Source organism: Pseudomonas sp. LBUM1676 (assembly GCF_059695605.1).
This window is the reverse complement of the sequence record NZ_CP166777.1, coordinates 2,356,666-2,468,374: the sequence shown is the minus strand read 5'-3', so window position 1 is coordinate 2,468,374 and position 111,709 is coordinate 2,356,666. Positions and strand designations below refer to the sequence as shown.

Sequence of the window (111,709 nt, the reverse complement as noted above, 5' to 3'; positions counted from 1 at the left end):
TGGCCAGCTTGCTGTTGGGGCTTTCGACCCGCTGGGCATAGTTGAACTTGAACGTGTTGTCGAAACGCACGGCCCAGTCTTCACTGCCGGTGGTGATTTCGAAAGCCTGGGCAGCCGGCAACACAGCGATGAACAGCGCCGAGGCCAGAAGTGTTGGCTCGAACACGCCACAACCATGATTTTTGTTGATTCGCATACGTTGGCTCCGTTTTTGTTGTTGTTGTTGTTGTTGTTGTTTTGTGTACATGGAAAAACACCCGGCTCTTCACATTTGGGCGTAACGGCGCCCACTACTCATAACCCCGTCAGGGGGACTGTCTGATTCATTCAAAGCGACCCGATCAATACCGCTGGAGTCAGCAGACACAGCAGCACCGAATGGCCAGACTCAACTACCCAGTCGCAGCAACAGCAACACCAGTCCCAGCAAGAACAAAGTCTCACCGAGCATCAACAGAATAGGTTTGAACCCCACCGTAGCCAGCTCCTTCAGCTGGATTTTCATCCCGAGCGCGCTGATGGCCACGACCAGACACCAGCTGGACAATTGATTGCCCAGGCTCTGCACCACGGCAGGGAGCCAACCCAAACTGGTTACCGTCGCCAATACAACGAAGGCCACGGCAAACCAGGGCAACAACGGTGGCCGCTCACCTGTCCCCTGCCCGCCCTGAGCACGGGTGATCAGGACCGCACAGACGATGACCGGCAACAGCATGGCGATGCGCATCAGCTTCACCACCGTGGCGGTATCGCCGATGTCATGGGACATGCTGTACCCGGCACCGACCACCTGCGCGACGTCATGGATGGTGGCACCGAGAAACACCCCAGCTTGCAAAGGATCCAGTCCAAGCGCCTTGGCGATCACCGGATAAAGGATCATGGCCAGGGTCGACAGGCTGGACACGCCAATCACAGTGAACAGCGTCGCCCGCTCCTTGGCCTGATGGGCAGGCAGCGCCGCCGCCAACGCCAGCGCCGCGGATGCCCCGCAGATCGCGGTGGCCCCACCGGACAAAAGACCGAACAACACATTGAAGCCCAGCGCGCGCGCCGCCAGCATTGACACCAATATGGTGACCACCACCGAAACGACCACAATCAGCACCGGATGCCAACCCAGCGCCACGATCTGCTCCAGGGAGATGCGCAGGCCCAACAAGGCAACCCCGACGCGCAGGATTTCACGAGCGCTGAAATCGATTCCCGGCTTGCTCGGCCCCGCCGCCAGAAAATTCATGGCCATACCGAGCAGGAGCGCCAGCAGCATCACCGGCACCTGGTATTGGTCAGCCAGAAACCGCGCCGCAATAGCGACGACGATGCTGGCCGATACACCCGGCAGGTGGTGGCTGACAACCGACTGAAACTGAATGACGGCGGATCTGGACATAATAAAAATTCACTAAGTGTTGCTGCTTACATCGGATGAGCGTGGAAACACTCTACTCAACTCGGCGTGAAGCTTGACCGCAGGACTAGCGCATGGTCCGCCGCTTCGGCCCAAGGGAAAGTGCGGTGATGCGATACGCGTCACCCACCCAGTTGCACAGCAGCGGACGCGTACTGTCCGGTTCAATAACATCGATAACGCCAAAGCGTTCGGCCGTACGCAGCGGTGAAGCCAGGGCCTGGTAATGAGCCTCCAGCTCCTTGCGACGCGCCAGCGGATCATCGGCTGCGGCGATTTCCTGCTTGTAAGCTGCCGCTACACCACCCTCGATAGGGATCGAGCCCCACTGCGCCGAAGGCCAGGCAAAACGGTGCGGCAACGCCGTGCCCGTCGGACCGTGCCAGGGGCTGACCATGGCACCGGCGAGACCGACACAGCGACGCAATACGATCGTGATGACGGGCACGCTGGCCTGCTCGATCGCATGCACGGCCTGCATGGCGGCAACCAGGGTTCCTTGCATCTCCGCCTCCTGCCCGGTCATGACGCCCGGTTGGTCCACGAGGTAAATGAGCGGCAGATGGAAGGTGTCACACAGGTCGATGAAACGGGTCTGCTTGAGCGCCGCCGCACGGGTGAGCGCACCGCCGCCGACTCGCGGGTTGTTGCAGATGATCCCCACCGAATAGCCGTTGAGACGGGCAAAAGCGGTGATGGTCGACGCGCCGAAATCCGGAGACATCTCGAACAGACTGTCTTTGTCGACCAGCGACTTGAGGATCTTGTGCGGGTTGAAAATCTTGCGCCGGTCGTGGGGAATGGCATCGTTGAGCCAAGCGTCACGGCGACCGGGAGAGTCCGTCGATACCACGCGCGGTGGCTGCTCCCAGACATTGCCCGGCAGATAAGACAAGAAGCGCTTGGCCAGATCCAGCGCCTCGGCGTCGGAGTTGGCGGCCAGATTGATCATGCCGCTGTGACGATGCACCTGGTCGTAACCGCCGAGGTCGTTCTTGTCGATATCGATACCGAACGCCTGCTTGACCACCGGCGGACCGGCCGCAAATACCTGGCTCTGGCCGCGCACCATGATCGACAGGTGAGAGGCGGCGACCCGCAGTGCACCCAGTCCTGCACAGGCACCGTGAGCAATGCCGACGACCGGCACCGCACCCAGCAGGTTGGTGATCGGCAACAAGGCATAACCCGGAATCTTGGTATGACCGAGCTTGTCGAGCAGCTTCACACTGCCACCGGCGCTGTCGATCATGCGGATGATCGGCAGCTTGTATTCCCAGGCATAACGATCGGCGTAGATCCACTTTTCGGCTACGGCCGCTTCCGACGAACCGCCGCGAATGGTGAAATCATCCGCCGCCACCACGGTACGCCGCTGTTCGATCGTGCCCACGCCGACCACAGCCGTGCTCGGCGTGGCGGAGGCAATCTTGCCTTCTGGCGTGTACTTCACGGCGCCGGCCAATATGCCGAATTCCTCGAAGCTGTCGCTCTCGAGTAGATGACCGATGCGCTCACGCGCCGTGAGCTTGCCTTGGGCATGATGCTTTTCCACCGCTTCCGGGCCACCCAATGCATAGGCGACTTCACGACGCGCACGGATGTCGTCGAGCTCCAGCGACCATTCGGGGGCAACAGGCGTGCTCATGATGATTTCCTCTCCAGGCGCGCGAGATAGTCATCGCGCAGAATGTTTTTCACGACCTTGCCGGCATTGTTGCGCGGCAGGGCATCAACGAACTCGATCAGACGCGGTTTCTTGTAGCCGGCGATCAATGCGGCGCAATGACTGCCGAGCGCCTCGCTGTCGACCGTGGTGCCTTCGCGTCTGACGACAAAGGCCGCGATACGCTCGCCCCACTCCGGGTCAGGTAAACCAAGAACTGCAACTTCGACGACGTGCGGATGGCTTTCCAGCGCATCCTCGACTTCCCGCGCGTAGACGTTGAAACCACCGGAAATGATCATGTCCTTGTTGCGCCCGACGATATAAAGGAAGCCCTGTTCGTCGATATAGCCAAGATCGCCCGAGTAGTACCAGCCATCGCGGATGGCCTCGGCCTCCAGATCGGGACGGCGCCAGAAAGCCACTTCGCCGATACCGAAACTCTCAAGGGCGATCTCGCCGATTTCACCCACCGGCAGCTCCTCCCCTTGCCCGTCGCGTACGGTGATCCGCACATTGGCCGTCGGCTTGCCGCAGGAGCGCAGCACTGCGTCCTCAGCGTGTTCGTGCGGATAAAGCACCGTCAGCGGCTGTACCGCCTCGGTCATCCCATACTGCTGGCGCATCACCGGACCGAACCGCGCAATGGAGCGGCGGATCAGGTCAACGGAGGTAGGCGCGGTCCCGTAATGAATGCACTTGAGCGACGAGAGATCGGCCTCGACACCGCTGTCGAGGGTGTCAAGCAAGCGTGTGAGCATGGTCGGCACGCACATCATTTGCGTGATGTGATGCCGCTCGATCTGCCGCAGCGTCTCCACAGGCTCGAACTTCTCCAGAATCACATTGCGCGCACCACGCAAGTAGCAGGGCAGCAAATGGACACCGGCGGCATGGGTCAAGGGGCCGACATGCAACATCGCGTCTTCCACACCCAGGCTGTATTCCATGGCATAGAAGTGGTTAGTCAGGCGTTCGTACCAGCGCTTTACCGTGTAGGTGACGCCCTTGGGTTTACCGGTCGTGCCCGAGGTATATGCGATACGCAGCAACGCCTGCGGTGAGACCTGAACATCGGGCGCATGTGCCGGCATTACCGCGAGCAGTTGCCGATAATCCAGTACCTGCGGCGCCTGCCAGCCAAGCCCGATCACATGACGCAAGCTGGCGACGCGATCGCGAACACCTTCGCCGATCTCACGGAATTCCGGCCCCACCACCAGCAGGCTCGCACCGGCGTCGTCCAGGATGGCGATCTGCTCGGCCAAGGTATGCCGGGCATTGAGCGCTACATAAACCAGGCCCGCCTTCTCGACAGCGAAAACGCTCTCGATCGCCTCGGGCGAATTGTTGAGCAACACAGCCACGCGCTCCCCGACCTGCAACCCAAGCGAAACCAGGGCATGGGCTAGACGGTTGCTGCCCGTCTCGACGTCGTCATAGGTCAGGCAGTCGTCCCCGAAAATCAGGGCGGTGCGGCCACGGTGCTGTCGGGCAGCCCAACTAAGCATTAATCCTGCGGTGCGTTCTTTTGTCATGATATTTTTGTCTTATTGTCGACAATTTGACACAGCACTACGGAGTGTTGTGCCCCCGTGTGTTATTTACTCAAGCTGATTCAATGCGGCCTGGTGGGAAGCGCTGATCAGTTCAACCATCAGCTGCCCGACCACCGTATTGCTGTTTTGCCTGAGTGCTTCGACCAGCTCGCGCCAATGCACGACGGAAATCTGCCGACGCTCTGCCGAACGCAACCCCAACCGGGTATAGCGTGCGGTCTGGATACCCAGTGCCCCCATCAGTTCGGCCAACTGCTTGTTGCCGCATGCCTGGAACAACAGTGTGGTCAGGCGATAACTGCCCTGCGCATATTCATCCAGCGCATCCGATTGCCCGGCGATCAGCTCAAGCCGGGTGACGATGGCGTCCATCTGATTCACGACAGACGCATCAACATCCACCAAGTGCCTGGCCAACAACCCGGCCAACACGGCGCGGATCTCGAACAGGTTGTCGATTTCCTGCCGGCTCAATGAAGTGACATGCGCGCCACGCTGCGGCACGATGGTCACCACGCCCACCTTCTCGAGAATGCGCAGGGCCTCGCGAATCGGACCACGACTAACCTGGAAATGGTCGGCCAGTTCCTGTTCACGCACGGAGTCACCCGGCCCGTATTCACCGCGCAGAATCGCAAGCGTAATGCTCTCGGCAATCTGCTCCGGCATCGTCAACACGCGCTGGCGACCAGCGCGCATGATACCTATTGCACTACCGCCCTTGGCGGCCGACGCCGAACCTGCATTCATTGACATAGACTTCAATCGCACTCCATCAGCAAAACATCCTGGCCATCTTTGACCACCTCGCCCTCGGCAACGAGAACGCTGACCACTCGACCCGATTCCGCAGCCATCAAGGGGATTTCCATTTTCATGGACTCCATGATGATCAGCGTCTGATCTTCTTCAACGACATCGCCTTCGCGGACATGGATTTGCCATACCGTTCCAGCGACATCCGATTTAACAGTGATTGTACTCATTCTCGCCCCCTCCAAAACACTACTGTTTTCTGAATTCGCTGAGCCCTGGCCTGCACACGCTACGCTTTTTCAACACGACCTGCGCAAACGCCCTGAGCAATGATCAACAAACTACATGATTGTATGATTGTTGACAATCCTACTTTTCAATGTTTTTATTCGTCCAGGCAATTCGAACAACAAGAGGCCATCAGGCATGTCGCTCACTCATAAAGAAGCACGCAGGATCCTGGAGATTCTGGATCACACGACCCATCTGGACTTTCTTGAGGTCCGCATCGGTGACACCACACTGACGGCCAGCAAGTCCGGCACGATTCAACGGCCCCTGGAGCCTGCCCAAGGCGCCACGCCCGCAAAACCCGCACAGCCGGCGCCCGCGGTGCCGGTCACCAGCGAACCCGAAGTCGCCGAGGGCCAGGTCGCCGTGCGCGCGACCATGATGGGCACCTTCTATCGCAAGCCCAGCCCCGACCAACCGTCCTTTGTCGAAGAAAACGCCCTGGTGGAAACAGGCACGCCCCTGTGCCTGGTGGAAGCCATGAAACTCTTCAACACCCTCGCTTCCCCCGTCAAAGGCCGCATCGTGCGCATCGTCGCCCAGGACCTGCAGATGGTTCAGCGGGATCAGTTATTGATGATTATCGAACCGGAGACTCGCTGATGAGCAGCATTCCCGTGGCAACCCGCGACATTCGCCGGGTCCTGATCGCCAACCGTGGCGAAATCGCTGTCCGCATCGTGCGGGCCTGCAAAACCCTGGGTATCGAATCGGTGGCGGCCGTGTCCGAAGCCGACCAGGACAGCCTGGCCGCCCGTCTGGCCGACCAGTACGTGATCATTGGTCCGCCACCGGCTGCGCAAAGTTATCTGTGCGCCGATCTGCTGGTGCGCACCGCGCTGGAACACCGCTGCGACGCTATCCACCCGGGTTATGGCTTCCTTTCCGAGCGCTCGCATTTCGCTCAGGCCTGCGAAGACGCAGGGCTGGTGTTCATCGGCCCTTCCGCCGAGATCATTGACTCGATGGGTGACAAAATCACCGCCGTCGGTCTGGCAGAAAAGGCCAAAGTACCGCGGGTACCCGGCTCGGACGCCGTCGCCGATGCCGACACCGCACGCCGCATCGCCAGCGAGATCGGCTATCCGGTGCTGTTCAAGGCGACGGCCGGCGGTGGCGGCCGCGGCATGCGCATCGTGCGCAGCGATGAAGAGGCCGAAGCGGCGTTCCGCTCGGCCTCGTCGGAAGCGCAAGCGGCCTTTGGCGATCCGACCCTCTATGTCGAGAAGTTCATCGAACTGGCGCGCCATATCGAAATCCAGATCATGGGCGACCGCCATGGCAACGTGGTGCACCTGGGCGAACGGGAGTGCTCGACTCAACGCCGTCACCAGAAGCTGATCGAGGAAGCACCCTCCCCCAGCCTCGCGCCGCAAACCCGCGAACATATGGGTGAATGCGCCGTACGTCTGGCGAAAAATGTCGGCTACTTCGGCGCGGGTACGATCGAATTCGTGGTCGACGACCGCGATGGAAAATTCTATTTCCTGGAGATGAACACCCGCATCCAGGTCGAGCATCCGGTGACGGAAATGATCACCGGGTTCGACCTGGTCGCCGAGCAGATTCGCATCGCCGCCGGCCTGCCGCTGTCGTTCAGTCAGGCGGACGTCACGCTGGTCGGGCATGCGATCGAATGCCGGATCAATGCCGAAGACCCGGACCGCAATTTCCTGCCAAGCCCGGGCCTGGTGAGCGAATGGCAGCCGCCCACGGGCAAGGGCGTTCGGGTCGATACTCACTGCTACAGCGGCGCCACCGTACCACCTTTTTATGACTCCCTGCTCGCCAAACTGATTGTGCATGCGCCGACCCGCAGTGAAGCGATCGTGCTGATGCGCAAGGCGCTGGAGGACATGAAGGTTGTCGGGCTGGCGACCACGGCCAGCTTCCATCATGCGGTACTCGACCACCCGGACTTCGTCGCAGGCCGGGTCACCACGCGCTGGGTTGAAGACGTCTTCGTACCGGCCCGCAAACAGGCTTTGAAACAAGCCAAGGAGCGCGCATGAGCATGACAACATTGGTCGATGTCAGTCTGAGCGATGGCCAGACCGCCACCTGGGATGGTGCCGCCAGTACAGCGATGCTGCTGGGGACCATGAACTCGCTGGGGCACGCCCGACTTGCCGCGATCGAGGTGCTGAGTCCGGCCGTCATCGCGCAGTGCATCAGCCGCGATGAAAACCCGCTGCAACGCGTCGCCGCACTGCGCCAGCGCGCCAATGGCACGCCCCTGCGCGCGACGGTGAACCTGCTGCCCGCCCATGGCCATATCGATGTGCTCGCCGGCGAAGCGCTAGACGGCTGGCTGCGCCTGCTCGCCAAGTCCGGCATCAGCGAGGTCGTATTGATCGATCCGCAGCTGGACTTCCAGCGCCTGGGCGACGCCGTGCAAATGGCGTTGGCCAACGGCCTGAGCGCAGTCGCCGCCCTGCCCTATGCAGACGACCTTGAGCATGACGACGCCTGGTATTCGGCCGCGGCCGCACGCCTGGCCCAGACCGGCGCACAGCGCATCATGCTGCGCGACGAAGCCGGCCTGCTGCATGTCGATCGCCTGCCCGGCCTGCTCGCGGCCCTGCGCAGCGGCGTCGATCGCAAACCTCTGGATCTGCACACCCGCTGCCATACCGGCCTCGGTCCGCAGGTCGCACTGGAGGCGATCCGGCTCGGTATCGAGCGCCTCGATGCTGCGCTGCCCGCTGTCGCCAACGGCGCATCGACGCCCTCGCTGGCGCTGCTAGTGCGCTCTGCGGCGCTGCTCGAACTGCCTGTGCAATCGCCGGATCAGGATCGTATAAAAGAAGCCCAGGCCCAACTCGCTGCCGTGGCGGATCAGGAAGGATTTGCCGAGAGCCAGCCCTGGGCCTTCGACCTGGCGCCCTACGAACACCAGTTGCCGGGGGAAATCGCCGTGCCGGCCCTGCAAGCGTTGCGCGAGCGCGGACGCCTGGCCGATTTGTTCGAGTTCTCCCACGAGTGCACGCGCATTCGCCAGGAGCTGGGCCAGCCGCCGATGCTGCAACCTTTCGCACAAGCCATCGCGAGACAGGCCCTCGAGCATCTCGATGCCGGCCCGCGCTACGCCACGTTGCAGCCCGCGCTGCGCCGCTGGCTGCAAGGCTGCTACGGCCCGATCGACACGTCGCTGACCAGTCTGCAACAACGCATCGGCGCCGTCGCGCACCCTTGCCGTCCGATCATCGTGCCAACTACTGAAGATGCACTGGCAGCACTGATCTGCGGCTGCGCTGCGCTGCCACCGTTGCACAAACTTCACTATGAAGTCCGCTCGCCTGAGCAAGCCCTGACTCACGGGCTGCTGCAACGCTGGCCCGACTACACCGTATTGAGCGTCACAGGCCCGGGCCTGTCCATCCATCTCGAACACAGCAAGGGGTGACATGTGCTGAATCAACTACGCGAAAAAGTACAGGCGGAATTCGCCCGCACCGGCAAACGACGCCGTATCCAGCTGGTCGATGCCACCCTGCGTGACGCGCACCAGTGCCTGTGGGCTACCCGCATGCGCACCGAGCACATGCTGCCGATGGCCGAGCGTCTGGATGCCTTGGGTTTCGACGTGATAGAAGCCATTGCCCTGGTGCAGTTCGACGCCAGCGTGCTGTTCCTCAATCAGAATCCGTTGGAGCGCCTGCGCCTGTTGTCCGAGCGCGCGCGCCGCACGCCACTGCGCGGCATCGTACGCAGCAACATGTTGCGCAGCTTCTACCCCGAGCCGGACGACCTCAGCGAGTTGTACGTCGAACGCCTGGTCGCCAACGGTGCGCGCGATATCGCGTTCCTCGACTCCCTGCACTGCTGGGATAACCTTGTACCTGCGATCACGACGGCCAAGCGACTGGGCGCCACCACCACCCTCGCCCTGATTTACAACCTGGCACCGGGCTACGACGCGGCGTTCTATGCCGCCAAGGCGCGCGAGGCCATCGAACGCTTCGACATCGATGCCTTTGCCTTCGGCGATGCCGGCGGCAGCATGACCGTGGAGCAAGTGCGCAGCATTGTGCAGGCGATCAAGGCCGAGATCGGCGACCGGCCGCTGGAAGTGCTCACCCATTGCCTGAACGCTACCGGTTCGCTGGTTGCAATCGAAGCCGCGGTGCACGGTGCCGACCGCTTGCTGTGTTCGATCGATCCGCTGGCCAACGGCAATGCCGGGCCATCGGCACAGATGTTGGCCCGCAACCTGCGCGAGATCGGCTTCGATGTGAGTTTCGATGATCGCGCCGCGGACGAGATCGGTGACTACCTCGCCGGGATTGCCGAAGAGAACGGCCTCCCCGTGGGTGTCCCGGCGGAATACGACCCGGCGCACTTTGTCACCCAATACGCTGGCGGCGCCATGTCCAATTTGCAGTCGCAACTGCAGCTGGCGGGGATCGCTGACAAGCTGCCGGTGGTACTCGAGGAGATCGCCCGCATCCGCGTGGAACTGGGTTCGCCCGTGATGGCCACGCCCTTCCCCGCGATGATCGCCGCACAAGCAGTGATGAACGTGCTCAGCGGCGAGCGTTACAAGGTGGTACCGGACGAAGTGAAGAAGTACGTGTGCGGCTACTTCGGCGCCCTGCCGCTGCCGGTGGACCCCGACATCAAGGATCGCGTGCTCGCCAACGGCTCCCGCGAGATCGCCATTGAACCACCGGCGCTGGCGCCCAGGGTTCCCGAGCTGCGTCGTCGCTACCCTGGTCTGTCGGATGATGAACTGCTGCTGCGCGCCATGTACGGCGACGAAAAAATCACCGGGCTGATACCGACCGTGGTCGACGACACCTTCAGTGTGCGGCGTCCGCTGCACGAACTGATCGCCGGCCTGGCCAGGCTCCCGGAGCAACGCCATGTGCATATCGCCATGGCCGGTTTCGAACTGCGTACTCGCTGAGGCTGCCATGTCGACTCCTATCCCTGCACGGCCACTGCCGCAACCCACCACCGAGACGGCCGCCTATTGGGCGGCCGCCCAGGAGCAGCGACTGGTGATCCAGCGTTGCGGTAACTGCGGCAATTGCCAGTTTTACCCACGGGCGTTCTGTATCGGCTGCCTGTCAGACCGCATCGAATGGATCGACGCCAGCGGTCAAGGACGCATCTACAGCTACACGGTCTGCCGGATCGCCCCCTCGCCGGCCTTCGAGTCCCGGCTGCCCTATGTCGTGGCACTGATCGACCTCGACGAAGGTGTGCGCCTGGTGGCCAATATCCTCGATGCCGACCTTGAGCGCGTCGCCATCGGCGCCCGCGTCGGCGTCTGTTTCGAGTCCGTCAGCGAATCCTGCACGCTGCCCCAGTTCACTCTTTTGGATTAGCCGTCACCATGGAAATGATTACCGACCACTTCGATGCCGGCGCCAACCGCCACCCGGACAATGTCTGCCTGCAAGGCACAGGTTTCAGCCTCACCTACGCCGAGGTCCAGGCCGACTCCCATGCCATCGGCCATGCCCTGTCGCTGCTGAACCTGAGTTCGCCCCATGTCGGCGTCCTGGCACCCAACCATCCGCTGAGCTTCGTCGCCATGCTGGGCGCCTTGCGCGCGGGGGCCACCTTCATTCCCCTGAACGCCCGTGATTCGATTGATAGCCTGATCTGGTTCATGAGCTTCACCCGCCTGTCCGTGCTGGTGCTGCACTCCCAATACGCCGAGCATGCCGAGCGCATTCGGGCAGGCGTACCGACCCTGACCACTGTGATCGGTCTGGACGAACCGATTGCCGGGTTGAGTATCGCCAACTGGTGCCGGGAACATGCAGGTCAGCGTTGCATCGTGCACCAATCCCTCGACGACACCGCCCTGATCAAGTCTTCGGGAGGCACCACCGGACGGCCGAAGGCAATCCTGCAAAGCCATCGTGCACTGCTGGCCTGCTACCGCATCAGCAACCAGTTCATGCCACCGGCGAAAAGCCCCGCGCACCTGGTCGTGGCACCGCTGACCCATGCTGCGGGCGCGACCGCCATGGCGTTGTCGAGTTTCGGCACGCGCAACGTGATCGCCCCCTCCGCCGACCCTGGTGCGGTCCTCGAAACCATCGAACGCGAACGCATCACCCACCTGTTCCTGCCGCCGACCCTGATCTACCGATTGCTGTCGCATCCGGATGCCAAAACCCGTGATTGCTCGTCACTGGAATACGTGATCTACGGTGCCGCGCCGATGTCCGTGGACAAATTGCGCGAAGGTATCGCGTTGTGGGGACCTGTGTTCGTACAGTGTTATGGCCAATCCGAAGTGCCAGGCGTGATCACGGTGCTGACCCGCGAAGATCACATGCGTGACGGCAAGCACCTGGGCTCCGCCGGCCGCCCCACCGGCGCCTGCGAAGTGGCATTGATGGATGAGCAAGGACGGATCGTCGAGTCCGGCGAACGCGGCGAGATCGTCGTGCGCGGCGAGCTGGTCGCCCCGGGTTACTACGACAACCCGCAAGCCAATGCCGAGGCCCGACGGTTCGGCTGGCACCACACCGGTGATATCGGTGTTTTCGACGAAGGCGGTTACCTGTACATCGTCGATCGCACCAAGGACATGATCATCTCCGGCGGCTTCAACATCTACCCGAGCGAGATCGAACAGGTGATCTGGGCGCATCCGGCGGTCATGGATTGCGCGGTGGTCGGCATACCCGATGCCGACTGGGGCGAAAAAGTCATCGCCGTCATCGAACTCAAGGCTGGCGCCAGTGCGACTGCTGAAGCGTTCATCGCGATCTGCCGTGAAAAACTCGGCAGCTTGAAGACGCCCAAACAGGTGCTGTTCTGGGAGAGCCTGCCGCGCAGTCCGGTCGGCAAGGTGTTGAAGAAAGACGTGCGTGCGCAGCTCGTCGCGCAGGAGCCGCAACCATGACAATCGACGCTTCCGGTCTGGCTGGCCGTTACGCCATTGTCGGCGTGGGCGAGGCCGGTCTTGGCAAGGCTCAACCGGGTGACACCGCGCTGTCGCTGCAATGTCGGTCGGCCCGCGACGCCTTGCTCGATGCCGGGCTCACGCTCGCGGATGTCGATGGGGTATTCGCCCACTGGGACGACCGCGCCAATGCGCTGCTGGTGAGCGAGTACCTGGGGATCACGCCGCGTTATGTCGACAGCACGGTGGTGGGCGGTGGCTCGCCGCTGACCCACTTGATCCATGCCATGGCTGCCATCGATGCCGGCTTGTGTTCGGTAGCGCTGGTCACTTACGGCAGCACCCAGCGCCTGGATCACAGCCGCAACCGAGGCGGCGTTATCAGCGACCCGCGCTCGCCGTCGGGACAATTCGTCGCGCCCTATGGCGTGCTCAACCCGATCAGCTGGTACGCGATGCTTGCGCAGCAGTATCTGCATCGCTATCAGGCGAGCCCGGAGGACCTCGGCGAGGTAGCGATCAACGCGCGGCGCTGGGCGCAATTGAATCCCCAGGCCACGCTGCGCAAACCTCTGACGATGGAAGAGTACCTGGCTTCGCCACTGATTTCGGACCCGTTGCGCAAGGCTGATATCTGCCTGGTCAGCGACGGTGCCGGTGCGTTGATCCTGACCAAGGCCGAACACGCGCGCACGCTGGCGAAACCGCCCGTTTTCATCCGCGGTTTCGCCGACACCTATGTGCATCACGTGACGCCGCTCGGCCCCACCGACTGGCTCGACCCTGGCGTGATCGGCGATTGCGCAGAACGGGCGCTGCGCATGTCCGGCATTGCCCGGGACGAATTGAGCATGGTGCAGATATATGACGCCTTCACCATCAACGTGCTGGTCGCACTCGAGGCCATCGGCTTCTGCGCGCCAGGCCAGGCTGGCACATTCCTGCGCAGTGGCATCGCCGCGCCCGGCGGCGCATTACCGGTGAACACCTCGGGCGGCGGACTGGCCTTCAATCATTCGGGTCAATTCGGCATGCAGTTGATGATCGAATCCGTGCGCCAGCTGCGTGGCGAATGCGGCGAGCGCCAGGTCGCCAATGCCAGCAGCTGCCTGGTCCAGGCCAGCGGGCTGCTGATGTCGGCATTCATGTCCATGGTGCTGGCCAAAGGAGACGGTGAATGACTATGAAAACGCCAACCCCGATTCGAACCATGCAGGCCTTTCGCATGTTCGACTGGCAGGACGGCGGTCGCCTGTGCGAAGTGCCTGTGCCGGTTCCCGGCCCCGGTGAAGTGCGTCTGCGGGTCGGAGGCAACGGCGTTTGTCAGTCGGATCTGCATGCGTTGGACGATCTGTGCTGCTCGCCTGCGCACCTGGATGTGCAGCTGCCAATGACCCTCGGTCATGAGATCGCCGGCTGGATCGACGCCGTGGGGCCGGGTGTCGCGTCCTGGATAATCGGACAGGCGTGTGCCGTAAGCACACCCGGCTGTGGTCATTGCCAGGCCTGCATTGACGGCTGGAACAACTACTGCTCCGCCTCGCGGCGCATCTACGGCGGCGGCTATGACGGCGGGCTCGCCGAATACGTCGTGATACGCGAGGACTGCCTGGTGGATATCGGCAATCTCGAACCCTGGAAAGCCGCACCGCTGACCGACGCCGGGCTCAGTTCCTACCATGCGGTCAAGCGCGTCGCACCGCTACTGCGACCCGGCAGCAGTGTGTTGGTCATCGGTGTCGGCGGGCTGGGGCATATCGCTATCGCTGCACTTGGCGCGATCACGGCGACCCGCATCATCGCCATCGACACCCGCAATGAGGCCTTGGGGCTCGCCGTCGAACAGGGAGCAGAACTGGTCCTGGATGCAACGGAGTTGGCACCCGACGTGTTCATCAAGCGTGCTGGCATGGTCGATGCGGTCCTGGATTTTGTCGGCAGCGGCGACTCCATGCGCCTGGCCGCCGGCGTGATTCGCCCCCTCGGGCACATCGTGGTGGTCGGGCGCGGACACGGTGCATTCGAGCTGCGCAATGGTTCGCTGCCCTATGGCGCGATGATCAGCACCACATTCGGTGGCAGCAAGTCCGAGCTGATCGAACTCGTCGCGCTGACGTCTGCTGGCCGTTTACCGATCCACCTGAAGCGCCACCGGCTGGACGAAGTGCCAGAGGTCCTGCGCCAAATGCGTCGCGGCGAAATCGTCGGACGTGCCGTCATAGTTCCCAATGAGACTTACCAATGACTCGCGAACACTCATCACCCGAACAAGAACTGCACGCCCGCCGCGCAAGCGCCCTGCAGATGGGCGGCGAGGCCAAGCTCTCACTGCGCCGCGACGCGGGTGTGCTCAACGCACGGGAACGCCTGGAGGGTCTGCTGGACCCACAGTCGTTCAGCGAGATCGGCATGCTGGCTCACTCGGCCCGCCCCGAGGATCGCGACAGCACACCGGCCGACGGCAAGATCACCGGCTTTGGCCGCATCGACTCGCGCCGGGTGGCCGTGGTGTCCAACGACATGACCGTGAAAGGCGCATCGTCGTCGTGGATCAATGCCCGCAAGATCGCCTACATGAAGGAATGTGCCACCCGCAACGGCATGCCGCTGATCTTCCTCGGCGAATCGTCGGGCCAGCGCATGCAGGACGCGATGGGCGCGGGCAGCATGGCCGGTGGCGGCCAGGATGCCCAGCAATACTGCCGGCGCCGCGAGACCCCGTGGGTCAGCGCGGTACTCGGCCCCTGTTTTGGCTCGGCGAGTTGGTACTCGTGCCTGTCCGATTTCACGGTGATGCGCAAAGGCGCACTGCTCGCCGTCTCCAGCCCGAAGGTCACTTCGGTGGCGATCGGCGAGTCGTCAGATACCGAAGAACTGGGTGGCTGGCGCATGCATGCTGAAATCACCGGATTGGCCGACATGGTGGTCAACAATGACCAGGAAGCGCTGACCGCGATCCGGCGTTTTCTCAGCTACCTGCCCTCTCATTCGAATGAGGCGCCAGCCGTACTGCCCTGTGGACCCGAGGACCGACCCGACCCGGCAGGACCCGAAAGCATCGTCCCGGTCGAACGCAGCAAAACCTACGACATGCGCAAGCTGCTCGCCACGCTGGTCGATCGCGACAGTCTGTTCCCACTCAAGGATCGTTTCGGCCGCTCGGTGGTGACCGCCTTCGCCCGTCTCGAAGGCGCCAGTATCGGCATCGTCGCCTCCAACCCGCAATTCAAGGGCGGGGCTCTGGACGCCGATGCCTGCCGCAAGGCCACCGGCTTCATCGCCCTGTGTGACTCGTTCAACATCCCGCTGATATTTCTGGTCGATACCCCCGGTTTCCTGGTCGGTATCGAAGGCGAAAAACGCAGCGCACCCGCACACATCATGAACATGATTCACGCCGTACAACTGTGCTCGGTGCCGAAGCTCTCGGTGATCGTGCGCAAGAGCTTCGGTCAGGCCTATCTGAATTTCGGCGGTGGCCGCAATAGCGACCAGTCGGCCGCCTGGTGCATGGCCGACGTCAGCTTCGTCGACCCCGGCGTTGCGGTCAGCGTCGTGCATGACGTGACGCGCGAGAGCGATCCCGAGCGCTATGCCCAGCTCCACGCCGAATTCTCAAAAGACACCTCGGCTTTCGCCCTGGCCGGTGCGATGGGCACCCACGAGGTGATTGCACCGGGAGAAACCCGGCGCTTTCTTGTCGAGGCGCTGGCGGCTCAGCGACGCGGATTCAATAACGGTGTCGGGCGCCATGAAATGCGTACCTGGCCGACTTACTTTTAACCTGCGGCCAGCTCACGTGATCACACTTGCGGCGAGTTCATCTCACCCTGAACGACATCGATGCCGGATGCCAGCCCGCCTTCGCGAGCAGGCTCGCTCCCACAGTGGATCTTCGCCGCACTCGGAACTTGTGTACGCCCCGATTCCCTGTAGGAGCGAGGCTTGCCCGCGAAGAGGCCATGTCAGCCAACATCGATACCGGATGTCAGCCGCCTTAGCGAGCAAGCACCGAACAAAAGAGGCAAGCCCCCTCGCTCACTCGGGCTTTTCCACGCGGTCGATGTAGAATCAGCGGTCCATCGCCCTGCCCCAAGGCGCAAGGCCGCCACCCTCATCACCCCTGAACAAGAGATCCCCATGGCAAACCACGACATCACCTTCGTACCCGATCCCGACGCGGACTCCATCTCCTCCGACGTCGCCGGTTTCGGCGGCCTCCTGGTCTCCACCCAGATCCCCACCCACGCCGATGGCAGCCTGGAATTGGGCGGCATTACCGAGCAAAGCGAGTGCACCCTGCAGGCACTCAAGGTCGCCCTCGAGCGTGCCGGCAGTTCCATGGATCGGGTTCTGCACCTGACCATCTACCTCACCGACATGGCCGACCGCGCCGCCTTCAACGAGGTCTACCAGCGCTTCTTCGCCAAGCCCTGGCCGGTGCGCGCCGCCGTTGGCGTGGCCGCTCTGGCAGTGGAAGGCATGCGGGTTGAAGTCACCGCGATGGCAGCCAAGGGCTGACCCCGCTGGCGCTCGCAGTCAACCTGCACAGGCGTTCGCACGGTGGCCGGGAATTTCACCCGGACCACCGCCATCTCACGGACCGAATTTGTCGCGACGCCCGTATAGCTTTTTGCGTTACATGTAGACGTCTACTACACAGACTGCCTATACTTTAACGTGGGAACTTACAGGTGCCCCCCGAAAAACAGGACCAAGACCATGACCACTCTATTGCCTGCAAAAGCTGCTGCAACAGACAGATCCAAACCCGTCCCGATCAACATGCGGGTCGATTTCAGAAAACGAGACTTGATCGATGTGGCCGCAGCCATTTCGGGAAGCGATCGGACAAGCTTTATCCTGGATGCTGCTTGTAAAAAAGCTGAGGAAGTCATTCTGGATCAACGTCTGTTCGTCCTTGCCAACCATGAGTTTGATGCATTTGAACAAGCGTTGGAGTCAAATCCGTTAAGGAGTAACGAATGTCTGCGCCAACTGCTGGAAAGGCCACCTCGCTGGAGCTGACCGCCCCGGAAAAACTGAAGGACATCCACGATCTGAGCGCGTTCGATTGTTGTGATGATTCGATCAACGAATACTTGGCAAAGAAGGCTTCCAAGGTTCAGGACTCCAGATTTGCCACAGTGTTCGTCACTTGCCTGAAGGGCAGCAAAACCGTCGTTGGCTATTACACGTTGTCGAGCGGCATGATCATTCGCGCAAACGTGGTACCCAAGAAGGCACAACGCAATTCACCCGACCAGCATCCGATCACGATTCTGGGGCGGATGGGGGTATGCAAGTCCGCTCAAGGCACCGGGCTGTCGATTGACCTGCTCAGAGATGCCATTATCCGTGCGATCGCAGCATCCAGCGAAGTCGGGTCAACCGCCCTTGTAGTCCACCCGCTGAATGAAAGGCTGGTGACACTCTATGAAAAGGCCGGGTTCATCCGCAGCCCGCAACTTTCTCCAATCACAATGATGCTTCCCCTCACCTGATTGCCCCGTCGAACGCAGATGGACGCCAATGTCTGAAACACCCGCTCGCCCAGCAGACTGACAACGCTCACCCCACGGCCATCTTCTCCGTCAGGCCACTGGAAAGTCAGTGGCTGATGAAAGCGGCACATTGGCCAAAATCAGCTACAGTAAAAAGTCTGAAATCGCTTTATGTGATCCAAATCAACCAGTAATCAGGGCCAGGCAATCCTTTTGAATTTTTTTTGACGCGACCACTCCTTTGTCTATGAGCAAATGGAGGGGGTCTCATGAATACCGGTCTTTACGTCATTGAATACAAGCTTCACGGGGAGCCGAAGTCGTTCATCATCCGGGCAAAAATGATGCGCAATGCCGATGCATGGCACTGGGCAAGCTGTGATGCCGGAATAGCTTCCATCCCTAAACCGGGCCGACCGCCGCTTAAAATCATCTCCAAGCCTCAAGCGGAGAAGTATGGAGTCACTGACGTTAAATGGCGCGAATCCGCAAAACTGGATTGGACAGAGGTTTCAACGTCATGACCCAAAACCCGCAGCAATTCGTGATCACCGATATCAATGATCAGGGCAGCGTGATGCTGAAGAAAATCGGCAACACCGCTATCCGCCCGCATCACCGGGCCAGTTGTCACTGTGGCGCCGTCATTCTGGAGATCCATTTGCCGGACGGTGTTCCCAGTCCGCACCGCTGCGACTGCTCGTTCTGTAAACGCAAAGGCTCGGTCGTCGCAGCAGTCGCCTGGGCAGACCTGAAGGTGATCAGGGGCAAGACCGCGTTGTCGAGATATCAGTTTGGCAAGCACGTGGCCGAGCATTACTTCTGCAAGAACTGCGGCACCTATACGCACCACCGCCGCAGCACCAATCCGGAAGAGTTCGGTTTCAATGTCGGCTGCCTGGAAGGGGTCAATCCCTTCGATTTGAACGATGTCCCGGTCGCGGATGGCGGGACTTGGAACTCACTGTAAAGCCGGTGAATCGAAGTTTGCTGTGGCCTGAACCAAAACGGGAGGTCCGTTGCAGACCTCCCGTCACCGCCTGTTTACGAAGTACCCAGCCCTCGCGACAGGTCGGCGGCACTCCCTGCACTCCCTGCGCTCGCTTCGTTCGTAGTTGCCGGGCGCTGCTCGCCATCCGGCTTACCGTCCATCTCCGGGTGATCCGTCGTCTTTGTCACCGTATCGCGCACCGCCTCAAAACCCTCCTTGGCCTGTTGCTTGACCTTGTCGGCCAGGCCTGCGCTGGTCTTGCCCAGGTAGCGTTGCTCAGTCGCCGTCGAAGGTAATGCCGCGCCCAACATCGCGCCCAATGCAATGCCCGCAGCAGCGACCATCAGCGGCTGTTCCTGCAGCAAATGGCGAAACTGATGACTGACCGCCTGGGTGCTGTGGACCAGCCGGTCACTGGCATCATGCACGGCATGGCTGATGTTTTCCTTGGCCGCGCCCAGATTATCGCCCAGGTTCGCCGCCTTGCCCTTGACCGACTGATAGCCTTCCTTGAGGGTATCGGCGCTCTGGTGCAAATGGTCACGGGCGCTGTCGATACCGTCGCTCAAGCCATCGACCCACTCCCCAGCCTTGGCGACCGGGCCCGGACCGGTTCGATAGGCCGGACGTGGCGTCGGTGGACGGTTCTGGCTCATCATCATCCACAGCAGCCCGACGGAAGTCAGGACCACGGGCACCGGATTATTACGGACACTGGTCCCCAGGTTGGTCAGGAACGTCGTGCCGTTGCTTTGCATCATGCTCAATGCCTGATCGAATACCTGACCCGGAGTGAATTTGCTTTCCAGGGCATCGACGATATTGCCGATGCTGGCCCGTTGCGCATCGATTTCACGTTCGATGGCTTCGGGACTTTTGTCTGCTTCGATTTCAAATTCACGGCTCATGAGACTTTCCTCCGCAGCGCTTCCTGGTCTTTGCTCAAGGCGTCCAGCGTACGTTCGGGCTTGAAGTGGGACGGCTCGAATTGTTTTTTACCTGTTTGCAGCATGGCGAACCCGATGATCATCACCACTACGCCGACAATCAGCGCGGCCAACCACGGCGCCATGAACAGGCTCAGGCCGTAGACGGCGGACATCAACAAGATGATGAACCCCGCCAGCAGCACGATCGCCCCACCCGCCACGCTGGCAATGCCGGCCTTGAGCGTAGTGAGGCTGGCTTGCAATTCGGCCTTGGCCAGCGCCAGTTCCTTGGTGAAGAGGTCGGGCACTTCGCGGGACAGCTGGCGCAACAGTCCGATGACCGAAGCGTCCTGTTCAGGCACGGACAGCGGTCTTGTGTTTGGCAGATCCGGATCTTTTCTGTTCATCACAGCTCTCCTTTGAAGGATGTCGAACCAGGGGTCGACGACGTGGCAAAGTCCGAAGGGTGGTCTTGCTCACTCGGCGAGGCCGGTGTGATACCGGTGGCCAGGCCTGCCCCTGAATCGGAGCGCGGGGCAACGGAGGTTTCATAAGGGCGTTGCGCACCATAAGCGTCCGATTCGGGCATCGAGTTGGCGGTGGCCGGTTTATCGGCACCTGCAACGGTTGCTGCGGGGCTGCTACCGGCTTTCAGGAAGCGCGACAAGCCAAAGCCCAGCGCGATGCTGCCGGCAATGAACAGGGCCGGATTGTTACGCGCCAGGTCGGCACTGTCGTGGAGCAACTGTTCGGCACTTTTGCCGCGCAGACTCCCTGCCAGGCCGCTCATGGATTGCGCCATGTCCGAGAGGTAGTCGGACATGCCAAGCGCGTCCTTGCTTTCCAGTTCGGACACGAAAGACTTGGCGCCCTCGGCCAGTGCCTCGATCTGATCCGCCGCGGTATCCCGGTACTGCCCGAACTGCGCATCCACCTGTTGCCTCGCGCCGCCGAGCACCTGCGTGACGTCCTCCTTCAAATGTTGAAAGTCTTGTTCGGGTCTCCCGATGTCGTCTTGATTGTCTGTCTGAGTCCCAGCTCTGGTGTCTGAAGTATTCATGACGTTCCTCGCCTTCCATATAAAAAAGCGTTACAGGGTCCGCCACGAAATGCCCGTAGCCCCCCTCATTTAAAGGGACGAAGCGGAGTTGTCGGGAGTTCCAAAGGAATGATGAGCGACGCGTTGTGAAGTGAAATACGACATTCAGTCATCTCGATGGAACCCTGTTTTCACCCCGACCTCTATCGCTCACCAGCAGAGGAGGATTGACCATGATCGACCCATCAACCGGTATGAAACCCGGGGAGCGTTATGCCATCGAAAACGGCGAACGCACGCACCTGTTCCCTGGCTTCTTCCTCGATGGAAAGTATTACTTGCAGCCGCAATTGCAGACGGCGATCGGTTGGCTGGAAGGTCAACGGTTTCTGTTCGACGAGCTGAACCCTGGCGGAGAGCCGGTGTATCCGGAACTCGTCGCCGGCACCATCGAAAACCTGACGTTGACCTTGGCCGACGGCGCACGGCTGAAGATCAACCGGGTGCCTTACAGCGTGCAGGGAAATCCGCTCACGGAAAAAATCGAGGACGCCGCCGATGATTTGCCCAGTCAGCTGACCCGGCCACTGCACGACAAAAAGGCGCAGCTCGACGGGGCATCGGGCGGTATCAGTCGAGCCGCAGACCATGCGGTTGCCGCTGCGCCTCGCCCTTCGCTGATGCTTGCGGCAGGCGCCGCGCTGTTGTTTGGCGGTTGCCTGCTCGCCATGAATCGTCAACGGGACCGGCAACAGGATCGCTGACGGCCACGTGCACTCACCCGCGCCACGGGAGCACCTGAGCACTGGCGATTTATAAAATTTATCAATTACTTACATTAACCCTGAATCTTTTTGAATTTTCTCTGAAGCGTTCACTCATCAGGTAGAAAGCCGGCGCTGGATCAACGGAGGTTTGCGGATCATGACCAGGAAAATCCTGAAGGATGCCGATCTGGATCGAGACGAAGAAATGGCGCGCAATACCGAGCTTTTTTTCGAGGCGGATCGACTGGACGCTATCGCTTATAAAATTCTGGATGAGATTGCCGACAGGCCCTCGGCCCTGGCGAAATTCACCGAGGCCAAGGCACTAGCAGATAGCAAACGGATCGAGGCTTATGAGGACTGGATGCGAATTCAGGGCGAAGTCAAAAAATAGCCCTGCCACCGGGTAGCGACATGCACCCGGCCACTACCACCTGGACTCGGCACTGAGTGACACCAGGTATTCGCCAAAGCCGCCACAACATTTGTAATCCCTGCGCGCGCTGGTAACCACCGGATTGGTCGCGGTCCATATGATGCTCGCATTGATCCGTTCAAGTTCGGCAATCAAGTGAACGTCTTCATGGGCGACCAGATGCTGGAAGCCGCCTGCATCCCGATAGGCCGCGGCACTCAGGCCCAGATTGGCGCCATGGATGTGGCGATGGTTCTCGATGAACTGGTAGCGCTCCATGTACCTGGAACGAACCCACTCCCCATGCTCAGCCCAACTTTCCACCTCGACGGTCCCGCACACCGCATCAACCATGAATTCAAGTTGGCGTGAAAGCCAATCGGGAGGCACGACCGTGTCGGCATCGGTAAACGCGAGCCACTGCGCCCCGGCACTGAGCAGTTCTTCGGCGCCGGTCGCCCGGGCTTTACCCACGTTCTGAAAAGAGACCATCAACGCGGTGACTTCCATCGCACAGACCAACCTGTCGGTGTCATCCGAACAGTCGTCCAGAACCACCAGTACAGTCACCTGGCGGCCTCCAAGGCCCGGATGTTTCGCGGCGAGCAAGACGGATGAAAGGCAGGTGGCAATGTGTTTTTCTTCATTATGAGCAGGTATCACGACACCTATCATTGACGTTCCCTCGATTCAGCGAAGCTTATGGTCTTCAGTATCGACCCCTCGCGTTATCGGAAGGTTTAAAGAATGTAACGGGCCAGCTCGCTCCCACCCGTTAGCGTTTCACTGCTTGCCGCGAGGCAATACCGCCCCCAGCACCTGCTTGGCGGTTTGCACGATCACTCCCGCTTCGTTCGGGTCGCCTTTAAGCAAGGTCGAGGCAAACTTCTTCGCCTGTTCGAGCTTGATGTGCGGCGGCAGCGGCGGGACATCGGGGTCGGTCTTGAATTCGATCAGCACGGGCACGTCCGACGCCAGTGCCTGCTCCCAGGCTGCGGCCACGTCTTCTTCGCGATCGACGAAAATCCCCTTGAGCCCGATCGAAATGGCGAACAGGTGATATGGCACGTCGGGGATGTTCTGCGAAGCTTCGAACTTGGGGTCGCCCTCCATCACCCGCTGCTCCCAGGTGACCTGATTGAGGTCTTCATTGTTGAACACGGCACAAATCCATTTCGGGTTTTCCCATTGCCGCCAATACTTGGCGACGGTGATCAGCTCGGCCATGTTATTCATCTGCATCGCGCCATCCCCCACCAGAGCAATCACGGTGCGCTGCGGATAGGCGAATTTTGCCGCGATCGCATAGGGTACCGCGGCGCCCATGCAAGCCAGCCCGCCAGAGAGCGAACACTTCATGCCACGGCGAATTTTCAGGTCGCGGGCGAACCAGTTGGCGCACGAACCCGAATCGCTGGTAATGATGGCCAGTTCCGGCAGGCGTGGCGACAGCTCATACACCACCCGTTGTGGATTGATCGGCTTGGCTTTTGCCATCGCGCGCTTCTCCAGGGTTTTCTCCCAGGTACTGCGCCAGCCTTCGACCTTCTTGCGCCATCGGCGCGATGTTTTCTGTTCCAGCAAGGGCGCCAGTGCCGCGAGTGTTTCGGCGGCATCACCCACCAGGTTGACTTCCATGGGGTAACGCAAGCTGAGCATGTCGGGCTGCAGATCGATCTGCACCCCGCGCGCCTGCCCCTCCTTGGGCAGGAATTCGGAGTACGGGAAACCCGAGCCGATCATCAGCAAGGTGTCGCACTCCATCATCAGCTTGTAGCTGGGCTCGGTGCCCAGCAAACCGATGCTGCCGGTGACCCAGGGCAAATCGTCCGGCAGCACGGCCTTGCCCAGCAGTGCCTTGGCCACTCCGGCGCCGAGTTTTTCAGCCACCGCGATCACCTGATCGGTCGCGCCCAACGCGCCGGCGCCCACCAGGATCGCCACCTTTTCACCCGCATTCAACACCTCGGCCGCTCGCTGCAGGTCAGCCCCATAGGGCACCACCTTCGGCTTGCTGTAGCCGACGCCGGAATGCACGGTGCCGTGAGCCCTGGCCGGCGCCTGGTACTCGGCGTCCTGCAGATCGCTCGGCAGGATAATTGCCGTCACGCGACGTTCGCCGATCGCCGTGCGTACTGCCCGGTCGACCAGGTGCCGGACTTGCGCCGGCACCGAGGCCTGCTGCACGAACGCACCCGCCACGTCCTTGAACATCGACACCAGGTCCAGCTCCTGCTGATAGTGACCGCCGAGTGCAGCACGCGCCTGCTGTCCGACGATCGCCAATACCGGCATGTGATCCAGACGCGCGTCATACAGTCCGGTGATCAGGTGCGAGGCGCCGGGGCCGGAGGTGGCGATGCACACACCGAGTTCGCCGGTGAATTTGGCATGGGCCGAAGCCATGAAGGCGGCCATTTCTTCATGCCTGGCCTGAATGAATTCGATTTTGCCCTGGGCCCGGCTCAACGCGCCGAACACCCCATTGATGCCGTCCCCCGGATAACCGAAAATCCGCGTGACGCCCCATTGGCTGAGTCGCTCAACCAGAAAATCACCCACTGTCGTTGTCATGTCGTTCCTCGCCGTTCACCGATGCGCAGAGCATTCCCGAGGACGTCAACCTGAGAGTCGTCCTGAGAGGTGTAAAGGTCTGGACAGCCACGCTGACTTCGAAGTTTCGACGGATTTAAAAGTGGGCTGATCGACCAGAGTGGCCTGCCCGGGTCAGGCGATGCGTGAAGCGCCGCCCCACAGCGTCATTGCGATTGAATCCAGTCCAGGAATCTTCTGATCGGCTGTTCGTTGCCACGCCGTTGCAGATGGGCGAGATACCAACCTCCGGGCTGCATGACGTCCGATTGCGCGGGCAGGACCAGAGTGCCCAGGCGCAGATCGGCCTCGACCAGGAATTGCGGAACCACCACCACGCCTTGTCCGCTGATCGCCGCCTCAATCGCCAGCAAACAGCTGTCGAACCGCGGCGCGTTTTTTTGCACAAGGTTGGGCAGACCGATGCTGCGGGCCCAGATCGAAGAGTCTTCAGTGGCCCCGGAAATCGCCAGGAACGGGACGTGACGCAGATCGTCAGGCGTCGCAATGGCCTTGGCCATCTCCTTTGAACAGACCGCCACAAGCCGCTCCTGCCGCAAGAGCGTATAGGTCAGGTTCGGTCGATCCGGCGTACGGGTGTAGATGATCCCGACGTCGGCACGGGCGGGATTGAACTCCCAATCCAGCAGGCTCGCGTCCAGGCTGACCGCAATCTCCGGCGAGGCCTCCTTGAATTTTTGCAGTTTTGGAATCAGCCAGCGCACGGCCACGGTGACATAGACCTGCACGGTCAACGAGGTCTGGGTCTGTTTCTCACGAATGAGGTCGGTGGTGAGCGCGATGCGATCCAGGGCATCCTGAATCACCGGAAAGTAAAGTTCGCCTTTTTCGTTGAGTTCTACCCGACCCGGTAATCGGCAAAACAGAGCTGTCCCGAGGTACCGTTCCAAGGACGCGATCTGATGACTGATGGCCGACTGGGTCAGGCTCAGCTCTTCGGCGGCACTTTTGAAGCTTCGCAATCGCGCAGCGGATTCGAAGACTTTCAGCGTCGACAGGGGGGGAAGCGATCTCGAAATCATGCTTGCTCGCGACGTTAAAAAAATTCAAGCGGGGGTTAAATATACTCGTTTGCCTGGGGGGCAAGGCAATTTCATACTCGGCTCATAAAAATAAACCAGGGGCACTGAAATGAAACGTAGTTTGCTTGCATCCTCGGCTTTTGCGCTGGTTTTCGGAACCAGTTTCCTGTCGGTGCCCGCTGTCTCGGCCGCAGAGAAATGCGTGCGCGTGCTGGGGTACGAATCGGACGGCGAGAAACAGACGATGGACCCGGCGGCGTTGATCGGCACCGACAGTGTCTATCACATACGCGCCATCTACGAACCCCTGGTCGACCGCAGCAATACCATGATGCCGATTCCGGTCCTGGCACAATCGTGGGAATCCAACGCGGACGCCACCGAATGGACTTTCCATCTGCGCGAAGGGGTGAAGTTCCACGACGGTTCCGATTTTGATGCGGCGGACGTGGTCTATTCCTATCGGCGCCTGCTCGACCCGGCCATCTCCCCTGGCGGATTTTCCACCCTCTCCTTCCTCGACCCCGCCGGTATCACCGCGGTCGACAAGAATACCGTGCGATTCAAAGTCAAATCGCCGGTGGTCGAACTGCCGATGTTGATCGCGACCAAGTACGCCTTGATGGTGCCCGAGAACGCCAAGGGTGCAGACCTGCGGACCAAGGGCGACGGGACCGGACCATTCATGCAGGAAACCTTCACGACCAACGGTCCTGTGCGGGTCATGCGGCGCAATCCCGTTTACTGGCGCGCCGGTCTGCCGAAAGCGGATTGCCTTGAAATAACCACCAGCCTCGAAGCGACTTCGCGCCTGTCGGCGCTGTTGTCGGGCTCGATCGATCTGTCGCTGGTCGTCGATCCGGCCAGCTTGATCACGCTCAAGGGCAATCCGGCAGTCGATCTCGTATCGACCCCGGGTGCGACCTCGCTGTACCTGGCGGTCTGGACCAACACCGCGCCCTTCGATGATGTCAGGGTACGTGAAGCCTTGAAGCTGGTCATGGATCGGCAAACCATCCTTGATACCGTGTTATTGGGCTATGGCGAAGTGGGCGGCGATACGCCGATACCCCCCAGCTCACCACTGAGTCTGGGCACACCGCCGAAAGCCGCTGACATCAAACGGGCGAAGGCCCTGCTTGCCGAGGCAGGTCATCCCGATGGCATCGCGTTCGATCTTTACACGTCCGACTCCTATCCCGGCATGCTGTTGCTGGCCCAGGTCTACGCCCAGATGGCAGCGTCCGCCGGTATCAAAGTGAATGTCATTACCTCGCCGGCCGAGGGTTACTGGGACACCATCTGGCTGAAGAAACCGGCGGTGATTTCGTACACCAGTGCGCGTCCGCCTGCGGAAGCCCTGACCCTGTCGCTCAACAGCGAATCGGAATGGAACGAGACGCACTGGAAACGGGCGGATTTCGATGCGCTGGTGGTCAAGGCCGGGCAAACCTCGGATGAGCAGGAGCGCAACAAGCTCTATCGCGATGCCCAGCGCATGGTCGCGCAGGAAGGCGGGATGATCCTGCCGGTCTTCTCCTCGGTGGTGGCCGGCCTGCGCAAAGGTTGTACCGGCTACTCGCCGAACGTCGACGTGAACCGCATCAACTATGCCGAGCTGAGCTGCGCCAAGTAGCCGCTCTGCCACCTCGCCCAACTTGAATCCAATCCATTCCGCGGAGCCCGCCGGCTCCGGGGAGGAGGCTGTGCGCATGACACTCCCTTATCTGTCCAGATTTCTCCAATGTTTTGCCGACGCGCTGGATCGCGACGATCAGCCCGTTGCACAGTCGCATGCCAAACGCCTGCGCATTTTGCACTCGGGCCTGTCGACCATCCAGGACGTGCCTGCCGCGAGAGTGCCGGTGCAGACACGCTGTGAAGCCGAGCTACAGACTTATACCGCTGATTGCGATCTGGCCAGGGCGCTCGCGGATCTCATGCCCGCGATCCACCTGACTCGCAGCGATACCTACCTGGCCGCCCCTCCCAGCGCAGACTTCGGCAATAACTACGGCTACGGCGTGATCTGCGGACCCGATAGCGGACCGCCGGCACTGATGAAGGATGGGCACATCTCCTTCGGGCTGATGCTGCTTGGCCCGGCGACGCACTATCCATTGCATAGCCATCCGGCCGACGAAGTCTATTACACCGTCACGGGCCCGTCGTCCTGGCGAACGGGCGACGACGCGTGGTCATCACGCAAGGCCGGCGAAATCATCCATCATCCTTCTTGGATTCCCCATGCCACGCTTGCGGGAGACAGCCCTCTGGTGCTCTTGTACGTCTGGCAAGGCGATCTCGAAACCGATGCGGCCTTTGTCCCCGACAAGATGGCATCGGACTCAACCTCGATTACTCAGGGGGCTGACCCGAAATGAGCATTTTTCGGCTGGTCATCAGCAGGGTCGCGCTATCCGCCGTCACGCTGCTGCTCGTCTCGTTACTGATCTTTCTGATTCTCGAAGCCCTGCCCGGCGATGTGGCAACCCGTATCCTCGGACGTGACGCCACCGCCAAAGCACTGGAAGTGCTTCGCGAACAACTGCATCTCGGCGACCCCGCGTTCAGCCGGTACCTGCACTGGCTGGGCGATTTGCTGCACGGCAATCTCGGGGTGTCGATTGCGACCGGCCGACCGATTGCCGATGTACTCGGCCCGCGCATCATCAATACGCTGCTGCTGTCGCTGCTGGCGTTTGCCATGTACCTGGTGTTGGCAATCGTGCCGGCTGTGATCCAGGCCACGCATCGCGGCAGCAAGGTCGACCACGTTATTTCGGTGGTCACGCTGGTGTTGCTGTCGCTTCCCGACTTTCTGCTGGCGACGATACTGCTGTTCATATTCGCCGTGGCCATGCCGATCCTGCCTGCGCTGGCGACGGTTTCAGACGCCAGCAGCTGGCTGGACAATCTGCGCGCGATGATCCTGCCGGCGGTGACCCTGGCCATCATCATGGCGGTGTATGCGATCCGGGTGCTGCGCGACAGTTTGATCGAGGTACTGCGCTCGGATTATGTGCGCCTCGCCGAACTGAAAGGCTTGCGGCCTTATGCCGTGCTTTGGCGGCATGCCATGCCCAATGCCATTGTGCCGGCGCTCAATATCACGGCACTCAACCTGGGCTTCCTGATTGGCGGTGTGGTCATCGTCGAGCGGGTATTTTCCTACCCCGGATTCGGCACGCTGCTGATCGATGCCTTGCAGTTGCGTGATCTGCCGTTGATCAAGGCCACCGTGATGATCAGTGCCGCTGTCTACATCGCCGCCAATCTGGTGGCCGACATCTGCGCCGTGTTACTTCAACCGCGCCTGAGGACCAGCCGATGAGCCTGACCAACGTTATGTCCGGATTACGCACGCCCACCCTCTCCTCCTGGCCCGGACGCTGGCTGGCGATGCCTGGCTCGTTCAAGGTCGGCTCGATCATCCTCGCAGCGCACGTGCTGTTCGCCCTGATCGGGGTGTTCTGGACCCCATTCGGGTTTGCGCAAATGGGCACCGGCATCCCGCTTTCCGGTATGTCCTGGCTGCATCCAATGGGTGTCGATCAGATCGGCCGCGACGTCCTCAGCCGCTTCATGCACGGCGCGCACATCGTGTTGCTGCTGGCCCTGGCAGGCACCACGCTGGGGATGGTCGCCGGCACTGTCCTCGGACTGGTGTCGGGCTATCTCGGCGGCCTGTTCGACGAGATCGTGCAGCGTCTGGTCGAAGCCATGATCAGTATCCCGTTTCTCGCCCTGGCGCTGGTGACGATCATTGCTGCAGGGCCTGCCCTGGCCGGAGAGCCGGCACTGATCGTGCTGGTGATCGGGCTGGTGTACACGCCGCGTATTGCCCGAATTGCCCGGGCGGCCGCGATGGAAATCGCCACTCGTGAGTATGTTGCGGTGGCTCAGCTGCGCGGTGAGAGTACCTGGTCCATCGTCCGCCGGGAAATTCTGCCCAACACCGCCAACGTGTTGCTGGTCGAATTCTCGCTGCGTATCAGCTATGCGCCGATCCTGATCGGGGCGCTCGGGTTCCTCGGTTTCGGCATCCGGCCGCCGACCCCCGAATGGGGCCTGATGATCAGCGAGAACCGTGGCCTGCTGATCGCCTCACCGGTGACGGTGTTCGGCCCAGGCCTGGGCTTCGCGTCCCTGGTGGTCGGCCTCAACCTCTTTACCGATGGCCTGTCGAGAATGCTCGGCCAACGGTCAGTGGTGGGCGCATGAATAACAATAAAGGTATTGCCACCATGACCAAACTGATCGAGATTCGAAACCTCGGCATCGCCTACGGCGGACAAACCGGTTGGACCGATGTCGTGGAAGGGGTTTGCCTTGAAATCGCCCGAGGCGAGACCTTCGGTCTGGTCGGGGAATCGGGCTGCGGCAAATCCACTGTGGCCTATCGGTTGCTCGGCTATGGCGCCGCCAACAGCCGCGTGCAGAGCGGACAGGTGTTATTTGAAGGCACCGACCTGCTGCAACTTGACGCCAGATCGCTCGCAGACCTGCGCGGCAATCGCATCGCGCTGGTCCCGCAGAATCCGACGACGGCGTTAAGCCCTGGTATGCGTGTCGGGCAGCAGATTCGCGAGATGATCCTGACGCACCACGCACTGCCCGACGGGATCTCCATGGAGCAGCGCATCATAGAGCTGTTTGCCCTGGTCGGGCTGCCCGATGTCAGTCGGCGCTATCCCCATGAGTTGTCCGGCGGGCAGCAGCAACGCGTGACGATTGCCATGGCAGTGTCCTGTAATCCGGAGCTGCTGGTGCTTGACGAACCGACCACGGGACTGGACGTCACCACCCAACGCCAGATCATCCGGTTGTTGTCGGACCTGAGGAGCCGCATCGGCATGGCGATGCTCTACGTCACCCATGACCTGGCCCTGCTGGCGCAAATCGCCGACCGCATTGGCGTCATGTATGCCGGCCAGTTGGTAGAGGTGGCGCCCTGCGAGCAGTTGTTGGCGCACCCTGCCCATCCCTATTCGCGCGGGCTGATCGCTTCGATCCCCTCGGTTCTGCACGGTCATGCAGCTGGACGCGGTCTGCGCGGCATGCTGCGGCGGGATCAAATGGCCGAGGGCTGCAAATTCGAGCCCCGCTGCGACTTCGCGACAGCAAACTGTCGTTCGACCCCGCAAGTCCTGGTGCCCGTGGCTGCCGCGCAATCCGTGGCCTGCATGCGCTGGTCCGAGATTGCAGACACCCAAAACTCACCACCGTCAGCGGCTATCGACCTGCGACCAAAACGCGAGTCGGAACCTTTGTTGTTGGTAAACAATCTCTCCCTGTCCTACGCGCAGTCCGGATGGTTCACAGAGTTGTTGGGCAAACGAACGGTGCCCATTGCCCGCGATATCGATCTCGAATTGCGCGCCGGTGAGATCGTGGCGTTAGTGGGTGAATCGGGCAGCGGCAAGTCGACGATCGCCCGCGCCATCAGCGGTAGACTGGCGCCAAAATCGGGCACCATCAGCGTTGACGGGCATTTGTTGGAGCCTACGCTCGCCGCCAGGTCGGTCCAGCAACTGCGCCAGATTCAATACATCTTCCAGAACCCGGATGCCTCACTCAATCCGCGCCGCAGTGTGCGGGCCATTCTTCAGCGACCGCTGCAGCATTTTCGGATCGAATCGACCCCCGCAACCCTTGAAACCGTTTTGGAAAGTGTCGGTCTGCATGCCGGTTACCTCAATCGTTACCCGGAACAGTTATCCGGCGGCGAGCGCCAAAGGGTTGCCATTGCACGCGCCCTGCTGGTCAGCCCCAAGCTGCTGATCTGCGATGAAATCCTCTCGGCGCTGGATGTCTCGGTGCAGACGAAAATCGTCGAATTGCTCCTGGCGCTCAAGGAGCAGCATTCGGTCGCCATGCTGTTCATCTCGCATGACCTGGCAGTCGTGCGGCAATTGGCCGACCGGGTGGCGGTGCTCTATCGCGGCGAATTGATGCAGATGGTCGATACCGATGCGCTCTTCAATTCGCCCCTGCATCCCTATACCGAAATGCTCCTGCTGGCGGCCCCTGGTCTGCGCAAGGATGACTACGTACCAAAACCGCCAGCGATGCCAGGCGCGCCATCCATCGCCAGTACTGGTTGCCCGCTGGCGGGTCGTTGTCCGCGGCAGATTGGTAGTTTGTGTGCAGAGCGTCGCCCTGCGCCGCAGATGACCCAGGGTGGTTTCATTCGCTGCCATATCCCGCTCGCCGAGCTGGCCCATCACAGTGACGTTTCGGTCAGTGCTCGACATGCTCAGGTTTCGGGTCCTGCTTCGCCTTGTTTGACGTTTCGGTCGATAACCTGAGCTGCGGCGGTGTGCCAGGCAACATCAATATCAACTGACAGTCCCTCTTCGCGAGCAGGCTCGCTCCCACAGGGTTTGGCGGTGTTCACACCAAAAATCCAATGTGGGAGCGAGCCTGCTCGCGAAGGTCATCAACGATAACGCGACAAGCCTGACTCCCCGCGGCGTCCTCGGGTTTTTCGCGAGCAAGCTCGCTCCTACAGTGGCAAGAAATCTGCAGAACAGCGCTGATCCCCTTGTGGGAGCGAGCCTGCTCGCGAAGGTCGTCAACGATAACGCGACAAGCCTGACTCCCCGCGGCGTTCTCGGGTTTTTCGCGAGCAAGCTCGCTCCTGCATTCTCAACTCATCCAGTTGCCGCCGTCGACGTTATACGTTTGGGCCACCACATACTCACTCTCGGACGATGCGAGGAAAATAGCCATTCCCGTCAGGTCTTCAGCCGTGCCCATTCTTCCAAAAGGCACTTCCTGCCCCACGAGCTTTTTCTTTTCACCCAACGGCCGGTTCTCGAATTTGGCGAACATGGCATCGACGCCATCCCAATGCTCGCCGTCCACCACGCCGGGGGCGATGGCATTCACGTTGATCCCGTGCTTGATCAGACCCAGGCCCGCTGATTGCGTCAGGCTGATAACGGCGGCCTTGGTTGCGCAATAAACCCCCACCAGCGCCTCTCCCCTGCGCCCCGCCTGACTGGCCATGTTGATGATCTTGCCGCCATGTCCCTGGCGGATCATCTGGCGCGCCGCGGCCTGCAGGGTGAACAGGGTTCCGGCGACGTTGATCGAAAACAGACGTTCGAAGCTGTCGCGGGTGATGTCGACAATGGGCGCAAGGTCGAACAGCGCGGCGTTGTTGATCAGGATATCCAGCTTGCCTGTCTGCTCGATGACGGCGGCAATGGCGTTATCGATAGACGCCTGGTCGGTCACGTCCATTTCCACGGCGTAGGCGTTTGGGCCCAGCTCGGCGGCCGTGGCCTGGGCCCGCTCGAGGTTGATGTCGGCGATGGCTACCGTTGCCCCTTCATTGATGTAGGCCTGGGCGAAGGATCGTCCTATGCCGCGGGCCGATCCGGTTACCAGTGCACTCTTGCCTTCCAGTCGTTTCATTGATTGTTCATCCGTTTGCTTGAATATCGGTTCGCCCGGTTCAGGGGCATTGGCGTGGTGACAAAGTCAGGCGGCGAGACGCGCCAGCGGACGGGTCAACGCCACGCCCTCGGCATCGAATAAATGGCAGTGTGCGGCGTCCAGATGCAGGCTCAGGGTTTCGCCGTAACGGCTGGCCAGGTCGCCGCGTACGCGCAGGGTCAGGGCTTCGCCGGAGGCGGTGATCACGTGGCAGAAGGTGTCGCTGCCCAGGCGCTCGCTGACGTCGGCGGTGACCTGCAACGTGCAGTCGCCGGGTTGCGCGAGGTTGAGGTGTTCCGGGCGGATGCCCAGGGTGACGGCGCCGCCCACGCTGAGGGTGGCGCCGCTCAATGGCAGGCTGATGCGGGTGCCGGCGTCGAGCAGCACTTCGCAGCTCTGGCGTTCGACGCGGGTGACTTTACCCTTGAGGAAACCCATCTTCGGCGTGCCGAGGAAGCCGGCGACAAACAGGTTGGCCGGCTGGTGATACAGGTCCAGCGGCGAGCCGACCTGTTCGACCTTGCCGCCATTGAGCACCACCACCTTGTCGGCCATGGTCATGGCTTCGACCTGGTCGTGGGTGACGTAGATCATGGTGGCTTGCAGTTCCTTGTGCAGGCGCAACAGTTCCAGGCGCATCTGCACCCGCAGGGCGGCGTCGAGGTTGGACAGCGGTTCGTCGAAGAGGAATATTTTCGGGTTGCGCACGATCGCCCGGCCGATGGCCACGCGCTGGCGCTGGCCGCCGGAGAGTTGCTTGGGTTTGCGCTCGAGCATCGGGCCGAGTTCGAGGATGCGCGCGGCGTCGTTGACCTTTTTCTCGACTTCGGCTTTGGCCACGCCAGCCAGGTCGAGGGCGAAGGACATGTTCTTGCGCACGCTCATGTGCGGGTACAGGGCGTAGGTCTGGAACACCATCGCCAGGTCGCGCTTGGCCGGGCTGACTTCGGTGATGTCGCGGCCGTCGAGTTCGATGCTGCCGCCGCTGACCTCTTCCAGGCCGGCGATCAGCCGCAGCAGGGTGGATTTGCCGCAGCCCGAGGGGCCGACGAAGACCACGAATTCCTTGTCCCGCACTTCCAGGTCGATGCCCTTGATGATGGAGAAGCCTTCGAAGCCTTTTTGCAGGTTCTTGATTTTCAGGTTGGCCATGATGGTGGGCCTCCGATTGTTGTTATTCAATTGAGCCCGGTGGGCTTTTTTGTAGGAGCGAGCTTGCTCGCGAAAAATCTCCAGGCGCCGCGTTTTTCCTGGCCGCACGCGTTATCGTTCACGTCCATCGCGAGCAGGCTCGCTCCCACAGGGGATCGCGTTGGGTCGGCGATCCGGATAAGGGCGCGCGCTGGGTCGGCAATCTGGGCAGTGGGCCGGGGATTCATTTCACCGCGCCAAACGACAGGCCGCGCACCAGTTGTTTCTGGCTGATCCAGCCGAAGATCAGGATTGGCGCGCAGGCCAGGGTCGAGACCGCCGACAACTTGGCCCAGAACAAGCCTTCGGGGCTGGAGTACGAGGCGATCAGCGCGGTCAGCGGCGCGGCCTGGGACGAGGTCAGGTTCAGCGACCAGAAGGCTTCGTTCCAGCACAGGATCAACGACAGCAGCACGGTGGACGCCAGGCCGCCCTTGGCGATCGGCAGCAGCACCCGGAGCATTTCCTGCCACAGGGTGGCGCCGTCCAGGCGCGCGGCTTCGAGGATGTCCTTGGGGATGTCCTTGAAGTAGGTGTAAATCATCCAGACCACGATCGGCAGGTTGATCAGGGTGTAGATCACGATCAGCGCGATGCGCGTGTCGAGCAGGCCGAAGCTCTTGGCCAGCAGGTAGATCGGCATCAGCACGCCCACCGGCGGCAGCATCTTGGTCGAGAGCATCCACAGCAGCGTGCCCTTGGTCCGCTGGGTTTCGTAGAACGCCATCGAGTAGGCCGCCGGCACCGCGATCAGCAGGCACAGGGCGGTGGCGCTGAAGGAGATCACCACCGAGTTCCAGGCGAAGCTTACGTAGTCGCTGCGCTCGTTGATGTGCAGGTAGTTCTCAAGCGTGGGCGTGAAGATGAACTGCGGCGGCGTGGCGAACGCGTCGATTTCGCTCTTGAAACTGGTCAGCACCATCCAGAAGATCGGGAAGAAGATCAGGATCGCGATGGCCCAGGCCAGGGTGCCCAGCAGCAGGCTTTGCAGACGACGGGATTGTTGAAGGGTCATGGCGCAGGCCTCAGGCTTTGTCGGTCAGGTTTTTGCCGATCATCCGCACCAGGACGATGGCCGCGATGTTGGCGATCAGCACCGCGATCAGGCCGCCGGCGGACGCCATGCCGACGTCGAACTGCACCAGCGCCTGGTTGTAGATCAGGTAGGCGAGGTTGGTCGAGGCGTAGCCGGGGCCGCCGTTGGTGGTGGTGAAGATTTCGGCGAATACCGAGAGCAGGAAGATGGTTTCGATCATCACCACCACCGCGATCGGCCGGGCCAGGTGCGGCAGGGTCAGGTGCCAGAAGATCGCGATGGGCCCGGCGCCATCCAGGCGCGCGGCTTCCTTCTGTTCCTGGTCGAGGGACTGCATGGCGGTCATCAGGATCAGGATCGCGAACGGCAGCCATTGCCAGGAGACAATGATGATGATCGACAGCAGCGGGTAATGCGCCAGCCAGTCCACCGGCTGCGCGCCGAACAGTTTCCAGACGTAGGCGAGAATCCCCGACACCGGGTGGAAAATCAGGTTCTTCCAGATCAGCGCACCGACGGTGGGCATGATGAAGAACGGCGAGATCAGCAGCACCCGCACCAGGCCGCGGCCGAGAAACTCACTGGCCTCGAGCAAGGCACTGATCAGCACGCCGAACACCACGCTGATCAGCAGCACACTGCCGACCAGCAACAGGGTGTTGGTGGCGCCGGGCATGAAGCCCGAATCGCTGAGGAAATAGCTGAAGTTTTCCAGGCCCACGAACTGGTTTTCCCCGGGGTACAGCAGGTTGTAGCGGATCAGCGAAAAGTAGACGGTCATGCCCAGCGGCACGATCATCCACAGCAGCAACAACGCCACCGACGGGCTGACCAGGAACCAGCCGGGGTTGGCCAGGCGGCTTTTACGCACGGGTTGGGGGATGTCGATGTGGGCTTTGGCAGTTGAAATAGTCATGGTGAGAAAACCGATTCATGCAGACCTATGAAAATCTACTGTGGGAGCGAGCTTGCTCGCGATGGCGGTGTATCAGTCACCCACAATGTTGAAGGTGAGGCCGTCATCGCGAGCAAGCTCGCTCCCACAGAAGGCGAGAGCAGGGGTTTGGGGTTACTTCGGGTAACCGGCGCGCTTCATTTCACGTTCGGTGGAGGTCTGTGCAGCGGCCAGTGCCTGATCAACCGACATCTGCCCGGTCAGCGCCGCCGAAAACAGCTTCCCGACGGAGGTGCCGATCGCCTGGAACTCGGGGATGGTGACGTACTGGATGCCAACGTAAGGAACCGGCTGGCTCGAGGGGTGCGCAGGATCGGCGTGTTGCATCATCTGCAAGGTCACCTGCGCGAAAGGCGCGGCCTTCAGGTAAGCCTCGCTATAGGTGGACTGCCGAGTTCCTGGCGGAACATGGGCGATGCCGTCTTTTTCCGCGACCAGTTGAATGTATTCTTTCGACGTGGCCCACGTGATAAAGGCCTTGGCCGTCTCTTTGTGCCGGGAAGTCGCCGGTATCGCCAGCGACCACGCATACAGCCATGACGAACCCTTGTCGGTCACTTCAACAGGTGCAGCAGCGAAGCCCACGCGGTCGACGACCTTGCTCTGCTCTTTGTCCGTGGTGAACGAGCCGGCGACGCTGGCATCGACCCAGATCGCGCACTTGCCGCTGTTGAACAGCGCCAGGGTTTCGTTGAAGCCATTGCTCGACACGCCAGGCGGCCCGTACTTCTTGAGATTATCCACGTAGAAATGCGCCGCTGCGGCCCACTGCGGGCTGGTGAGCTGCGGCTGCCACTGTTCATCGAACCAACGGGCGCCAAAGGCATTGGCCATGGTGCTCATCAACGCGATGTTCTCACCCCATCCCGCCTTGCCCCGCAGGCACAGGCCGTACTGCCCCTGGTCAGGCTGGTGCAGCCTGGAGGCAAATTCGCCAAGCTGGGTCCAGGTCGGATGCTCCGGCATGCTCAACCCGGCTTCCTTGAACAGATCGGTGCGGTAATAGGTGATGGTGCTTTCGCCATAGAATGGCAGCGCGTAGAGCGTGTTGTTGACCGACAAGCCCTGGCGAACCGATGGAAAGATATCGTCCAGGTCGTATTCCGCTGCCAGTCCCGTGATCGGCTCGAGCCACTGCTTGGCGCCCCAGAGCGGCGTTTCATAGGTGCCGATGGTCAGCACATCGAACTGGCCACCCTGGGTGGCGATATCGGTGGTCAGGCGCTGGCGCAGGACGTTTTCTTCCAGCACCACCCAATTGAGTTTCACATCGGGATGCTGCTGTTCAAAAATTTTGGAGAGCCGCTGCATCCGGATCATGTCGCCATTGTTCACCGTGGCGATGGTCACTGTTTCGGCGGCCTGGCTGACGAGGGCGAAGGACAGGCCAGCGGACAGGAAAAGCGCATTGTGGATTTTCATCATGGTGCTCTCCGCTCCGCGCCTGGGTGACGGGAGCTATTATTTTTGTTGTAACCACTGCTGATCAAATACGTCTGGGCGGCACTGGTGGACGACTCGATTACAGCAGCTTGCAAAGCCCCGGACAAACGCATAGCGGATGCTCGACTGATACTTTTTTAACCAAACACCGCAGGACAGCCAGGAGAGCAAAAAAGTATCAGTCGTGAGCAATAGCAGCGCTAGCGGGAAGCTGCCGGGAGGGGGTATGTTGGTCGCACACGAAGATCAAATAACAATAAAAGGGGCATGCCATGCCTGATAGCCGAGCCGCTCTGTTCGAGCAACGACCCGCCGAGCTGGAAGTCATCCTGCCTGAGCCCGATCATTGCTTTCGCTGGTACGAACACGATTACCCCTACGCCCTGGCCCGCTGGAATCATCATCCTGAATTCGAAATCCATCTGATCCGCCAAGGCAGTGGCAAGCTGGTCGCCGGCGACTACATCGGGGCGTTTGGCGCGGGTCATGTCGCGCTGATCGGCCCCGACCTGCCCCATGACTGGATAGGCGACCTGGCGCCCGGCGAATACCTGGCCGGGCGTGACGTGGTGCTGCAGTTTGATGGTGCAGCCCTCCTGGCCTTGCGTGGCACCCTGCCTGAACTGGGGGAATTGCAGCACCTGTTTGCACGGGGCCGGCGCGGCCTGGAGTTCACCGGGGCAACGGCCATACAGGCCGCGCGACTGCTCGAAGACATAGGCCCAGCGCAGGGACTTGAACGTTTGATCCTCTTCCTGCAATTGATCAACACACTCTTGAAAGCGCCAACGCAGGATGCGCATCTACTCGCCAGTGCCTGCTATGCGCCGACGCTGGACGCCCGCAGTTCCGAGCGAATCAACAAGGCCTTCGACTATCTGCTGAGCGAACTGACCGGCGACCTGCGGCTGTCGGTCATCGCTCAACGCCTGGAAATGAGCGAACCCGGCTTCTCGCGCTTCTTCAAACGGATCACCGGCCACGGCTTCATCGACCTCATGCGCAAGCTCAGGGTCCAGCGCGCCTGCAGGCTGTTGTTGCAGACAGAGATGTCGGTGGCTGATATCTGCTTTGAGGTGGGCTACGCCAACCTCTCCAACTTCAACCGGCACTTCCGTATCGAAATGGACCAGACACCGAGCGAATATCGGCGCGAGACGGCAATGACGCTGTTCAATCGCAACGGCGCTCATCAAGCTCTTCCCTTCACCACAACCCATTGAGTGAGTGATGCATGGCGATCGACCCTGATCAGTCAGCAGCCATCACTCCCAGAAAAAAATTGAGGAAATGACCATGGTATTGCCGCGCGCAGTCGTATTTGGCGAAGCCCTGACCGACCTTGTCCAGGGTACGCCCGGACAGTGGCAAGGCTATCCGGGCGGTGCGCCCTGGAACGTGGCACGAGCGCTGAGTCGCCTGGGCATCGACAGCGCTTTCGCCGGATCTGTCAGCACCGACTCCTTGGGCGATGAGATTGCCCGGCAGTCGGAAGAGGCCGGTCTGGATATGCGATTCCTGCAACGGGTAGACCGCGATCCGCTGGTCGCCATCGTGCCCTCAAGCCGCCCTCCCCGCTATTTCTTTGCGGGAGAGGCCGATCTGTTTTTTGATCCGCAGCTGCTGCCGCAAGGATGGATCGAGCAGGCTCACGTGTGTCATTTCAGTTGCATCAGCCTGGCGCGTCAGCCCCTCGCAGACCGATTGGTCAAACTCGCCGAGCAGGCCAAAGGCGCCGGCAAACGGATCAGCTTTGACCCGAACTGGCGCAACTTGATGGACAACCATTATCGGGAACAGACGTTCCCGACGATGACCGCCCTGGCCGACATGATCAAGCTGTCCGACGAAGACCTCCGGCACATTTATCCGGGACTGAGCGAACACCAGGCACTGGATGAGCTTCGCGCCCTTAACCCGGTGGCCGAGATTCTGTTTACCCGAGGCGAACACGGAATGCGCCTTCACACTCCCGACAACCAGTACGAGCAGCCGGCGATCCCGGTGACCGTGGCCGATACTGTCGGTGCCGGGGATGCGTGCATGGCTGGCTGGCTTGCATCGGACTTGCTCGGCATTAGCGACGTGCGCGAACGACTGCAATTTGCCGCGGCCTGCGCCTCCCTGTCGTGCCGTCATCCCGGCGCTCATGCGCCGACATTGGCCGATGTTAACAATCTGCTACAGGTGTCTGGCACAAGGTTGTAAGCCCGCTGATACACCCTTCAAATGCTTTGCCAATACCCGACAGCCAGCCGGGGGAGCAGCCGGTTCCGATGCTACGCTTTCACCTTCCCAACCAGGTTAAAGCGATGCATAGCGAACTCTCACTTCCCCGCCGCTCGACGGTGCACCCATGAAGCGAAGCCTGATGATGGGCAGCATCACCGTGGCGGTTATCGGTGCTATGGGCTATGGGCTCATGCAGTGGAACACCGTCGAGAACCGCAAACAGGACGCGCTGTGCAACCAGGCCAAGCAGTCGCTCAAAGGCGTGGAAATCCAGGCACGTGCGCTGGCCGCCGGATTGTCGGTAGAAGAATATGCCAAGGATGAGGAAGCCAAAGTGGCTGCCCTGATCGAGGCACTCGGCGCAGCGACCAACGAAGCCGAGGTCAACCGGGTCATCGAAGCGCATGCTGCCTCCATCGAGGCCCAGGCAGCGGCGATCGACGCCGAGGTCAACGCTCGGGGTGATCAGATATTTCTAGAACAGCGGCTGATGAAACAGCGCATACCGGTCGACGTCAAACAGGCGCTGCGGCGAGCGGCCAAGGCGGTCAGCGATGCTTGCAATTAGCGCTGTCCGCCCCCTGACACTTTCTGTCAAACATTATCCAGGCCACTCTCCTGCCCAACCCCACCTCCTTGCCTTGATACCCAGGCCAGTTTTGTCGCCAGTTGGTACCATCCAGCACACTGGTATGAAGCTTTTATGTCTGGAATATTTTTTGTGAACATCATCCGTCGGTGGTTACGGCAACCCTACGCACCTCTCATCGCCCTTATCGGACTGGTTCTGATCACGCCCCTGTGCCTGCGGGCAGCGCTGGGATGGTCCAATCCCCACGGCTACCTGTCGGACTTGTGCATGGCGAGTCTGCTCATCGTGCTCCTGCACCGTCGCCCCTGGTGGCTGGCCCTCCCGGTGTTGCTGGCCTGGGGCCTGATGACAGTGGCGACTGCCGAATTGGTCAGTGCCGTCGGCAGGCTGCCCGACCTCTCGGACGTGCACTACCTGATCGATCCGCAGTTTCTGGAAAACTCCACCGGCGGCGGATTCGCCCAGCCCTGGTTAGCCGCCATCCTGCTGCTCGGACTGACCCTGTGGCTGTTCACCCATTGGCTCGGCGCTTCGACGCCTGCACCTGGCTTGCCCCGTCATGCCTGGTCCGTGCCGCTACTGCTGTTGCTCACCCACTGGGGGGCACAACACCTGCAACCCACCGATGCCGACCAGTGGCGCGTGTTCAATTTGCCGCATCAGTTGCTGGCGGCGGGCGTGGGCGAGGTTCAAGCGCGTGCGCAAGACTGGCTGGAAAGTGACGAGATCGATCTTGCCCCGCAGATAGCAGGGCTCACCGAGCTCGACCTGACCGGACAAAAACTGCTCGCAGCCCCGGGACGTGCACGCAACGTATTGATCATCGCCCTGGAAGGCATTCCCGGCGCCTATGTCGGGGTCAACCGCCAGGCCCTGCAGAGCAGTTATCAAGAGAACCTGATGCCCCATCTCAGCCAGTGGGCGCAACGGGGCATGAACACACCGGACTACGTGCTGCACGGTCACCAGACCATTCGAGGCCTGTACTCGATGCTCTGCGGCGATTACGACAAACTCGACAATGGCACGCCCAAGGGCGTCGAGATGCTGACCCAGAGCGAACGCAACCAGGCCTGCCTGCCGGCACAATTGCGCAAGAACGGTTTCTCCACCCACTACCTCCAGGGCGCCGGCCTGCGCTTCATGGCCAAAGACAAAATCATGCCGCACATCGGTTTCGACGCGACCCATGGCCTCGAATGGTTCACCAATGCGTCCTACCTGGACTTCCCTTGGGGCAAGGATGACAAGGCCTTCTTCGAAGGCGCACTGGACTACGTCGGCCAGCTCGAGAAAAACAAAAAGCCGTGGATGCTGACGCTGCTGACCGTCGGCACCCACCAGCCCTACTCGGCCCCGGAAGACTATTTGCAGCGTTATGACACCGCCAAGCAAGCCGCCGTGGGTTACCTGGACGATGCCCTGGAGCAATTCCTCAGCGGCCTGGAACGCCAGGGCATCCTCAAGGACACCCTGGTGGTGATCACGTCCGACGAATCCCACGGCATCGACGGCGTGCGCCTCGCTTCGTCATGGGGCTTCAACCTGACACTGGCACCCGAGCAAGAGCAGCTCCCGCAAATCAAGACCGGAGTCTACGGGCATGTCGACCTGAGCACTTCGATTCTCGACTACTTCGCCTTGCCGGTCCCTCCAACCCTGAGCGGTCGCTCGCTGTTTCGCCAGTACGATACAGGCCGCGAGATCATGTCGTTCACCAACGGCAAGCTGCGCTATCACGATGGTCAGGGCACCTTGACCGAGTGCGACTTTCAACAACGCTGCCGGTATTACGCCAGCGAAGGCTTCATCGCTGCACGGGCGACCTATACGGGTCAGTACGGGGGCCAGCGTGCCCGCCAGATCGCGGCAAGGGCCGCGGCCCTGGATCAAACACTGTTGCGCACTCCGCTGAACCAGCACTACCAGTTCGGTAGCCCGGCCATCATCCCTCTCCAGGCACACATCAAGGATGACTGGGCCGACAACCTGATCGGCGCGCAGTACCTTGAGATGCCCAAAGGCTCGCACACGCGGGTGCGTCTGACCGTGCGCTCGGTCGATCCGCAACAGAACGCCTACATCCAGCTCAAGACCAAGGAGCTGGAACAGGATGTGGAATTGGGCCTGCCGACAGAAATGCTGGTCACCGCCGACCAGCCGCTGAAGATGGATTTCAGCTTTCCCAATCCGCAGTCGCGCAAGGCTTTCTCCTTCCATCTGCTGGGGTATGGCTCGGGCGCGGTCGAAGTCAGCGACTTCAGCGTGATCACCGAACTGCCGGGGCAAGAGGATTTGCCGGCCGAGATCATCGACGATGACATCGCCGAGTCGAGCTGAGCGGCGAAAGACTCCTCAAATCATCAAGAAAAAAGAAAGCCCTTATGTGCCAGCAACATTTTTTTGACGCCTGAAATCAACTGGATCCAATTAATTATTTAGCTGCTACCCTTCACGTTAGAGCAGGTAACGAGACAGGGAAAATCATGAGCAGCTCAGCTAAGCACGGTTGGAAATGGGCCTATGAAAAACTTCGTGGATTGCACTGCTCCCGTATGACTGCGCTTTACCGGGCAACCCTCTATTCGATACGCGGCGACACCGGATCCTGTACCAGCCAGGACAACTGGCAGAAAATACGTCTTCGACGCTGATTGCACCGTTGTGACAGATTGAAGTACCAGCAGTAACAAAAACGCCACTCAATGAGTGGCGTATTTATTATCCGGTGTAGAAAACCAGCCCTCCGGTTGCCAGTGCGACCCGTATCAAGTCAGTCCCCGCTGCCGCCGGCTCTGCAACTCTTTCTTGTCCGCCTTGCGTTCATGGCCCTGACGCAAACGCAACGCTGCTATCGCCGCGAGCACCAGGATAATCGCTACGATCTTCATGCCATCCATCGCATTGCCGGTACTTTGCTCGATCAACCCCATCACCGAGGGTCCGACAAAGCCACCCAGCAGACCACATGAGTTGACGAAACCCAGGCCACCTGCAAGCGCCGCGCCTTTAAGCCGCGAAGCCGGGTAGAGGAAAATGATCGACTGCACGACGAAGAACATCACCGCCGAAAGGCAGAAACCCAGCAGGCTGATCACCGGTCCCGCCAATGAGGCGATCCCCAGCCCTGCGGCCATTGTCAGCAAACCGAAGACCAACATCTGTCGAGTACGCTGCGGTGTCGTGGCGAATCGGGGCAGAGCGATAGCGCCGGCCGCTGCCGCCAGCCAAGGCAGGGACGTCAGCAATCCGATCTGCAAAGTGCTCAGGTCGCCGTATTTGCCGATGATGCCGGGCAGGAAAAAGATCACCGTATAGATCGTGATCTGGTGGCAGAAGTAGACCAGGATCGCCAACAGGATCTGCGGGGTCAGGCATTGTTTCAACGAGTGACCACCAGGGCCGGCGCCCTCCTCCTCTTCAGCAGCCAACCTGCGTTCGATCTGCTCGGCTTCAGCGGCGCTCAGCCATGGTGCCTTGCTCGGACGGTCCGGCAATTTTTTCCAGACCACCATGGCGAAGAACACCGCAGGCAGACCTTCAAGCATGAACATCCACTGCCAGCCACGCCAGCCCCAGACGCCGTCCAGTTGCATCAGCGCGGCGCCCAGCGGCCCGCCAATGATGTTGGCAAAGCACACTCCCAACAGAAAATAGCCGGTAGCCCGGGCCCGCTGCTCCCGGCCGAACCAGTACGTCAGGTACAACATGACACCGGGAAACAGACCCGCTTCGGCGATACCCAGCAGCAGGCGCAATACGTAGAACGAGGTCTCGCCTTGAACAAAAGCCATCGCCGCGGAGATCAAACCCCAGGTGACCATGATCCGCGCAATCCAGAACCGCGCGCCGACCTTGTGCATGATCAGGTTGCTGGGCACCTCCGAGAGCGCGTAGGTCAGGAAAAACAACCCGGCGCCCAGCCCGTAAGCGGCAGCAGAAATGCCCAGATCGATGTCCAGCTGATGCTTGGCCAGCGCGATGTTGGTCCGGTCAAGAAAGCTCAGCACGTAGGCCGCAATCAGCAGCGGCATGAGTTTTACAAACATCAGTTTGTTCAGCGTCGCCGGATCGCGGGGTGAAGAAAGTGCGTCGGATTTATTTATTATTGTCATCGGACTAACCTTTTCGAGTATTCATGAGCAAGTCCAGGACGCGGCGGACCAGCGCCGACGCCCTGGCGAAAAAAGGTGCGAAAAACTAGAAATCGACCTGGTGCTTGCCCTTGAGGTCGAGCATTTCCCGGGCCTCATCCGGGGTCGCCACGCGTCCGCCCAGGGCTTCGATCACCGTGCGAATGCGCTTGACCTGATCGGCGTTGGAGGCTGCCAGTTTGCCCGGCCCGTCCCACAGCGAGTCCTCAAGACCGACGCGCACATGACTGCCCATCGACAGGCCCATGGTGCCCAGCGGAATCTGATTGCGACCGGCACCCAGTATCGACCATTGGTAAGCGTCGCCGAACAGACGATCTGCCGTACGGCGCATGTGCGCCAGGTCTTCAGGGTGACCGCCGATCCCTCCGCGCAGACCGAACACCGACTGAATGAAAATCGGCGCCTTGAGCAACCCGCGCTGCAAGAAGTGCGCGGCGGTGTACAGATGGCCAATGTCGTAGCATTCAATCTCAAAGCGGGTGCGGTTCTCGGCACAGGCGTTGAGGATGTGGGCGATGTCGCGAAAGGTGTTGCGGAAGATCCGGTCGTCGCTCTCGGCCAGGTACGGCCGCTCCCAGTCGTGCTTGAACTCGGTAAAACGATCGAGCATTTCGTACAGCCCGAAGTTCATCGAGCCCATGTTCAGCGACGCCAGCTCCGGCTTGAGTTGCGCCACAGGCTGCAAACGTTCTTCCACGCCCATGGTCGGCGCACCACCGGTGGTGATGTTGATCACCACGTCGCTCTTGGCCTTGATTTGCGGCAGGAACTGGCGGAACAGATCGACGTCCTGACTGGGCCGCCCGTCATGCGGATCGCGAGCATGCAGGTGGACAATCGATGCACCGGCTTGCGCGGCACCGATCGCCGCGTCGGCGATTTCCTGAGGCGTGATCGGCAGATGTGGCGACATCGAAGGCGTATGGATGGCGCCAGTGACCGCGCAGGTAATGATGACCGGACGTTTTTTGGACATGAGTATTCTCCGTTCTTGTTCTTGACGAGAAAGTGAGTGGTTGATTCGATGTTGCAGCCGGAGGTCGAGACGCTTAGAGGTACTCGACGTTGCCATCCACACTGATAGCCTGGCCGGTCACGTTGCGTGCGGCGGGGGAACACAGGAACAGCGCCATGGCGGCAACGTCTTCGGCGGTGACCATGCGCTTGAGCGAAATCTTTTTCAGGTACTCCTCGCGCATTTCGGCTTCGGGCACCTGCATCTGTTCGGCGCGGGCGCGGATGACAGCGTCCATGCGCGGACCTTCAACGATGCCGGGCAGCAAGGCGTTGACCCGGATGTCGCTTTCGCCCAACTCCGAGGCGAGTGATTTCATCAGGCCAACGATGGCCCATTTGGTCGCGGCGTACGGTGTGCGCCAGGCGTAACCCAGGCGTCCGGCCACCGACGCGATGTGGATCAGATGCGCATTGGGTGATGCCTTGAGCAGCGGCACGGCGTGATGAGCAAAGCGGTATTGCGCCGTGAGGTTGATGTCGATGGTGCTCTGCCATTGCTCATCGGTGATCGCGTCGATGCCCGCTGTCGGGCCGGCGATCCCGGCGTTATTGACCAGCACATCAAGGCCACCGAACTGTTCGCGCTGAACCTTGAACACCGCTTCGATCTGCGCCGGATCAGCAACGTCCGCGCGAGTGGCGACACTGTCCGGGTAACGGTCGCGAAACGCCGCGATGGCGGCTTCGCTGACATCGCACACATGCACTTTGGCGCCTGCTTCCATGTAAGCCGCCGCCAGCACTTCGCCGATCCCGGCGGCGCCGCCAGAGATCAGCACCCGCAGGCCGGTGTAGGGAATCAGTCGATTGAGAACGCTCATGCTTTCTTTACTCCAGAGACCGGCGACCTTTTACGGTCGCCCTTGACGATCAGGCGCGCCAGGGAGTCGGCCGCCTGCATGATGTCGTCGGTGACCGCCGCCCGGGCCGCTGGCCCGTCACGCGCGACCAGAGCCTCGACGATACGGTTGTGAGCTTCCATCGAGCGCTGAAGATGCGCCTTGTCCGGTGCTACAAGCGCAAAGCAGGGGCCCATGTGCAGCCAGAAATTCTCCACCGCCGCGACGGTCAGTTCGGCTTTGGCAACCGCATAGATGCGCCGGTGGAACGCAAAGTTGGTCCACAGATAACGGGCCACATCGACGCTGTCGGCGGCTTGCTGCATCTGGTCGCACAGGTGAGTGATGTCTTTGAGGTCGGAGTCCTTGAGCAGGCTGACTGCTTTCTCGGCCAGCAGGCCTTCGAGCGCAACCCGGGCATCGCGGATCTCGCGCAGTCGGTCGGGGGTCATCATGCGCACACGCAGACGGGACGTTTCGGTGACTTCGAAGGCGTTCTCCGCACTCAGGCGATTGAGTGCTTCGCGCACCGGCATCGGGCTGGAACCGAGTGCCTCGGCAAGACCACGGATGGTCAACTTCTGGCCCGGCTGGAAGCGGCCGCTCATCAACGCTTCGCGGATCTGCCGGTAAACCTGATCCTGCAGGGTATCGCGAGACACCTGACGCATGGTGGGCAGGAGGGTCGGATGATCTGTCATGAGTTAAAGCTCACATTTGAAGTGCTTGTGGGCTCAATATGTGATCACAAATAACATATGTCAAATTGTTTTTTTGCGTGGATTCTCCAGGACTCAACCGAATGACTGAGGCCGAATGAGTAGCCCTTGGGCTGTGCAGTGGTGTTTTTTTTCGAGACTGTATTTCTGAAGGCCCTCTGACGGGAGCCGCCGCACGCAGGTTTCACCCGCGACCCGACAGGGGACGGTTTTATTTTCGTTTCGTGGCTTTTTTACGACTAACCTTTATCACTCGGAACTCGCCTCTGCATTTATAGGCAAGCAGCTAGCGTCTCGAGCACTTACGCATACATGTTCTCTACTTCGAGGATCAGACATGCATCCATCCTTTCAACAGCGCTTTGATGAGCTCGGCGCCCTGCTTGTCGGCTCCGATGAAGCACGCATCGATTGCTTCCGGCGCAATAATCGAATGAAGTCGCGCCGCGGTGTTCGCTTCCAGGTAGTGACCAAAAAACTCGGCATTTACCAGGTCGTCGAGCGATACACTGGCAAAACCTGGGACTTCCCTAACTACCAAGAGGCCATGGATTTCGCCATCCAACTCGAAGAGAAGTCCAACCGTCGCAAAGGCGGTGCGTGGTGTTCGGCGAGCTGATGCCGCATCCGCGAGGTGGGCAGTCGGCGAGATGACCCTCAGGCCTGTTCGCGAACCGAAACGACGCGGTGGCCCGGCTCATTAATCAAAGAAGACCATCAAGGGTCGGGGTGCTCGCTCGACACCGAATTGTTGGTGTCCACATCTGCCATTTCTTCCTCGACAGGCGCTTCATCGTCCGCCGGCAACGGAACCTCGGGTTCATTGCGCTTGGGATCATGGCCTGCCTCGTTATCCGTGCTGTCCGTCACACCCTGTTGAGATATGTTTCCTGGCGCTTTCTCATCAATGTCCATGCTGAATCTCCAATTTGACGCGCGGAATATCCGTGCATGAATTTGAGAGACGACAACGCTTTGTAAGTGCCAGGCTTTGGACGAACGGCAGCTTCAAAAAAGCCCGGCGGCTAAACAGTGCGTCAGGATTTTTTGCATATACGCCAGCCCTCGAGTCCCTGTGTTCGAACTGTAACAAGAACACGCCCTCGCCTCGTCCGCTGGTGCGAAGGACTGCACAATGCCCTAGGCTGATCCTTTTGGCAGTGACCGCCACGGGACGCTGCAAAAATGCCAGGAGTAGAAACAATGCAAGCATTCAAACCTGCAAAGTTGCTGGTCGGCATACTGCTCGGTCTCGCCGGCACCGCCCAGGCACAATCGCCCAGCGCACTTGAGGAGCAGGCTTACAGCCGCGCCGCAGCCGTGGAGCAGAAGCTGATTGACTGGCGCCGCGATATTCACCAACACCCGGAATTGGGCGAACAGGAGACGCGCACCGCCAAACTGGTGGCTGACCACCTGCGCCAGTTGGGTATCGAGGTGCACACGGGCATCGCTCGCACTGGCGTGGTGGGCATTCTTCAGGGCGGCAAGCCTGGACCTGTGGTGGCCCTTCGGGCCGACATGGACGCCCTGCCGGTCAAGGAACCGGCGGGCCTGCCATTCGCGTCCCAGGCCAGCGGCACTTATAAGGGTACGGTCGTCGACGTCATGCATGCCTGCGGTCACGATGCTCACACCGCCATGCTGATGGCTACGGCCGAGGTGCTGGCCGGCATGCGCGAGGATCTGCCGGGCAAGGTGATGTTCATCTTCCAGCCTGCGGAAGAAGGCTCGAGCCTGGTCATGCCGGGCGAAACCAGGCGGTGGGGTGCGCAGCTGATGCTGCAGGAGGGGTTGTTCGACAAGCGCAAACCCGATGCGATCTTTGCGGTGCACGTCATGCCCGGACGTTCAGGGGAACTCAGCTGGCGTACCGGCGCGACCACGGCCAGCAGCGATGACCTGCAGATCACCATCACCGGCGTACAGGGCCATGGCGGCATGCCCTGGAATACTGTCGACCCGATAGTGACGGCAGGCCAAGTGCTCGCCGGCCTGCAGACCGTGGTGAGCCGCCGGACCAATTTGACGCAATCGCCGGCGGTGATCACCGTCGGCATGATCCAGGGCGGCAGCGCGCCCAACATCGTCCCGGATCAGGTACGGATGGCAGGCACCATTCGCACCTACGACGAGAAGGTCCGTGCGCAGGTCGGCCGCGATGTAAAACTCAGCACAGAGAAAATCGCCGAGAGCGCGCAGGCCAAGGCCGAGGTTTCGGTGGTCCCGGCCTACGGCACCACGATGAACGACGAAAAGCTCGCCATGCAAATGGCTCCCGTGCTTGACCGGGCAGCCTCAGGCAAAGTGGCGACAGCCCCCCTGGTCGGTGCCTCCGAAGACTTCTCCTTCTTCGCCCGCCAGGTGCCCGGCCTCTATTTCTTTCTTGGCGTAACGCCAGATGGCCAGGACACGGCGACCGCCGCGCCCAACCATAATCCGAACTTCTTTGTCGACGAAAGCGCGCTGGTCGTCGGAACGCGCGCCCTGTCAGGGATGACTGTGCAGTTTTTGGAGAGTACACAAACGGCGATAGTGCGCAGTGTTCAGTAGCTCTGCTCACAGACCCGAAACAAATAAGTAGCAGACTAACGTTTATGTACCACGCGCTCATTAGCCTGCCAGGTTCAGGGTCTGCACAACTTAGAGAACTTAAAATGAACGAAAAACCAAAACGGCCGCTGTACATTCCCTACTCCGGCCCGACGCTGCTGGAAATGCCCTTGCTGAACAAAGGCAGCGCCTTCAATTTGCAGGAGCGGATCGACTTCAATCTGCTTGGCCTGTTACCGCAGGCCACGGAAACCATCGAGGAGCAGGCAACCCGGGTTTACCGGCAATACGAGCTGTGCCTGAGCGACATCGACCGGCATGTCTTCTTGCGCGGCGTGCAGGACAATAACGAGACACTGTTTTTTCGTCTGCTCGAAGATCACCTCGAAGAGATGCTGCCAATCATCTATACCCCGACCGTCGGCCAGGCCTGCCAGGAATTCTCCAGTATCTACCGCACTCATCGGGGCTTGTTCATCGGCTATCCCGACCTCCATCGCATTGACGATATCTTGCACAGCGCCACCAAGGACAACGTCAAGGTGATCGTGGTCACTGACAGTGAGCGCATCCTCGGGCTCGGCGACCAAGGCATCGGTGGCATGGGCATCCCGATCGGCAAATTGTCGCTCTACACCGCTTGTGGAGGCATCAGCCCGGCCTACACCTTGCCGGTGGTGCTGGACGTCGGCACCAACAACCCTGACCTGCTGAACGACCCGATGTACATGGGCTGGCGCCATGAACGTATCCGCGGTGAACAGTACGACGAGTTCGTGGAGCTGTTCATCCAGGCCATCAAACGTCGCTGGCCCAACATGCTGCTTCAGTTCGAGGATTTCGCCCAGGCCAACGCCAACCCGCTGCTGGAGCGCTACAAGGATCAGATCTGCTGCTTCAACGATGATATCCAGGGCACCGCTGCCGTCGCCGTCGGTACCTTAATCGCCGCCTGCAAGGCCAAAGGCGAAAGCCTGTCCGATCAGGTCGTGACCTTCGTCGGTGCCGGTTCAGCGGGCTGTGGCATTGCCGAGCAGATCGTCGCGGCGATGATGCTCGAAGGGCTGAGCGACAGCGAGGCTCGCCAGCGCATCTTCATGATCGACCGCTGGGGCCTGCTGACCGATGACATGGCCAACCTCCTGCCGTTTCAGCACAAGCTGGCGCAAAAGCGCAGCAGCCTGCCGGCATGGGCCACGGGCACCGGTGACTTGACCCTTCTGGATGTGGTCAGCAACGCCAGGACGAGCATTCTGATCGGTGTATCGGCGCAGCGCGGACTGTTCACCGAACAAGTCATTCGTGCCCTGCATGCAGGCTGTTCCAAGCCGATCGTCATGCCGTTGTCCAACCCGACTTCCAAGATCGAGGCAACCCCCCAGGAAATCCTGAACTGGACCAATGGCCAGGCCCTGGTGGCCACCGGCAGTCCGTTTCCCCCGGTCACCCTGGGCGAGCGCAAGATCGAGATCGCCCAGTGCAACAATTCCTACATTTTCCCCGGAATCGGCCTGGGCGTCCTGGCGGTCATGGCCACCCGCGTCACCGAGGGCATGATCATGGCCGCGTCCAGAGCATTGGCCGACTGTTCGCCACTGGTGACGGGAAAGGGTGATGCGGTATTGCCGCCGTTGAGCGAGATACAGGAAGTGAGCAAGAAAATCGCCTTCGCGGTGGCCAAACAGGCGCAGGAAGAAGGCAAGGCGCTGCAGATCAGTGACGAACGCCTGCACTCGGCGATCGAAAGAAACTTCTGGCAGGCTCGCTACCGGGACTATCGTCGTTCATCAATCTGACGCGGCAAGGCTCTGTGGGAGCGAGTGTCACTTGCTCCCACGCTGTTCCCACCTACCGTACATTCCGGGCTAACCCGCGACATCCTGTCGCACTGTTACAGAATACGAAAAAAACCTTCTCATTTAGTTAGCTGGCTATCGTTTTTTCCGATTGTTAGACTCCCCGCCATCCGCAAATCCTCCACCGGAGGCTTACCGCAATTACAGCTGCGGTCGTTGGAGTGATCCTCAATCTTGCGTGTTTCTTCGGCTATCACGTGCTTTGGCCGAAGGGCTTCAGCGGCAATCTCGACTGGCCCTCTGCACTGATCGCCATTGCGGCGGCGATTGCCTTGTTCCGCTTCAAGCGGGGTGTCATTAAGGTGCTGATGGCCTGCGCGCTCGTGGGCTTGGCAGTGCATCTGCTGCGCTAGACCGCACGAATGGGTTAACAATCTTTGGCGGGCACTGGGCCCGCCAGATCACCCAGCCTACTGAGCAAGGCAGGAGGTGTTCCATGAGGTGGATTACCCGTGAACGACCCAAGATCGACCGCATTGCCTGTCCCTGGTTGATCACTCGCTTTATCGATCCCCAGCCCGAGTTTCTATACGTGCCCAGCGGTGATGTGCTGCGGATTGCAGCAGAGAAAGATGCTGCACCCTACGACATTTCGGGCGTTGAGCTTACTCACGAGGGAGAGTTGTGCAGCTTCGATGCGTTTCTAAGGAAGTACCAGCTCAGTGAGCCAACCTTGCAGCACCTGGCAAAGATCGTCCGTGGCGCTGATACCTCTCGCTTGGATCTGACTCCACAATCGGCTGGGTTGTACGCCATTTCACTGGGACTGTCGCAGCGTTTTATAAACGACCATGAGATGCTTACGCATGGCCTGATCATGTACGACGCACTCTATGCGTGGTGCAAAGAATGCCAAGGTGAATCGCATAACTGGCCTCCACAAATGTGAGAAAGCCAGCTGCGTCAAAGCCTAGCCTCAAGCTGGGCTTTTGCCGTTTAGTGGCAGTGGTAGTCGTTCGTTTTATGGTTGCGATGGCAACCTTTTGAATCAGTACCGCCGCTGTGCGCGAAGGCAGCAACGGACGTAATCGAAAGTAAAGCGGCGATCAAAATGGCGGACAGTTTCATCAGGGCTTGCTCCATGCTCATATTTTTGTATGCGTAAGGCCTCTCACGCTTCGCAGGGTATGGCCAATTGCCTTCAGCGGACAAGCGACTTTCTCACTTTCTCCCTGACATTCGATGAAAGGCCGCGTGCCTATTTCTTGAGCTGCCGCTGTCTCTGGCCGTCAGGCTTTATCGAGTAAAACCTACCAGCATCGTAGGAAGGCTTACAGGCAGTGACAGGCTGCCAGCTAATTTATGTCTGCCCCGAAAAGCAACACGAGGGTCGGGATCAGCAATTCTCTCCCGGCGCCCCCCATTAAGAGATGCGAAGACTCCAATCGCGATCCTGCTGCCTGGAACAGACCAACGTAGCTGCGTTCAAACACTCGAACGTCGCCTTATGCATTCAGGCCCATCCAGCCATGGGCGCCCACGTACAAGCCAACGCCAATGATCAACACGCTAGACAGGTAAGGCGCACGACGAGCAATTGTGCCCAGCCATGGCCAGCGGCTGGAAGCCTGTCTAGCCCCAATGGCCGCAGCAGCACCCACAGCCACCAAGGTGATCGCCAAGCCAATGCTGAAGCACAGGACAAGCATGCCACCCAGTGCCACTTCTTTAACCTGAAGGCACAGCAGTAGGACGGTAATTGCGGCAGGGCACGGAATCAGACCTCCAGTCAGACCAAACATGACGATCTGGCCCGTGGTGACCTCGCGGTTGGTGAAGCGCTTCCGGATGTCATTGGCATGCGCACGTTCATGCGCATCTTGATAGCCATCAATCGACAACTCCAGACCTTCCAGTTCGGAATGCGTGTGCCCGTGATTATGCTCCTGGTATTCCAGGTCGTAATCATGGGAGTGACCGGCATGCCCAAGACTCAATAGAGCACTAAACTCATGAGGCTCCGGGATATTGACCGTCGACTCCAGGAACCCTTCACGTTGAGCAAATGAGAATGCTTGAGTGCTGCCGTCAGCACGGGTAGTGATCAAACGAATGTCCGAAGCGGGCCAAACATGTCCGGTCAATGTCTTCAGGCGCCAGTGAGGGGGCATGCCTTCTTCAAAGATCGACAGTTCGATGCGGCCATGGCCGGTATCGATTCGATGGGTTTCATCATGATGGCCATGGTCATGCTCGCCGTGGTGGTGATCATCACCTTGCTCAAACTTGAACATCTGCTCACCACGCCAGGTACGCCACAGCATCCAAAGTGCAATCACGATGATCAGCGCAGAGGACGCAATCTGGAAGTATGGCTCAGTAGTTTGAGCGTCCAGACCTTGGCCCAGGTACATGCCGCCGATGGCGACCAACCAGACCACAGCGGTGTGCGACAGCGTCGCGGCCAGTCCCAACAAAACAGCCTGTTTGACCGAGCCACGGATGGCCACGATGAAGGCCGCCATCATGGTTTTTGAATGGCCCGGTTCTAGGCCGTGCAAGGCACCGAGCAGAATAGCGCTCGGGAAATACAGCCAGGCGTTAGCCCCGCCTTGTTGCAGCAGTCCAGCGAAATTGGGCATTTCAGACCTAGAGGTACTTGGTGATTTGTTTGAACGCTTCCAGTGGTGCGCGCTCCCCATTGCCTAACGCCGAAACGGTGTCCTCAAGGCAGTGATCGATGTGATCCTGGATGAGCGTGCGCTTCGCCTGGCAGACCGCTTTTTCGACAGCGTGCAACTGCTGAGCAATGTCCACGCATTCACGACCCTCTTCGATCATGGTAATGATGCCGCGTAAATGGCCATCAGCCCGCTTGAGGCGCTTGATGATCGCCTCGTGACTTTGGTGGGTGTGCGGATGGCTATGTTGGTGTTCTTGCTCACTCATGACTTGAGCCTCGGGCCCCAAAGAATTACGCCGGCATCCTATCCCCCCTAGGGGGATAGGTCAAACGTAACAAATCCCTATAAAACGAGTTGAAACCCGAACGCCATGTTCAGCAGAACACTGACAACGACGGTGGTACTCACGCTTATTCTCGCCATGTTTGTGGTCTGAGGCAGGCATACCTATATCTTGTCAGTGACGTCGAAACAGCCAGCATGGGAGATTGCGCAAGGCATATAAGCGATCTCTTGCTTTCACTCGTGATCAGCAGGCCACGCGGGTAAGCGGATTACAAAGGTCGTATGACCTTCTCTGGAGACACATCCGACGGTGCCGTCATGGGCGTCAACCAGTGATTTGACGATTGCCAACCCTAAACCGGCATGGTTCGTAGCGCCCTCTCTCCGTGCGGGATCGACTCGGTAAAAACGGTCAAACAGCCGGGGCAGATGCGCTGCCGCTATCTCCTCGCCGGGATTTTCTACTGACAAGCTAACCATCCTGCCAAGCGGCTCAATTTTCACGGAAATTATAGAGTCAGGCGGGGTATACCTGAGCGCATTGGACAGCAAATTCGAGATCATCCTATCCAGCATCGTCCCGTCACCATTCACCGCGCCGTGCCCGACTACCTGCAGCTTTACCCCTGTGTCGTCTGCCAGAAGCTGGTAATACTCGAACAATTTCTCGACGACCGAACGCAACTCGATTTTCTCTTTGGCAGGTAGAACCAGACCGTTGTCCGACTTTGCTAAGAAAAGCATGCCGTCAATAATGCTGGAGAGTCGGTTCAGGTCTTCCAGGTTGGAATAAAGATTCTCTTCATAATCCTCTGGTGCACGTTTCTTTGTGAGGATGACTTCGGTATGTGTGCGCAGATTGCTGATAGGAGTACGTAGCTCGTGCGCGATATCGGCTGAAAAGTTAGACAACCGAGCAAATGATTCTTCAAGGCGAGCCAGCATAGCGTTGAACGAAGTGACGAGGAGCTCTAGCTCGCGAGGCACAGAGTCCATGGGAATCCGCTCTTTCAGCGATCCGGCTGACATTGAGGCCGCGACTTGCGTCACTTGTGCGACCGGCTTCAGCCCGCTGCGCGCCACCAGCCACCCTAAACCTGCGCTGACCAAGGCGCTAATCGCCAGCCCGATCACCAACCACCAGCGCAGAGTTTCAACGAAATGCATATGGCTTGTGATGTCTAGACTCAACCACGCGGTCAGTGGCTCAGCTTCATTCGCCAAATGAACTTGGGCTTTCATGCCTCGGTACATATGGCTTCCAGCTGTCCACTCCCACATATCTTTCCCTGGGTCACCAGAGGAGGAAGGAGGATGTCCAACTGCATTTGAAGTCGCGAAGAACGTCTTCCCTCCCATCGCGATAATTGAGGCTGAGAGTTCCTGGTGAGCACCAAGGAGAGCTTGTAGTTGCAACACAACTTCTGAAGGGTCTGTGGAGCCAGCTTCGCCATCCATTATTTGCCGAATGGATTCAAGCTTTTCCGTCATCGCTTGACGGTCGAGGGCCTTGAAGTGATGTTGGCTGAATCCGTCAAAAGTAAAGCCTGCTGCTACCAACACGGCGACCACGGCACAGACAAACATCATGCTTAAACGGAGGGTAAGAGATGCACGCTTCATTCTGTATCCGGAGCATCTAGCATGTAGCCCATTCCCCTCGCGGTTTGAATCATCTTGGTGTCGAAATCGTCATCGATTTTGGCCCGGAGCCGACGAATCGCGACTTCGATCACATTGGTATCACTGTCGAAGTTCATGTCCCAAACCTGCGATGCGATCAGTGATTTCGGCAAGACTTCTCCCCGACGGCGCATCAGCAGCTCTAATAGCGAAAATTCCTTGGCAGTAAGGTCAATACGTCGACCTGAGCGCGAAGCCCGTCGCTTCAGAAGATCGACCTCTAGATCCCCGATCTTAATAGATGTCTGGTTGGGTACGGCGGCACCACGGCGAAGCAAGCTTCTGACGCGGGCAAGCAATTCAGAAAATGCGAAGGGTTTGACTAGATAATCGTCCGCACCTAACTCCAAGCCTTTGACCCGGTCATCAACTCCGTCCCTGGCAGTCAGAAACAGCACAGGAACCGAGCTCCCGGCTGTGCGGACAGATCGAATGACCTCCCAGCCATCCAGGCCCGGCATCATTACGTCTAGGATTAGAAGATCGTAGGCCTCATTTAACGCCTGGTGTAACGCCTCTGTTCCCGTCACAACCCGGTCGACACTGAAGCCGGCCTCCAAGAGGCCTTGCTGTAGGTACATTCCGATTTTGGGTTCGTCTTCTGCAACCAAGAGTTTCATGCATGGGCTCCGGTTTTGCGGTGTTCTAGTGTGCTACCAATCTGACGACTGTGCGGAAGCTTACGCAAATGTAATTGCCCCAACAGAAAACAGAAAGCACGCAGTCACGACAGGCTCGGGGGCAATTGAGCGGGGGACATCGAAGACGCGGCTTACAAAAATGTAATCGGCAACCTGACTTTTTGCGCTTAACCTACCTTGCTGACGGTGCGGAAGCGCTACTCGTGGCGCACGGCCAAGGGCATGCAGAGCAACCGTGCAATGACACGTGACGAGGTGCATAGAATGTTCAAACTAAAGCTATCGCTTGCTGTGGGATTGATGATTTGTGGGGTTGTGCAGGCAGCTGAGCCACTCACAATTGACGTACATCGTGACGCGAACTGCGGGTGCTGCAAGGAGTGGGTCAAGCACCTTGAATTGAATGGATTCAAGGTAGTCGACCACGTGGAAAGTGATATGAGCGCTATCAAGCAGAACCTGGGCGTGCCACAGGGACTCGCTTCATGCCATACGGGTGTAATTGACGGCAAATTCGTAGAGGGTCATGTCCCCGTCGATGAAATCAAGAAGCTGAAGGGGCGATCAGACCTCGCAGGAATTGCAGTGCCAGGCATGCCCGCAGGTTCTCCTGGTATGGACTACGGCCAGAATCATCAACCTTACCAAGTCCTGGGGCTCACCAAGGCAGGTGCGCAAGAAGTGGTCGCTGACTACCCTACCAGCCGATAGTCGTTGCCCAGATTTGAGCGCCTGTAGGGCTGCTCGGATCTAGCTCCTGGATCACCCTTGAGCCATCTCGATTGAGGGGCTCAATGTTCCTAGCCACGCCACCAAGCAAACGATGACAACAGCACAGGCCGATTCGAGCACAACAGTTTTTCTTAAAGCACTTGCTGCTAGAGAATAATCACCGCCCTCCACAGAACGCTCTAGTGAAGGACTCAGGTAGAAACGATTGAGGGTAGCTAGCCCGATCATGCCGGCGAAAAGTAGGATTTTCACGAGTAGAAGGGCGCCATAGGTGCTGGTTGCGACTTCGATTACTGTCGGCCCGACAATGAAGAGATAGTTAGCGACGCCAGTAACTATGATCGTACCAACAATGAATGCACCCGCTGTTTCGAATCCTTTGAGCGCTCGTGACAGCACTCTTACCAGATGCTCCGAATTACCCCCCCTAATCCTCAACATCAGACCAAACGCCGCGAGAGCTCCGATCCAGCCACCAGCGGCAAGTAGGTGCAAAATATCAGCGGCAAAATGCCAGAACCGCAGGGCACCTTCATCCATCGCCCCGTGACCTGTCCATGGGAGTGTCGCCAATGCAATGCACCCCGCCAAGGTAGCAACCCAGAGACTGCCCGTTGGCCATCGCTTGCTCAGGCTTCCAACAAAAATCACCACTGCTAGCGAGATCATGCGCGTCACCCAGCTGTAGCCGATCTCTGTTTCGTACAGCATCATTTCCATGTGAGTTCGCAGCTCCGCCCAGTCGGATGCGCCGCTCATATTTTTTGTCATAACTACGAAAGCTGCTAGGGACAAAAGCATACCTATAGCGGCGGTGCCAGGCAGTAGCGACCCAAAATGCAGCACTGTTCCCGATACCCGCTCTTTTCCCCGAAGGCTGTACAGCCCAAAGACAGCGAGACCGAACAGGAGCATCAGATCCAGGTAAAGCGCGAGGCGCAGTACCACATTCAAAGGGTCGCTCATGCTTATTTCACTTTGAAAGTAACACTGCCAGTAATCGGATGGGTATCGGAGGAAACCGCTCGCCATTCCACTTTGTAGGTGCCAGCTGTGAGAGGAGAGGCCGGGGTCAAGACCATGGTCTTAGGGTCGTTACTGCCGGCCACGCTGGCTTTCACACCCATAGGCGAGTGTGACATGCCAGGCATGTCGGTCATGATCAACTTGGCTCCGGAAAACTGGGTAACCAGGTTTTCAGAAAAGTGCAGCTCAATCTTTGCAGGAGCGGGGCCGTTCTCGCCTTCAGCTGGAGTGGAGGACACCAGCTTCGGGTGAGCCTGGGCAACTGCACTGAGCAGAAGACTGGATGAAAGAGCGACGGCCACAACACAGGATTTAAGTACAGACATGCAAGGCTCCTCACAGCGCGTAGCTGTTGTAATGAGGTTAAATAATTATTTGGTGCCGCTAACTGTGATTTAGAACCACACCCGGACGCCGAGCACCAGACGTGCTTCGTTATTGTCTTCGCCTTCCTCGCTGGCATAGTCAGCGGTCTTTCCATAAGCCCGATTCCAAGTCACGCCTACATAAGGTGCGAACTCTGGACGGATTTCGTATCGGAGCCGCAAACCGACTTCACTCTCAGACAACCCTGAACCGACTCCACGTTTGGGATCGTTTTTGCCATAGAAATTGAATTCTGCCGTTGGTTGCAAAATCAGCTTATTGGTTAGGAGAATGTCGTAGTCCCCTTCCAGCCGCGCTGCGGTCTGGCCACCTTCACCCAGGTAAGCAGTAGCCTGGGCCTCGAAAATGTAGAGCGCCAAGCCCTGGATACCGAAAGCCGCCCACGTTTGAGGGTCGCCTGGTTTGAAGTCTTGACGAACCCCGCCGACTAGATCCCACCAAGGGCTGAAGGAGTGTCCCCATAAAGCTTGAACCTCAGCTTCTTCAGTCTTCCCATTGGTGCGCTCGCCTTCGGAGCGCAACCATAGCCGATCAACATCTCCCCCTATCCAACCTTGTGCTTCCCAGTTCAGCGCGCTTCCATCGTCAGCATCCTGCCATTCCAATTTCTCAAATATAAAAAATGAGTTGAGGGCTGTGTCATGAACTTCGTGACCACCAGGGGCCTGATAGACTGCGGCTCTGTCAGCATCGGTTAACGGCGGTATCGGAGTCCGGCTTTGGGCCTGTGTCTGCTGCTTGGCGGGCTGCATACCCTCCATCTTGCTATGATCCATGCCCTGCATCTGGCCGTGATCCATGCCCTGCATTTTGCTGTGATCCACGCCCTGCATCTGGCTATGATCCATTGTCTGCATCTGCCCGTCTTCCGTGGCCTGACCTGGCTCAGCGGCTGCCGGCAAGACAAAAATAGAGGTTAGAGCAGTCGCAAATACAGCTGAGTGCATGCGAGTCCCGCAAAAAAAATTGCTCATAGTCGACTCCTTATTCCTCTACACGCACTTCGCGGAACATCCCCATTTCCATGTGGTATAGGAGATGGCAGTGATAAGCCCAGCGCCCCAGCGCATCGGCTGTCACTCGGTAGCTGCGCTTTGACCCTGGCGGCATATCAATGGTGTGTTTGCGGACAAGGAATTGCCCGTTTTCATCTTCAAGGTCGCTCCACATGCCATGCAAGTGGATGGGATGAGTCATCATGGTGTCGTTTACGAGAACGATCCTGACTCGCTCGCCGTATTTCAGTTTTAACGGTTCGGCATCCGAAAACTTCACGCCGTTGAAAGACCATGAAAATTTCTCCATATGACCGGTCAAGTGCAGTTCGATAGTTCGACTTGGCTCACGGCCATCTGGATCCTCAAACGTGCTCTTAAGGTCAGAGTACGTCAGTACCCTTCGACCATTCTCGCGAAGGCCCATGCCAGGATCATCAAGCTTTGGCGACGTCGACATTGCCTGCATGTCGACGAGAGGATTGTTGGACTCTGTGGCTGGGTGCGACTGCATTTCCCCCATGCCACTCATGCCGTCCATAGACATTTTGCTGTGATCCATTCCCGCCATGCTGTTCATGCCGGACATTTCTTGCGTAGCACCATGATTCATATCTTGCATGGCACCGCCGTCCATTCCTGACATTCCCTCCATCTTGCTGTGATCCATTCCAGCCATATCGCCCATACCACCCATCCCGCCATGATCCATACCGGCCATACCCATGTCGGCCATGGTGACGAGAGGACGAGGGTCTAGCTCAGGTACTGGAGCGGTCAAGCCAGACCGGATGGCCAAGGTGCCTCTGGCGTGCCCCGACCGATCCATCGACTGCGCAAACAGTGTGTAGGCGTCCTGAGTTGGTTCGACGATCACATCGAAAGTCTCGGCAGTGGCGATCCTGAACTCGTCTACGCTCACGGGCTTAACATACTGGCCATCGGCAGCCACAACAGTCATCTTCAAACCCGGAATACGGACATCAAAATAGCTCATGGCTGAACCATTGATGAACCTCAGCCTAAGTTTTTCGCCAAGTTTGAAGGTGCCCGTCCAGTTTGAGTTCGGCGCGTGGCCGTTCATCAAGTAGGTGTATGTCGCGCCACTGACGTCAGCAATGTCAGTGGGATTCATCTTCATTTCGGCCCACATCTTGCGGTCAGCGACGGTGGCTGACCAACCTTTGTCAGCTACGTCATGGATGAAATCACTGACAGTGCGCTTGTGGGTGTTGTAGTAGTCAGACTGCTTCTTCAGTGTTTTCATCAGCGAAGCCGGATCTTCATCCGTCCAGTCGGTAAGCATCACTACATATTCACGGTCATACTCAAACGGCTCGGGCTCTTTCGCGTCGATTACCAGTGGGCCGTACACACCTACCTGTTCTTGGAAGCCGGAGTGACTGTGATACCAGTACGTTCCGTTCTGCTTGACCTTGAATTGATAGACGTACGTGCCGTTAGGCTCGATCCCATGAAAGCTGAGCCCCGGCACACCGTCCATATTCGCCGGGAGAATAATCCCGTGCCAGTGGATGGAAGTCATATCCTTTAGGCGGTTCTTGACCCGCAGGGTCACGGTATCGCCCTCACGCCAGCGCAGCTGAGGCCCCGGAATCCCACCATTGATTGTCATGGCTGTCCGGGCATTCCCAGTGATATTTACCGGTGTTTCTCCGATAAAGAGGTCGAACTCTGTACCTGACAGAACATTGGTCTCACCTAAACTGGGGGCAGCCCATATAGGCGTCTGCCAAAGCCCTAAGCCACCGAGAATCCCGCCTGCGGTGAGACCTTTCACAAAGGTGCGCCGAGAAGTTTTGGATTGCATACCGATTCATGTCCCGTCAGTCGGATGTCAGGTGCACGCACTGTGGTGTGCTCCCGAGGGTTCACGCTTTGGATAGCTAGTGCGCTTGATACATCGGAAGATGCCATAAGCCAGCAAACGGGGTGATTACATTTCCGTAAGCTGGTTGGCTCAGCAATGGTGAAAGGGGCGGTGCACCACAAGATGCTAGTAAAGGACGACAAAGAGGGGTAAACATCTGAAAGGTCGATGTTGACCTTGCGATTGGGCCACACCACAGGAGCCGACACCGCCTGCATGTATTGATGTGGATCAACCGTGGCGCTTCGATGCGCTGTATGTTGAAAAATCAAAACCCGTTAATCAGTACCGGAGATTCTCCATGTTCTGGTTTCGCCATCGTCAACCAACGTTCATACGCCTCGCCATCGTGCTGTGGGTGTTAGCGTTTGGTCTGGCAGCGACCCAGGGATGTCTGGCACAGCCCAGCCACAATCCGGCTACAACGCATGTCTCGCTGAACACCGCGCAAGATCACGATAGCCACGACGCCCACGCCCTCGGCTGCCTTCAGCACTGCGCCGATGCGGCGATAGCTGTAAGTCCTTCGCTCCATCTTCAAATATTTGATCTGTTCAGTTGGACGTTTCTGCTCCTGATCCCTGCGTTGCTGATTTTTTATCCCGCCACCCCCTCCGCTTTTGCCTTTCTTGCATTACGGCGCCCTGTACCGGCCAGACCGCCTGCCCGCCTGATTTTCGTCCGTTTCAACGATTAATCCGACCTTCTGCGCGCCGATCTTCGGCGCATCGTCTGACTGCGCCAACCTGGTGCGGCTTGGTATTACCTGAGTTGTCCTCACCCTTTGGAGATTGCCATGCATGCCTCATTGAAATTTATCCTCGCCACCCTGCTCGTGAGCAGCCCACTCATGGCCTCGGCAGTCGATGAGCATCACCCGGAGCAGACGCCGACCACGCCCGCCCAGACAAGCGAAGCAGCTACGCCGATGCAAAACAATGTCATGACCGAGCAAATGCAAAAAATGCAGGCTGCACACGACAAGGCAGCCGCCGCTAAGACCCCTGCCGAGCGACACGCCGCCATGCAGGAGAGCATGAAGACGATGAAGGACAGCATGGCCATGATGCATAAGAACTGTCATGGCATGGGCATGGCCGGCAACAAAGACGGCATGGAGATGGGAATGATGAACATGATGATGAAAATGATGGATCAGCAATCGAGCATGATGAAGATGCCGATGAGCAAGTGACGCGTACAAGCCTGTAGGCAATGCAACGTCGGTTTTACCTTTGCCAATATGCCAAGGGTAAAACCTCCGCCCGTTGGCCTATACGACGTATCACTAACAGCACTTCCCTCGGGAGTACAGAACCATGATGAATTCACCACATTCCGCTAACACCTCTCCAACATTTTGGAGGAGCAAACCCGGCATAGCGCTGGGCATGCTGCAGGTGATCGTGCTGTTCTATCTAGCAAGAGAACACTACGGCCATATGCTGGGCTTACTGCCTTACATTATTTTACTGTTGTGCCCGCTGATGCATTTTTTCGGACACCACCACGGTGGTCACAGTCATCACGGAGAAACCTCAGACTCAACCAAGGATGCGAACAGGCGTTAGCTCATGCACAACCCTGAGCTTCGTCAAGAGCACAACCTAATACGACAGCCTGAGCCTCAACCAGTCGGCCCCCTTGAACGTGAGTTCGACGTCGGTGGTATTCAACGCTTTGCGCCTGCGCCGCGTTTCAATTGTTTGAGCGATAGAGTCTGCTTGACCTTACTACCATGGCAAGGTTGAGGATAAAGCCAAGGCCACACGAATCCACATACCTCAGTCTTTCTACGATCATTTTTTTGTGAGGAGTCATCGATGAAAACCGTTGAACTGCAAGTCCAGGGCATGAGCTGTGGTTCATGCGTCAAACATGTCACCGAAGCGCTGCGCCCACTTGAAGGAGTGAGTGACGTAACAGTGGATCTACAAGCCGGACGGGTGAAGGTCAGCGGCGATTCGGACAGCCATGCGCTGCTTGCAGCCCTGGAGAACGCGGGCTATCCAGCACAGCTGGCGACAGTGGAAAGCGTAGCGAGTAAGAAAACCTCAGGTTGTGGCGGGAACGGCGGCGGTTGCTGCTGCCGGTAAGCATTATTTTTAAACGGGAGAACTCCCATGAATACCAGTCTGCGGATCGCTGCGTTCACGACACTACTCATGACCGGAGCGGCACACGCCGCTGAAGTCATCGACGTTTACCGCGATCCTAACTGCGGCTGCTGCAAGGACTGGATAAAGTATCTTGAAGTCAATGGCTTCAGCGTGCGCGACCATGTCGAGCCCAACATGAGCGGTGAAACAGCGTCTCGGCGTCGCTCCGCGCTTGGCCTCCTGTCATACCGCGATGATCGACGGAAAATTTGTCGAAGGGCATGTACCGGTAGCACAGATTCTCGACCTGAAGAATCACTCCGACCTCGTCGGAGTTGCGGTGCCTGGTATGCCCGCTGGTTCGCCTGGAATGGAGTACGGCCAAACCAAACAGCCGTATCAGGTGATAGGTCAGACCCTAACGGGCACCGATCAAGTAGTCACCGATTATCCTAGTAATTGACGACAAATTAAAGGCTGCTAGTCCATCGTGCTGCTGGTCATGACGCCAGGTTTAAGGTCGAAACAGAGGCTCATTACTCTACAATTGAGCAGTGGGAAAGCAAGTTACCATTACCGACTCAAAAGCAACGGAGACCACGCGTGAGAAAGCCACCTATGAGAATCATGATCGAAGATTGGGATGGTGACGGTGCTATTAGAATTCCGGACGAAGCGCTGCAGGAGCTCGAACTGGATGTTGGCGACTCTGTGTACTTGATAGAAGAATTTGTCGGGAACACGCGCTGCCTTGTCCTATCGAAAAAGCATCAAATTGCGGATCGAATAGACGAGCTCACCGAAGCTTGGAATAGCGAGCAGCATGGCAGCTCCCAGGATAAATGAGGCCACGCAAAGGGTCTCCTCGTTGCCCTTAACAGCCGGTTCGCTGGCGGCATCTTAGATGCCCCGTTCTCCCTCGGCAGCCGTGAAGTCGTGCGTATAATGTTTTCCCTTTCAATTGCTTAAGCTGTCCGATGAAAAAACTGCTTTCCGTAGTAGCGCTAACCCTCTCGGTAATTACCCCCGCCTTCTCAAGCCCTCCATCGACCTTTTCCGAAGCGAAGGTCATCGCAAAGCAGAAAATCTACCTTGACCAGGCTGATAGTGCCCTTGGCGAGTTGTATTGCGGTTGCAAGTGGACGTGGGTAGGTAAATCCGGTGGCCGGATTGATGCTGAATCTTGCGGCTTTCAAACCAGGAAACAACAAAGCCGCGCGGAACGGACTGAGTGGGAACACATCGTCCCTGCCTGGACATTCGGTCACCAACGCCAATGTTGGCAGAACGGTGGTCGAGAGCATTGCGTAGATGATGATCCCGTGTTTCGAGCTATGGAGGCAGACCTGTTCAACCTCTACCCATCTGTTGGGGAGGTGAATGGTGACCGCAGCAACTTCAACTACGGTATGGCTTCCGGTGTAGCGCCGCAGTATGGGCAGTGCAAGACACGAGTTGATTTCGATCAACGAGCGGCGGAACCGCGTGACGAGGTTAAAGGGCTGGTCGCTAGGACAACCTTTTACATGTTCGACAGATACGATCTGAACATGTCTCGTCAGCAGCAACAGCTACTGATGGCTTGGGACAAGCAGCACCCGGTGTCGGCTTGGGAGAAAGAGCGTGATAGGCGCATTTCGGCAATCATGGGGCATGCCAATCCGTTCGTAACCGGTGACCGTCAATGGACTCAAGGGTACAAGGCGGTTGGTGACGGCGTAGTTAGCCCCATTCCTGTTAATCCTCCGCGAGCACCAGTCCAGCCGTCCCTAGCGAGCGCGAGCGGAGTAAGTACGATCATTGGTAACCGGAAAACTCAGGTGTATCACCTCGCTATTGGGTGTCCTAGCTACGATCAAGTGTCGGCGAAAAATAAAATAACTTTTGATTCTGAGTCTGAAGCCCAGGCGGCGGGATATCGTAAAGCAGGCAACTGCAAGTAACTGCAGTCGCGTATTGGGGAATCTACGGAGTGTCCGGCTCAATAAAGCGTCACACCGAGCCGGGCCTCACTGGCCCGAAGAAGCGATAGCAACAATCAACCTGAGCTGCCATCCCTGTGAAGCGTGCGATGAAGCTAAGTTAGGACTCCTCTCTCCAGTCGACCGATGAGATCGAGCACAGCTTCAGTTTCTACTCTAGTCCCCAACATCTCTAAGGGACGCTTCGAACCAAGTCCCCGAGCCGGCGAGTCCATCCACCCTCTCGCCGCGTTCACATCACCGTCAAACAAGACAAGCGCTTCCTGAAAAACAGCGATCAAGGAGACTAAGCGATCGCTTTCTGCGCTGTTGAAGCGACCTACTTTCGCTCTGCGCTTCAACGTTGAGGGCGATACGCAAATAGCCTTAGCAATCACCTCTCGCTTGATCTGAAGAAGGCTCGCTATCCGGTCGAGAAATCCGAAAGGTAGTCCAATGCGAACGAGGTCAAAAAGGGAGGTGCCGCGTGAAGGCAAGCCCAAGGCTGTCCAAATGTTTCCTGAGATTGACTCCTCAGGTTGGTACTCTTTTAACGATGGCAGCACTCGCACCTCCGTCGACTGAGATTGCCGCAGCCGCAGCCGCAGCAACCCATAGTCTCTCTGAAAAGTCGCCCGGGAAGCTAATATTGAGCCGGGCCCAGTTGGCCCGAAGGAGCGACCTCCCCACCAACGTCACTTCACCCCACAGCTTAACTATCGGTAAGCGATGAGTCAGACGCAAATGATTTGAACACAACGCCCCTCTCACCTCTCGCGAGGTCTGCCAGGTGCTGACGGACGTCGCGCTTGGCAAACGCATCATGATGACAAGCTCCATCCAACCATGGAATGAGATCTATCACGGCCTCATGCCCGTGGAAGCTCGCACCCAAGCCAGGCGACGAACTCGCCAGGCAGCGTGCCGCCAAGTGCAAGGCACAACACGAAGTCGAGATGCTGGCCCTCGAGTGGAGCAAGATCATGCTCCAGCGGCAGATCGACGACGCGATCAACCCTGCGACAGATCCCCGGCTGCGACGTGACCTATACAACGATGTGCTTAATCGTGGCGTTGGCCGGCCGAAGCCGCCGGAAGACGAAGACGCGGGTGGCAAGAAGAAAGGCGGCAACCCCGCCGAGTTCCTGGAAATGCTGGCAGCGACTTCGACGGCAGCCTCGGCGGCGTCGGCCCTGAGCCACAACGTAGCGTCGGCGCCCCGGATCGAGCGCGACATTGGTGGCAGTGGCACCGACGAGGGCAGCCTACAATCGTTCCTGGACGACTTGAGCGATGGCAGATAATGAACAGCAATGACGACGGCAACCTCGACGAATACGACCTTGAGCACGCAGCCTACAGGACAGTTGACTTGCTGCTGCCAGAAAAGGAACCGCTGACACTCAAAGTCCTACCCGTGGTGATAACGGTGGCCGCTATATCGTCCGCGTTTTTTGGGGCGATGGCCCTCATCATTGGCGCCCGTGACCAATGGCTGCTGTTCTGGGTTGCGCTTGGTGCGGTCTTCACGCTCGGTGTGTTCCTGAACGCCGCGTACCGGCCATTTCACATTCTCGATAGAGCCTGGCGGTATCTGTGCCTGCGCTTTTCGACTCAAGTCGGCTGGCTGATCCTTGGCCTGCTGGCGTGGGTGATCATCGGGCGATGAACATCAGAAAAGCCTTCGCGGGCATCGACTTGATGAAGTGGGCGAACCGTGGGGCGCAGCTCGGGTTCGTATTGGCGGCTATTGCCGGATACTACGGCTGCCAACACTGACGCTGAAACAAAAGCGGCCCGAATCGGCCGCGCCGTTGATCGGATGCAGGATTACCTTGAAGGCGCGGTGCGGGATAACATCGAGGCCGTTTTGATCGCCAAGGCTATCCTCGACCAGCAGGAGGTCGCGTCGTGAGCACATCTGTAACCGAAATTGGCTGGCTGATTATCGGCCTTGTGGTCTGCATTCTCGGCCACCATCTTCTGTACTGACCATAACTCATGCGTGGTGCTCTGCACGCGATTGGAGAGAACGAGGGGGCCACAATGGCTTGGCAATCCGGCACACTTGATGGCGCAGATGATGAACGAGCAAGACGTACATAGCTTCAACGAAGCGGTGATGAGACGCCTCAAGGCCCAATTCAGGGATGGCACCAAGCTCATGCTTGGACTTGCCCCTACAAAACCGGACACCAACTCCCCATTAAATGGATGCCGCTGCCAAGCGCCTGAACTCTCTCGGTGAGCGATAGTTCAAAGCGCTGTGCGGATGCTGCTCGTTGTAATGCTCAAAGGCAATTGCCAGGTTACGCAGCGCCGTTTCTCGATCCGGCTTGGGCATGTGCGCCACATAATCCCGCTTGATCGTCTTCACGAAGCTCTCGGCCATGCCGTTGCTCTGCGGGCTGCGCACTGGGGTGGTCACCGGCTGCAAACCGATCTGCCGAGCAAATAGGCGCGTCTGTTCGGCGGTGTACGCCGAGCCGTTGTCGCTTAGCCACTGCACCGGCATGGCGGGCAGTTGATCACCGAAACGCTTCTCCACACTTTCCAGCATCAAGTCGCGGATATCATCGCCGCTGTACCCGGTCGGGCTCGCGACCCAGCCGATGGCTTCGCGATCACAGCAGTCCAGGGCGAAGGTCACGCTCAGTTTGGCGCCGTCCTCGCAACGGAACTCAAAGCCGTCCGAGCACCAACGTGTATCGCTGGTTTCCACCGCAATTCGGCCTTCGTGCCGACGCGGCACGCCGGGCTGTTTGATTCGGCGCTCAAGCAGCAAGTTGTGATCACGCATGACCCGGTAAACCCGCTTCACGTTGATCGCGGGCAGCAACTGGGTTTCACGGGCGCGACGCAGCAATCCCCAGACACGACGGTAGCCATAGCTGGGCAATTCGCTGACCTGTTGCTGGATTTCGGCCACCAACTCCGCGTCGTTCACAGGCCTGCTTCGCCGTACTTTGGGCGATACCGATTGCTTGATTCGAACCGTTAATTGCGAGCGCGCCACACCGAGACATTCGCTGACCAGCTTCACTGGTCGTCCCCCGGCAACAAGGGTGAGTGCGCAATCCATTTTCGCGACCGGGCGATCTCCACGGCCTCTTTGAGGATTTCTGCTTCCATCGTCTTCTTGCCCAGCATCCGTTGCAGTTCACGGATCTGCTTGAGTGCATCGCTCAGCTCAGAGGCCGGCACCACGGCTTCACCCGCGCTGACCGCCGACAGGCTGCCGTCCTGATAGAGCTTGCGCCACAGGAACAACTGGTTGGCATTGATGCCGTTGCGCCGAGCGACCACCGACACACTTTGTCCTGGCTCAAGGCTCTCGCGAACCATGGCCAGCTTTTGCTCCGGGCTCCAGCGGCGCCGCCGCTCCTGACCCAAAAGCTCCCCACTCTTATCGTTGCTGTTAGTCATAAACATAACCGTTTGCCTATCCCTTATCGTAAGGGGGAAACGGTGTCCTGTCTTTCATGGGGCTCGTACAATGCTTAGGGTTGGCGGGGAGATGTGCGACGTGGATGTCGACTGGGTAGTGGACACCTACCTGTCTTTACCGAAAGAGGCTCAATTCGTTGCTGCGGAAGTAGCTCAAGCCTGTGCGACAAAACTCCCAGGCGGATGTAGCGACCTCAATTACCTCTGTGAAATGTCCCTGCTGCTCAAAAGGACTGAGGCTGACGGCATGCTCCCCCAGTAAAAACAAAGGGCGCTCTACGTGGCGCGCTTTGTCGTCTGTGCTGCACACCGTCAATCATCGAACGGAGCCTTCAGTGCCTTCTTCTGGGAAGGTTGTACGTCCTTCCCCGGCAGCTCCGACTTCGTCCGTGGGAAATACGTTTCCTGGCTCGGGATTGGTTTTTTCGTTACGCCGTCGCGTTTGTCGATCATTTCAGTCACCTCATCATCGGTGCAGGAATGGCACAGTTCATCATCTTCTTCGGCCACCATCAGTAGCGCATGGCCGAATAGCTCAGTACACAGCACCCGGGCAAGCTAACCGAGCTTCGGCTTGTCAGCCATCGTCCACAGGCCTGCGCGAAACCCCTTGAGCAGCACCCGGCGTCGCTGCTTGATCTATCACGCCTAATGCCGTTGAAGTTGATGGCTGACATCTCAAGCTTTTCAATGTTCTGGGGTGTTCTAGGTGATAGGAAATTTTTCCCGCAAGCATCCTCTCCTGTTCGGCCTCACCTTCCCCCAACACCGGGGAATTCCCCCGAGAGTTGACTGTAGTTATCCCCCTACATTGGCCCTCAGTGCTGTCGGAATTTCCACAAAAATTTGATTGCACTGGTGGCCAGAGCCCTCGTTGCATGGCCGTATGTTTTTGGCATAGACAGTGCTTGGCGATCATTTAGGCAACGCAGGCCGATACAGTAGGATAAGCAGCGCACCTTAGGACATTCGCCATGCATGTAGTATCAGCATTGTTTAAGCGTCTGCCTCGGGGAGAGTCAGACTCGATTGCTCCCACAAAACAATTCAATCTACTGCGGTGGTTTTCGATAGTCAGTTTCCTGCTTATCAGCGCAATAGCTTTTGGGCTGGGCTCTGTGTCAACGCGCTTTCTAGTCACCGAGAGTCTTGAACGCGATGCTCTGATGTCAGCGCAGTTTATCCAGACCATCGCAAAGGGTGAGATACGACATCATGAACTCGACGGAAGGCGGATCGGAAATGTTCTAACACTTGCTCCATTTGGAACGCAGCCGAACGAAATGTCGCAGAATTGGCAAGGGGTGCCCTCCGAGTTCCTGTACTACCTTTCGCACATCCCAAACGCGCTCCTGATTTCCATCTACTCCCCGCTTGGGACGGTCGTTTGGTCAACCAATCCACAGTTAATTGGGCAAAAATTTGTGAACGACGAGCTTGAAGAGGCATTCAGCTCTAAAGACCGGGTCTCCACTAAATACAGCGATGTAGATGAAGACCGTATCGAGCAGCAGTTTTTGCAATCCCCTAAAATGTTCTTTATAGAGAGCTACATCCCTCTTGTAGATGACCGGGGGAATATTCTGGCGGTGGTTGAAATCTACAGGGAGCCGTTCGATCTGATTGAGCGACTCAATCGTGGGCACTTGATCATTTGGCTGTCCACGATGGGCGGTCTGCTGCTTTATTTCGGGTTTTATTGGATCGCCCGACGGGCATCGATCCTGCTGGCGTCACAAGAGGCCCAAGTCGTTGCCAACAAGACCTACGTTGGCCTGGCTGAGATGTCCACTGCCGTCGCCCATAGTCTTCGCAACCCCCTCGCCTGCATTCGCTCAAGCGCAGAATTGGCGAACGACATGGACGGCCAACCCGCCAAGAAGAATATTGCCGATATTGTCAGTCAGGTTGATCGGATGTCGCTGTGGGTGCATGAGTTACTGCTGTGTTTACGCCCGATCCATGGAGAGACAAAACAGGTGGAGCCAATGGCGTTGGTACAGGCCACACTGAACAACTTTAGCTTGCAACTCACCCAATCAAGAATCCAGGTCGATTTCAAAAATGAACCCGCCCCCCGGATAGCCAGTAATCCGCTTTTGCTTTCTCAGATCTTCGATAGCGTGTTTGCCAATGCCATGGAGGCGATGCCAAGAGGCGGGCGATTGACCATCCAGTCCAATTTTGATGAAAATCAGGAATGGTGGAATCTCATTATCAATGACACCGGGGAAGGAGACTCACGGAAGCAACAAATGCTGGATTTCAAAACCTTCTACACCACCAAGCAAGGCAGGCTCGGTATTGGCCTGATCATGGTGAAGCAGATTATGGAAAGTTTTGGCGGAGCAGCCAGTCTGACCAGCGACGAACAACTGGGAACGTCGATACGCTTGAGTTTCAGAGTTGTGGAAAGGCCCCCTGCGTAGAAAGGCTGGTGCCAATGCAGACTGCGCACAGTGGGCGCAGGCGGGCCAGACCATTCTTGATCGGATTACCCCCTAGAATCTCGCAAAAACTGTTACCAGACTAAATTTCAATACCGGCAGCCACTTAGGCTAGGTAACAGTTATCTAGGCTCCGGTATCAGTGACTGCGACAGCCGAGACCACCGCTAGGACTACAAGGTCGTCTGACGTTCGAGTTGGGGATCTCGAACCTGGCAGCACTATGGCACTGATCAAATCGAGCTTCTGACCTGTCGGAGGGTCAGCCCTTGAGCGCCTGCAGTACAAGCTTTGACGAGGGAATCAAATCCAGAGACGATCCCACCCAACCTTCAATCGACCCCCCCCCGACCAGATAGGTCTGCTCCTGTATAACTTCTCTGGAATCAGATCTCATGTCCGCGCAACAGAGCCTTGTCGTAGCCGCACGGGGTGGATATGCCGCTCGAGGCGTTCTTTATCTGATCATCGGTATTTTCGCTCTGTTGGCGGCTCTCGACTCGACCAAACCGAAGGATAGTCACAGGGGCTTGGAAGCGTTGCTGAGTCAGCCGTTCGGCTACGTTTTGGTCGGGCTGGTGGTAGCTGGTCTACTTGCCTTCGCCGCTTGGCGAGTGTTGCAGGCAATACGCGACGTTGATCATCACGGTAAAAAAATAAAGGGGTTGGTAATCCGTGCAGGTTTGCTGGCGGGTGGTGTAGTCAACGGCGCGCTGGCGTTTTTTGCCTTGGGCCTACTCGTCAGCGGCATCAGAAGCTCGGGCAATTCCGGAGGTGAGCAAACCAAGGATTTATTGGCGCATCTGTTGTCCTGGGAACACTCAAATTTACTGGTGTACCTCTTCGCACTCGTACCACTCGGCGTAGGCATTGCTCACATCATCAAGGGATGGAAAGCGACATTTGAGAAATACTTTGAAGCTGACGAAGACAGTATGCGTTACGTCCGCCCGGTATCTCAATTCGGCCTGATAGCCCGTGGTGTCGTCTTTATCGAGATCGCCCTGCTGCTGATGATCAGCGGATCAAATTACAAAACCATGGATCCGCCTGGCATGAAGGAGGCCCTCGATGCTCTCCAGAATCTACCGGCGGGAGGTTTGATTTTGATGGTGATGGCCTTGGGGATGATCGCCTTTTCGGTTTACAGCTTTTCCGAAGCTGCTTGGCGCAAGATCAACATGGATGTGCCTGGAGTACCGAGCGCATAGGCAAATGACTACTGCGAGGACTGCTGGTCGCCTGAGGTTGTGTCGGGTCTATTGAAAGCTGGCAGCGCTATGGCGTTTCCTTGGGAGCGTGAGCAGCTAGAGCCTTTTTTTCGACCTCTGATAGACATTCCTTGTAAAGAAGAAATGCGGATCCCTAACTCACCGATGCGCCGTCCTTCTCACGGAGAAAGCACGATGCGCTGTCATAAATTGTCTCAGCTCAGTCCTGCCCAGCTGTTGAAATCATGAAGTCAAACCGGTACTTGTAGAGCACCATTCTTCAGCCAGGAACGCACCATGCAGCCGAGATTCAAGGTGATTGGAACCACCAAATTGGACGATGGCAGTAAGCGATATAGGGTTGTAGATCTCGTGGAGGGAGGCTCAGCTAGCAAGCATGGCGTATTCGAAGTCCGGGCTGATGCAGAGGTTGTTTGCTCACTATTGAACGCCGAGCATCCACGGGAGATGGAAGTACGTTACCGCACCGCTTAACCCCCCGCTGATTGCTGGTCGCCAGAACGCCTAACGTCGAGTAACCGTCTGGCATTGGTGAACGTCTAGAGGATCGGAATGGATCCTCACTCTGACAGGACGCTTTGTAACCGCTCGAGGTTAACCCGCTGGCACTCACGCTCAGCTTCTTCTCGGGTCTGATAGGTTGGCTTAAGCCGCAGCTTTTCCTCATTATCATAGAGGTTGAAGCCAATAGGGGCGGTTTGGCAGTAAAAGCGCGTTCCGTTACGCATCGATCCCGTTTCCGTTGGGACTGCAGGCACAACAACAAATCTCGAATTCATTTTCACGTCCTCTCTGCGCCCCCTCACTATTAGCGGCTATATGCCACCACAGCAAGTAGACTTCAGCAGTTTCCGATGAGAAGCCCAAGCGGCCCGGAAAAGGTTGGCAGGATCGTAAGAAGGGATGAGAGTTTTCCGTCAAGCGCCTGCGCACTGCCTCAGGCGTTCAAGGCCTCACAGATCTTAGGTCGTATGCGTTTGACATAAGCGCAGCGGCGTCGAGTTTAGATAGCACACCAACATCTCTAAATTTCGAAAGCTGGTGGATGATGGCCGCCAGAGCCTCGCTCTCATTCTCTGCAAGGCGTCTGCATAGCATTGTCACCAAATTGGTGGCCTTTTCGCAATCTACAGACGCGCGGGGGTCAAAGCGTTCCGCGATGCTACAAGCCAGCAATCCATACCCTGGGTGTTCCTTGCAAAGCTTCACCAAGCTGTCTAACTGACCAGCATGCGCTGCACCGAAATGGCCCTCTCCCATTTTCTTATCCGACGTCGCCATATCCATCCGTGTGTCTGCTCTGTTGATTGAAGGCTTTGAAGTACAAGTTTGTAGAATAGCGTTTGGAGAAGGTTGGTGCAGCAATCGAGCGGCGTCATGGCGCGACCTTCAAATAAGCCGATTCGCTGCACTCCTTTCACACCATCCACGCGAGCGACCAGCGCCGCCAGTCGTTTCGCAGTACATCCCTGCGCTCAGCAAAGATCCCAATAGTTGACTACGATTGTGCGCGGATACCCGGCAGAGGCCGACGTAAACGAGCCGTTCGCCGTAGCAAATCTCGTTGGATAGGTGCCTCTTCGCCAATGAATCTGGGTGGAACTTTCAAGCGCCGCTGACCCCATACAAGCAGCCCTCAAAAATTTGGGGTGAGCAACTCTGCGCACTGCAGCCCACCTTCCCTGTGGCAGTTAAGAGGACATTTGGATGCTTGTACTTACCGACATGCAGCGTGCGTACCTCAAAAAAATACGAGCCCTCAGTGAAGACCATCAGGGCAACGAAGTATTTGCTGGCCTGACGCTTGAGGAATCCATGCGATTCAATTTTTTGAGCGAGTCGCTCTTGGGACAGGAGCATCGGAAGCAGGCAGACGTCGACGAATATCTCTCTCTCGTCCAAAAGCACGAACATCACCGGCTTCAAGTGCTAGACGCCGAGACGGAGTCGCAGCAAAACAGATTGGCTCGCCATTAAAAATCATCTGACTTCGCTCGATCGGGGCGAAAATCCATAACCGGCGTCAAGGCTTGAATTTCTGAAGCAGCATCACCTGCCCGCTTCTACATTTCACAAATAATTCACATAGTTCAGTCATCATGGTCAGGAACGATCACCTACACGGTGCGTTTATTGATACTCGACGATTGCTAGAAGGCGTGCCAGCAGCGAATTTTCAGCTACGATTGCTGATGGAAGAACATGAGGCTATGACCCTTTTGACTTCCATATGAGCAAACAGTCCAAGGCCTGAGCTCGTGAATCTCACCCATTAGTTCCTCGTTGGAGCCGATTGGCCTAGCGACGTCGCCATGGAGAGGTTTACTGGTGGGCATCGCCTTGAAATTGTAGCTGTGCGGAGACTTTCTGACCCGAGCCGGCCTGCCAATGACACAGAGCAGGTTGAGCAAAAAAAATAAAAACAGATCAAGCAAAATGGTACTGCAATGAATGTCACTCGAAAGTCCCCTCAATCCACATCCTGTCTCAACCTGGCCCTTCAGCGAAACAACCTGCTTTTCAGCGAAGCCCAAAGCTTGAGCTGCGCGGCCCTGGATATCTTGGATCGGCCCTACCTGGATACGGCAGCCTTCAGCCAGTACCAGGAAAAGCGCCGATATGCCGATCTTAAATATGATCACGCCATCGAGCACCTGCGATCGCTCATGACGCAATACCACCTTCCCCGGCACACCCAACATTTTCGATAACACAAGGCCGCCGATTTGGCTTAAGTGGCCATGGATGTCTGATTCAACAGGGAGATGAATCATCATGTATAAAATGAGTGCAGGCTATGCCTGCGTGCTGGTGAAAATGCTTTCGGCGCAAGGATTGGATGTCGACCGTCTTTGCCAGGAGTCTGGGCTTGATATGAAGCTCGCAGCTATACCGGGATCATTCTGCGAACGAAGCACTATCTACCGCCTTTTGGATCTGGCGGCTCACGCTTCCAGCGATCCAAACATCGGTTTGAAATCGGCCGAGCACTTCCATCCAGGCATGTTTCAGATCGTCGGCTATAGCATGATGTCCAGTTCGAACCTCAAAAATGCATTCGAACGACTGGCTCATTTCAGCCCGTTGATCGGCACAGGTTTCACCATGTTTGTTGTCCAGGAACAACAGCATTATCGCCTGGCCACGTTCGATCACCATCAACGCGGCTCGATCAAACCCCGCCAGTACACCGATGCCAGCCTCGGAGCCCTGCTAGGTGTTTACCGCTGGCTGAGTGGCAACAAATCGTTGAGACCGCTGTGTGTGGAATTTAGCTATCCCCAACCGAAAGACATCCATGAGCATCAGCAGCTGTTTGGCTGCGAGCTGCGTTTCGGGGCAGCCTATGACAGCATCCTGTTCGATGGTGAGGAGCTACTGCGTCCGTTGCGCATGGCCAACGAATCATTGGCCAAGCTCCATGAAAGCTATGCCAACGGTCAGCTTGACCTGCTAAATGATTCCACCGTGGTGTGCAGGATTCGTGCGCTGATCGCCGAACGCCTGAGCCAGGCAAAAACACAGCGCCAATGTAATATGGAATCGATTGCGGCCGCGCTGAGCATCAGCAAGCGAACATTGCAACGGGCACTGGAGAAGGCAGGCACGCAGTTCACGGATATCCTGAACCATATGCGTCTGCAGCTGGCCGACTTCTATCTACGCCATTCTCATTTCAATATGCAGCACGTGACTTACCTACTCGGCTTCCACGATCACAGCAGTTTTCACAAGGCTTGCCTGCGCTGGTTCGGCATGACGCCCGGTCAGTATCGAGCCTGTCAAGAATCGCTCGAGGCCAAGGAAAACAAGATTCTTCTAGCCCATTAAGGGAGGTGTTATGCCGTGGGGTGAGCACCTTGGTGCTCATCTTAGTTTGCGCCAGGCGAAATCATCTGGCCGGAAAACCCCAGGCCAGTCTTTGCAGTATTCAAGTCGGGTTTTCGTACACATGCACATAGGCGTCGGGTAAAGGCTTCGACGAGGGCGACGACCATTGCGTCAGCGCATATGCCTGAAAAGAAACCTCAGGCCGTGTCCCTACATCGCGAGCTAAAAGCGACAGAACTCACCATTGATTGGAGGGATTGCCTGCTTCTTTTAAGCCAGGATAATCATCGAGTCCAATCCCAGCTTCATCATCGTTCGTCTGCTCGGTTACGGGTCTATGAACCAGCCCGGCTTCAGCATCAGCACGCATCTGTTCAAGTTCTTTGATGAACGCTTTATCTTGAACCGTGGGCTTAGTGGTGTATCGCTTGCGTTCAGGATCGGGTTGGGCGGCATACGTCGTTACCGCATCAGGGTCGCTCTGCAGCTTTTCTTCAACTTGAGCTTCCAGCATCGCACGAAGGGCATCTTTATCTGGGCGATTTAGCAATTTATTACTCCAGTGACAGGAAGTCAGAGGCAAAAAAGAAGCTGTGCCATTTGCCGGCTGATGAAATCAAAATTGTAGTTTGCTTCATTGAACTCGCCAGAGATCGACAGCTCCCACCGACGGACTCGAAGTCTCAGACAGAATTTCGCCCGCTCGCAGAATTTATCAGATTGGGCGCCAATCGACCGAGCTGCGCCTTCCGTTCTGAATGGACGATTTGAAACCGTTCCATGTTGTGCCGCTGGCACTCATACTCGGCCTCTGCTCGGGTCTGATAGGTGGTCTGCAGCCGCAGCTTTTTCTCGTTGTCGTAGAGATTAAAACCCACGGTAGCGGTTTTACAGTAAGAGCGCGTTCCGTTGCGCATGGATTCCGTATCCGTGGGTAATGCAGGAACAACACCGAATCTCCAGGCCATCTTCACGTCCTCTTCGAGTTCACCGTCGAGCCACACTCTAACTACTAACTATTAGCTGCTACGGACAACTACAGCAAGAAACGCTCCTGCGGATCCGATGAATAGCTCGAGCTTGCGCCAATGGCCCTCGACGGCACATGTGCGCGCTATCGCTTTGGCGGAACACCTTTTCTAATTTATCCGTTGTCATCGCCTTCAGCGCATATGTGCGCTCTTTCTAATCCTCGTCTGCCCTATGACTCCGCCGTGGCCACTTTTCTTTCGGAAAAGCTCACGGCTATACGGGTGACTTTGTACGTTCCATCATTCGGGCGGCCAACCAGGCAACCTTGTCTGATCTTTGCGGGTGGTGACATCCAGTTCCGCCAGCATCAGTCTAAAAGCCCTCATGCGCGTCGAGCATAGCTTCCGCTGAACAGTAAGAGCTTCACGCATTGCCGAAACCTCCAGAGCATAGGCGTGGGCTAATTCCCGTTCCTTTCTGCACTGGAACGCAATCGAGTCCTTGGTCGGCGTCGAAGATTGGCCATCCGCTGATGGAAGTGAATCGCTGGTAGTCATGATTATTCCAGTATGGGCTTGCTGGTAGCTATCCAGACCGAAAGCGGTGCTCATGAAACCGGAATGAGCCTCTTTACTCCGAAAGGGCCGGGTGAACCGACGTCGATATCGTTCCCTGAGATTCCGCATCACTCGCAGGCTTAAACTTGAGATTGACGCGAGGCTGGCACCCGAACGCTGCCAAACCACTCATGGCACCAGAAGGGCTTGATGAATCTCAATAGAAGGAATCGCAACTTCGATACGCCGGCTTTCAAGCCAACCTCTCGTTTTGCTGATATCGAAAATCTGGCCCTGATCCATCAAGGCCAAGAGTAGCTCATCAGAAATTCGGTAGCGTCCACAATCCGGGCAATCCCTCTCTTCCCATGAGCCATGACACTGAATGCGCTCTGCGACACCGACACAAATAAGACAATTCATCACGACCACCAATTTATAGTTGTACCCGATCCGTCGTGGGGCCGCTTGCGACGGTGTGCTCACAGGCACTAGCGCGCGTGCTGATGAGCCTGTTGTTTGGTCGACTGGAAAGATCGAAAGAAAGTTCGGTGCGATGACGCTTTCGGTGCAAATAGGTCGTATCAACCGATCTTGCCTTAGCACTGGCGAGAAGCGGCGGCGCTCCTAGCTCTTTGCCCTTGTTCTTCAGCAGTGCCTGCATCTGCCCGGAGGCGGTCGTTACAGCTATCCGATCAAAAGCGATGGCGGAGCTTGTTATGACGTCTACCCTTACGCTGCTAGACGGATCGGGAGGCGATACTGTTTCTCCCGTTACGCCCCGAAATCACTCAGTGAAAAATGGGAGGAATTCGAAGATGGATGAGCAAAAAATTCGAGAAGCTGCATATCGGCTTTGGGAAAAAGCTGGGAAGCCGCAAGGACAAGACCTAGAGCACTGGTTTACTGCTGAAAAAGCAGCCGGCGAAGAGGATTTTGACCGTTCAACCGCTGGCTCAACGCAAGGTAGCGAAGCTGACCCATCCCAAGCTGGCTCTTAGATGAAGATCAATGACTGGCAGATACCCATCGATAGCGCGCACCGTCGAATGCGCGCTATCGCCGTGACCGAACACTTACCTCTATAGCCCCTGGCGCTTTCAACCGTCCAGGTGACTCCAGGTAACATCGCGTGATCTTTGCGTATTGGACAACCTGGTGCTCAATGGAGACGGCCACGTGATAATCCCTTTGCCTACCAGTACACAACCGATCCTTTGACCTGAGACATCAAACGAATTGTTTTGAACGTCGCGCATCTCGAAATTGGGCATAGACTCAGAGCCTTACCATAGAGATGCCGGCACGTTCTGCCCGGCTAAGGAATTGATGAGTGAACGTAAATTGGGAAGGCCTACTACCAATTCAAGGAGAGATTGTCGTCATCGAAGACGACCCGACGCTGCGTTCGCTGATGGTGGATATCGTGGCTGAAATAGGCGCAAAAGCAGTAGCGTTCGACACCGCTGACGACGCGTTAACCTATCTGTTGAAAGCGCATGATCAGTGCCGGCTGGTGATCGCAGACCACAGTGTTCCGGGGCAGATCCAAGGTATCGAATTCATTGAGATGGTAAGGGGTAAATGGCCTCACATCGGTGCAATTCTGACGTCAGGATATCTGATAGATCCCACAACAGTACCGCCATCAACTACCTATCTGCACAAACCTTGGTCACTGGACGATCTGGTGATCGCGGTGGCGTCCCTCCTGCAGCCCGATCACCCCATCCGTAAGATTTAAGTCGATGTGACCTGGTGGGCTCTGATGCTGCAACTCAACCATTTACCATCGCGCTCACGCACACAGCGTTTTGGCGAGCCGACATTTCAATTCTGAGTTCGCTGATCAAATTTGAAATCGCCCGACTGGACGTGAGAGCCGATGCCAACACCCCGGGGACAAACAATTCTACACGGCCCGAGGATGGCTCAATCATCTTGATCAAAAGCGCCCCTTTGGGGTTCACGGTGCAGGTGCAGGAGCGCGGTAATAAACCGCTCTCAATGATATGTCGGAGCTCAAGAGCGGAAATCATAAGGTTCCTTCACATGGGAAATTTGAACTCAGTTTTGTCTAAGAAACCCAATAGTCAAGGAACGTGCCGAAGCAAAATTCACGACGAATTGTTTCATAGCCATGGCATCGAGCTGACCAGGCTGATTTTTCATTTTTTACTGCTACGCTTGGCTTTTTCATGGAGGAAAATCGATGCCAAATTCAGACCTGCTTCCATCACTGCTTTTTAAGATCAATCAAAACCAGATCGCGCTTGAAGCCGCCGTCATGGAGCTGGCCAATTGGGTCGAGCAGCGCGGATCTTCGGATGTCGCCGGCAACGTTCGTGGAGCTTTAGACACGATTAACAAGAACGAACAGTTCATCAACTTGAGCCTTGCGGTGCTCATGACACCCGAGTGACCTGCCAATAGGTCACGGGCCTGGCTCACGGCCAGCGCAGTCGATCTTCCTAAGAAAATGCACGGCAAGCCATGGGCCTTGAGATACCTGTCGAGCCTTTGCGTTGAACTCAAACGTCACACGTTTCGTCTAGCGCATAAGGGCCGAAACCTAGGCCCACATTCCGGTACGTTGCAAGGACATCGCCATGACTACTACCACCGCACGCTTGAATTACATGCGTGACACCCTACTGGGCCCTATCGCGAAAAGCGTTGAATGCAATGTTGTCATAACGCCTATCACGCCGGGCGCTTTTCAGGTGCAGGTGCTTTCTCCAGTGCCAGATGACTTGCACAAGGCACATTCGATGACCATTTTCATTTCTCCAGGCAAACACTTAACCGGCACGGTCGCTCACACGCGCCCCTTGGAAAATGGTGATTTGGAATTGCAGATCGACGTATGACAATTCATTTCTGAGCTGATGGCTGATTTCGGATATGCCTACATCACCCGTATGGCTACATCCCACTTATGCTGTCGTTCGTTCACTGTGATGCAGCACGGATCGAGTGCCAACATTCATTGCAGGTTGCAATCGGCCCATAACTTACACATTCGATGATGTCCATTTTGGGCACTTGCAGCGATTTGCGACAGGCAGACATCGGCCATTAGCGGACATCCTCTCGCACCTTCAAACGTGATGTGACACCGGAAAATGGAATACCTTTCCGGTCTTGTGTAAACCAAGTTCATTAAATTTTGAGCCGGGGGGGACTGGCGCAAAATCGTCGATCTAGGGGTGGAAAATTTTTGGTGAAAAATGGACATTAGGGATATATCGTCCTTACCTCAAGCGACGAAGGCGTTCGCCGTGACGATATTTGACAGGGAGTTTTCCTGTGCCTCAAAAGAGTGGTGACATATTGGTGTACGGTGTCGCGCTAAATGACGTACGCGACGCGATGTCCTACACGGACGCAGCGACAGGAAAGAGGGTCAAAATACCCGCGTACCGCACTTGGGTGAACATGCTTAAGGTGTGTTACTCCCCCACCGCTCCAGTCGAACACCCCACATATCGCGGCGTTACCGTTTGTGATGAATGGCTACTTTTCTCTGCCTTTCAGCGTTGGTACGACGCGAATTCTGTTGAGGGATATCACCTTAATAGAACCCTGGCTCAACCCGGAAACAAAGTATTCTGTCCAGCCGCTTGCCGATTCGTCCCTCAATACCTAAGCCAACTTGTTAACGATGTCAGCTCGAAGCGTGGCTTTCTATTGGGTGTCTATTACGACCCTGCACAAGAAAAATTCATCTCCACCTGTCATTACAACGGCAAGAAAAGCACGCTCGGTCTTTTCGCCGACTCCCGGCAAGCACACCACGCTTGGCAGCGCTTCAAGGCTGACGCCATCGTCAAAACTGTACAGCGCTACACCGATGAGGCTGTTGTACATGAGGACGTTGTGCAGTCCCTCCTCGACTATGCTCAGCGCCTGATGAGCGATGCTGCTGAGGGTGTTGTAACCTTGGGATTTTCCCCCCATGCCGTCGAGTAATCAACGTCAGCTGGAGTCTGATCCAAATAGCCCAGATATCTCTAACTCGAAGCGGGGCTTTCTGCCCGACTAGCTTTCCTTTGTTCCAAGGCTGATGGCTGTATGCAATAGTGTTCATGGCTCGTCCTCCACGTTAAGGAAGGACTAGGGCGGATCAATCAGAATGAGTGGAGGTTGCTATCCGACCCATAGCTGCCAGTAATTGGTGTCTACAAATTCAGGGGCCATTCAATCGGAGGGCAGTCCTGTGCTGAGTAATCTATGACTGGCGTATCCTCATAATGGAATCTGTGATGGCTTGAGCATTAGTGTCCAGCGTTTCCATGGCCGACACCGCATTAGCGGCGACAACCCCTACCCCATTTTCTGAAAGCCACTTGGTTATTTCTTCTATCGCTGCACCCAGGGCGTGCTGGTTGTGCAAGAGCAAAACGTCCGCCGTGGCAATCTTGCAATCAAAGTTATCTGGCATAGCGGTTGTCCTTGAGGAAAGATGCCGGAAGCCTAGTCCATCTCGCCGTTGGCAGAGCCTGGGCGGGTAATTGCACACATCTCCCCAATTGTTTGCATTTGACCTGTCCAGTCCTTAGGGCCGAATTTGACTATCACGCCCCCTGATTATGACCGGCAGTAGACGACCTGGACTTGCCCCTACAAAACCGGACACCAACTCCCCATTAAATGGATGCCGCTGCCAAGCGCCTGAACTCTCTCGGTGAGCGATAGTTCAAAGCGCTGTGCGGATGCTGCTCGTTGTAATGCTCAAAGGCAATTGCCAGGTTACGCAGCGCCGTTTCTCGATCCGGCTTGGGCATGTGCGCCACATAATCCCGCTTGATCGTCTTCACGAAGCTCTCGGCCATGCCGTTGCTCTGCGGGCTGCGCACTGGGGTGGTCACCGGCTGCAAACCGATCTGCCGAGCAAATAGGCGCGTCTGTTCGGCGGTGTACGCCGAGCCGTTGTCGCTTAGCCACTGCACCGGCATGGCGGGCAGTTGATCACCGAAACGCTTCTCCACACTTTCCAGCATCAAGTCGCGGATATCATCGCCGCTGTACCCGGTCGGGCTCGCGACCCAGCCGATGGCTTCGCGATCACAGCAGTCCAGGGCGAAGGTCACGCTCAGTTTGGCGCCGTCCTCGCAACGGAACTCAAAGCCGTCCGAGCACCAACGTGTATCGCTGGTTTCCACCGCAATTCGGCCTTCGTGCCGACGCGGCACGCCGGGCTGTTTGATTCGGCGCTCAAGCAGCAAGTTGTGATCACGCATGACCCGGTAAACCCGCTTCACGTTGATCGCGGGCAGCAACTGGGTTTCACGGGCGCGACGCAGCAATCCCCAGACACGACGGTAGCCATAGCTGGGCAATTCGCTGACCTGTTGCTGGATTTCGGCCACCAACTCCGCGTCGTTCACAGGCCTGCTTCGCCGTACTTTGGGCGATACCGATTGCTTGATTCGAACCGTTAATTGCGAGCGCGCCACACCGAGACATTCGCTGACCAGCTTCACTGGTCGTCCCCCGGCAACAAGGGTGAGTGCGCAATCCATTTTCGCGACCGGGCGATCTCCACGGCCTCTTTGAGGATTTCTGCTTCCATCGTCTTCTTGCCCAGCATCCGTTGCAGTTCACGGATCTGCTTGAGTGCATCGCTCAGCTCAGAGGCCGGCACCACGGCTTCACCCGCGCTGACCGCCGACAGGCTGCCGTCCTGATAGAGCTTGCGCCACAGGAACAACTGGTTGGCATTGATGCCGTTGCGCCGAGCGACCACCGACACACTTTGTCCTGGCTCAAGGCTCTCGCGAACCATGGCCAGCTTTTGCTCCGGGCTCCAGCGGCGCCGCCGCTCCTGACCCAAAAGCTCCCCACTCTTATCGTTGCTGTTAGTCATAAACATAACCGTTTGCCTATCCCTTATCGTAAGGGGGAAACGGTGTCCTGTCTTTCATGGGGCTCGTACAACGTCCAAGACCCAGCACCACTGTAGGAGGTGCGGCCACGATGGCCCGTCTGGCGCATTTCCTGGTACCGGGGTTCCCGCTCTTGTCAGGATGGTTGACTCGCCTGGGTGTAGAACATGGCCCACAGTCTGAATCGTCATCAGGGAATCTGTTTGCGCCGCCAAGTGGTGTTCGCCGCATTGAAGGTGGGTGGCGTGCAGCCAAGCACAGACCGTCCATCCTGGTTGCTGCAGGCGTGGCATTGTTATTTGGCGGATGTGTATACGCGCTTAATCGCCGTGGACGGCGAGAGCGCTCCCGCTAGCAACTCCTGGCCTCGACTATTAGTGAAGTTTGCCGTTGCAACACTGAACATACAAAGGGCCCTTAAAGGGAGCTAATAGTCGACACTTTTTTATATGAAGGGCATAGCGAAAAGCGGGGGGGCGGCGTTGAAGCTGTTGATAGGCGGATCGTCTCAATTCTACGCAGTCGGCTTTGGTCTGGTTTCTCTGCTTCTGCAGGTGTTCATTCCGTATAAGCGCTACGTGCGGGTAGTGGCTGACACTCGTGTTGCTGGCTTATGTGGGCAGGCTTGGGCCGGTTGGTCGCATGCCCACTCTCATTCCGCTCAGTGATCCAGATGTGAATTCTCAAAATTAAAGGATTGAGGGTTCGATAGCGATGACTCGTTGAGATGTGAACTCCAAGCTGCATACGCGTCCGAATGTCGCGTTACAGCCGTACACCACCTTTCACCGGAAAGATCGCGAGTTGCGACCAACATCATCATTTTGCTAATAGCTGCATCCAGATCTAAAAGCAGCTCATGAGATTTAAATCTAAAGTCGTCCGTTGCGTTCATGTCGGATCCTGTGCTCAGCGGGTCTGACTCGAAGTTAGAAGTCGCAGTACCCACCAAGAATCTTGATTGTGGTTTTTAATGGATCAGCCCGAGCGATGGACGGGAGTCATTTTGTCTGGCTGGAACAGGGGCGTGCCCCCTGGAATCAAATGAACCACTGTTCACGTTTCTTATCCTTTTCTTGAATGGATCACCAACGGTAACGTGACCACGAACTCGCTACCCTTGCCATCACCATCGCTCATGCCGGTAACCTCGCCGCCGTGCGCCTCAACCAGCTCGCGGACTACTGTTAGCCCGATGCCTAAGCCTGTCCCATTGAAGCCGACGGCATGTACGTCCTGAACATAGGAGTCGAAAATAAACGGGAGTGCTTTAGCGGAAATGCCGATTCCATTGTCGGAAATGGTTATTTTCAAAACGTCGGACGCTACCGTTAACGACAGTTTGATCCTACCGTGGGTCGGGGTGTATTTAGCCGCATTCGCCAGAAGGTTGTGGAGAATCTGCGCGAGGCGCCCCGGGTCACCATTTACCATCAAGATGCCGTTGGGAAGATGGGCGTTGAAATGCTGCTCTTGTGCGTCCATTAAAGGGCGGCACGCATCAATGGCCTCACGCAGAATTTGAATCATGTCGACATCGCGGCGATTGAGTCGCAACTTACCAGTGCTGGCACGGGAGACGTCCAGCAGATCGTCGACCAACTGTGACATATGTTGGACTTGGCCTTCGATCAACTCCCGCATCCTCGGCAGCTGATCGCTTGGCAGTCGCACCATACGTTCTGCAATCATGCTGATGGGGGTCAATGGGTTACGTAGCTCATGAGCCACCGTCGCCAGTATGCTTTTTTGCTGACTCAGTGCGCGCTCGGCTACAGCCTGAAGGTCTTGAGCGCTGAGTGCGGCTATGACCAGCTGAGCATTAGCCTCACGCAGTTCCTGGTACAAACGTTGCTCTTCCAAGCGTGGGGCAACTATAGCGTTTGACTGCACCATGAGTTTCGCCGGTACTGGCTGCTGATTGGTCTCAATCACTTGCTCAACCTGCTGGCTATCCACCAGCCGACTGCTGGCGTCGCTCAGCTCTTTTTGCAGTGCTGCTAACACGGCGCGTGCTTCAACGGTTTTCTGGCCAAGCAGGAAGAGTTCGTGAGCGGCATTAGCGATTTCACGCTCATTCGTGCCATCGACATTATTCATGAGTCGGGCTCAAGCATTTTTATCTCCTGGATGTGATACACCTGAAATCCGCTTTGTGGGTCGGCCTCCGAGCAGACCTTCTTGGTCATGGAGCATTTCGCCAATCTGCAAGCCGTTTTCATCGACGCGGTACAAGCGCAGCTCATCGGAGTGGGCACTGGCCCGCACCTTGACCACGGCCATGATGCGCAGTAAGCGGCTCTCTACTTCAATATAGCGTTGGACAATGATCGCGTCGGTGAGAAATGCCGTGCCGTAAGGGCTGAAACGCAAGTCGGTGTAGCGGTCTTCCAGCTCGGAGGTCATCAGCACACTGACCCCGGCACTGGTCAGCGCGGTGACCATGCGCGACAGCGATTCACGGAAGTCTTCGCGGAAGGTCGGCGCCAGCGCCAGCTCGAAGCCCGACAACGAGTCGATCACCACACGAGTGGCTTTCAGGCGAGAGATCTCGGCCAACAGCAACTGGACGATTTCGTCGATGGACAAGTCCGGTGCACGACTGTCCACCAAGCCTACCTGACCGCTTTGGATCAACTGAATAAGGGCGGCATTTTGAAAATGATTGGGCCGTTGTTCGAACACCGCGATCACACCGGTTTCGCCGTTGCGTGCGCCTTCGGCCAGGAAAGACGCCGCCAGAATGCTTTTGCCCGACCCCGACGGCCCGGCCACCAACAAGGAATAACCCCGGGGCAGGCCGCCGCCCAGCATCTCGTCGAGCTGCGGCAGGCCCATTTTCAGGCGTTTGATCGGGAACTCCAGCGGTGCTTCAGTCAGATTTGTCGGTGCTGGGGCGAAGACTTTGATCCCGGACGTCGCAATGCGAAAGGTGTGCAGCCCCGGCAATGTCGGCTGGCCGCGCATCTTCATGATTTCCAGCTTGCGCACCATCGAGTTGCGCTCGACGCTCTGGCGCAGCCAGATCAGGCCATCGGCCACGGTGAAAATCGGGTTGGTGTCGGTTTCGGTGAAATACTCGCCAATCAGGAAGGTCGTCGCCTGCCAAGTGGTCATCAACATGCCCAGTTGCTGAACGAACTGCGGCAGGTTGTTGTTGGGGTTGTCCTGGGTCTGGCTGGCCAGCACCACCGAACGAAACGAGTCGACGAACACCAGCGCTGGAGAGTGCGCCTCGACTTCGCTGACGATGCGCCGCAGCACTTCGTCCAGATTCCCGGCCAGAGTGTCATCGGTCAAGTTGATGTAACGAATCGACTGGTTGATCGCATCGCTGTCGAAAAAATCGAATTGTTGCTGATAACGCAGCATCTTCAGCGGCGGCTCGCCCAATACGGTAAAGAACAGCGCCGGGCGCTCGGGCGTCGCCAGGGCGAACATCATCTGATGCGCCAGGGTGGTTTTGCCACAGCCAGGCGGGCCGGCGATCAGGTTGAACGAAAACTCCGGCAATCCTCCGCCCAGCACCTCGTCCAGTCCTGGCACACCGGTGGCCAGGCGGTTGATAGTCACTTTGGTGCTCATGGCGAATTTTCCTGCGAAGGGGTGTCGCTCAATAAAGGTTCCCACATACCACGAAGCAAACGTGCGGTGAGCGAGGGCCCGATCAGCGTGGTCAGCAGTGCGTAAAAGGTAGTCAGCAACACTTCACCGAAAAATAGCGCATCGGCGTCGCTTTGCTCAACGATTACGGATTTGAGGGCAATCAAATCCATGCCTGCCTGCACTCTGTCACAGGTGCCGGCCAGTCGCGGATGATTGGAAACGCACAGATTGAGGCTGCGGCGATAAAGCGCGACAACCCCTTGCTGGCCGATGATGGGCCTGAGGGCTGCGTCCATATCCTGCAAGGTTGAAATAATTGCGTGGGCGGTCTTTGCAAGATCAGCAATGTCACCGACCCGGCGCGCCAGAGAAGCTACGATCTGGCGGCCCTCTTCGCTTTCCCTGGACATGGCTCACTAATTTTTGCTGGGCACCTATCGATGGTACACCCTATAACCTGTGATCGAGTTTTCATTTGGACGCAGAGCCACTGATCTTCGGAATACCAGCTAGATGGCTGAAGGAAATCCGAGGTGCGAGGTTGATTCCTTCGTCGACGAACTCGACTTGGGTGCGCTCGGTTTTGAGGGCATTGCCTCGGCCAAAGCTGGTCGCCCGGCCTGTCATCAGCGACCAAACAGCAAAGATTTGCCTCTCTGTTTAGGTCTCAAGCACCTGGATTTGTGATTTGAATATAAACCGACCAAATGCCAAGCAATATCCAAAACGTCGCAAAAATCCAAGGTGTGCGAACCGAAAACAGCAACGCCTTTCGGTACCCCTTGTGCGTGGACTCTCGCTCACAAAATAAAGGCGAGTCGTCATACGCCAACCCTATTACGGGCTCGCTATGCAATAGCTCGCTCTGCTTGAAATGCCAGTGGTCAATAATGTCGTATGCCGCGCGAATACCTGGCCAAGCATTCAGCAAACTTAGCACGCCAAGCAACGCAAGAAACGGTGGTACCACTAGCGTGAACAACTTGCCCCACTCTGGGTTGAGATTGCCCATAGAAGAGGCAAATGCGATGACTAAAAAGGACTGGGATGCCAGATAGGCGTCAGTTCGATTGGCCAAGATGCTCGTTTCGTAATGAATCTCTCTACGATAAAAATCCAAGCGCTCCTTCGGCGACCCGAACATCTTCGCATTGCGTTCGTTGAGTGCGGTGTCACTTATCTGGGAAGTCAAAATTCTCGGCAAGGTGGGCTCATCCTGATCAAATATGTGAAGCTCCGGCTTACCACCCATCCCAACCTGCGAATTGAATTGGATATCTCCCACGTCAGCTTTGGTCATTCACTAACGGTTGCCGAAGGGCATTTATTTATGGTTTCACCCTTGCGCTAAACGCTCCGCCATCATCCACGCCTCGAACTCCCGTTCAGCAACCTGCACCAGCCTATGGTCATGGTCATGGTCATGGTCATGGTCATGGTCATGGTCATGGTCATGGTCATGGTCATGGTCATGGTCATGGTCATGGGAAGTCTTGTCCCGCTAAATCCAGAATCACCACCTCATCAACACGCTTCACCTTGACGCTGATCCGCCAGAATTCCTGACCTACATCTCCCTCCCTGCAGATCACATAATTCCATTGCTGAAAGCGTTCGCACCCGTCATACATATAGTGCTTGGTCACGCGCCGCAATGATGGCCGTTTGCTCTACACAGAAAAGGAAAAAGGTATGGATCGTTGTTGACCGAAGGCCCTAGCGATCCATCCGGTCGTGTCGGCAAATTTAAACCAGCCTACGTTCTTGATGTACGATGAGTGAGGATTGTAGATTGTGGATCAGCGAGGACTCTGCGCATCGCGCCCGGTTTTTGCTGGTTCACTCGCAAGAACTCCAACAAACAATCCTTTCGTTCTTGAAATCTCCGCAGTCGATAGTTCGCATAGCCAAGGGCACAGATTTATTGGTGAAGGGTGGTCGAAACCGAGTGCTGGAACGTAGGCTATCCTCATTCCTGAACCAAAAAGGGCTCTCTAGGCCCTTTTTTGTACTCAAACCAAAATCACTTGACCAGCCAGGACTCCACGGTGTCGGAACCGTATTTTGCTTTCCATTCCTTCAGCGTTCGGTGGTTGCCGCCTTTGGTTTCTACGACTTCGCCGGACTCGGGATTTTTGTAGACCTTCACTTGTCGAGGCTTGCGAGTGCTGCTCTTCGACTCCGCAGTGAGTGCGCGACGACCAGCCTTGGGATCAAGTAGATTAACGATGTCTCTCAAGCTGAAGCCGTACTTGGCCAACAGGGCACGTAGCTTTGTTTCGAACTCGATTTCTTGCTTCAGGCCGGCGTCACCCTTGAGAGTTTCGAGGGCTTGGAGCTGCTCGGCCAAGTGTTTTTCAAGCTGACGAAATTCTGCGAGTTTGGACACGGGAAACCTCTTCTGAGTAACGCTCTAACGGTACATCAAAAACAGAAAATGCCGACTTCCAGGGGGTTGGCCGAATCTGGCGCATGCCGATGACCAACGTCATCGACCGGCAACTTGTGGTGCGCAGCAATGCGAGAAAATATCTTGGAACGCTGAGCGAAATGAGGGGGCATCTGTTCCGCGCATGGGTGTAGGTCACCACTATTATTCAAAAATACCTGGCGACTTGTCACAGCGAATTGGGATCGGGGCTTGAAGCCCAGTTCTTCGGACATAGCGCTCTAAACGAGGCAGGAGGTAAGCGATTTGTCTTATTCAACTGAAGATCGAAACGATAGGTGGCGATCTTTCGCTGCGGATACTCTCGCGTTGATCCTATTTTTTACCGTTACAGGCATCCTTAACGAGCGGCTCATTGCGGGGATGGCTTGGGAGCAGGTGCTTCATACCCGACTTCTAGGTGCCGGGCTTATGGTTCTGACTGGCCGCCCATATGGGCTTTGGCGAGACTGGTTCATGAGATTTTCCAGCACGAGTCGAAGTTCCCATATCTTGTGGGACTCGCTCGCTCTCGTAAGCTTCCAGGTACCAATCTATGCAGCCATATTGGCAATCTGCGGGGCTAACGGCGAAGAACTGCTGTATGGATCGCTTGGTGTGACGGTAATTATGCTAACTCTGGGACGACCATATGGAGCTTTCCTGAACTTCGTCAGAGGTCGTTTCGGCCTCCCGGACGGAGGAGAAAAGCCAATGTCGTTGAACATGTGATAGCCATTTTGTGGCTTCGGTAGGGCGATGACGTCCGCTTTAAAATAAGTGGACGCTATTGCCCTTATCGCTCTTGGCGTGTAGTTCAGGTAGGTGCAGGTGACGGGCAATATGCCAACGAAGCCGGCGCCGGATCTCGATGTAGTCATCACGGTGCCGATCGCCCCAGTTCGGCATCTCTTTGGAGAGAGCACAACCAAGTGCGCGGACGCCAGCTTGACCCCCTGTGCTCAAGTGCAAGCGCGTCAGCTCGTCCAACCCAGGTTGTCTTTTGTATTGCGCCAACGCTTGCCCTAGTACCTGATGAAGCGATGCACCGTAGGCACGCAATGCTACTGACCAGACCGTCGCTTCCAGCTCTGACTTTAGCTCCACTTGATTCTCACATTACCCCACCCGCCGAAAACACAACATATAATGGTAAAAAACGAAAATAGAACCGATTAATAGCAATATGTGGATTTTTTTGAAAAAATTGACGGTATTTTGTATTCAAAGCATAAGCAGCAGCCCACGGCTGTAAGTAATGCGATTCCCCTTGGGCCCCCAAGGCCTGCGTTTCAGTTTCAGCTTCTGTTCCAGCTTTCAATCCTGTGGGATTAAAAAGCTAAAGAAAACAGAAGAAAAAACCGGCGGCATCCTATCGGATAAAGGTGTGTGCGGGCAGCGCTGCTTTTCTCTTGCCTTCAAATATATAAACCCTGTTCCATCCTTGTATAAAGGCCCACTCTCACCATCAAGAATTTAATTCTGGAACCCGCTCCGGGTTTTATACTGTGGTTCCCAACAGGGTACCGACTCCTGCTGCCACCGCCATCGAAAGCGCACTCCAAAAAGTCACACGTAAAACCCCATTTTTAATATTCGCCCCACCGACCTTGGCCGCCAAACCGCCAAGGATAGCAAGGAAGACCAACGACGCGACGACGATGACTGGGATGAGATGTTCTTGTGGAACTACTACGACCACGAGTAATGGTAGTGCCGCACCTACGGCAAAGCTTAGCGCAGATGCAAGAGCAGCCTGTAATGGCTTTGCACTCATCGCATCGGTGATTCCCAACTCATCTCGGGCATGCGCCCCCAAGGCGTCGTGATCCATTAGTTTAGTCGCGACTTCTTTTGCAAGCGGCACCTCAAGTCCTCGCTCAACATAAATTCCTGTCAGTTCACGATTCTCGCCCTTCGGATTTTCCTGAATCTCAATTCGCTCCGCCTCTAGGGCAGCCGCTTCCGTGTCGGCTTGGGACTGCACGGAAACGTACTCTCCGGTAGCCATCGACATAGCACCGGCGACGAGAGCAGAGACACCCGCTATAAGGATGCTGTTGTGAGTTGCGTGAGAGGCGGCTACGCCCAAAATCAGACTTGAAGTTGAAACGATTCCGTCATTGGCCCCCAATACGGCAGCGCGCAGCCAACCAATGTTGTCTATTGGGTGTTTCTCTTTATGATGCGCTGCCATTTTGGAATTCTCCGTGTGAAAATTGCATTAGGTCAGGTCTCTGGCGTCATGAGCACCGTGAGATTCATGTTGATGAACGGAGATCCAATCACCGGTAATTACTGAATCAACCGATTAAATTTCAGAAAGATACTTTACGCTGCCAGCATGTCCCAGAACATACCGATCACGGCAAAAAGCCATTACGATAGTACATCGTGTTCAACAAAAAAGGCCCTCGAAGGGCCCTTTTGTACTCAAACCAAAATCACTTGGTCAGCCAGGACTCGATCTTGTCTGAGCCGTATTTCGCTTTCCGCTATTTCAAATTTTGTGATAGTCGCCCTTGGTTCCACGACCTCACCCGATTCCGGATTCTTGTAAACCTACCTCGCGAGGCTTGCGGGTGCCCGATTGCGGCAGGGCAGCCGGAGCGCGACGACCAGCCTGTAGATCAAGCAGGTTGAAGATGTCCTTCAAGCTGTTGCCGTACTTGGTAAGTAAAGCGAGAAGCTTCGTTTCAAATTCGAGGACGCAAACTCAACATCGGAGAAAAAATTATCTGAAACGCGGTGCCGCCGATGTTTGCGTTGGGCTGGTGACTTAGCGAGCCATCCAGATTTTTAACAAGCGAAGTAATTACTTTCATTCCCAACCCCGACATTTTATCCACACCAAAGTCGGCTGGAAGTCCCTTGCCATTGTCACTTACGGTCAGGCAATACTGATGTTCATATGGTGCCAATTGTACATCGACCTTGGTGGCCCCATATTTTAAAGCATTTGTCACCAATTCATTAACGATAAGGCCGAGTCGACTGAGTTGTTCGCTCGCCAAGGCGAGTGGGACGGCTTCGACCGAGATAGCTACCTGATCCCTACAACCTAACATTGCTGATAAGCCAGCACACAGTTGAACCAGATAGTCAGCACTATCGAGCGTCGTGGCAGCCTTACCGACGTTAATATGCTGATGCACATTTGCTACTGCAAATATTTTGGCAGCCGCTCTTGAAATCTCCTTAGCCGCTTCAGAGTTGCCCAGCTGAGCACTCTGAATGCTCAGCATTGACACAATCAAATGGAGGCTATTCATGACTCGATGGTCAATTTCCTCGGCCATCAAGTGGGAATGATTCAGCGCTGCTTCCTTCTCAGCTATGGATCGCATGGCGGAAAGGCGCAGTTCAAGCTGATCCATTACAACGCTAGCAATCCGCCAACGTGTCTATCTGATCTTGGGTAACCGTGCGCGGCTGCGTGTCCAGCACACATAACGTACCGAGATTGAAGCCGTCGTGAGTATGCAGCGGCACACCCAAATAAAATTGAAGACCAAATTCGCCTGCGACAAGGGGATTAGAAAGCGTTCGAGGATCATGCCTAGCGTCTGTTACTAACCAAGGCCCATTCTGTAAGATCGCGGAGGCACAGAGTCCTGGATTGCGGGAAATTTGATTTGCGTCGAGCCCATGATGGGATTTGAACCAGATTCGATCTGTATCGACGATGCTCACGATTGCTATCGGAGTACCGAGAAGGCGCGCTGCTATTGCGGTCACACGATCAAATGCGCCGTCCGGAGGGGAATCAAGAATGGCGTACCTACGAACGACGTTCATCCGAAGGGATTCATCTGGAGCTGTTTCACTGGAGCTAACGGAATGAGGCGTGGTGTTCGCAGTCATTTTTACTCCCGAACGGCTCAAGGTCACTGCTTTAAGTGGGTTATCCGATGGAATGCCCGCTTTCAAACCGTTGCACCAAGGTCGCACTCGATTGATGGCCTGGATGGCAGCAGAACGATGTATGGTCTCACGTTTGTATAAGCCATGTCAGGCACGCACACAAACCGATGCAATCAGTGGGGTGGTGGCAATGATCCCGCTGCCCGCAGGTCACGCCCTTACCCACCTACCGGATTGTAAAATCCGTGCCAGGGAACCGACAAGCACCAACAGGGCAGATTCCGCGCTTGCGCGAGTAAGCCTTCCGGTGAGTAACGGATGGTGCAAACTGGCTCACCATTCTTTGGCGAATCGAGGCTAAGGTTCATGTATTGGAGATTCAAATTCCACGACTAGCCCGTTTTCATCGCCCCCGTGGAGCTACTCAGAGGATGTAACGCTTTAGATGGGCAGGACTCACACAATTCAATGATTATCTAAAAACCAAAAAAGAGGTGATGATGTCTCCCTTTGATATTCAACGGATGTTGATAGATGAGTTTCCACTAACATTTTTGCTAGAGGTAGGGTTTCGGGCAGCTTTTGCCTTTCTTGCCGTTTTCTTGTTCTTAAAATCAAGTGGCCGACGCGGGATAAGACAGCTCTCACTTTTTGAGTTGGTCGTGATTTTGACGTTGGGCTCCGCTGCCGGAGACGTGTCCTTCTACCATGATGTACCACTGTTGCCCGTTGCAGTCGTTTTCCTCACGCTGTTGCTGCTCTATCGCATGACGGTTTGGGTCATGACCAAAAGCAAGAAATTTGAAGCATGGATTGATGGTCTACCTGTAACCGTCATTCGCAATGGCTTATATGAACTTAAATCCTTAGAGAAGCTGAATATTTCATCGAGCGAAATATTGATGGAGCTTCGACAACGGGGCGTTGAGCACTTAGGCCAAGTAAGATTGGCGCTTATGGAAACAGATGGCGACATCAGTCTTTATTTTTACGATCAAGAAGACCTGCGCCCTGGCTTGTCAGTCCTACCTTTAGAACATCGTGCGGAGTTTATAAAAGTGCCCGCTTCGGGACTTTATTGCTGCGTGAGTTGTGGCTTTGCACAATCTATTCTTGAAGAACACGAAGCACGCTGCTCGCGGTGCGATCATGACATCTGGTCAAAGGCGCTGAGCACCCAACGCTGTAGGTGATGGTTGCTGGAAACAATCCCACCAGGCATCAGTCAAATCCACAGGCGCCAGCATTTTGAGGGGAACAGATGAAGGTATTCATAAGCTCGGTGGTAAGGGGATTTGAGCAATTCAGAGCGGCTGCCAAGGACGCCGTCGAAGCTCTGGATATGAAGCCGATCATGAGCGAGCATTTTGGAGCCCGCACCTATTCTTCCGTGCATGCCTGCCTGACAGAGGTTGATCAGTGCGACGTCTTTGTCCTCATCTTGGGCGCTAACTACGGCTACGAGCCTGAGCCGGGTCTGTCGGTTAGCCTTGGCGATTGCCTCTCACCACACTCAAGAATTCGACATTAGCCCCTTCGTGCTGGGCCTTCTGCTGTCCTCCTTTTTATGGCTTTACCTCTTCGCACTCATACCCATGGGAATGCTGGAGGATCGATACGATACTCGGCTGGTCAACGCCTGGGGCATCGGCGTCTGGTCTGTCGCCCCCCTCCTCTCTGCAGCATCAGGGGGTTTCTTCTCCATGCTGATCACTCGTTTGCTGATGGGTGTCGGAGGGTCGACTTCGTACCCCGCCGGGGGACGCGCTCTGCGCGAATGGGTGCCTGCCGGCGAGCGCGGAATGGCGACCTCACTGTTCCATGCCGGCAGCCTGATAGGCCCGGGGATTGCTGCGTTGGGCCCGAGCATTGTCGTCAACAGTTACGAATGGCGTGTTGCCTTCGTCATACTGCCGCTGTTCGATTCTTATGGCTGGCTGCCTGGCTGATATGGTTCAGGCAACCTGAAGTCGCGCGCTGGTTACATCCGCTTCAGGCGCTGCTCGCTGTCGTTAGGAATCTTGCTGCCTGAGCTAAGAGGCATAATTAAAACTTTAGCTGGGAAGGGGTGGATGGCTCGGCAATGTGCTCACTGCCGCCCGCCTTCGGGCCTGGCCTCATTTCACGGAAAAACATTCGCCGATACTCAGAAGGCGATGTGCCGAGGTGACCACCGAACTGTTGTCTCAACGACAAAGGCGTTCCGAAACCCGCCTCACCGGCGACACACTCGATAGGTAGGTCGGTCGTTTCGAGCAGCTGTTGTGCTCTGGCGACTCGCTCAGCATTCAACCATTTAGAGACGGTACTGCCAGTGGCCTCCCTAAAGCGACGAGTAAACGTGCGCCTACTCATTTTCGCCATGTCTGCCAGGACGTCGAGCGATAGATCACTGGCTAGGTTCATTCGGGCCCACGCCAGTACATCAGACAAATGAGCCTCGCTAGACAGTTGCGGCACAGGATGCTCTACGTATTGAGCTTGGCCTCCTTGCCTATGCGGCGGCGTCACCAGCATCTTCGCGGTGCGATTCGCGACATCAGCACCGAGTCGCTGGCGTATCAGATGCAGGCAACAATCGATTGCCGCCACGGTTCCCGCAGAGGTCATGATGTTGCCATCACTGACATAGAGCACTTCGGGCCTGAAACGAACTTCAGGGAAGCGTCGCGCAAACTCGTCTCTGACTGCCCAGTGAGTGGTTGCTTCTTTGCCATCAAGCAGCCCGGCATCGCCGAGCACGAATGCTCCCAGACATAACCCGACGATGAGCTTTTCTTGGGCATTTGCGAGCTGTAAGGCTTTCACAAGCTGTGCAGATGCAGCGACCGATTGATCTCCCCACGCCGGAATGACAATTACGTCGGATGCCTCCATCAACTCTAGGCCGTGAGTGACAGCTAAGCCAATGCCTTGGTCGCTACTCACCATTCCTGGCGTCTCTGCGCAGTAACTCACCTCGTATTGAGGTTCACCAGGTGCCGATTGCGCCGTCCCCAACACCACGCCTGGCACAGAAAGATGGAACAGGCTTACGCCGTTGAAAGCTAGAACAGCAACACGTATGGATTGCATCAGGCAGCTTCGGATTGGCCGTGTATTGGCTCATATGTGTCCCCCACAGGAATTATGGACGACCGCTCATGCCTACGAATTTCCACGGAGGAAAGGGATACACAGCCCGCCCGTCCACATCACTAAAAAAAGATGACCACTTGGCCCGATTATATCTAAATATGTCATTCAGGCCACTGTTAGGCCTCAAAACATTCGGCAAGAATGGTGTCATCAATGTGATCAACAGGATTAATCTCATAAATTTCAGAACTTTTCCCCTTATCCTCAGCATTGCTTGCGCTGCAGCGGCCATACCGGCATTCGCGGACACAAGTGCGCCCAAATCGCCTGACGCATCTCATAAAGTGGATTTGCAGCAAGTTCGTAACGCCACCGTGAAAATCTCCTACGGCGGCACCACCTTCCTGATCGACCCGATGCTGGCCAAGAAGGGAGCCTATCCTGGATTTGAAAATACCTATCGGAGCAACCTGCGCAACCCCCTGGTCGATCTGACCGAGTCGCCCGAAAAAGTGATCTCTGGTGTTGACGCCGTCATCGTCACTCATACCCATCTTGACCACTGGGACGATGCCGCACAAAAAGCACTGCCGAAAGACATTCCCCTGTTCACGCAGCATGAAGAAGACGCACAGCTGATTCGCTCCCAAGGTTTCAAGAATGTACGCGTACTGACTGACGAAGCTGAATTCGGCGGCGTCAAAATCACCAAGACCGGTGGTCAGCATGGCACTGACGAAATGTATGCCGTACCAGCTTTAGCTAAACCTCTTGGCGAAGCAATGGGCGTTGTTTTTCAAGCGCCAGGCTACAAGACCCTCTACCTCGCCGGTGACACTATCTGGCGTAAAGAGGTCGACCAGGCCATCGAGAAATATCACCCCGAAGTCATCGTACTCAATGCCGGGAAAGCAAAGATGACCGGGTATGAGGGTTCGATCATCATGGGCGAGGAAGATGTTCTCCACGCCTCGAAGGCTGCGAAAAACGCGAAAATCGTCGCCGTGCACATGGACGCAATCAATCACATGTCCCTGACCCGTGAAGAGCTGCGCACCTACGTCAAGAAGCAAGGTATTGAGAGTCGCGTAGATATTCCGGAAGACGGCGCTTCGCTGGAGTTCTGATTCAAACCATGTTGGCCGCGTTAAAAGGCAGCTTACTTACCCGCAAGCCATTTCAGCCTTTGCGACAACGTCACTTTGATAATTTGACTGGAGATCGTTCATGAAACGAGGTCTTGTAGTAGTTGATCTGCAAAACGAATACCTGCCCACTGGCAAATTGCCTTTGACAGGCATCGAAGCAGCTGTCGCGAATGCTATCCGGGTGATCAGCCACGCACGAAATACAGGTATTCCAGTTTTTCACATACGGCATGACGCCGATAATGAGGGTGCCACAATATTTATCAAGGGATCCATCGGCGCGGAAATTCAGCCAGCAGTAGCCCCTGCTGGTCAAGAACCCGTGATTGTTAAAAAACATATCAACGCCTTCAGAGAAACTGATCTCAAGAAGCAGCTGGACGCCTTCGATGTCCAAGATATTGTGGTCATAGGTGCAATGAGCCACATGTGCATCGACGCCGTAGTACGCGCTGCGGCGGACATGGGTTATCCGGTTACTGTGCTGCATGACGCCTGCGCCACCCTGGATCTCACATTTCGCGGCGTGACCGTGCCCGCCGCTCACGCGCATGCGGCGATGATGGCAGCTTTTGAGTTCGGCTACGGCACCGTTAAATCTGTGGACGATTACCTCTCGGCTTAAACGCGTAACAATTCAGTTTTTGGGGGCCTGTGGGCCCTTGTTATGTGGGCTCGATGCTGGCAAGAAGTGCGCTACTGCTCTAAACGCTGCCAGCGCAGCAAACCTATCAAACAATGAATTAAAAAAAGGGCCCTTCTCGGGCCCTTTTGTACTCAAACCAAAATCATTTGGCGAGCCACGACTCCACAGTGTCTGAACCGTATTTCGCTTTCCACTCTTTCAGAATTTTGTGGTTGCCACCTTTCGTTTCCACGACTTCGCCGGATTCCGGATTTTTGTAAACCTTCACCTGGCGGGGCTTGCGAGTGCTGCTCTTCGACTCCGCAGCGGGTGCGCGACGATCAGCCTTGGGATCAAGTAGGTTAACGATGTCTCTCAAGCTGAAGCCGTACTTTGCCAACAAGGCACGGAGCTTTGTTTCGAACTCGATTTCTTGCTTCAAGCCGACATCACCTTTCAAGGCTTCAAGCGCTTGGAGCTGCTCGGCCAAGTGTTTTTCGAGCTGACGAAATTCTGCAAGTTTGGACATGGATATCTCTCCGTGATTGTTATCCTAACGTTACACCAAAAACAGTGTTTTGTTTTGAATAAAAAGCGCCTTTCCTTGCTCTGTAAGTCGCCCAACGCAACGTCAGCTTTGATCGCTAAGCCTGTCACTTTAAGAAAAAAGACAGGCTTTATGCTCACCTCTCCGCCATTAAACTGGTCATCTAGGATGAACAATCGCGCGATACAGAATGCTAGTAAGTGGTTCTCAACATCTTCCGCGCACCATGACCACCTGCCCGCTTGGCAGAGGTGTCTCTATCGCTCCCCCTTCGTGTTGCCTGAGTTCCGAATACAATCCTTGGTTTCCGCCACTTACGCCTTCAGGATTTTTGCGAGATCGGACAACGTGAGAAAACGCCAAAATGCGTGCCAACATCCTCCTGAAACCATCCCCTTATACTTATGGCTAAAAAACCACATATTTACCGTGCTGAAGAAAATAATCAGCCAATAGACTGCTACACTTCGATTTTCCAGTGGAGGCTAAGCAAGGCACTCTGAGTGATTTCACGATTCACTCCAACATTCAGGATTCATTAAAAATAATATAAATTACATCCAACTTTTTGGAGTGCGACGTGACCGTTTTCCCGAGCTCATTGACTTCGCCTAGTGGTTGCCAAGGATGCAAAAGCTCCTTAGATCTGGATTTAGATTTCACCTTCGCTTATCAGCCGATCGTGAACGTACGCGATCAGTCGATTTTTGCACATGAAGCATTGGTACGGGGACTTAACGGTGAGGGCGCGCTGTCTGTGCTCGAGAAAGTCAACGATCAGAATCGCTATCGATTCGATCAATTGTGCCGCGTGCGGGCTATTTCTACTGCCGCGCAGCTCGGCATGACCCAACACCTATCGATTAACTTTCTACCTAAAGCAGTGTACCGTCCAGAACTGTGCATTCGAAGCACACTGGAAGCTGCACGAATTAATAACTTTCCGCTCGACCGGCTGATTTTCGAGACGGTTGAAAGCGAATATGTTGATAACAATTATCACCTAACCAATACATTATCAAAATACCGAGAGTTCGGATTCAAGACGGCAATTGATGACTTTGGCGCAGGTTATTCAGGGTTGAACCTACTAGCAGATTTTCAGCCGGATTTGATTAAGCTAGATCTTGCGCTAGTGCGCAATATTCATCTTGATTCCGCTCGCCAGGCTATCGTACGTGGCATTGTTCTAATGTGTGCCGATCTAGGTGTCAAAATCATTGCTGAAGGTATAGAACATTCGGAAGAGCGAGATTTTCTTACCGACTGCGGAATTTTTCTAATGCAAGGTTTTTGGTTCGCCAAACCTGCATTCAAAGCAATGGCTCCTATCGCTCCAAGCGCTTGGCTATGAGTAAAAACCCACAAAAATTATCGATCACATTTAAATTTTTGGCTAAGAAATCAGCTGCGACATCACCACCAGTGTCTACTTGGCCGATCAAGCTCAGAATAATAATTTGCAATTAGTGTTTGTCATATATTGGTTACGAAAAGGGTGAGCACCCTGTATCAAAAGTTGACTAAAGCCAATCCGACAGAAAGTGCTCAAATTGATATCGAACTTAGCGAGTGAGTAGAAAATGAATCTTACGTTCGAAGAAACATCGATCCAATCATTATTGGACGCGTCTGACCAGTTGGATACTCTGAACTTTGGGATCATTGGTTTTAACGACGCTTCTGATGTGGTAATTTATAATACATTTGAAGCTTCAAGTGCGGCCTTACGACAGGCGCGTGTTTTAGGTAAGAATTTATTTTCTGAAATTGCTCCCTGCCTGAACAACGCTATGGTTGCTCAAAGATTTGAGAATGAACCTGAGTTAGACGTGATCATTTCTTACGTTCTGGCGCTTAGAATGCGGCCAATCCCCGTCAGATTAAGACTCTTGAAAAAAATAAATAACAATACCCGTTTCCTACTGGTTGAATGGGCAAAAAAATGAGTGGCATTGAACAGGGCAATGACTCAACCGAGTCAGAGTATGAAGCATTACTTTCATTCATGTATCTATCACCCGTAGGACTGGTGAGAACCAATCCCGGCGGGAAAATTGACATGCTTAATCCCATGGCAACACAATTATTGATGCCATTGGTTAAATCTCTCGGCCTTGAAAACTTATTTGAAACACTTGCTTCCGTTGCACCTGAATTACGTAACCTTGTGACAAGTTTTAGAGAGTCATGCGGATCAATATGTGTGAACCATAGAATTCACGTGACGTCCGCCGCCGACGGAGGTGTTGTCCTCGCATGTACTATTGTGAAGGTCAACGACGATGTTCTGATAACAGTTCTAACTGATATCTCTTGCCAAGTTGCAACTGAAAGGAGGCTTCGGCAGACCGACTCATGGCTTGACGCCATCTATACTATTGTTAACGATTTCGCAGTTCTCGGCTTAACTAAACAAGGAGAAATTAATAGCTGGAGCCCCTCAGCAGAGCGTCTGACGGGCTACACGGAATCTGAGTCTAGCGGTGAGACGTTGCGCCAATTTTGTAATTTTTCCGCTTCGGATGTGCACGTTTTAGATGAACATCTGTCATTCGCACGCGAGGAAGGTTGGCATTCACGAGACTATTATTGCAAACACAAATCAGGACACAATTTTTTTGCTCAAGCAATGATTGCCGTTCTGCGCGAAGAGGATGATGAGTTTTCTGGCTATACGGTGGTGTTTCGAGATATTACCGAGCGAAAGGTTTCGAGTGAGAATCTGGCCGACTTGCTAACTAAAGACCACCTCACAGGTGCAATTAACCGCGCTCATTTTTTCAACCTTGCAGAGAAAGAGTTTGCTCGAGCAAATCGATATAGACAGTCAATATCGATACTCATGTTAGACGCCGACCACTTCAAGCTCGTGAATGATAGCTGGGGGCATCCGATTGGTGACGAAGTTCTAAAGTCTATTGTTAAAGTTGCTGAAGGGATTCTCCGACCCGCAGATACTATAGCCAGATTTGGCGGAGAAGAGTTTGTAGTTATGCTGCCAAATACCAATAGCCTTGAGTCATCTGTTATTGCAGAACGGCTCAGGAGTGGCATTGAAGCATCTAGCGTAGATGTTAAGGGGCAGGAAATCAAAATTACAGTTAGTATTGGTTATACTTCGATGAATGAATCGCGATCCACCCTGAAGCAATTATTGAGCTCCGCAGATAGCGCGCTCTACTTGGCAAAGGCCAAGGGTAGAAACTGCATAGTTGACATTGACTCAGCCCCCTAAGTACGAGTATCTGACTTGAGTAAGATTCAGGAATGTATTAGCGAGTCGAAAATCTCGAGTTAAATTCAACTGGTCTCGGGATGAGGTACAAATCTTGGTGGAGTTTCAGATATGAATCAAATGACTCCTTGCGGTCGCTACCTTGTAGTCAACGGGCCGCTGTGGCGTTTCACCAACCCATTGCTGGATGAAGATGTGCGGCAGCGCCTAGTAAAAAACTTGCTGACAGCGCGTCGTGAAGTAAAGGCAGCGAAAGCCTCTGGCGATCCTGGGCAGTTATTGGCGGCACGGGCAAGGGTTCAGGAGGCCAAGGTCGCGCTAGGGGAAAGAGGCCCGGTGTGGTGGAACGACAGCAGCCCTGATTTCAACAGGCATCAGGTGGCCAATACGCCGTATGCAGAGTGGTACCGCTCCCTGAGCACCAATTGCTGACCAGCACCTATAGCTTCGCCACAAATCCTTGACCACCACAAGCGGTGCAGTCCTCCTGAAGCTCGAAGCGATCAAGGCATGCCGGGCAAATACGAAACTTCGCCAGATCAATCAATGGGCGAAGCTTTTCGAACGAGCGCATGTCTCCGCTTTCTTTGGCCACGAGAGCGGTATCTATCAAGCCACGGTAGGAATCTGGATCATCCACTGGCTCGCGGAAAATTCCTTCGATAGTCCGCCCGGTTTCGACAAGCTCGTACTGTTGCCCGTCAGGCAACGTCAGCGTCAACCCTTTGATCCCCGCAATCATTCCGGATGGGCTGAAGACTAGATTCGCACCATCCGCATTTCGGTAAATCTTGCCGTCGTATGTTGCGATGTTGGCCTCAGCGAGAGTGTTCATGTGGTAGAAAATCGACCGCCTGACTATGCCCAATATTTCTGCACTGCCATGTTTCACAACGTCGTACGCCGATGCACCGCAGTATCGAGCTGGAGCGTCAATCAACTCTTCTACAGCGTGCCAATAGGCAGCATTCGCCATTTCGTTCATTTCGAAGCACTGGAGATCATCGATGAGCCCCTCGGACGCCAGCGTGGCGGACATTTCGCGGAGCGTTTGCCGGTGTGCCTCTGGGTTCTCCATTCGGAAATCATGGTCGTCGAGGGTTGAGCGCCATTGCTGAAGCCGGAGCGCCTTGGCCTGATCGAAATTCATGGATTGGATTCACTGCATAGATACTGGTTTTATGTACAGTATTATAGGCGACCATCTCAAGCTAGTTTTAGCCGACGAGCCGCAGATCAGGCCCTTCCCTGCCACTTCCAGAATGGGTAGGTTCGCGGCCCTGATTTACTCGTCTTCCGCTGAGAGTGGTGAATTGAGGACAACATCTACCTGACTGACCAGCGAAAAGATTCAAGCGACCAGACGCATAACCGCCTCAAACCATAGCGTTAGGGCCGGCGACATAGCCTCTGAAAACCTAGCTGATAGACTCTCATCTCAATGCTGCGAGCCAGCTCCGCGCTTGAGGCAACGATGATGAAACTCACCTAGTAATGGATTCAGAACCTTGGCAAATCGACGCACAGCAAAAACACCAAAATCGTTCAGACGACCAGTCCCTTATGGTGCCCCTAAACTGTGGTTTACCAAGGCTATTGCTGCTGTGGCATCGCTTGGACTTTTCAGTTTGGCGATAACCACAACCTACAATTTCCTGGTAGGAGACGTAACGCTATCGTTCGTAAAACCGCATGGTCGCTACTACGACTTCGACCTAAGAAACGATAATTCAGTAGATCAGATCGTTAAGCGTTTCGAAGTAGAGTACCCGCCGCAGAAGCCTATTGCCCATTCCACTCGCACGATTGTCGCAAAAGCTACCGGCGCAGGGGGATACGAGCTACCAGGCGGCAACACCGGCTGGATTCCAGTGACGGAGTTCAATGAACTGAATGGAAGGATTTTACCTGCTAATAAAGTCACGCCATTTATCATGCCTCCGACGAACAGCAAGAGCTACTTGCAGTTGGATGCGGCGGTGTTCGATATCACGTTCGAAACAGCGCCTGCAAACGCAACGTTGAAAGCCATTGATGGCATTTTGAAAGCCCTCAAGCTGCGTAATCAGGTCACAAAGCAGAGGTATCTAGTCATGGACAACCTTTGGATACCTACTCGCGCTCTCAGTGTCGCCGAGGCAGTAAGACTTGCCTGTAGAGACGATGACTCGCTATCAGACAACTTGTGCCCTAACCATGCAGGCGGTTGATCGATCAATTGGCTACTGGGTAGCAGACGAGCCTTAGGTCGACTGTTCGCTCTCTTGCCTGACCACCGCTCCGCTCCACTGATCCTGCTGACTGACTATTCGCTGCACAGCTCGAACAAACCGCACTCAAGGAATCAAGATGAGCCGAGGCAAAGAGTTCTTCCAGGCGATGACGAAGACGCAATTGAAAGAGGTGATCCGGGGCGAGATCGCAGCGGTCAATTTCGGCCAAGAGTTTCAATCCTCCATCATCGCCGACCTAATACATCAGAAACATTACCACTGCGCAGCTCAAGGCCTTCGCCCTACTCGCTTTCGAAAACTACACCGCCCAGGAGCAGTTTACGATTTTCAAGGCTACTTTCCGGGCCATGGCTGGCACGGAGTCTCATGGACGCAGTGCATTGACCCTCGAGACGAAATGGCCTGGTTGAATCGCGCTCTTCGGGATGCTGCGCACCCTATAATTTCTAGCTACAGGGCGATGCATCCTGTATGCGAACGATGCAAGAACAATCCATCTACCGAAGTTGACCATGTGTCTCCTGAGTTCCACGTGATGGTCACCCAGATCATTCAAACACTCAGCCCCTCCCAGATTGAGGAAATATTTTCCCATTTTGACTGGCTAGACAAAGATCCATTCTCTTTGCCGTCAGGACACTCTGCTTTGCAGCTCCTCGATGACGCTCATCAGACTGCAACTCTCCAAGCGGTGTGCAAACCGTGCCATGTTCTCAACGGCAACGATAGCCGGCGTTGACCTACCTGGGCAATGGATAAGGAGCCGAGCCTGATACCTCTCGGACAATGCTTGGCTCGTGAAACTGCTGGTAAACGAGTCCCAGAGCTTGAGTCGAGAGGCTGAGAGCCGATTAAGCAAGCGCAGTCGACCTGGCTGCCGATCCTCCCTGTTTTGCCTACTGATCTTGAACGTCACACCAGCCTGAAGAAAGCCGCTCGCGCTCTCTTCAAAACTTGGCCCGGCGTAAAATCCATCTCGCACACCCAAGCACTAGATATTCTCGCCGAAGGTCTTGGCTATCAGAGCTACCACCACGCGAAAAAACTAACATCATCATGGTCTGATGCCCGACCTGACATCGATATCAACTCGATCGAGTGGAACATCTCGCGTGTCATGAGCGGTGAGTTTCAAGCTCCCGGAAACCCTAGCGTGAGCATCAACCTAGGCAATCTCCTCGCGTACATTCAGACCCTCCCCTTGCATCACCTAAGGATCTTCAAACTTTACCCAGAGCTGCTGGAAGGGAGGAATTCATTCCCGCTCCTACCGCACGATCCACAGTCCCCGTTCGGGAGATTTCAACATAGCCCGATCATCTCCCTTGAGGGCGATTAGCGGATTTACGACAACGATGACAGTGATCAGCCGGCGCGATCCTGATTGCTTGACAATGTAATTCGGGGGCTCAAATCGAACTGCCACAATGTACTGATGCGATGGTTACGCAAGAGCAGGCGCGACTCGGTTAAACACACGCTTGTAGGGGCGAGAGTCCCACTTCTTGATACGCACCTTTCAGCCCAGCCCCCGAATAACCTGAGCTATTAGCGCTTCAGATTACCTCCTCTCGCCCTACCACTCAGATCACGCTGAAGGATATGATGAGGGTGTACCCGGACGAGAGGTTCCCTACAGCACTCGGAGCGAAGGACTTTTAGAGGCGCTGATGAAGATCACCAAAAACCTGAACAACTACGAAATCGTAAAGCTTTACTCGTTGTGCCAAAACGATGCGTCCCTCCGCCTCCCCAAGAGCATGATTCACCCATATAGCCCCAAAATTCCTGCCCTGAGCCAAGAAAGCTTGGGGCAGAGCTCCGGAGATGGACTTGCCCCTACAAAACCGGACACCAACTCCCCATTAAATGGATGCCGCTGCCAAGCGCCTGAACTCTCTCGGTGAGCGATAGTTCAAAGCGCTGTGCGGATGCTGCTCGTTGTAATGCTCAAAGGCAATTGCCAGGTTACGCAGCGCCGTTTCTCGATCCGGCTTGGGCATGTGCGCCACATAATCCCGCTTGATCGTCTTCACGAAGCTCTCGGCCATGCCGTTGCTCTGCGGGCTGCGCACTGGGGTGGTCACCGGCTGCAAACCGATCTGCCGAGCAAATAGGCGCGTCTGTTCGGCGGTGTACGCCGAGCCGTTGTCGCTTAGCCACTGCACCGGCATGGCGGGCAGTTGATCACCGAAACGCTTCTCCACACTTTCCAGCATCAAGTCGCGGATATCATCGCCGCTGTACCCGGTCGGGCTCGCGACCCAGCCGATGGCTTCGCGATCACAGCAGTCCAGGGCGAAGGTCACGCTCAGTTTGGCGCCGTCCTCGCAACGGAACTCAAAGCCGTCCGAGCACCAACGTGTATCGCTGGTTTCCACCGCAATTCGGCCTTCGTGCCGACGCGGCACGCCGGGCTGTTTGATTCGGCGCTCAAGCAGCAAGTTGTGATCACGCATGACCCGGTAAACCCGCTTCACGTTGATCGCGGGCAGCAACTGGGTTTCACGGGCGCGACGCAGCAATCCCCAGACACGACGGTAGCCATAGCTGGGCAATTCGCTGACCTGTTGCTGGATTTCGGCCACCAACTCCGCGTCGTTCACAGGCCTGCTTCGCCGTACTTTGGGCGATACCGATTGCTTGATTCGAACCGTTAATTGCGAGCGCGCCACACCGAGACATTCGCTGACCAGCTTCACTGGTCGTCCCCCGGCAACAAGGGTGAGTGCGCAATCCATTTTCGCGACCGGGCGATCTCCACGGCCTCTTTGAGGATTTCTGCTTCCATCGTCTTCTTGCCCAGCATCCGTTGCAGTTCACGGATCTGCTTGAGTGCATCGCTCAGCTCAGAGGCCGGCACCACGGCTTCACCCGCGCTGACCGCCGACAGGCTGCCGTCCTGATAGAGCTTGCGCCACAGGAACAACTGGTTGGCATTGATGCCGTTGCGCCGAGCGACCACCGACACACTTTGTCCTGGCTCAAGGCTCTCGCGAACCATGGCCAGCTTTTGCTCCGGGCTCCAGCGGCGCCGCCGCTCCTGACCCAAAAGCTCCCCACTCTTATCGTTGCTGTTAGTCATAAACATAACCGTTTGCCTATCCCTTATCGTAAGGGGGAAACGGTGTCCTGTCTTTCATGGGGCTCGTACAGGAGATGCCTGAAAAACCTAGCGATAAGAGCGATCGCGTCCGCAGCAACATCGGACACCATCGTCCTAGATGCTTGAGCTGGAAGAGATGTTCCATCAATGCTTTCGTTAACTCTCCAGCTGGGGGCAGGCAACTGTGACGCATATGGTTTTCTGAGATGGATTGATCATGACAAGAAATTTAAGCTGGGCAAGTGTCGTCAACAACGATATGGAGCGGCTTGAGTTCGGAGCCTGCCATGTCAATTTGGCCTGGCGCCGCCATAAATCCAGCAACGCAAAATTTTTAGGCTTGCGCTCCGCATTTGTAGATAGCCCCCATAGCTTACCTATCCTGCTACAGAAGGTGGGAGCAAATGTGAATGCTCGAAACTATCCGGAGCGTGGCCAAGCAGTCTTCGCTGCTGTGTGGTCTGCGCACGATCAGTGGGCAATTCTTTGTGACGCTACCCACGCAGCCCTTGTGCCCAAAACAGCACTCGAGGGCATCCCGCAAACGAATAGACAGGATGAGGCGATCGTGAAGGAGCTGAGAGCCCTTATGGAAGGTGCCTCAGACAATCTACGTTGCATGCTAGACGCGGCTTTCTTGGAGCGTTTCATTGATTAAACGCCAGTCGAAGATGCAAGCGGGCGGCGGGTGAATTAGTGTTCTGTGCTCAATCATGACGTGAGCAGCCCTGCAAGACTTGCATGTGACCAAGCCGCGTAGACAAGGAGGAATCAATGGGAAGCAAAATCCCTGAGGCCAGGAATGCTTTTGGAGCAAAAGTCAGTGCACTGCAGTATGAAAGCAGCCCAGTGGGACAGTTATCTTGCCCATCCAATGGGTGCGATGCGCGCCTATCCTTCGTCAAGCGACACGACAGACGATACGCCACAAAGACTATTGAGGTTGCACCCTGCTTCAGGCTGAAGAAGCAGTTCAGTCACGATGCGAACTGTAAATATAACCTTGGGGGACAGCTCAGTATCATTGCCAAAGGGTCATCTTCGGATCTGTTTTCAGCCATCTCAGCATCGAAATTTGAGTTTCGCCTTCACATACTGATCAAGGCACTATGGGAGCTTGATGACACCGAAGTAGAGGCTCGGGGACGCGGCTGGGGATCGCCGGAAGCTCAGAACAAAGCGTATGGAAACAAGGGCCGTCTCACCAACTACCTTAAAACGCTGGGTCAGATACTCGAGCTGCGGGCACTATGCGAGGACAATGACGAGCTAAAAAGCCTCGTTACGCTGAAATCTAAAGAAACCACCATCCCTTGGAACAAATTCTATTTCGATCACAGTAACCTTTGCGACTTCACCCGTTGGTACGGTACGGGAACCCTGACAATTCCATTGGCTATCGCCGGGTATGTCCAAGATATTCGCCCGCCTAGCGATCGTTTCCCGTATCACGTGGCAGAGCTCACATCTCCTTTTGTTGAGCCCGACAAGGACGGCATCGTCCGTAAGCCCGTGCCTCAGGTCATTTTAAAGCAGTCCGCACTCGCCTCCTTGCTCAAACGCCAACACGAATACATTTTCTTTGGCCAGTGGAAAGCGCGAGTCCGCCAAACGAGTGGCCGTGGTGACAATTCCAATCAGACTTGGCTTTTCGAGAATATCGAAATGTACATTGACCAAGCAGTTCATTTCATCGAATGCTGACACGAGCGGCAATCAGCCTTAGGTATCGTGATCACGCATGCTGTATCGCAAAGCGTGGGGAGCCCCCCACCGTTCACAGCACTCAGTGCTACATCGATCACCAAGCCCATATCGCTTTAGCTAATTAGATGAACCAGGTGGCTCCAAAGCACCCTTGTTTGCGGCGACTGTCCTTACCCGCAGGCCTGGACTCAAGGATAAATGCTGCGGGGATCAAGCAGCCCATCCAAGCAAGCGGAGCGCGCAGACGTGAGGATGGAAGCCCGCGAGGGCCGAGACACGTAGTGGCTCGGTTCACAACATCCGTCCGCGAAGCGGCACGCCCTAGTGGTCACGGGGAACTCCGGGCACTCCCCTCACACCCCAGGACGCTTGAAGCGTCATTCCTCCTCGAAGGGGCATCAATGAATCAATGGCAATCGCTTTATTCATCCTGTGAACGAGCCCCCATGAAAGACAGGACACACAAAGACTCATCGCATTCGACAGGGGGTCGATATCTACAGGCGGTTTTCCCAAAGCAGTGGCTGTTGCTCATGAACGGTAAATTCGTCATAAGCAATCAGTGAATAGATCGACCTGCTACGCTGAATGTGTATCGCATTTGAGCCTTCGAATTAGACTAGGTCTTGCAAGTCGACAAAGAACGTCATAAACAAGGAAAGTATCATGAACTCCATTCTCAAAATAATAGCTTATACTTTCGCAATAATCACCGTAAGCGGGTGCGCCTCTACGATACTGGAGAGCAAGCCCTATAAAACATATTCAGTTGGAAGCACCGTCAGTGCCAATGTGGGAATGCCATTCCTCGAGGCTCAAAAAGGGACGGTCACAAAAATAAAGCACTGGGTCGGCGTAGCGAATTCTCCAAACGGATGGAAAATTGAAGATATTTATTCATCCGACTTCATAAAAAAAGAACTTGTTTACTCCGGAAAGTCGGGAAGCACTATTGAAATTGGTTATCGCGAGTACAGAGGCGGCCTAGCTGCGCCAGCATTTTATCAGTCAGTAAAATACGATCTGAACGAATCTAATCTGATCGGGTTTCAGAATTTTCAGTTTAAGGTTGATTCGGCGAATAACTCATCAATAAGTATTGTAATCATCAATGACTGAGGTGATGTACTGTTACAAAAATCTCACAATCCGTAGATAGAAGAGATCCCACTACGGGGGTGTGATCGCATCATTAAGCATTACAGAGAAGGGGAAAGGCGTCTGGAGGATTTGTGTACGTCACACTTGGATTCCGCACCCTCTGCGTTTCGGCAATGTACTTGCTCTGGACTGCACAGGCGGCGGTGACGGCCTACTCGCGATTACTGCGTACAGGAAGATACCATTTACGTTGAAGGGAGCTCTTGATGGTGCTGAACTTGTGACAGAGCTTCTACAGAAGCTAGAACACACCCTGCTCAACCTCAGCACGACAGTGCACGGTAACAAGCTCATTGATTCTCAGGGTTTGAGCCGAGAAGCTGAGACCTTTATCAAGCAAACTCGATCGACCTGGTTAACGCTGATGGCTGAGATGGGTGAGTCCCAGCAATTTGT

At 56.6% G+C, this 111,709-nt stretch carries 119 protein-coding genes and 3 pseudogenes (2 of these 122 running past the window's edge); 67 read left to right on the top strand and 55 right to left on the bottom strand.

Features of this window, described 5'->3' with window-relative positions; genetic code table 11:
* The 6 genes from ACA041_RS11660 to ACA041_RS11635 all read right to left on the bottom strand — a co-directional run.
* A protein-coding gene (locus ACA041_RS11660; RefSeq protein WP_497441226.1) for a DUF1302 domain-containing protein crosses the window boundary here: on the bottom strand, positions 1-196 show its start. It extends 1,631 nt beyond the left edge of the window; only the first 196 of its 1,827 coding nucleotides appear in the window; its start codon is at positions 194-196; the stop codon falls past the left edge of the window.
* A gap of 192 nt (positions 197-388) precedes the next feature.
* Positions 389-1,396 (bottom strand): YeiH family protein, encoded by a 1,008-nt coding sequence (locus tag ACA041_RS11655; protein WP_497441225.1) that lies wholly within the window; start codon positions 1,394-1,396, stop codon positions 389-391.
* 85 nt (positions 1,397-1,481) lie between these two features.
* Entirely contained in the window at positions 1,482-3,062 is a 1,581-nt protein-coding gene (locus tag ACA041_RS11650) for an acyl-CoA carboxylase subunit beta (RefSeq protein WP_497441224.1), read from the bottom strand.
* On the bottom strand, positions 3,059-4,618 hold the full coding sequence (locus ACA041_RS11645; protein ID WP_497441223.1) for a class I adenylate-forming enzyme family protein: 1,560 nt from the start codon (positions 4,616-4,618) through the stop codon (positions 3,059-3,061). Before ACA041_RS11645 ends, ACA041_RS11650 begins: the two co-directional genes overlap by 4 nt.
* Before the next feature lie 66 nt (positions 4,619-4,684).
* Positions 4,685-5,395, bottom strand: a complete 711-nt coding sequence (locus ACA041_RS11640; protein WP_497441222.1) for a GntR family transcriptional regulator — start codon at positions 5,393-5,395, stop codon at positions 4,685-4,687.
* Positions 5,396-5,400: 5 nt separating this feature from the next.
* Positions 5,401-5,625: an acyl-CoA carboxylase biotin carboxyl carrier protein subunit gene (locus tag ACA041_RS11635; RefSeq protein ID WP_497441221.1), complete on the bottom strand. Its 225-nt coding sequence runs from the start codon at positions 5,623-5,625 to the stop codon at positions 5,401-5,403.
* A gap of 196 nt (positions 5,626-5,821) precedes the next feature.
* Between ACA041_RS11635 and ACA041_RS11630 the strand changes: the two genes are divergently transcribed.
* From ACA041_RS11630 to ACA041_RS11565, 14 genes are all read left to right on the top strand, one after another.
* The gene (locus tag ACA041_RS11630; protein ID WP_497441220.1) at positions 5,822-6,289 is read left to right on the top strand and encodes an acetyl-CoA carboxylase biotin carboxyl carrier protein; all 468 of its coding nucleotides are present in this window, start codon (positions 5,822-5,824) and stop codon (positions 6,287-6,289) included.
* Positions 6,289-7,698: an acetyl-CoA carboxylase biotin carboxylase subunit gene (gene accC, locus ACA041_RS11625; protein ID WP_497441219.1), complete on the top strand. Its 1,410-nt coding sequence runs from the start codon at positions 6,289-6,291 to the stop codon at positions 7,696-7,698. Before ACA041_RS11630 ends, accC begins: the two co-directional genes overlap by 1 nt.
* Positions 7,695-9,092, top strand: a complete 1,398-nt coding sequence (locus tag ACA041_RS11620; protein ID WP_497441218.1) for an acetyl-CoA carboxylase biotin carboxylase subunit family protein — start codon at positions 7,695-7,697, stop codon at positions 9,090-9,092. Before accC ends, ACA041_RS11620 begins: the two co-directional genes overlap by 4 nt.
* A gap of 3 nt (positions 9,093-9,095) precedes the next feature.
* Positions 9,096-10,595, top strand: coding sequence for a hypothetical protein (locus ACA041_RS11615; protein ID WP_497441217.1), 1,500 nt, complete (start codon positions 9,096-9,098; stop codon positions 10,593-10,595).
* A gap of 7 nt (positions 10,596-10,602) precedes the next feature.
* Positions 10,603-11,019, top strand: a complete 417-nt coding sequence (locus ACA041_RS11610; RefSeq protein WP_497441216.1) for a Zn-ribbon domain-containing OB-fold protein — start codon at positions 10,603-10,605, stop codon at positions 11,017-11,019.
* Between the two features lie 8 nt (positions 11,020-11,027).
* Entirely contained in the window at positions 11,028-12,557 is a 1,530-nt protein-coding gene (locus ACA041_RS11605; protein WP_497441215.1) for an AMP-binding protein, read from the top strand.
* Complete coding sequence (locus tag ACA041_RS11600) at positions 12,554-13,738, top strand: thiolase C-terminal domain-containing protein (protein ID WP_497441214.1); 1,185 nt, start codon at positions 12,554-12,556, stop codon at positions 13,736-13,738. Before ACA041_RS11605 ends, ACA041_RS11600 begins: the two co-directional genes overlap by 4 nt.
* Positions 13,735-14,802 carry an alcohol dehydrogenase catalytic domain-containing protein gene (locus ACA041_RS11595; RefSeq protein ID WP_497441213.1) on the top strand — a complete coding sequence of 356 codons (1,068 nt, stop codon included), beginning with the start codon at positions 13,735-13,737 and terminating at the stop codon, positions 14,800-14,802. Before ACA041_RS11600 ends, ACA041_RS11595 begins: the two co-directional genes overlap by 4 nt.
* The gene (locus ACA041_RS11590; protein ID WP_497441212.1) at positions 14,799-16,340 is read left to right on the top strand and encodes an acyl-CoA carboxylase subunit beta; all 1,542 of its coding nucleotides are present in this window, start codon (positions 14,799-14,801) and stop codon (positions 16,338-16,340) included. Before ACA041_RS11595 ends, ACA041_RS11590 begins: the two co-directional genes overlap by 4 nt.
* A 357-nt stretch (positions 16,341-16,697) precedes the next feature.
* The gene (locus ACA041_RS11585) at positions 16,698-17,078 is read left to right on the top strand and encodes a RidA family protein (protein ID WP_497441211.1); all 381 of its coding nucleotides are present in this window, start codon (positions 16,698-16,700) and stop codon (positions 17,076-17,078) included.
* 201 nt (positions 17,079-17,279) lie between these two features.
* Positions 17,280-17,585 carry a type II toxin-antitoxin system TacA family antitoxin gene (locus ACA041_RS11580; protein WP_497441210.1) on the top strand — a complete coding sequence of 102 codons (306 nt, stop codon included), beginning with the start codon at positions 17,280-17,282 and terminating at the stop codon, positions 17,583-17,585.
* Complete coding sequence (locus tag ACA041_RS11575) at positions 17,543-18,061, top strand: GNAT family N-acetyltransferase (protein WP_497441209.1); 519 nt, start codon at positions 17,543-17,545, stop codon at positions 18,059-18,061. The genes ACA041_RS11580 and ACA041_RS11575 overlap by 43 nt, the downstream gene beginning before the upstream one ends.
* Before the next feature lie 269 nt (positions 18,062-18,330).
* Positions 18,331-18,585 (top strand): DUF6555 family protein, encoded by a 255-nt coding sequence (locus ACA041_RS11570; protein WP_497441208.1) that lies wholly within the window; start codon positions 18,331-18,333, stop codon positions 18,583-18,585.
* A 53-nt stretch (positions 18,586-18,638) separates the two neighbouring features.
* Positions 18,639-19,031, top strand: a complete 393-nt coding sequence (locus ACA041_RS11565) for a GFA family protein (RefSeq protein WP_497442055.1) — start codon at positions 18,639-18,641, stop codon at positions 19,029-19,031.
* A 74-nt stretch (positions 19,032-19,105) separates the two neighbouring features.
* Here ACA041_RS11565 and ACA041_RS11560 read toward each other — a convergent pair whose 3' ends face one another.
* From ACA041_RS11560 to ACA041_RS11550, 3 genes are read right to left on the bottom strand one after another with little or no spacing between them, the layout of a single operon-like run.
* Positions 19,106-19,960 (bottom strand): DUF3618 domain-containing protein, encoded by an 855-nt coding sequence (locus ACA041_RS11560; protein ID WP_497441207.1) that lies wholly within the window; start codon positions 19,958-19,960, stop codon positions 19,106-19,108.
* Positions 19,957-20,388, bottom strand: coding sequence for a phage holin family protein (locus ACA041_RS11555; RefSeq protein WP_497441206.1), 432 nt, complete (start codon positions 20,386-20,388; stop codon positions 19,957-19,959). The genes ACA041_RS11560 and ACA041_RS11555 overlap by 4 nt, the downstream gene beginning before the upstream one ends.
* Positions 20,388-21,041, bottom strand: coding sequence for a hypothetical protein (locus tag ACA041_RS11550; protein WP_497441205.1), 654 nt, complete (start codon positions 21,039-21,041; stop codon positions 20,388-20,390). Before ACA041_RS11550 ends, ACA041_RS11555 begins: the two co-directional genes overlap by 1 nt.
* Positions 21,042-21,253: 212 nt before the next feature.
* Here ACA041_RS11550 and ACA041_RS11545 point away from each other — a divergent pair, with 212 nt between their 5' ends.
* Positions 21,254-21,784: a short chain dehydrogenase gene (locus tag ACA041_RS11545; protein WP_497441204.1), complete on the top strand. Its 531-nt coding sequence runs from the start codon at positions 21,254-21,256 to the stop codon at positions 21,782-21,784.
* A gap of 160 nt (positions 21,785-21,944) precedes the next feature.
* Positions 21,945-22,181 (top strand): hypothetical protein, encoded by a 237-nt coding sequence (locus tag ACA041_RS11540; protein ID WP_497441203.1) that lies wholly within the window; start codon positions 21,945-21,947, stop codon positions 22,179-22,181.
* Between the two features lie 33 nt (positions 22,182-22,214).
* Here the strand turns inward: ACA041_RS11540 and ACA041_RS11535 are convergent, their stop codons facing one another.
* The 3 genes from ACA041_RS11535 to ACA041_RS11525 form a co-directional block, all read right to left on the bottom strand.
* Positions 22,215-22,877 carry a glycosyltransferase family 2 protein gene (locus ACA041_RS11535; RefSeq protein WP_497441202.1) on the bottom strand — a complete coding sequence of 221 codons (663 nt, stop codon included), beginning with the start codon at positions 22,875-22,877 and terminating at the stop codon, positions 22,215-22,217.
* 108 nt (positions 22,878-22,985) lie between these two features.
* Positions 22,986-24,776 carry a thiamine pyrophosphate-requiring protein gene (locus tag ACA041_RS11530; protein ID WP_497441201.1) on the bottom strand — a complete coding sequence of 597 codons (1,791 nt, stop codon included), beginning with the start codon at positions 24,774-24,776 and terminating at the stop codon, positions 22,986-22,988.
* Between the two features lie 185 nt (positions 24,777-24,961).
* Entirely contained in the window at positions 24,962-25,837 is an 876-nt protein-coding gene (locus ACA041_RS11525; RefSeq protein WP_497441200.1) for a LysR substrate-binding domain-containing protein, read from the bottom strand.
* 109 nt (positions 25,838-25,946) lie between these two features.
* Here ACA041_RS11525 and ACA041_RS11520 point away from each other — a divergent pair, with 109 nt between their 5' ends.
* The 5 genes from ACA041_RS11520 to ACA041_RS11500 all read left to right on the top strand — a co-directional run bounded on the left by ACA041_RS11520 (position 25,947) and on the right by ACA041_RS11500 (position 32,148).
* The gene (locus ACA041_RS11520) at positions 25,947-27,473 is read left to right on the top strand and encodes an ABC transporter substrate-binding protein (RefSeq protein ID WP_497441199.1); all 1,527 of its coding nucleotides are present in this window, start codon (positions 25,947-25,949) and stop codon (positions 27,471-27,473) included.
* A gap of 76 nt (positions 27,474-27,549) precedes the next feature.
* The gene (locus tag ACA041_RS11515; RefSeq protein WP_497441198.1) at positions 27,550-28,221 is read left to right on the top strand and encodes a dimethylsulfonioproprionate lyase family protein; all 672 of its coding nucleotides are present in this window, start codon (positions 27,550-27,552) and stop codon (positions 28,219-28,221) included.
* Positions 28,218-29,171 (top strand): ABC transporter permease, encoded by a 954-nt coding sequence (locus ACA041_RS11510; protein ID WP_497441197.1) that lies wholly within the window; start codon positions 28,218-28,220, stop codon positions 29,169-29,171. The genes ACA041_RS11515 and ACA041_RS11510 overlap by 4 nt, the downstream gene beginning before the upstream one ends.
* Positions 29,168-30,061 carry an ABC transporter permease gene (locus tag ACA041_RS11505; protein ID WP_497441196.1) on the top strand — a complete coding sequence of 298 codons (894 nt, stop codon included), beginning with the start codon at positions 29,168-29,170 and terminating at the stop codon, positions 30,059-30,061. The genes ACA041_RS11510 and ACA041_RS11505 overlap by 4 nt, the downstream gene beginning before the upstream one ends.
* Entirely contained in the window at positions 30,058-32,148 is a 2,091-nt protein-coding gene (locus ACA041_RS11500; RefSeq protein WP_497441195.1) for a dipeptide ABC transporter ATP-binding protein, read from the top strand. Before ACA041_RS11505 ends, ACA041_RS11500 begins: the two co-directional genes overlap by 4 nt.
* A 340-nt stretch (positions 32,149-32,488) precedes the next feature.
* Here ACA041_RS11500 and ACA041_RS11495 read toward each other — a convergent pair whose 3' ends face one another.
* From ACA041_RS11495 to ACA041_RS11475, 5 genes are all read right to left on the bottom strand, one after another.
* A complete protein-coding gene (locus ACA041_RS11495; RefSeq protein WP_497441194.1) occupies positions 32,489-33,262 on the bottom strand; it encodes an L-iditol 2-dehydrogenase in 774 nt (257 codons plus the stop codon).
* Between the two features lie 66 nt (positions 33,263-33,328).
* Positions 33,329-34,435 carry an ABC transporter ATP-binding protein gene (locus tag ACA041_RS11490; RefSeq protein ID WP_497441193.1) on the bottom strand — a complete coding sequence of 369 codons (1,107 nt, stop codon included), beginning with the start codon at positions 34,433-34,435 and terminating at the stop codon, positions 33,329-33,331.
* Positions 34,436-34,658: 223 nt separating this feature from the next.
* Complete coding sequence (locus ACA041_RS11485) at positions 34,659-35,489, bottom strand: carbohydrate ABC transporter permease (protein ID WP_497441192.1); 831 nt, start codon at positions 35,487-35,489, stop codon at positions 34,659-34,661.
* Between the two features lie 10 nt (positions 35,490-35,499).
* Positions 35,500-36,426: a carbohydrate ABC transporter permease gene (locus ACA041_RS11480; protein WP_497441191.1), complete on the bottom strand. Its 927-nt coding sequence runs from the start codon at positions 36,424-36,426 to the stop codon at positions 35,500-35,502.
* A 153-nt stretch (positions 36,427-36,579) separates the two neighbouring features.
* Entirely contained in the window at positions 36,580-37,887 is a 1,308-nt protein-coding gene (locus ACA041_RS11475; RefSeq protein WP_497442054.1) for an ABC transporter substrate-binding protein, read from the bottom strand.
* Positions 37,888-38,180: 293 nt separating this feature from the next.
* Here ACA041_RS11475 and ACA041_RS11470 point away from each other — a divergent pair, with 293 nt between their 5' ends.
* From ACA041_RS11470 to ACA041_RS11455, 4 genes are all read left to right on the top strand, one after another.
* Entirely contained in the window at positions 38,181-39,131 is a 951-nt protein-coding gene (locus ACA041_RS11470) for an AraC family transcriptional regulator (protein ID WP_497441190.1), read from the top strand.
* A 73-nt stretch (positions 39,132-39,204) separates the two neighbouring features.
* On the top strand, positions 39,205-40,116 hold the full coding sequence (locus ACA041_RS11465; protein WP_497441189.1) for a carbohydrate kinase family protein: 912 nt from the start codon (positions 39,205-39,207) through the stop codon (positions 40,114-40,116).
* A gap of 148 nt (positions 40,117-40,264) precedes the next feature.
* Complete coding sequence (locus ACA041_RS11460; RefSeq protein WP_497441188.1) at positions 40,265-40,708, top strand: hypothetical protein; 444 nt, start codon at positions 40,265-40,267, stop codon at positions 40,706-40,708.
* Between the two features lie 135 nt (positions 40,709-40,843).
* Positions 40,844-43,072, top strand: coding sequence for an LTA synthase family protein (locus tag ACA041_RS11455; RefSeq protein WP_497441187.1), 2,229 nt, complete (start codon positions 40,844-40,846; stop codon positions 43,070-43,072).
* Between the two features lie 428 nt (positions 43,073-43,500).
* Here the strand turns inward: ACA041_RS11455 and ACA041_RS11450 are convergent, their stop codons facing one another.
* The 4 genes from ACA041_RS11450 to ACA041_RS11435 form a co-directional block, all read right to left on the bottom strand.
* Entirely contained in the window at positions 43,501-44,847 is a 1,347-nt protein-coding gene (locus ACA041_RS11450; RefSeq protein WP_497441186.1) for an MFS transporter, read from the bottom strand.
* 85 nt (positions 44,848-44,932) lie between these two features.
* A complete protein-coding gene (gene kce / locus ACA041_RS11445; protein WP_497441185.1) occupies positions 44,933-45,865 on the bottom strand; it encodes a 3,5-dioxohexanoate:acetyl-CoA acetone transferase in 933 nt (310 codons plus the stop codon).
* Positions 45,866-45,938: 73 nt separating this feature from the next.
* Complete coding sequence (locus ACA041_RS11440; protein WP_497441184.1) at positions 45,939-46,727, bottom strand: SDR family oxidoreductase; 789 nt, start codon at positions 46,725-46,727, stop codon at positions 45,939-45,941.
* Complete coding sequence (locus ACA041_RS11435; RefSeq protein WP_497441183.1) at positions 46,724-47,446, bottom strand: GntR family transcriptional regulator; 723 nt, start codon at positions 47,444-47,446, stop codon at positions 46,724-46,726. The genes ACA041_RS11440 and ACA041_RS11435 overlap by 4 nt, the downstream gene beginning before the upstream one ends.
* Before the next feature lie 355 nt (positions 47,447-47,801).
* Here ACA041_RS11435 and ACA041_RS11430 point away from each other — a divergent pair, with 355 nt between their 5' ends.
* Positions 47,802-48,083, top strand: coding sequence for a hypothetical protein (locus ACA041_RS11430; RefSeq protein WP_497441182.1), 282 nt, complete (start codon positions 47,802-47,804; stop codon positions 48,081-48,083).
* A 98-nt stretch (positions 48,084-48,181) separates the two neighbouring features.
* On the opposite strand, the gene ACA041_RS11425 is transcribed toward ACA041_RS11430, so the two are convergent.
* Positions 48,182-48,379, bottom strand: a complete 198-nt coding sequence (locus ACA041_RS11425; RefSeq protein WP_497441181.1) for a hypothetical protein — start codon at positions 48,377-48,379, stop codon at positions 48,182-48,184.
* A 288-nt stretch (positions 48,380-48,667) separates the two neighbouring features.
* Here ACA041_RS11425 and ACA041_RS11420 point away from each other — a divergent pair, with 288 nt between their 5' ends.
* The 4 genes from ACA041_RS11420 (at position 48,668) to ACA041_RS11405 (ending at position 52,762) form a co-directional block, all read left to right on the top strand.
* A complete protein-coding gene (locus tag ACA041_RS11420) occupies positions 48,668-50,017 on the top strand; it encodes an amidohydrolase (RefSeq protein WP_497441180.1) in 1,350 nt (449 codons plus the stop codon).
* 104 nt (positions 50,018-50,121) lie between these two features.
* Positions 50,122-51,813, top strand: coding sequence for an NAD-dependent malic enzyme (locus ACA041_RS11415; RefSeq protein ID WP_497441179.1), 1,692 nt, complete (start codon positions 50,122-50,124; stop codon positions 51,811-51,813).
* 176 nt (positions 51,814-51,989) lie between these two features.
* On the top strand, positions 51,990-52,226 hold the full coding sequence (locus ACA041_RS11410) for a hypothetical protein (RefSeq protein ID WP_497442053.1): 237 nt from the start codon (positions 51,990-51,992) through the stop codon (positions 52,224-52,226).
* An 83-nt stretch (positions 52,227-52,309) separates the two neighbouring features.
* Positions 52,310-52,762: a chromate resistance protein ChrB domain-containing protein gene (locus ACA041_RS11405; RefSeq protein WP_497441178.1), complete on the top strand. Its 453-nt coding sequence runs from the start codon at positions 52,310-52,312 to the stop codon at positions 52,760-52,762.
* Between the two features lie 47 nt (positions 52,763-52,809).
* Here the strand turns inward: ACA041_RS11405 and ACA041_RS11400 are convergent, their stop codons facing one another.
* The 5 genes from ACA041_RS11400 to ACA041_RS11380 form a co-directional block, all read right to left on the bottom strand.
* On the bottom strand, positions 52,810-52,941 hold the full coding sequence (locus tag ACA041_RS11400; RefSeq protein WP_096144211.1) for a YHYH domain-containing protein: 132 nt from the start codon (positions 52,939-52,941) through the stop codon (positions 52,810-52,812).
* A 377-nt stretch (positions 52,942-53,318) separates the two neighbouring features.
* Complete coding sequence (locus ACA041_RS11395; protein ID WP_497441177.1) at positions 53,319-54,455, bottom strand: nickel/cobalt efflux protein RcnA; 1,137 nt, start codon at positions 54,453-54,455, stop codon at positions 53,319-53,321.
* Between the two features lie 7 nt (positions 54,456-54,462).
* A complete protein-coding gene (locus ACA041_RS11390; RefSeq protein WP_101209371.1) occupies positions 54,463-54,762 on the bottom strand; it encodes a metal-sensing transcriptional repressor in 300 nt (99 codons plus the stop codon).
* Between the two features lie 254 nt (positions 54,763-55,016).
* Complete coding sequence (locus tag ACA041_RS11385; protein WP_497441176.1) at positions 55,017-56,405, bottom strand: heavy metal sensor histidine kinase; 1,389 nt, start codon at positions 56,403-56,405, stop codon at positions 55,017-55,019.
* The gene (locus tag ACA041_RS11380) at positions 56,402-57,085 is read right to left on the bottom strand and encodes a heavy metal response regulator transcription factor (RefSeq protein WP_214382591.1); all 684 of its coding nucleotides are present in this window, start codon (positions 57,083-57,085) and stop codon (positions 56,402-56,404) included. Before ACA041_RS11380 ends, ACA041_RS11385 begins: the two co-directional genes overlap by 4 nt.
* Positions 57,086-57,370: 285 nt before the next feature.
* Between ACA041_RS11380 and ACA041_RS11375 the strand changes: the two genes are divergently transcribed.
* A complete protein-coding gene (locus ACA041_RS11375) occupies positions 57,371-57,817 on the top strand; it encodes a DUF411 domain-containing protein (protein ID WP_497441175.1) in 447 nt (148 codons plus the stop codon).
* A 51-nt stretch (positions 57,818-57,868) separates the two neighbouring features.
* Here the strand turns inward: ACA041_RS11375 and copD are convergent, their stop codons facing one another.
* From copD to ACA041_RS11355, 4 genes are all read right to left on the bottom strand, one after another.
* Positions 57,869-58,804, bottom strand: a complete 936-nt coding sequence (gene copD, locus ACA041_RS11370; RefSeq protein ID WP_497441174.1) for a copper homeostasis membrane protein CopD — start codon at positions 58,802-58,804, stop codon at positions 57,869-57,871.
* A 2-nt stretch (positions 58,805-58,806) separates the two neighbouring features.
* Positions 58,807-59,190, bottom strand: a complete 384-nt coding sequence (gene copC, locus ACA041_RS11365) for a copper homeostasis periplasmic binding protein CopC (RefSeq protein ID WP_497441173.1) — start codon at positions 59,188-59,190, stop codon at positions 58,807-58,809.
* 69 nt (positions 59,191-59,259) lie between these two features.
* Positions 59,260-60,108 (bottom strand): copper resistance protein B, encoded by an 849-nt coding sequence (locus tag ACA041_RS11360; RefSeq protein WP_497442052.1) that lies wholly within the window; start codon positions 60,106-60,108, stop codon positions 59,260-59,262.
* Between the two features lie 127 nt (positions 60,109-60,235).
* Positions 60,236-62,077 (bottom strand): copper resistance system multicopper oxidase, encoded by a 1,842-nt coding sequence (locus tag ACA041_RS11355; RefSeq protein ID WP_497441172.1) that lies wholly within the window; start codon positions 62,075-62,077, stop codon positions 60,236-60,238.
* A gap of 286 nt (positions 62,078-62,363) precedes the next feature.
* Here ACA041_RS11355 and ACA041_RS11350 point away from each other — a divergent pair, with 286 nt between their 5' ends.
* From ACA041_RS11350 to ACA041_RS11320, 7 genes and pseudogenes are all read left to right on the top strand, one after another.
* Entirely contained in the window at positions 62,364-62,834 is a 471-nt protein-coding gene (locus ACA041_RS11350) for a hypothetical protein (RefSeq protein WP_497441171.1), read from the top strand.
* A 99-nt stretch (positions 62,835-62,933) separates the two neighbouring features.
* Positions 62,934-63,332: a hypothetical protein gene (locus ACA041_RS11345; RefSeq protein ID WP_151141722.1), complete on the top strand. Its 399-nt coding sequence runs from the start codon at positions 62,934-62,936 to the stop codon at positions 63,330-63,332.
* Positions 63,333-63,456: 124 nt separating this feature from the next.
* Positions 63,457-63,708, top strand: coding sequence for a DUF2933 domain-containing protein (locus ACA041_RS11340; RefSeq protein ID WP_497441170.1), 252 nt, complete (start codon positions 63,457-63,459; stop codon positions 63,706-63,708).
* A 252-nt stretch (positions 63,709-63,960) separates the two neighbouring features.
* Positions 63,961-64,233, top strand: a complete 273-nt coding sequence (locus ACA041_RS11335; RefSeq protein ID WP_338920291.1) for a heavy-metal-associated domain-containing protein — start codon at positions 63,961-63,963, stop codon at positions 64,231-64,233.
* A gap of 27 nt (positions 64,234-64,260) precedes the next feature.
* Positions 64,261-64,699: pseudogene (locus ACA041_RS11330) on the top strand (DUF411 domain-containing protein).
* Positions 64,700-64,854: 155 nt separating this feature from the next.
* Complete coding sequence (locus ACA041_RS11325; RefSeq protein WP_497441169.1) at positions 64,855-65,082, top strand: AbrB/MazE/SpoVT family DNA-binding domain-containing protein; 228 nt, start codon at positions 64,855-64,857, stop codon at positions 65,080-65,082.
* A gap of 131 nt (positions 65,083-65,213) precedes the next feature.
* Complete coding sequence (locus ACA041_RS11320; RefSeq protein WP_497441168.1) at positions 65,214-66,179, top strand: endonuclease; 966 nt, start codon at positions 65,214-65,216, stop codon at positions 66,177-66,179.
* Between the two features lie 134 nt (positions 66,180-66,313).
* Here the strand turns inward: ACA041_RS11320 and parS are convergent, their stop codons facing one another.
* Positions 66,314-66,763, bottom strand: a complete 450-nt coding sequence (gene parS, locus ACA041_RS11315; protein ID WP_497441167.1) for a type II RES/Xre toxin-antitoxin system antitoxin — start codon at positions 66,761-66,763, stop codon at positions 66,314-66,316.
* Positions 66,764-67,048: 285 nt separating this feature from the next.
* Between parS and ACA041_RS11310 the strand changes: the two genes are divergently transcribed.
* Complete coding sequence (locus ACA041_RS11310) at positions 67,049-67,501, top strand: hypothetical protein (protein ID WP_497442217.1); 453 nt, start codon at positions 67,049-67,051, stop codon at positions 67,499-67,501.
* Positions 67,501-67,866 carry a hypothetical protein gene (locus ACA041_RS11305; protein ID WP_497441166.1) on the top strand — a complete coding sequence of 122 codons (366 nt, stop codon included), beginning with the start codon at positions 67,501-67,503 and terminating at the stop codon, positions 67,864-67,866. Before ACA041_RS11310 ends, ACA041_RS11305 begins: the two co-directional genes overlap by 1 nt.
* A 537-nt stretch (positions 67,867-68,403) precedes the next feature.
* Here ACA041_RS11305 and ACA041_RS11300 read toward each other — a convergent pair.
* Together ACA041_RS11300 and ACA041_RS11295 are read right to left on the bottom strand one after the other, a co-directional pair.
* A protein-coding gene (locus ACA041_RS11300) for an IS3 family transposase (protein WP_497434342.1) occupies positions 68,404-69,623 on the bottom strand; the annotation gives its coding sequence in 2 pieces (ribosomal slippage) (positions 68,404-69,278 and positions 69,278-69,623; 1,221 coding nt in all).
* 333 nt (positions 69,624-69,956) lie between these two features.
* On the bottom strand, positions 69,957-70,157 hold the full coding sequence (locus ACA041_RS11295) for a hypothetical protein (RefSeq protein WP_497441165.1): 201 nt from the start codon (positions 70,155-70,157) through the stop codon (positions 69,957-69,959).
* A 461-nt stretch (positions 70,158-70,618) separates the two neighbouring features.
* Here ACA041_RS11295 and ACA041_RS11290 point away from each other — a divergent pair, with 461 nt between their 5' ends.
* The 3 genes from ACA041_RS11290 (at position 70,619) to ACA041_RS11280 (ending at position 75,300) form a co-directional block, all read left to right on the top strand.
* Positions 70,619-72,073 (top strand): sensor histidine kinase, encoded by a 1,455-nt coding sequence (locus ACA041_RS11290; protein WP_497441164.1) that lies wholly within the window; start codon positions 70,619-70,621, stop codon positions 72,071-72,073.
* A gap of 413 nt (positions 72,074-72,486) precedes the next feature.
* Positions 72,487-73,302, top strand: a complete 816-nt coding sequence (locus tag ACA041_RS11285) for a DUF1206 domain-containing protein (protein WP_497441163.1) — start codon at positions 72,487-72,489, stop codon at positions 73,300-73,302.
* A gap of 1,728 nt (positions 73,303-75,030) precedes the next feature.
* Positions 75,031-75,300 (top strand): hypothetical protein, encoded by a 270-nt coding sequence (locus ACA041_RS11280; RefSeq protein ID WP_497441162.1) that lies wholly within the window; start codon positions 75,031-75,033, stop codon positions 75,298-75,300.
* A gap of 203 nt (positions 75,301-75,503) precedes the next feature.
* Here the strand turns inward: ACA041_RS11280 and ACA041_RS11275 are convergent, their stop codons facing one another.
* A complete protein-coding gene (locus ACA041_RS11275; RefSeq protein ID WP_497441161.1) occupies positions 75,504-76,100 on the bottom strand; it encodes a hypothetical protein in 597 nt (198 codons plus the stop codon).
* On the opposite strand from ACA041_RS11275, the gene ACA041_RS11270 reads away from it, so the two are divergent.
* The gene (locus ACA041_RS11270; protein ID WP_497441160.1) at positions 76,099-77,154 is read left to right on the top strand and encodes an AraC family transcriptional regulator; all 1,056 of its coding nucleotides are present in this window, start codon (positions 76,099-76,101) and stop codon (positions 77,152-77,154) included. The genes ACA041_RS11275 and ACA041_RS11270 overlap by 2 nt on opposite strands.
* A 238-nt stretch (positions 77,155-77,392) precedes the next feature.
* On the opposite strand, the gene ACA041_RS11265 is transcribed toward ACA041_RS11270, so the two are convergent.
* The 3 genes from ACA041_RS11265 to ACA041_RS11255 all read right to left on the bottom strand — a co-directional run bounded on the left by ACA041_RS11265 (position 77,393) and on the right by ACA041_RS11255 (position 78,683).
* Positions 77,393-77,704: a hypothetical protein gene (locus ACA041_RS11265; protein WP_497441159.1), complete on the bottom strand. Its 312-nt coding sequence runs from the start codon at positions 77,702-77,704 to the stop codon at positions 77,393-77,395.
* A 133-nt stretch (positions 77,705-77,837) separates the two neighbouring features.
* Complete coding sequence (locus tag ACA041_RS11260) at positions 77,838-78,122, bottom strand: hypothetical protein (protein WP_497441158.1); 285 nt, start codon at positions 78,120-78,122, stop codon at positions 77,838-77,840.
* Between the two features lie 303 nt (positions 78,123-78,425).
* On the bottom strand, positions 78,426-78,683 hold the full coding sequence (locus ACA041_RS11255; protein ID WP_497441157.1) for a hypothetical protein: 258 nt from the start codon (positions 78,681-78,683) through the stop codon (positions 78,426-78,428).
* 818 nt (positions 78,684-79,501) lie between these two features.
* Between ACA041_RS11255 and ACA041_RS11250 the strand changes: the two genes are divergently transcribed.
* Both ACA041_RS11250 and ACA041_RS11245 read left to right on the top strand, forming a co-directional pair.
* Complete coding sequence (locus tag ACA041_RS11250) at positions 79,502-79,684, top strand: DUF2934 domain-containing protein (protein ID WP_497441156.1); 183 nt, start codon at positions 79,502-79,504, stop codon at positions 79,682-79,684.
* Positions 79,685-80,016: 332 nt separating this feature from the next.
* The gene (locus ACA041_RS11245; RefSeq protein ID WP_497441155.1) at positions 80,017-80,427 is read left to right on the top strand and encodes a response regulator; all 411 of its coding nucleotides are present in this window, start codon (positions 80,017-80,019) and stop codon (positions 80,425-80,427) included.
* 34 nt (positions 80,428-80,461) lie between these two features.
* Here the strand turns inward: ACA041_RS11245 and ACA041_RS11240 are convergent, their stop codons facing one another.
* Complete coding sequence (locus ACA041_RS11240; protein WP_497441154.1) at positions 80,462-80,722, bottom strand: DUF1652 domain-containing protein; 261 nt, start codon at positions 80,720-80,722, stop codon at positions 80,462-80,464.
* Between the two features lie 173 nt (positions 80,723-80,895).
* On the opposite strand from ACA041_RS11240, the gene ACA041_RS11235 reads away from it, so the two are divergent.
* From ACA041_RS11235 to ACA041_RS11225, 3 genes are all read left to right on the top strand, one after another.
* Positions 80,896-81,105 (top strand): hypothetical protein, encoded by a 210-nt coding sequence (locus ACA041_RS11235; RefSeq protein ID WP_497441153.1) that lies wholly within the window; start codon positions 80,896-80,898, stop codon positions 81,103-81,105.
* Positions 81,106-81,292: 187 nt separating this feature from the next.
* Positions 81,293-81,553 carry a hypothetical protein gene (locus ACA041_RS11230; RefSeq protein ID WP_497441152.1) on the top strand — a complete coding sequence of 87 codons (261 nt, stop codon included), beginning with the start codon at positions 81,293-81,295 and terminating at the stop codon, positions 81,551-81,553.
* Between the two features lie 439 nt (positions 81,554-81,992).
* The gene (locus ACA041_RS11225; RefSeq protein WP_497442216.1) at positions 81,993-82,655 is read left to right on the top strand and encodes a hypothetical protein; all 663 of its coding nucleotides are present in this window, start codon (positions 81,993-81,995) and stop codon (positions 82,653-82,655) included.
* Here the strand turns inward: ACA041_RS11225 and ACA041_RS11220 are convergent.
* The 8 genes and pseudogenes from ACA041_RS11220 to ACA041_RS11185 form a co-directional block, all read right to left on the bottom strand.
* Positions 82,648-82,773, bottom strand: a pseudogene (locus ACA041_RS11220) (integrase); the annotation flags it as partial. The gene ACA041_RS11225 and the pseudogene ACA041_RS11220 sit on opposite strands and share 8 nt — an antisense overlap.
* 141 nt (positions 82,774-82,914) lie before the next feature.
* Positions 82,915-83,127, bottom strand: coding sequence for a hypothetical protein (locus ACA041_RS11215; protein ID WP_497441151.1), 213 nt, complete (start codon positions 83,125-83,127; stop codon positions 82,915-82,917).
* 205 nt (positions 83,128-83,332) lie between these two features.
* Positions 83,333-84,552, bottom strand: a protein-coding gene (locus ACA041_RS11210; RefSeq protein ID WP_497434342.1) for an IS3 family transposase whose coding sequence is annotated in 2 segments (ribosomal slippage) — positions 83,333-84,207 and positions 84,207-84,552 — 1,221 coding nt in all. Because the reading frame shifts where the segments join, the coding sequence is not laid out codon by codon here.
* A gap of 1,084 nt (positions 84,553-85,636) precedes the next feature.
* Entirely contained in the window at positions 85,637-86,671 is a 1,035-nt protein-coding gene (locus tag ACA041_RS11205; RefSeq protein ID WP_497441150.1) for a sensor histidine kinase, read from the bottom strand.
* Positions 86,672-86,680: 9 nt separating this feature from the next.
* Positions 86,681-88,156, bottom strand: a complete 1,476-nt coding sequence (locus tag ACA041_RS11200) for an ATPase domain-containing protein (protein WP_497441149.1) — start codon at positions 88,154-88,156, stop codon at positions 86,681-86,683.
* Entirely contained in the window at positions 88,153-88,587 is a 435-nt protein-coding gene (locus tag ACA041_RS11195) for a hypothetical protein (RefSeq protein ID WP_497441148.1), read from the bottom strand. Before ACA041_RS11195 ends, ACA041_RS11200 begins: the two co-directional genes overlap by 4 nt.
* A 257-nt stretch (positions 88,588-88,844) precedes the next feature.
* A complete protein-coding gene (locus ACA041_RS11190) occupies positions 88,845-89,381 on the bottom strand; it encodes a hypothetical protein (RefSeq protein WP_497442051.1) in 537 nt (178 codons plus the stop codon).
* 158 nt (positions 89,382-89,539) lie between these two features.
* On the bottom strand, positions 89,540-89,662 hold the full coding sequence (locus ACA041_RS11185) for a hypothetical protein (protein ID WP_497441147.1): 123 nt from the start codon (positions 89,660-89,662) through the stop codon (positions 89,540-89,542).
* A gap of 156 nt (positions 89,663-89,818) precedes the next feature.
* Here ACA041_RS11185 and ACA041_RS11180 point away from each other — a divergent pair.
* Positions 89,819-90,134 (top strand): annotated as a pseudogene (locus tag ACA041_RS11180) (hypothetical protein); the annotation flags it as partial.
* A gap of 66 nt (positions 90,135-90,200) precedes the next feature.
* Here ACA041_RS11180 and ACA041_RS11175 read toward each other — a convergent pair.
* Complete coding sequence (locus ACA041_RS11175) at positions 90,201-90,566, bottom strand: histone-like nucleoid-structuring protein, MvaT/MvaU family (protein WP_497441146.1); 366 nt, start codon at positions 90,564-90,566, stop codon at positions 90,201-90,203.
* Positions 90,567-90,872: 306 nt separating this feature from the next.
* Here ACA041_RS11175 and alaE point away from each other — a divergent pair, with 306 nt between their 5' ends.
* Positions 90,873-91,337, top strand: a complete 465-nt coding sequence (gene alaE, locus ACA041_RS11170; protein ID WP_497441145.1) for an L-alanine exporter AlaE — start codon at positions 90,873-90,875, stop codon at positions 91,335-91,337.
* Positions 91,338-92,106: 769 nt separating this feature from the next.
* On the opposite strand, the gene ACA041_RS11165 is transcribed toward alaE, so the two are convergent.
* The 3 genes from ACA041_RS11165 to ACA041_RS11155 form a co-directional block, all read right to left on the bottom strand.
* Entirely contained in the window at positions 92,107-92,802 is a 696-nt protein-coding gene (locus tag ACA041_RS11165) for a VIT1/CCC1 transporter family protein (RefSeq protein ID WP_109631392.1), read from the bottom strand.
* A 499-nt stretch (positions 92,803-93,301) separates the two neighbouring features.
* The gene (locus ACA041_RS11160) at positions 93,302-93,982 is read right to left on the bottom strand and encodes a sensor histidine kinase (protein ID WP_497441144.1); all 681 of its coding nucleotides are present in this window, start codon (positions 93,980-93,982) and stop codon (positions 93,302-93,304) included.
* A gap of 7 nt (positions 93,983-93,989) precedes the next feature.
* Positions 93,990-94,469: a GAF domain-containing protein gene (locus ACA041_RS11155; RefSeq protein WP_497441143.1), complete on the bottom strand. Its 480-nt coding sequence runs from the start codon at positions 94,467-94,469 to the stop codon at positions 93,990-93,992.
* A 500-nt stretch (positions 94,470-94,969) separates the two neighbouring features.
* On the opposite strand from ACA041_RS11155, the gene ACA041_RS11150 reads away from it, so the two are divergent.
* From ACA041_RS11150 to ACA041_RS11140, 3 genes are all read left to right on the top strand, one after another.
* Positions 94,970-95,662, top strand: coding sequence for a DUF421 domain-containing protein (locus ACA041_RS11150; RefSeq protein ID WP_497266493.1), 693 nt, complete (start codon positions 94,970-94,972; stop codon positions 95,660-95,662).
* A 68-nt stretch (positions 95,663-95,730) separates the two neighbouring features.
* On the top strand, positions 95,731-96,000 hold the full coding sequence (locus ACA041_RS11145) for a DUF4062 domain-containing protein (protein WP_497266495.1): 270 nt from the start codon (positions 95,731-95,733) through the stop codon (positions 95,998-96,000).
* 7 nt (positions 96,001-96,007) lie between these two features.
* Entirely contained in the window at positions 96,008-96,418 is a 411-nt protein-coding gene (locus ACA041_RS11140; RefSeq protein WP_497273557.1) for an MFS transporter, read from the top strand.
* A gap of 97 nt (positions 96,419-96,515) precedes the next feature.
* On the opposite strand, the gene ACA041_RS11135 is transcribed toward ACA041_RS11140, so the two are convergent.
* A complete protein-coding gene (locus tag ACA041_RS11135; RefSeq protein ID WP_497441142.1) occupies positions 96,516-97,544 on the bottom strand; it encodes a GlxA family transcriptional regulator in 1,029 nt (342 codons plus the stop codon).
* A 239-nt stretch (positions 97,545-97,783) separates the two neighbouring features.
* Between ACA041_RS11135 and ACA041_RS11130 the strand changes: the two genes are divergently transcribed.
* The 3 genes from ACA041_RS11130 to ACA041_RS11120 all read left to right on the top strand — a co-directional run bounded on the left by ACA041_RS11130 (position 97,784) and on the right by ACA041_RS11120 (position 99,437).
* Positions 97,784-98,674, top strand: a complete 891-nt coding sequence (locus tag ACA041_RS11130; RefSeq protein ID WP_497442050.1) for an MBL fold metallo-hydrolase — start codon at positions 97,784-97,786, stop codon at positions 98,672-98,674.
* Positions 98,675-98,774: 100 nt separating this feature from the next.
* On the top strand, positions 98,775-99,320 hold the full coding sequence (locus ACA041_RS11125) for a cysteine hydrolase family protein (RefSeq protein WP_497441141.1): 546 nt from the start codon (positions 98,775-98,777) through the stop codon (positions 99,318-99,320).
* Between the two features lie 42 nt (positions 99,321-99,362).
* Positions 99,363-99,437 (top strand): DUF2256 domain-containing protein, encoded by a 75-nt coding sequence (locus ACA041_RS11120; protein ID WP_497442049.1) that lies wholly within the window; start codon positions 99,363-99,365, stop codon positions 99,435-99,437.
* A 46-nt stretch (positions 99,438-99,483) separates the two neighbouring features.
* On the opposite strand, the gene ACA041_RS11115 is transcribed toward ACA041_RS11120, so the two are convergent.
* Positions 99,484-99,849, bottom strand: coding sequence for a histone-like nucleoid-structuring protein, MvaT/MvaU family (locus tag ACA041_RS11115; RefSeq protein ID WP_497441140.1), 366 nt, complete (start codon positions 99,847-99,849; stop codon positions 99,484-99,486).
* Positions 99,850-100,447: 598 nt separating this feature from the next.
* Here ACA041_RS11115 and rimA point away from each other — a divergent pair.
* The 4 genes from rimA (at position 100,448) to ACA041_RS11095 (ending at position 103,537) form a co-directional block, all read left to right on the top strand.
* A complete protein-coding gene (gene rimA / locus ACA041_RS11110; protein WP_497441139.1) occupies positions 100,448-101,221 on the top strand; it encodes a S6 modification regulatory phosphodiesterase RimA in 774 nt (257 codons plus the stop codon).
* Between the two features lie 229 nt (positions 101,222-101,450).
* The gene (locus ACA041_RS11105; protein ID WP_497441138.1) at positions 101,451-101,816 is read left to right on the top strand and encodes a hypothetical protein; all 366 of its coding nucleotides are present in this window, start codon (positions 101,451-101,453) and stop codon (positions 101,814-101,816) included.
* Complete coding sequence (locus ACA041_RS11100; protein ID WP_497441137.1) at positions 101,813-103,105, top strand: sensor domain-containing diguanylate cyclase; 1,293 nt, start codon at positions 101,813-101,815, stop codon at positions 103,103-103,105. The genes ACA041_RS11105 and ACA041_RS11100 overlap by 4 nt, the downstream gene beginning before the upstream one ends.
* A 111-nt stretch (positions 103,106-103,216) precedes the next feature.
* The gene (locus ACA041_RS11095) at positions 103,217-103,537 is read left to right on the top strand and encodes a hypothetical protein (RefSeq protein ID WP_497441136.1); all 321 of its coding nucleotides are present in this window, start codon (positions 103,217-103,219) and stop codon (positions 103,535-103,537) included.
* 7 nt (positions 103,538-103,544) lie between these two features.
* Here ACA041_RS11095 and ACA041_RS11090 read toward each other — a convergent pair whose 3' ends face one another.
* On the bottom strand, positions 103,545-104,255 hold the full coding sequence (locus ACA041_RS11090) for a hypothetical protein (RefSeq protein WP_497441135.1): 711 nt from the start codon (positions 104,253-104,255) through the stop codon (positions 103,545-103,547).
* A gap of 358 nt (positions 104,256-104,613) precedes the next feature.
* Between ACA041_RS11090 and ACA041_RS11085 the strand changes: the two genes are divergently transcribed.
* The gene (locus ACA041_RS11085; protein ID WP_497441134.1) at positions 104,614-105,315 is read left to right on the top strand and encodes a hypothetical protein; all 702 of its coding nucleotides are present in this window, start codon (positions 104,614-104,616) and stop codon (positions 105,313-105,315) included.
* A 139-nt stretch (positions 105,316-105,454) separates the two neighbouring features.
* Complete coding sequence (locus ACA041_RS11080; protein ID WP_497441133.1) at positions 105,455-106,078, top strand: hypothetical protein; 624 nt, start codon at positions 105,455-105,457, stop codon at positions 106,076-106,078.
* 1,126 nt (positions 106,079-107,204) lie between these two features.
* On the opposite strand, the gene ACA041_RS11075 is transcribed toward ACA041_RS11080, so the two are convergent.
* Positions 107,205-108,424 (bottom strand): IS3 family transposase gene (locus ACA041_RS11075; RefSeq protein WP_497434342.1). Its coding sequence is split into 2 segments (ribosomal slippage): positions 107,205-108,079 and positions 108,079-108,424, totalling 1,221 coding nucleotides; the frame shifts between segments, so codons are not numbered across the junction.
* 238 nt (positions 108,425-108,662) lie between these two features.
* Here ACA041_RS11075 and ACA041_RS11070 point away from each other — a divergent pair.
* From ACA041_RS11070 to ACA041_RS11055, 4 genes are all read left to right on the top strand, one after another.
* Positions 108,663-109,103: a hypothetical protein gene (locus tag ACA041_RS11070; RefSeq protein WP_497441132.1), complete on the top strand. Its 441-nt coding sequence runs from the start codon at positions 108,663-108,665 to the stop codon at positions 109,101-109,103.
* Between the two features lie 116 nt (positions 109,104-109,219).
* Entirely contained in the window at positions 109,220-110,149 is a 930-nt protein-coding gene (locus ACA041_RS11065) for a hypothetical protein (RefSeq protein ID WP_497441131.1), read from the top strand.
* A gap of 669 nt (positions 110,150-110,818) precedes the next feature.
* A complete protein-coding gene (locus ACA041_RS11060) occupies positions 110,819-111,271 on the top strand; it encodes a hypothetical protein (protein ID WP_497441130.1) in 453 nt (150 codons plus the stop codon).
* A gap of 262 nt (positions 111,272-111,533) precedes the next feature.
* Positions 111,534-111,709, top strand: the 5' portion of a protein-coding gene (locus ACA041_RS11055; protein ID WP_497441129.1) for a hypothetical protein. It continues 136 nt past the right edge of the window; the window shows 176 of its 312 coding nt (coding positions 1-176); the start codon lies at positions 111,534-111,536; its stop codon lies beyond the right edge, outside the window.

Excerpts from the sequence above, each read along its gene's own strand:
- ACA041_RS11655 (WP_497441225.1), bottom strand. The coding sequence starts at position 1,396 with ATGTCCAGATCCGCCGTCATTCAGTTTCAGTCGGTTGTCAGCCACCAC.
- ACA041_RS11650 (WP_497441224.1), bottom strand. The coding sequence starts at position 3,062 with ATGAGCACGCCTGTTGCCCCCGAATGGTCGCTGGAGCTCGACGACATC.
- ACA041_RS11645 (WP_497441223.1), bottom strand. The coding sequence starts at position 4,618 with ATGACAAAAGAACGCACCGCAGGATTAATGCTTAGTTGGGCTGCCCGA.
- ACA041_RS11640 (WP_497441222.1), bottom strand. The coding sequence starts at position 5,395 with ATGTCAATGAATGCAGGTTCGGCGTCGGCCGCCAAGGGCGGTAGTGCA.
- ACA041_RS11635 (WP_497441221.1), bottom strand. The coding sequence starts at position 5,625 with ATGAGTACAATCACTGTTAAATCGGATGTCGCTGGAACGGTATGGCAA.
- ACA041_RS11630 (WP_497441220.1), top strand. The coding sequence starts at position 5,822 with ATGTCGCTCACTCATAAAGAAGCACGCAGGATCCTGGAGATTCTGGAT.
- accC (WP_497441219.1), top strand. The coding sequence starts at position 6,289 with ATGAGCAGCATTCCCGTGGCAACCCGCGACATTCGCCGGGTCCTGATC.
- ACA041_RS11620 (WP_497441218.1), top strand. The coding sequence starts at position 7,695 with ATGAGCATGACAACATTGGTCGATGTCAGTCTGAGCGATGGCCAGACC.
- ACA041_RS11610 (WP_497441216.1), top strand. The coding sequence starts at position 10,603 with ATGTCGACTCCTATCCCTGCACGGCCACTGCCGCAACCCACCACCGAG.
- ACA041_RS11605 (WP_497441215.1), top strand. The coding sequence starts at position 11,028 with ATGGAAATGATTACCGACCACTTCGATGCCGGCGCCAACCGCCACCCG.
- ACA041_RS11600 (WP_497441214.1), top strand. The coding sequence starts at position 12,554 with ATGACAATCGACGCTTCCGGTCTGGCTGGCCGTTACGCCATTGTCGGC.
- ACA041_RS11595 (WP_497441213.1), top strand. The coding sequence starts at position 13,735 with ATGACTATGAAAACGCCAACCCCGATTCGAACCATGCAGGCCTTTCGC.
- ACA041_RS11590 (WP_497441212.1), top strand. The coding sequence starts at position 14,799 with ATGACTCGCGAACACTCATCACCCGAACAAGAACTGCACGCCCGCCGC.
- ACA041_RS11585 (WP_497441211.1), top strand. The coding sequence starts at position 16,698 with ATGGCAAACCACGACATCACCTTCGTACCCGATCCCGACGCGGACTCC.
- ACA041_RS11580 (WP_497441210.1), top strand. The coding sequence starts at position 17,280 with ATGACCACTCTATTGCCTGCAAAAGCTGCTGCAACAGACAGATCCAAA.
- ACA041_RS11575 (WP_497441209.1), top strand. The coding sequence starts at position 17,543 with ATGTCTGCGCCAACTGCTGGAAAGGCCACCTCGCTGGAGCTGACCGCC.
- ACA041_RS11570 (WP_497441208.1), top strand. The coding sequence starts at position 18,331 with ATGAATACCGGTCTTTACGTCATTGAATACAAGCTTCACGGGGAGCCG.
- ACA041_RS11565 (WP_497442055.1), top strand. The coding sequence starts at position 18,639 with ATGCTGAAGAAAATCGGCAACACCGCTATCCGCCCGCATCACCGGGCC.
- ACA041_RS11560 (WP_497441207.1), bottom strand. The coding sequence starts at position 19,960 with ATGAGCCGTGAATTTGAAATCGAAGCAGACAAAAGTCCCGAAGCCATC.
- ACA041_RS11555 (WP_497441206.1), bottom strand. The coding sequence starts at position 20,388 with ATGAACAGAAAAGATCCGGATCTGCCAAACACAAGACCGCTGTCCGTG.
- ACA041_RS11550 (WP_497441205.1), bottom strand. The coding sequence starts at position 21,041 with ATGAATACTTCAGACACCAGAGCTGGGACTCAGACAGACAATCAAGAC.
- ACA041_RS11545 (WP_497441204.1), top strand. The coding sequence starts at position 21,254 with ATGATCGACCCATCAACCGGTATGAAACCCGGGGAGCGTTATGCCATC.
- ACA041_RS11540 (WP_497441203.1), top strand. The coding sequence starts at position 21,945 with ATGACCAGGAAAATCCTGAAGGATGCCGATCTGGATCGAGACGAAGAA.
- ACA041_RS11535 (WP_497441202.1), bottom strand. The coding sequence starts at position 22,877 with ATGATAGGTGTCGTGATACCTGCTCATAATGAAGAAAAACACATTGCC.
- ACA041_RS11530 (WP_497441201.1), bottom strand. The coding sequence starts at position 24,776 with ATGACAACGACAGTGGGTGATTTTCTGGTTGAGCGACTCAGCCAATGG.
- ACA041_RS11525 (WP_497441200.1), bottom strand. The coding sequence starts at position 25,837 with ATGATTTCGAGATCGCTTCCCCCCCTGTCGACGCTGAAAGTCTTCGAA.
- ACA041_RS11520 (WP_497441199.1), top strand. The coding sequence starts at position 25,947 with ATGAAACGTAGTTTGCTTGCATCCTCGGCTTTTGCGCTGGTTTTCGGA.
- ACA041_RS11515 (WP_497441198.1), top strand. The coding sequence starts at position 27,550 with ATGACACTCCCTTATCTGTCCAGATTTCTCCAATGTTTTGCCGACGCG.
- ACA041_RS11510 (WP_497441197.1), top strand. The coding sequence starts at position 28,218 with ATGAGCATTTTTCGGCTGGTCATCAGCAGGGTCGCGCTATCCGCCGTC.
- ACA041_RS11505 (WP_497441196.1), top strand. The coding sequence starts at position 29,168 with ATGAGCCTGACCAACGTTATGTCCGGATTACGCACGCCCACCCTCTCC.
- ACA041_RS11500 (WP_497441195.1), top strand. The coding sequence starts at position 30,058 with ATGAATAACAATAAAGGTATTGCCACCATGACCAAACTGATCGAGATT.
- ACA041_RS11495 (WP_497441194.1), bottom strand. The coding sequence starts at position 33,262 with ATGAAACGACTGGAAGGCAAGAGTGCACTGGTAACCGGATCGGCCCGC.
- ACA041_RS11490 (WP_497441193.1), bottom strand. The coding sequence starts at position 34,435 with ATGGCCAACCTGAAAATCAAGAACCTGCAAAAAGGCTTCGAAGGCTTC.
- ACA041_RS11485 (WP_497441192.1), bottom strand. The coding sequence starts at position 35,489 with ATGACCCTTCAACAATCCCGTCGTCTGCAAAGCCTGCTGCTGGGCACC.
- ACA041_RS11480 (WP_497441191.1), bottom strand. The coding sequence starts at position 36,426 with ATGACTATTTCAACTGCCAAAGCCCACATCGACATCCCCCAACCCGTG.
- ACA041_RS11475 (WP_497442054.1), bottom strand. The coding sequence starts at position 37,887 with ATGAAAATCCACAATGCGCTTTTCCTGTCCGCTGGCCTGTCCTTCGCC.
- ACA041_RS11470 (WP_497441190.1), top strand. The coding sequence starts at position 38,181 with ATGCCTGATAGCCGAGCCGCTCTGTTCGAGCAACGACCCGCCGAGCTG.
- ACA041_RS11465 (WP_497441189.1), top strand. The coding sequence starts at position 39,205 with ATGGTATTGCCGCGCGCAGTCGTATTTGGCGAAGCCCTGACCGACCTT.
- ACA041_RS11460 (WP_497441188.1), top strand. The coding sequence starts at position 40,265 with ATGAAGCGAAGCCTGATGATGGGCAGCATCACCGTGGCGGTTATCGGT.
- ACA041_RS11455 (WP_497441187.1), top strand. The coding sequence starts at position 40,844 with ATGTCTGGAATATTTTTTGTGAACATCATCCGTCGGTGGTTACGGCAA.
- ACA041_RS11450 (WP_497441186.1), bottom strand. The coding sequence starts at position 44,847 with ATGACAATAATAAATAAATCCGACGCACTTTCTTCACCCCGCGATCCG.
- kce (WP_497441185.1), bottom strand. The coding sequence starts at position 45,865 with ATGTCCAAAAAACGTCCGGTCATCATTACCTGCGCGGTCACTGGCGCC.
- ACA041_RS11440 (WP_497441184.1), bottom strand. The coding sequence starts at position 46,727 with ATGAGCGTTCTCAATCGACTGATTCCCTACACCGGCCTGCGGGTGCTG.
- ACA041_RS11435 (WP_497441183.1), bottom strand. The coding sequence starts at position 47,446 with ATGACAGATCATCCGACCCTCCTGCCCACCATGCGTCAGGTGTCTCGC.
- ACA041_RS11430 (WP_497441182.1), top strand. The coding sequence starts at position 47,802 with ATGCATCCATCCTTTCAACAGCGCTTTGATGAGCTCGGCGCCCTGCTT.
- ACA041_RS11425 (WP_497441181.1), bottom strand. The coding sequence starts at position 48,379 with ATGGACATTGATGAGAAAGCGCCAGGAAACATATCTCAACAGGGTGTG.
- ACA041_RS11420 (WP_497441180.1), top strand. The coding sequence starts at position 48,668 with ATGCAAGCATTCAAACCTGCAAAGTTGCTGGTCGGCATACTGCTCGGT.
- ACA041_RS11415 (WP_497441179.1), top strand. The coding sequence starts at position 50,122 with ATGAACGAAAAACCAAAACGGCCGCTGTACATTCCCTACTCCGGCCCG.
- ACA041_RS11405 (WP_497441178.1), top strand. The coding sequence starts at position 52,310 with ATGAGGTGGATTACCCGTGAACGACCCAAGATCGACCGCATTGCCTGT.
- ACA041_RS11400 (WP_096144211.1), bottom strand. The coding sequence starts at position 52,941 with ATGAAACTGTCCGCCATTTTGATCGCCGCTTTACTTTCGATTACGTCC.
- ACA041_RS11395 (WP_497441177.1), bottom strand. The coding sequence starts at position 54,455 with ATGCCCAATTTCGCTGGACTGCTGCAACAAGGCGGGGCTAACGCCTGG.
- ACA041_RS11390 (WP_101209371.1), bottom strand. The coding sequence starts at position 54,762 with ATGAGTGAGCAAGAACACCAACATAGCCATCCGCACACCCACCAAAGT.
- ACA041_RS11385 (WP_497441176.1), bottom strand. The coding sequence starts at position 56,405 with ATGAAGCGTGCATCTCTTACCCTCCGTTTAAGCATGATGTTTGTCTGT.
- ACA041_RS11380 (WP_214382591.1), bottom strand. The coding sequence starts at position 57,085 with ATGAAACTCTTGGTTGCAGAAGACGAACCCAAAATCGGAATGTACCTA.
- ACA041_RS11375 (WP_497441175.1), top strand. The coding sequence starts at position 57,371 with ATGTTCAAACTAAAGCTATCGCTTGCTGTGGGATTGATGATTTGTGGG.
- copD (WP_497441174.1), bottom strand. The coding sequence starts at position 58,804 with ATGAGCGACCCTTTGAATGTGGTACTGCGCCTCGCGCTTTACCTGGAT.
- copC (WP_497441173.1), bottom strand. The coding sequence starts at position 59,190 with ATGTCTGTACTTAAATCCTGTGTTGTGGCCGTCGCTCTTTCATCCAGT.
- ACA041_RS11360 (WP_497442052.1), bottom strand. The coding sequence starts at position 60,108 with ATGCAGACAATGGATCATAGCCAGATGCAGGGCGTGGATCACAGCAAA.
- ACA041_RS11355 (WP_497441172.1), bottom strand. The coding sequence starts at position 62,077 with ATGCAATCCAAAACTTCTCGGCGCACCTTTGTGAAAGGTCTCACCGCA.
- ACA041_RS11345 (WP_151141722.1), top strand. The coding sequence starts at position 62,934 with ATGCATGCCTCATTGAAATTTATCCTCGCCACCCTGCTCGTGAGCAGC.
- ACA041_RS11340 (WP_497441170.1), top strand. The coding sequence starts at position 63,457 with ATGATGAATTCACCACATTCCGCTAACACCTCTCCAACATTTTGGAGG.
- ACA041_RS11335 (WP_338920291.1), top strand. The coding sequence starts at position 63,961 with ATGAAAACCGTTGAACTGCAAGTCCAGGGCATGAGCTGTGGTTCATGC.
- ACA041_RS11325 (WP_497441169.1), top strand. The coding sequence starts at position 64,855 with ATGAGAATCATGATCGAAGATTGGGATGGTGACGGTGCTATTAGAATT.
- ACA041_RS11320 (WP_497441168.1), top strand. The coding sequence starts at position 65,214 with ATGAAAAAACTGCTTTCCGTAGTAGCGCTAACCCTCTCGGTAATTACC.
- ACA041_RS11310 (WP_497442217.1), top strand. The coding sequence starts at position 67,049 with ATGAGATCTATCACGGCCTCATGCCCGTGGAAGCTCGCACCCAAGCCA.
- ACA041_RS11305 (WP_497441166.1), top strand. The coding sequence starts at position 67,501 with ATGAACAGCAATGACGACGGCAACCTCGACGAATACGACCTTGAGCAC.
- ACA041_RS11295 (WP_497441165.1), bottom strand. The coding sequence starts at position 70,157 with ATGGTGGCCGAAGAAGATGATGAACTGTGCCATTCCTGCACCGATGAT.
- ACA041_RS11290 (WP_497441164.1), top strand. The coding sequence starts at position 70,619 with ATGCATGTAGTATCAGCATTGTTTAAGCGTCTGCCTCGGGGAGAGTCA.
- ACA041_RS11285 (WP_497441163.1), top strand. The coding sequence starts at position 72,487 with ATGTCCGCGCAACAGAGCCTTGTCGTAGCCGCACGGGGTGGATATGCC.
- ACA041_RS11280 (WP_497441162.1), top strand. The coding sequence starts at position 75,031 with ATGCTTGTACTTACCGACATGCAGCGTGCGTACCTCAAAAAAATACGA.
- ACA041_RS11270 (WP_497441160.1), top strand. The coding sequence starts at position 76,099 with ATGTATAAAATGAGTGCAGGCTATGCCTGCGTGCTGGTGAAAATGCTT.
- ACA041_RS11275 (WP_497441161.1), bottom strand. The coding sequence starts at position 76,100 with ATGATGATTCATCTCCCTGTTGAATCAGACATCCATGGCCACTTAAGC.
- ACA041_RS11260 (WP_497441158.1), bottom strand. The coding sequence starts at position 78,122 with ATGGCCTGGAGATTCGGTGTTGTTCCTGCATTACCCACGGATACGGAA.
- ACA041_RS11255 (WP_497441157.1), bottom strand. The coding sequence starts at position 78,683 with ATGACTACCAGCGATTCACTTCCATCAGCGGATGGCCAATCTTCGACG.
- ACA041_RS11250 (WP_497441156.1), top strand. The coding sequence starts at position 79,502 with ATGGATGAGCAAAAAATTCGAGAAGCTGCATATCGGCTTTGGGAAAAA.
- ACA041_RS11240 (WP_497441154.1), bottom strand. The coding sequence starts at position 80,722 with ATGATTTCCGCTCTTGAGCTCCGACATATCATTGAGAGCGGTTTATTA.
- ACA041_RS11235 (WP_497441153.1), top strand. The coding sequence starts at position 80,896 with ATGCCAAATTCAGACCTGCTTCCATCACTGCTTTTTAAGATCAATCAA.
- ACA041_RS11230 (WP_497441152.1), top strand. The coding sequence starts at position 81,293 with ATGACTACTACCACCGCACGCTTGAATTACATGCGTGACACCCTACTG.
- ACA041_RS11215 (WP_497441151.1), bottom strand. The coding sequence starts at position 83,127 with ATGCCAGATAACTTTGATTGCAAGATTGCCACGGCGGACGTTTTGCTC.
- ACA041_RS11205 (WP_497441150.1), bottom strand. The coding sequence starts at position 86,671 with ATGAATAATGTCGATGGCACGAATGAGCGTGAAATCGCTAATGCCGCT.
- ACA041_RS11200 (WP_497441149.1), bottom strand. The coding sequence starts at position 88,156 with ATGAGCACCAAAGTGACTATCAACCGCCTGGCCACCGGTGTGCCAGGA.
- ACA041_RS11195 (WP_497441148.1), bottom strand. The coding sequence starts at position 88,587 with ATGTCCAGGGAAAGCGAAGAGGGCCGCCAGATCGTAGCTTCTCTGGCG.
- ACA041_RS11185 (WP_497441147.1), bottom strand. The coding sequence starts at position 89,662 with ATGACCATGACCATGACCATGACCATGACCATGACCATGACCATGACC.
- ACA041_RS11165 (WP_109631392.1), bottom strand. The coding sequence starts at position 92,802 with ATGGCAGCGCATCATAAAGAGAAACACCCAATAGACAACATTGGTTGG.
- ACA041_RS11160 (WP_497441144.1), bottom strand. The coding sequence starts at position 93,982 with ATGGATCAGCTTGAACTGCGCCTTTCCGCCATGCGATCCATAGCTGAG.
- ACA041_RS11155 (WP_497441143.1), bottom strand. The coding sequence starts at position 94,469 with ATGACTGCGAACACCACGCCTCATTCCGTTAGCTCCAGTGAAACAGCT.
- ACA041_RS11150 (WP_497266493.1), top strand. The coding sequence starts at position 94,970 with ATGTCTCCCTTTGATATTCAACGGATGTTGATAGATGAGTTTCCACTA.
- ACA041_RS11145 (WP_497266495.1), top strand. The coding sequence starts at position 95,731 with ATGAAGGTATTCATAAGCTCGGTGGTAAGGGGATTTGAGCAATTCAGA.
- ACA041_RS11135 (WP_497441142.1), bottom strand. The coding sequence starts at position 97,544 with ATGCAATCCATACGTGTTGCTGTTCTAGCTTTCAACGGCGTAAGCCTG.
- ACA041_RS11125 (WP_497441141.1), top strand. The coding sequence starts at position 98,775 with ATGAAACGAGGTCTTGTAGTAGTTGATCTGCAAAACGAATACCTGCCC.
- ACA041_RS11115 (WP_497441140.1), bottom strand. The coding sequence starts at position 99,849 with ATGTCCAAACTTGCAGAATTTCGTCAGCTCGAAAAACACTTGGCCGAG.
- ACA041_RS11105 (WP_497441138.1), top strand. The coding sequence starts at position 101,451 with ATGAATCTTACGTTCGAAGAAACATCGATCCAATCATTATTGGACGCG.
- ACA041_RS11100 (WP_497441137.1), top strand. The coding sequence starts at position 101,813 with ATGAGTGGCATTGAACAGGGCAATGACTCAACCGAGTCAGAGTATGAA.
- ACA041_RS11095 (WP_497441136.1), top strand. The coding sequence starts at position 103,217 with ATGAATCAAATGACTCCTTGCGGTCGCTACCTTGTAGTCAACGGGCCG.
- ACA041_RS11090 (WP_497441135.1), bottom strand. The coding sequence starts at position 104,255 with ATGAATTTCGATCAGGCCAAGGCGCTCCGGCTTCAGCAATGGCGCTCA.
- ACA041_RS11080 (WP_497441133.1), top strand. The coding sequence starts at position 105,455 with ATGAGCCGAGGCAAAGAGTTCTTCCAGGCGATGACGAAGACGCAATTG.
- ACA041_RS11070 (WP_497441132.1), top strand. The coding sequence starts at position 108,663 with ATGACAAGAAATTTAAGCTGGGCAAGTGTCGTCAACAACGATATGGAG.
- ACA041_RS11065 (WP_497441131.1), top strand. The coding sequence starts at position 109,220 with ATGGGAAGCAAAATCCCTGAGGCCAGGAATGCTTTTGGAGCAAAAGTC.
- ACA041_RS11060 (WP_497441130.1), top strand. The coding sequence starts at position 110,819 with ATGAACTCCATTCTCAAAATAATAGCTTATACTTTCGCAATAATCACC.